60 protein-coding genes (1 of these 60 running past the window's edge) are annotated in these 115,343 nt (G+C 69.6%); 23 read left to right on the forward strand and 37 right to left on the reverse strand.

Going from position 1 to position 115,343, the window contains the following annotated elements; all coding sequences use genetic code 11:
• From G7043_RS50510 to eccD, 10 genes are all read right to left on the reverse strand, one after another.
• A partial coding sequence (locus G7043_RS50510) for a WXG100-like domain-containing protein (protein ID WP_449279978.1) occupies positions 1 to 2,570 on the reverse strand: 2,570 nt, incomplete at its 3' end.
• Positions 2,571 to 2,604: 34 nt separating this feature from the next.
• Positions 2,605 to 2,907, reverse strand: a complete 303-nt coding sequence (locus G7043_RS44510; protein ID WP_166055252.1) for a WXG100 family type VII secretion target — start codon at positions 2,905 to 2,907, stop codon at positions 2,605 to 2,607.
• Positions 2,900 to 3,370 (reverse strand): YbaB/EbfC family nucleoid-associated protein, encoded by a 471-nt coding sequence (locus G7043_RS44515; RefSeq protein ID WP_166055254.1) that lies wholly within the window; start codon positions 3,368 to 3,370, stop codon positions 2,900 to 2,902. Before G7043_RS44515 ends, G7043_RS44510 begins: the two co-directional genes overlap by 8 nt.
• Positions 3,367 to 4,815, reverse strand: a complete 1,449-nt coding sequence (locus G7043_RS44520) for a hypothetical protein (RefSeq protein ID WP_166055256.1) — start codon at positions 4,813 to 4,815, stop codon at positions 3,367 to 3,369. The genes G7043_RS44515 and G7043_RS44520 overlap by 4 nt, the downstream gene beginning before the upstream one ends.
• Before the next feature lie 2 nt (positions 4,816 to 4,817).
• Positions 4,818 to 8,216: a hypothetical protein gene (locus G7043_RS49705; protein ID WP_166055258.1), complete on the reverse strand. Its 3,399-nt coding sequence runs from the start codon at positions 8,214 to 8,216 to the stop codon at positions 4,818 to 4,820.
• Positions 8,217 to 8,323: 107 nt separating this feature from the next.
• The gene (locus G7043_RS44530) at positions 8,324 to 8,863 is read right to left on the reverse strand and encodes a hypothetical protein (protein WP_166055260.1); all 540 of its coding nucleotides are present in this window, start codon (positions 8,861 to 8,863) and stop codon (positions 8,324 to 8,326) included.
• Positions 8,864 to 8,948: 85 nt separating this feature from the next.
• Entirely contained in the window at positions 8,949 to 9,245 is a 297-nt protein-coding gene (locus tag G7043_RS44535; RefSeq protein WP_166055262.1) for a WXG100 family type VII secretion target, read from the reverse strand.
• 54 nt (positions 9,246 to 9,299) lie between these two features.
• Entirely contained in the window at positions 9,300 to 9,581 is a 282-nt protein-coding gene (locus tag G7043_RS44540) for a WXG100 family type VII secretion target (RefSeq protein WP_166055264.1), read from the reverse strand.
• A gap of 132 nt (positions 9,582 to 9,713) precedes the next feature.
• A complete protein-coding gene (gene eccB / locus G7043_RS44545; RefSeq protein WP_166055266.1) occupies positions 9,714 to 11,147 on the reverse strand; it encodes a type VII secretion protein EccB in 1,434 nt (477 codons plus the stop codon).
• Positions 11,147 to 12,514 carry a type VII secretion integral membrane protein EccD gene (gene eccD, locus G7043_RS44550; RefSeq protein ID WP_166055268.1) on the reverse strand — a complete coding sequence of 456 codons (1,368 nt, stop codon included), beginning with the start codon at positions 12,512 to 12,514 and terminating at the stop codon, positions 11,147 to 11,149. The genes eccB and eccD overlap by 1 nt, the downstream gene beginning before the upstream one ends.
• Positions 12,515 to 12,674: 160 nt before the next feature.
• Here eccD and eccCa point away from each other — a divergent pair, with 160 nt between their 5' ends.
• A complete protein-coding gene (gene eccCa / locus G7043_RS44555) occupies positions 12,675 to 16,649 on the forward strand; it encodes a type VII secretion protein EccCa (RefSeq protein ID WP_166055270.1) in 3,975 nt (1,324 codons plus the stop codon).
• Between the two features lie 271 nt (positions 16,650 to 16,920).
• On the opposite strand, the gene mycP is transcribed toward eccCa, so the two are convergent.
• Together mycP and G7043_RS44565 are read right to left on the reverse strand one after the other, a co-directional pair.
• Positions 16,921 to 18,126, reverse strand: coding sequence for a type VII secretion-associated serine protease mycosin (gene mycP, locus G7043_RS44560; RefSeq protein ID WP_313888402.1), 1,206 nt, complete (start codon positions 18,124 to 18,126; stop codon positions 16,921 to 16,923).
• Entirely contained in the window at positions 18,123 to 20,570 is a 2,448-nt protein-coding gene (locus G7043_RS44565) for a hypothetical protein (protein WP_166055272.1), read from the reverse strand. The genes mycP and G7043_RS44565 overlap by 4 nt, the downstream gene beginning before the upstream one ends.
• A gap of 219 nt (positions 20,571 to 20,789) precedes the next feature.
• On the opposite strand from G7043_RS44565, the gene G7043_RS44570 reads away from it, so the two are divergent.
• Entirely contained in the window at positions 20,790 to 21,056 is a 267-nt protein-coding gene (locus tag G7043_RS44570) for a hypothetical protein (RefSeq protein ID WP_166055273.1), read from the forward strand.
• Here the strand turns inward: G7043_RS44570 and G7043_RS44575 are convergent.
• Both G7043_RS44575 and G7043_RS44580 read right to left on the reverse strand, forming a co-directional pair.
• A complete protein-coding gene (locus tag G7043_RS44575) occupies positions 21,043 to 23,652 on the reverse strand; it encodes a helix-turn-helix transcriptional regulator (protein WP_166055275.1) in 2,610 nt (869 codons plus the stop codon). The genes G7043_RS44570 and G7043_RS44575 overlap by 14 nt on opposite strands.
• Before the next feature lie 111 nt (positions 23,653 to 23,763).
• Positions 23,764 to 26,181: a right-handed parallel beta-helix repeat-containing protein gene (locus G7043_RS44580; RefSeq protein WP_166055277.1), complete on the reverse strand. Its 2,418-nt coding sequence runs from the start codon at positions 26,179 to 26,181 to the stop codon at positions 23,764 to 23,766.
• A 218-nt stretch (positions 26,182 to 26,399) separates the two neighbouring features.
• On the opposite strand from G7043_RS44580, the gene G7043_RS50255 reads away from it, so the two are divergent.
• Entirely contained in the window at positions 26,400 to 29,048 is a 2,649-nt protein-coding gene (locus G7043_RS50255; protein ID WP_166055279.1) for a LuxR C-terminal-related transcriptional regulator, read from the forward strand.
• Positions 29,049 to 29,059: 11 nt separating this feature from the next.
• Here G7043_RS50255 and G7043_RS44590 read toward each other — a convergent pair whose 3' ends face one another.
• Together G7043_RS44590 and G7043_RS44595 are read right to left on the reverse strand one after the other, a co-directional pair.
• Positions 29,060 to 31,918 carry a hypothetical protein gene (locus tag G7043_RS44590; RefSeq protein ID WP_166055281.1) on the reverse strand — a complete coding sequence of 953 codons (2,859 nt, stop codon included), beginning with the start codon at positions 31,916 to 31,918 and terminating at the stop codon, positions 29,060 to 29,062.
• 165 nt (positions 31,919 to 32,083) lie between these two features.
• Positions 32,084 to 34,723, reverse strand: coding sequence for a helix-turn-helix transcriptional regulator (locus G7043_RS44595; protein ID WP_166055283.1), 2,640 nt, complete (start codon positions 34,721 to 34,723; stop codon positions 32,084 to 32,086).
• 279 nt (positions 34,724 to 35,002) lie between these two features.
• Here G7043_RS44595 and G7043_RS44600 point away from each other — a divergent pair, with 279 nt between their 5' ends.
• From G7043_RS44600 to G7043_RS44635, 8 genes are all read left to right on the forward strand, one after another.
• Positions 35,003 to 35,767, forward strand: a complete 765-nt coding sequence (locus tag G7043_RS44600; RefSeq protein ID WP_166055285.1) for an ESX secretion-associated protein EspG — start codon at positions 35,003 to 35,005, stop codon at positions 35,765 to 35,767.
• Between the two features lie 379 nt (positions 35,768 to 36,146).
• On the forward strand, positions 36,147 to 36,527 hold the full coding sequence (locus G7043_RS44605; protein ID WP_166055287.1) for a hypothetical protein: 381 nt from the start codon (positions 36,147 to 36,149) through the stop codon (positions 36,525 to 36,527).
• A 43-nt stretch (positions 36,528 to 36,570) separates the two neighbouring features.
• The gene (locus G7043_RS44610) at positions 36,571 to 38,214 is read left to right on the forward strand and encodes a PPE domain-containing protein (RefSeq protein WP_166055289.1); all 1,644 of its coding nucleotides are present in this window, start codon (positions 36,571 to 36,573) and stop codon (positions 38,212 to 38,214) included.
• Positions 38,211 to 38,972 (forward strand): ESX secretion-associated protein EspG, encoded by a 762-nt coding sequence (locus G7043_RS44615; protein ID WP_166055291.1) that lies wholly within the window; start codon positions 38,211 to 38,213, stop codon positions 38,970 to 38,972. The genes G7043_RS44610 and G7043_RS44615 overlap by 4 nt, the downstream gene beginning before the upstream one ends.
• Positions 38,973 to 39,002: 30 nt before the next feature.
• Entirely contained in the window at positions 39,003 to 39,524 is a 522-nt protein-coding gene (locus G7043_RS44620) for a YbaB/EbfC family nucleoid-associated protein (RefSeq protein WP_166055293.1), read from the forward strand.
• A gap of 9 nt (positions 39,525 to 39,533) precedes the next feature.
• A complete protein-coding gene (locus tag G7043_RS47920; protein ID WP_207312571.1) occupies positions 39,534 to 41,384 on the forward strand; it encodes a hypothetical protein in 1,851 nt (616 codons plus the stop codon).
• 69 nt (positions 41,385 to 41,453) lie between these two features.
• Positions 41,454 to 62,378, forward strand: a complete 20,925-nt coding sequence (locus tag G7043_RS44630; protein ID WP_166055295.1) for a hypothetical protein — start codon at positions 41,454 to 41,456, stop codon at positions 62,376 to 62,378.
• Between the two features lie 10 nt (positions 62,379 to 62,388).
• Positions 62,389 to 63,234, forward strand: a complete 846-nt coding sequence (locus G7043_RS44635; protein WP_207312572.1) for an XRE family transcriptional regulator — start codon at positions 62,389 to 62,391, stop codon at positions 63,232 to 63,234.
• Between the two features lie 58 nt (positions 63,235 to 63,292).
• On the opposite strand, the gene G7043_RS44640 is transcribed toward G7043_RS44635, so the two are convergent.
• The 9 genes from G7043_RS44640 to G7043_RS44680 all read right to left on the reverse strand — a co-directional run bounded on the left by G7043_RS44640 (position 63,293) and on the right by G7043_RS44680 (position 74,599).
• Positions 63,293 to 64,147: a hypothetical protein gene (locus G7043_RS44640; protein WP_166055297.1), complete on the reverse strand. Its 855-nt coding sequence runs from the start codon at positions 64,145 to 64,147 to the stop codon at positions 63,293 to 63,295.
• Between the two features lie 294 nt (positions 64,148 to 64,441).
• A complete protein-coding gene (locus G7043_RS44645) occupies positions 64,442 to 65,209 on the reverse strand; it encodes a hypothetical protein (protein WP_166055299.1) in 768 nt (255 codons plus the stop codon).
• Positions 65,210 to 65,230: 21 nt separating this feature from the next.
• The gene (locus tag G7043_RS44650) at positions 65,231 to 69,889 is read right to left on the reverse strand and encodes an RHS repeat-associated core domain-containing protein (RefSeq protein WP_166055301.1); all 4,659 of its coding nucleotides are present in this window, start codon (positions 69,887 to 69,889) and stop codon (positions 65,231 to 65,233) included.
• Positions 69,886 to 70,191 (reverse strand): type VII secretion target, encoded by a 306-nt coding sequence (locus G7043_RS44655; RefSeq protein WP_166055303.1) that lies wholly within the window; start codon positions 70,189 to 70,191, stop codon positions 69,886 to 69,888. Before G7043_RS44655 ends, G7043_RS44650 begins: the two co-directional genes overlap by 4 nt.
• Entirely contained in the window at positions 70,188 to 70,631 is a 444-nt protein-coding gene (locus G7043_RS44660) for a YbaB/EbfC family nucleoid-associated protein (protein WP_166055305.1), read from the reverse strand. The genes G7043_RS44655 and G7043_RS44660 overlap by 4 nt, the downstream gene beginning before the upstream one ends.
• A gap of 127 nt (positions 70,632 to 70,758) precedes the next feature.
• Positions 70,759 to 71,388, reverse strand: coding sequence for a GntR family transcriptional regulator (locus tag G7043_RS44665; RefSeq protein ID WP_166055307.1), 630 nt, complete (start codon positions 71,386 to 71,388; stop codon positions 70,759 to 70,761).
• Positions 71,375 to 71,851: a carbohydrate ABC transporter permease gene (locus G7043_RS44670; protein ID WP_166055309.1), complete on the reverse strand. Its 477-nt coding sequence runs from the start codon at positions 71,849 to 71,851 to the stop codon at positions 71,375 to 71,377. Before G7043_RS44670 ends, G7043_RS44665 begins: the two co-directional genes overlap by 14 nt.
• 22 nt (positions 71,852 to 71,873) lie before the next feature.
• Entirely contained in the window at positions 71,874 to 73,826 is a 1,953-nt protein-coding gene (locus G7043_RS44675) for an alpha-galactosidase D (protein ID WP_207312573.1), read from the reverse strand.
• Positions 73,827 to 73,855: 29 nt separating this feature from the next.
• The gene (locus tag G7043_RS44680; protein WP_166055311.1) at positions 73,856 to 74,599 is read right to left on the reverse strand and encodes an enolase C-terminal domain-like protein; all 744 of its coding nucleotides are present in this window, start codon (positions 74,597 to 74,599) and stop codon (positions 73,856 to 73,858) included.
• A 337-nt stretch (positions 74,600 to 74,936) separates the two neighbouring features.
• Between G7043_RS44680 and G7043_RS44685 the strand changes: the two genes are divergently transcribed.
• The 3 genes from G7043_RS44685 to G7043_RS44695 are packed head-to-tail and all read left to right on the forward strand — an operon-like array spanning position 74,937 to position 81,986.
• Complete coding sequence (locus tag G7043_RS44685) at positions 74,937 to 75,944, forward strand: trypsin-like peptidase domain-containing protein (RefSeq protein WP_166055313.1); 1,008 nt, start codon at positions 74,937 to 74,939, stop codon at positions 75,942 to 75,944.
• Between the two features lies 1 nt (position 75,945).
• Positions 75,946 to 77,031, forward strand: coding sequence for an effector-associated domain EAD1-containing protein (locus G7043_RS44690; RefSeq protein ID WP_166055315.1), 1,086 nt, complete (start codon positions 75,946 to 75,948; stop codon positions 77,029 to 77,031).
• Entirely contained in the window at positions 77,028 to 81,986 is a 4,959-nt protein-coding gene (locus G7043_RS44695; RefSeq protein ID WP_166055317.1) for an AAA family ATPase, read from the forward strand. Before G7043_RS44690 ends, G7043_RS44695 begins: the two co-directional genes overlap by 4 nt.
• Here G7043_RS44695 and G7043_RS44700 read toward each other — a convergent pair whose 3' ends face one another.
• From G7043_RS44700 to G7043_RS44720, 5 genes are all read right to left on the reverse strand, one after another.
• Positions 81,987 to 82,439 carry an SRPBCC family protein gene (locus G7043_RS44700; RefSeq protein ID WP_166055319.1) on the reverse strand — a complete coding sequence of 151 codons (453 nt, stop codon included), beginning with the start codon at positions 82,437 to 82,439 and terminating at the stop codon, positions 81,987 to 81,989.
• Positions 82,440 to 82,452: 13 nt separating this feature from the next.
• The gene (locus tag G7043_RS44705; RefSeq protein WP_166055321.1) at positions 82,453 to 83,307 is read right to left on the reverse strand and encodes an NmrA family NAD(P)-binding protein; all 855 of its coding nucleotides are present in this window, start codon (positions 83,305 to 83,307) and stop codon (positions 82,453 to 82,455) included.
• A gap of 86 nt (positions 83,308 to 83,393) precedes the next feature.
• Complete coding sequence (locus G7043_RS44710; RefSeq protein WP_166055324.1) at positions 83,394 to 93,800, reverse strand: calcium-binding protein; 10,407 nt, start codon at positions 93,798 to 93,800, stop codon at positions 83,394 to 83,396.
• 176 nt (positions 93,801 to 93,976) lie between these two features.
• Complete coding sequence (locus G7043_RS44715; RefSeq protein WP_166055326.1) at positions 93,977 to 94,918, reverse strand: D-2-hydroxyacid dehydrogenase family protein; 942 nt, start codon at positions 94,916 to 94,918, stop codon at positions 93,977 to 93,979.
• 7 nt (positions 94,919 to 94,925) lie between these two features.
• Positions 94,926 to 95,465 carry a TetR/AcrR family transcriptional regulator gene (locus G7043_RS44720; RefSeq protein ID WP_166055328.1) on the reverse strand — a complete coding sequence of 180 codons (540 nt, stop codon included), beginning with the start codon at positions 95,463 to 95,465 and terminating at the stop codon, positions 94,926 to 94,928.
• A gap of 56 nt (positions 95,466 to 95,521) precedes the next feature.
• Here G7043_RS44720 and G7043_RS44725 point away from each other — a divergent pair, with 56 nt between their 5' ends.
• Positions 95,522 to 95,911: a hypothetical protein gene (locus tag G7043_RS44725; RefSeq protein WP_166055330.1), complete on the forward strand. Its 390-nt coding sequence runs from the start codon at positions 95,522 to 95,524 to the stop codon at positions 95,909 to 95,911.
• 88 nt (positions 95,912 to 95,999) lie between these two features.
• On the opposite strand, the gene G7043_RS44730 is transcribed toward G7043_RS44725, so the two are convergent.
• Positions 96,000 to 96,221 (reverse strand): hypothetical protein, encoded by a 222-nt coding sequence (locus tag G7043_RS44730; protein ID WP_166055332.1) that lies wholly within the window; start codon positions 96,219 to 96,221, stop codon positions 96,000 to 96,002.
• 99 nt (positions 96,222 to 96,320) lie between these two features.
• On the opposite strand from G7043_RS44730, the gene G7043_RS44735 reads away from it, so the two are divergent.
• Positions 96,321 to 101,960: an NACHT domain-containing protein gene (locus tag G7043_RS44735; RefSeq protein ID WP_166055334.1), complete on the forward strand. Its 5,640-nt coding sequence runs from the start codon at positions 96,321 to 96,323 to the stop codon at positions 101,958 to 101,960.
• 5 nt (positions 101,961 to 101,965) lie between these two features.
• Here the strand turns inward: G7043_RS44735 and G7043_RS44740 are convergent, their stop codons facing one another.
• The 3 genes from G7043_RS44740 to G7043_RS44750 form a co-directional block, all read right to left on the reverse strand.
• Positions 101,966 to 103,096, reverse strand: coding sequence for a lipase family protein (locus G7043_RS44740; protein ID WP_166055337.1), 1,131 nt, complete (start codon positions 103,094 to 103,096; stop codon positions 101,966 to 101,968).
• 102 nt (positions 103,097 to 103,198) lie between these two features.
• Entirely contained in the window at positions 103,199 to 104,296 is a 1,098-nt protein-coding gene (locus tag G7043_RS44745; RefSeq protein ID WP_166055339.1) for a calcium:proton antiporter, read from the reverse strand.
• A gap of 120 nt (positions 104,297 to 104,416) precedes the next feature.
• Positions 104,417 to 104,806, reverse strand: coding sequence for an SSI family serine proteinase inhibitor (locus G7043_RS44750; RefSeq protein WP_166055341.1), 390 nt, complete (start codon positions 104,804 to 104,806; stop codon positions 104,417 to 104,419).
• Between the two features lie 240 nt (positions 104,807 to 105,046).
• Here G7043_RS44750 and G7043_RS44755 point away from each other — a divergent pair, with 240 nt between their 5' ends.
• From G7043_RS44755 to G7043_RS44770, 4 genes are all read left to right on the forward strand, one after another.
• The gene (locus G7043_RS44755; protein WP_207312574.1) at positions 105,047 to 105,634 is read left to right on the forward strand and encodes a D-alanyl-D-alanine carboxypeptidase family protein; all 588 of its coding nucleotides are present in this window, start codon (positions 105,047 to 105,049) and stop codon (positions 105,632 to 105,634) included.
• 90 nt (positions 105,635 to 105,724) lie between these two features.
• Positions 105,725 to 106,342, forward strand: coding sequence for a TetR/AcrR family transcriptional regulator (locus G7043_RS44760; protein ID WP_166055343.1), 618 nt, complete (start codon positions 105,725 to 105,727; stop codon positions 106,340 to 106,342).
• A gap of 155 nt (positions 106,343 to 106,497) precedes the next feature.
• A complete protein-coding gene (locus G7043_RS44765) occupies positions 106,498 to 107,931 on the forward strand; it encodes a transferase (RefSeq protein ID WP_166055345.1) in 1,434 nt (477 codons plus the stop codon).
• A gap of 34 nt (positions 107,932 to 107,965) precedes the next feature.
• The gene (locus G7043_RS44770) at positions 107,966 to 108,466 is read left to right on the forward strand and encodes a COG4315 family predicted lipoprotein (RefSeq protein ID WP_166055347.1); all 501 of its coding nucleotides are present in this window, start codon (positions 107,966 to 107,968) and stop codon (positions 108,464 to 108,466) included.
• Between the two features lie 25 nt (positions 108,467 to 108,491).
• On the opposite strand, the gene G7043_RS44775 is transcribed toward G7043_RS44770, so the two are convergent.
• The 3 genes from G7043_RS44775 to G7043_RS44785 all read right to left on the reverse strand — a co-directional run bounded on the left by G7043_RS44775 (position 108,492) and on the right by G7043_RS44785 (position 112,497).
• Positions 108,492 to 109,889 (reverse strand): hypothetical protein, encoded by a 1,398-nt coding sequence (locus G7043_RS44775; RefSeq protein WP_166055349.1) that lies wholly within the window; start codon positions 109,887 to 109,889, stop codon positions 108,492 to 108,494.
• Between the two features lie 83 nt (positions 109,890 to 109,972).
• A complete protein-coding gene (locus G7043_RS44780) occupies positions 109,973 to 110,614 on the reverse strand; it encodes a response regulator transcription factor (protein WP_166055351.1) in 642 nt (213 codons plus the stop codon).
• On the reverse strand, positions 110,611 to 112,497 hold the full coding sequence (locus G7043_RS44785) for a sensor histidine kinase (RefSeq protein ID WP_166055353.1): 1,887 nt from the start codon (positions 112,495 to 112,497) through the stop codon (positions 110,611 to 110,613). The genes G7043_RS44780 and G7043_RS44785 overlap by 4 nt, the downstream gene beginning before the upstream one ends.
• A 173-nt stretch (positions 112,498 to 112,670) precedes the next feature.
• Here G7043_RS44785 and G7043_RS44790 point away from each other — a divergent pair, with 173 nt between their 5' ends.
• The 3 genes from G7043_RS44790 to G7043_RS44800 all read left to right on the forward strand — a co-directional run.
• Positions 112,671 to 113,009, forward strand: a complete 339-nt coding sequence (locus G7043_RS44790) for a hypothetical protein (protein ID WP_166055355.1) — start codon at positions 112,671 to 112,673, stop codon at positions 113,007 to 113,009.
• Positions 113,006 to 113,572: a hypothetical protein gene (locus G7043_RS44795; RefSeq protein ID WP_166055357.1), complete on the forward strand. Its 567-nt coding sequence runs from the start codon at positions 113,006 to 113,008 to the stop codon at positions 113,570 to 113,572. Before G7043_RS44790 ends, G7043_RS44795 begins: the two co-directional genes overlap by 4 nt.
• A gap of 181 nt (positions 113,573 to 113,753) precedes the next feature.
• Positions 113,754 to 115,343 carry the 5' portion of an exo-beta-d-1,3/1,6-glucosidase gene (locus G7043_RS44800; RefSeq protein ID WP_166055359.1) on the forward strand. 645 nt of this gene lie beyond the right edge of the window, so only the first 1,590 of its 2,235 coding nucleotides appear in the window; its start codon is at positions 113,754 to 113,756; the stop codon falls past the right edge of the window.

Raw genomic sequence — 115,343 nt, forward strand, 5'->3', positions numbered from 1 at the left:
GTGGTCGGCGACGTCGTAGTCGGCGACGTGGTCGGCGACGACGTGGTCGGCGACGGCGTAGTCGGCGACGTGGTCGGCGACGTCGTGGTCGGCGTGGTGGTCGGCGACGTCGTGGTCGGCGACGTCGTAGTCGGCGACGTCGTGGTCGGCGACGTCGTGGTCGGCGACGTCGTGGTCGGCGACGTCGTGGTCGGCGTAGTCGGCGTCGACGTGGTGGTCGGCGTCGTGGTCGGCGACGTCGTAGTCGGCGACGACGTGGTCGGCGACGACGTGGTCGGCGACGGCGTAGTCGGCGACGTGGTGGTCGGCGACGTGGTGGTCGGCGACGTGGTGGTCGGCGACGTGGTGGTCGGCGACGTGGTGGTCGGCGACGTGGTGGTCGGCGACGTGGTGGTCGGCGTGGTGGTCGGCGACGTAGTCGGCGTCGGCGTGGTGGTCGGCGACGACGTGGTCGGCGACGACGTGGTCGGCGACGACGTGGTCGGCGACGTCGTAGTCGGCGACGTGGTCGGCGACGACGTGGTCGGCGACGGCGTAGTCGGCGACGTGGTCGGCGACGTCGTGGTCGGCGTGGTGGTCGGCGACGTCGTGGTCGGCGACGTGGTGGTCGGCGACGACGTGGTCGGCGACGTCGTGGTCGGCGACGTCGTGGTCGGCGTAGTCGGCGTCGACGTGGTGGTCGGCGTCGTGGTCGGCGACGTCGTGGTCGGCGACGACGTGGTCGGCGACGTCGTGGTCGGCGACGACGTGGTCGGCGACGTCGTAGTCGGCGACGTCGTAGTCGGCGACGTCGTAGTCGGCGACGTCGTAGTCGGCGACGTCGTAGTCGGCGACGTCGTAGTCGGCGACGTCGTAGTCGGCGACGTCGTAGTCGGCGACGTCGTGGTCGGCGACGTCGTGGTCGGCGACGTGGTGGTCGGCGACGTGGTGGTCGGCGACGTGGTGGTCGGCGACGTGGTGGTCGGCGTGGTGGTCGACGTAGTCGGCGTCGGCGTGGTGGTCGACGTAGTCGGCGTCGACGTGGTGGTCGACGTAGTCGGCGTCGACGTGGTGGTCGACGTAGTCGGCGACGACGTGGTGGTCGGCGACGTCGTGGTCGGCGACGTCGTGGTCGGCGACGTCGTAGTCGGCGACGTCGTAGTCGGCGACGTCGTGGTCGGCGACGTCGTAGTCGGCGTGGTGGTCGGCGACGTCGTAGTCGGCGACGTGGTGGTCGGCGACGTCGTAGTCGGCGACGTGGTGGTCGACGTGGTGGTCGGCGACGATGTGGTCGGCGTGGTGGTCGGCGACGTCGTCGTATTCGGCTGGGCTGTGGTGTTCACCGGAGTACTGCTGTTGCCGGTGAAACTGGAGCCGATTTCCCGGCCGCGGCTATCGGTGACCCGGTTGGTGGTCACTGGCTCTGCCACCACCGGAATCCTGGCCGGTCCGGCGGTGGTGTTCGGCCTAGTCGTCGGCGGCGCGCTCGTGGTGTTCGGCCTGGTCGTCGTGGTCGGCGACGTCGTGGTCGGCGACGTCGTAGTCGGCGACGTCGTAGTCGGCGACGTCGTAGTCGGCGACGTCGTAGTCGGCGACGTCGTAGTCGGCGACGTGGTGTTGATGTTCTCAGGGGATTTCAGCGGCGCGATCGGATCGAGCGGGCGGATGTTCACCGGGTCGATGTGCGGCACCTTGGCGTGCGGGCGGCCGCCGCCGCCCGGCTCGAAGGCGCCGAAGATGCCGTCGGTTACGTTGCCGTCGGAGCTGTGCGTCGCGAGGTTGGTGGCCGGGTTACTGGCTGCTGCGGCGGCGATTTGCAGGCCGGTGTTGCCCAGGGGCTTGATGGTGGTGCGCAGGCCGCGGGGCAGGTGGGCGAGGGTGTTGCCGCCGAACTTGCCGATCACGCCGCCGAAGCCCTCGGCCAGGCCGCTCAGTGCGCCGCCGATCGCGCCGCCGATCGCGGAGCCCTTGAGGGATTCCTTGTCGAAGCCGTCGCGGTGTCCGGTGAGGATCTGGCCGCCCTGGATGCCCGCGTCGAGGCCGACCATGAAGGCGGTGCCGATGGCGGTGTTCGTGATGACCTTCACCGCGATCTGGCGCAGGATGGCGGCGAGGCCGGCATCGATCATCTTCTGCACCAACGCGCGCAGCAGCACGCCGATGCCGACGCGGGCGGCGGCGATGACCGACGGGGCGAAGATCGAGCCGAACAGGGAGGCGAACAGGGAAGCCAGGGTCGCGGCCAGGATGGCCAGCATCCCGATGATCATGATCTTGGTCTTCTGGATGTCGGCGCCGCCGTTCTGCAGCGCCTTCGCCAGTTGTTCCGCGCCGTCCTTCATCTGGCTCGCCGAGTCGCCCAGCGAGTCCCTCAGGAACTTCTGAAGTTGTTCTCCGGTTTCGCCCTGGATCGCCTCACCGAAGGCGCCCGCCTCCACACCCAGGTCGGAGGCGAGCTGCTCCAGTTCGCCGGCGAAGGTCCGCCACGAGTCCGCCAGGTCCCACATGTCGTGCTCGTCGCCCTCTGGCCAGGGCATGCCGACGGTGAACTCCAGCAGCTTCTGGAGCCCGTGCGGCAAATGCGTGGCCATGGTGAGGACCTATCCGACCGAGATGTGCTTGGGGTTAAAGGTTCTTCGAGTTGTTCTCGTCTGTCTTCTCGAACTCGGTGATGGTCTGGTCGATCTGTTTGGTCGCGCCCTCTACGCCCTCGTCGATCTTGCCCGAGTTGTCGAGCATCTGCGTCGCGCCGGGCTTGTAGCCCTTGGCGAAGGCCTCGCCGAACTTGTCGCCGCCCCAACAGCCGTCCTTCGCGGCGGCGTCGGCCTTGATCTTGTCCACAGAGGACTGGAAGCGCGCCGCGATGTTCTTCAGCCTCGCGTTCTCGGCGCGCGCCTGGTCCGGGTCGATCCTGGTCTTGTCAGCCATTGCGGCTACCTCCCTGCGTGTCCTTCGGGGAACGACCGAGGATGCCGTCGCCGGCTTCGTCACCCAGGAACGGCGACACGAGCTTCTGGAAGATGTCCTCGGCGTCCATCTTTCCCGTGGCCAGATCGGCGAAGCTGATTCCCGGCAGGAAGTCCTCGCCCATCGCGTCGGCCACCTTCTGCATGCACTGGGCACGTCCGGCGCGGATCGTCTCCACGAGCAGGTGACTCAGTTCCGCAGGCGCCATGCCCCGGTATTTGGTGCCGTGGAACGTGATTCCGGTGATCTCGCCACGTCCGTCGAAGTCCATCGAGACCGAACGGTCCTTGGACCGCACCGTCGTCGACTCCTCGTCGATCATGTTCGTCACGTCGGTGAGCTTGCGGTGCTCGCGATCGAGAGCGGACAGCGCCGCCTCTCCGGCTTCCTCCACCGAGCCGTACTCGGCGCTCCAGTCCTTCATCGCGCATCCTTTCCTTGCCCGGTGGCATTCCTGTCGCCGGTATGGCCCAGCCTGTGATCGCAGGTGCCGTCACGTCCCGGTTGAGCGGCCGCCGGGTGGGTGACTGTCCACTCGGTACCGTCCCCGCGCAGCCACACCTCGGAGCCGCGTCCCACCGGACCCGACAAACTCGGCGGAACCGCTCCGCCCAGGGCAGGGCGCATCATGTTCGCCCCGGAGTTCGCATCCGGAGCAAGTTGCGAGGCCGCGGACACGGCCAGCGGATGCGGCTGAGGACCTGGCGCGCCCGCGGCCGCTGGCGCCGCGGGAGGGGCAGGTGGCGCCGCAACGGGCGGCGCCGCGGGAGCGGTTGGTACGGACGCGAGCGCCGAACTGCTCGTCAACGAGATCTGCGGACGCACCGCCGACGCCGAATCCGGAACAGGGGTTGCGGCAGGAGCCGTGGACGCGGCAGGAGCCGCAGGCGTGGCAGGAGCCGCGGATGTGGCGGGAGTTGCGGACGTGGCGGGAGTTGCGGCCGACGCCGACGCGGCGGAGGAAGGGGAAACCTCGAGCTTCACCGACGTCGCAGGGTCCACAGTGGACAGCTTAGCCGACCGGTCCAGTTCGACCGGGACCTCCGCGGGCTCGGCGTGCCTCCGCTCACGATGCGTTGTGGATTCCGCGGTGGCCGGGGCGGGGGCGGTCGGCCGCAGAGCGAGCGCGGCCGGATCCGCCTGATCGGCCAGGCGCGCGAAACCGTTGAAAGAACGCGCTTTCGGGGCGGGCGCGCTGCTGGGCGCCGGCCGGGTCGCGTACTGCGCGAAACGTCCGAACGCGGCCTGCGGCACCGGCTCGGTCACCGGCTCCTCCGCCGGCATGTGCACCGCGGGCGAGGTGGTGCGCCCCAGCAGCGAATGCGTCGACTTCGCGGCAACGGGTGCGCATCCCGTGGCGCCACCGAACATGACCGCGTGACGTGGAGCCGGCATGGGCAGCAACTGACCCGACGCGGTGCGTTCCGGCAGCTCCGGCATCTCGCCACCGACCCGCCGGTACGTGCCGGACAGGTCGTCGAGGATCTTGCGGGCCTGCTTGTCGCGATCCGATTCGGCGTTCTTGTCCGCGTTGGGCGGCATGTGCTGCAAGTCGAGCAACCGCTGCCGGCTGTCCACAATGGCGTCGCCGATGCGGCGCAGCATGACCGGATAGGTGGGCACATCACCCAGCAGCACCTCGAGGTGCCGGACCAGCCCGTCCAACTGGACGAACCGCTGCTCGGCGTTGTTCGCCCAGGCGTCCTCCAGGGTCCGCCGGTGCTTCGCCAGCTTGCTCTTGGCGTCGTGCAGTGTTTTCGCGGCTTCGTCGAAAGCCTGCGCCTGCACGTAGAAGCTCTCCGGATCCGCGGTGAGCACGCGCTCGAGGACCTGCTCGAAGGTCAGCTGCCCATCGGGTGAGGTTGCCATCGTCAGCTCCGTCCGAGCGTCGGCGACGACACTCCGGTGTCGTCGTCCTGCCAGTCATCGGGATCGCCCTGCAGCCAGGTGGTGCGTTCGCGTTCGTTCTTCTGACCGGCACCACCGGCTCCCGCACCGGCTCCACCCGGCGGCGGCATCATCGGCGCACCGGACTCGCCGGGCGCACCGCCCGGCCGGCCGGAGATCGTCTCGCCGCCGATCGTCGCGCCGCGGCCGGGCACGTTGAAGCCCTGTTCCCGGGCGGAGTTCACGGAGCCGTCCGACGTCAGCGAGACATCGGGGCTGCCCAGCTTGCCGCCTCCAAGTCCACCTCCGAGACCACTTCCGCCGAGACCGCCGGTTCCACCGGTCTTGCCTCCACCGCCGAGGAAGCTCGACAAGGAGGTCTTGTCCTTCAACCCGGTGGCGTCGAGCGCCTTGATCGCCTCGTGTGCGTCCCGGCGAGCCGAGTCGGCGAGGTCCGACGTGGTGGGCGAACCGCCGCCGGAGTTGAGCGAGTTGATGGCATCCTGCGCCTGCTTCCGTGCCTCTTCCGCGGCGGCAGCGTTCCCGCCACCACCACCGCCGCTGCCCTGGGAACCGCTCGAGGTGCCGTGGCTCGACAACGGCCCACCGCCGCCCGACCCTCCACCTGAGCCCCCACCCGAACCACCGCCGGAGTTGAGCGCGTTGATGGCGTCCTTGGCCTGCTGCTGAGCTTCTCGCCGGGCAGCCTCGTTCGCGGCACTCGTCTTCGGGTCCGGACCACCGCCGGAACCAGACCCGCCACCAGAACCACCGCCCGAGCCAGAGCCACCCGAGCCGGAACCAGTGCCCTTGTGGCCGGGGTCGTCACAGTTGGGGTCGCTGCCAGTGCCAGTGCCGCCGCCCGAGCCGGAGCCACCGCCGGAGTTGAGCGAGTTGATGGCGTCCTTGGCCTGCTGCTGAGCTTCTCGCCGGGCAGCCTCGTTCGCGGCACTCGTCTTCGGGTCCGGACCACCGCCGGAACCGGAACCACTTCCGCCACCGGAGTTCAGACCCTTGATCGCGTCATCCGCAGCCTTCTTGGCGTCGTTCAACGCCTTCTGCCGCGCCTCATCACCCGAACCGCCACCCGAACCCGAACCACCACCACTCTCGCTGCCCTGGGAACCGCCCGAGGTGCCGTAGCTCGACAGTGGCCCACCGCCACCGGAGCCCGAGCCCTTCCCACCACCGGAGTTCAAACCCTTGATCGCGTCATCCGCGGCCTTCCTGGCGTCCGTCAACGCCTTCTGCCGCGCCTCATCACCCGAGCCACCGCCCGAACCCGAGCCACCGCCGGAACCGGAACCACTTCCGCCACCGGAGTTCAGACCCTTGATCGCGTCATCCGCGGCCTTCTTGGCATCGTTCAACGCCTTCTGCCGCGCCTCATCACCCGAACCGCCACCCGAACCCGAACCACCACCCGAACCCGAGCCGCCACCACTCCCGTAGCTCGACAATGGCCCACCGCCACCCGAACCCGAGCCCTTCCCACCACCGGAGTTCAAACCCTTGATCGCGTCATCCGCGGCCTTCCTGGCGTCCGTCAACGCCTTCTGCCGCACGGAATCCGCGTCGCCGCCCTGGCCGGCACCACCGGAATCGGTCTTCTTGAGGCTGTCGATCGCGTCGTTGGCGGCCTTCTTCGCCTGATCCAGCGCTTTCTGCCTGACCGGGTCGTTCGCACTCTTCTGCTGCAGCTTGTCGATCGCGTCGTTGGCAGCCTTTTTGGCGTCGTTCAGCGCCTTCTGCCGCGTCTTGTCCGCCTCGCTGTCGGTACCGCTGCCCTTGCGGCCGACAGCCCCTCCCCCGCCACCGACGCCTCCACCGGCACCGCCGTCCTGATCCCCCTGCTTCAGCTTGTTGATCGCGTCGTCGGCAGACTTCTTCGCGTCGTTCAGCGCCTTCTGCCGCGCCGTGTCCGTCTTGTCGGTGGCCGTGCCACCAGTACCGCCGGTGCCACCCTTCTTACCTCCACTGCCGCCGCCCTGGGAACCGCCCGGGGTGCCGTAGCTCGACAATGGCCCACCGGAGCCCTGGGAACCGTCCGGAGTGCCGTAGCTCGACAATGGCCCACCGGAGCCCTGGGAACCATCCGGGGTGCCGTAGCTCGACAATGGCCCACCGGAGCCAGTGCTGGTGCCGGTGTCGTCCTTCTGCAGCTTGTTGATCGCGTCGTCGGCAGCCTTCTTCGCCTCGTCCAGAGCCCGCTGCCGGGCGGCATCGGTCGACTGGGCTCCGTTGCCGTCGGTCGACGGCGGCTGCTTGGCCAGATCGTCGAAGCTCTTGTCGATGGCCTTCTTGGCGTCGTTCAGCGCGGCGCGCCGCTCGTCGGCCTCGGGCGAGCTCCCCGCGGGCGGCGTCTTCTTGAGCAGGTCGTCAATTCCCTTGTCCGCGACCTTCTTCGCGTCCGCGATGGCCTTCTGCCGAGCCTTCTCGGCTGCTTCGTTGCCACCCGTGGTCCCGCCGGTGGTGCCTCCGGTGCCGCCCTTGCCACCCCCCGTGTCACCACCCTTGGTACCGCCGCCGGCGCCTCCGCCCCCACTGCCGCCACGCGTACCGTTGCCGGAGTGCGCTCCGCGCGGTGGCTGCATCGCCCTCGGGTCGAACTGGGTCAGGGCGGCCCCGTTGCGTGAGTACGAGTCGGAGAGGTTCAGCAACGCCCGCCGCAGCTCGGGCAGCACGATGGTGTCGACGTCCTTCTTCAGCACCGTGGTCATGTACGCCCCGGCGTCGAACTCGACGCCCAGCGTGGTCATCGCCGTCGCCAGCTTGTCGACGAGCTGTGCCTTCGTCTGGACGCGGGACGCGAACTCGGCCTCGATCTCGGCGACGTGCGCCTGGAAGAAGGTGATCGACGTACCGATCGAGCGCAGCGCGGCGGGGTAGCCCGCCAGCGCCGTGGTGACGTCCTGGCTGCGCCGCAGGATCTGGTTCGTCGCGAAGTCCTGGAACTGGTCGCCCGCCCAGCCCTGGAACGAGGGCTTCACGCCCTGCACGGCCGAGTTGAAGTCCTGCTGGAACTCCGTCAGGTTGCTGATCGACGCGTCGAACGCGTCCGCGAGCGCGGTCCAGGTTTCCGCGGCACCGTTGTTGAGCGCGGCGCCGGCCACGGATTTGAACTGCGGGATCGACGTGATGGCGTCGACGTTGGGGCTGGGCGCGCCGCCCGTCGGACCGTTCACCTGGCCAACGGTCGAACCGATCTCGGGGCCGGGACCCATGGTGATCTTCGACGGGTCGATGGTGATGATCGGGCCCGTGTTGGTGTTGGCGAACTTGCCAGGCCCGCCGGTCACGTGAAATTCCGGGTCCGGAGCGAACTTGCCCGGCCCGCCGGTCACGTGGAGCTGCTGTTCCTCACCTGGGTCCGGTGTGGTCATCTCACGTCCTCAGCTTCAGCGTCTTGGATCCGCACAGCTCAAGTGGGTGCCAGTACACGGTGTGCACTGGCACCCTGTTCAACTGGACGAGGAACGTCGACATCGCGCTACAGCGTCGGGATCGTGTCGTTCATCGTGAACGGATCACTCTCGGGTTCCTCCCGCGCTTCGGCCGGCTCCAGCTCCGCCGCCGGCTCCGGCTCGAAGGTCGGCGGTGGAGCGTTGTCGAACTCCGAGCTCTTGCCGTCGTACTCCTGGTTGTCCCAGGTGGGCGTGCCGGTGACCTCCTTGGCCGTCTTGCCGCTGTTGTAGGAGTCGACCTTCAGCACGTTGACCTCGTGCCCGACGACGCGGTCGAGCTGCTTGCAGTTCGTGTCGTCGGTCTGCTCGAGCGTGTCGCTGACCCCTTTGAGGCTGTCGTCGATGTTGCCGAGGACCAGCTTCACGTGCGTCGCGTGCTCCAGCAGGCTCGTCTGCCTGTTGTGGACCACGTCCTCGAGCCACGTCGCGGTCTCGAAGTTTCCGGCCTTCGTCTCAGCGGATGCGCACTTCTGGAACGGTGACATGTCACTGAGCAGGCCACCGATGTCGCCTGCCGCGGAGCGCACCGCCTCCGGGTCGATGTGCGTGCGGTCACTACCAGCCATGTCGGCCCTTTCTGGGATACCGGGACTACTGCGATGATGGAGCCGGGTGGTGCCGGACACGGGACGTCCGGCACCACCCGTGGCATCAGTGCTGGAAGCGGCGCGACTGGCTGCGGTCCCTGTCGTTCATGTTGTTGGAACCGGTGTGCACCTTGCCCGCCAACGTGTCGAGCTGCTCGTTGCTCTTCGTCAAGTCCTGCGCGATCTTCTGCGAACAGGTGTCGTAGCCCTGCGCGGAGGCACCGGTGAAGTCGCCCAGCAGCTCCTGCACCTGCTTGCGCAGGTTGCCCACCTGGTCCCGGATGTTGCTGTTGATCTTCCGCATGTGGTTCACACCGTCGGAGATCGAGGCGTAGTCGTAATTGATCAGGCCGCTTCCCACAGTTCACTCCTGATAGGTAAAGAAGAATTGAAGTATTGGTGTCCCGAATGGACGTCAGAGGTTGGAGTTGTCCTCGTCCTGGCTGCGCAGGTCGGAGGCGACGCTGTCGAGCGTGGTCGCCATCGTCGTCAGGTTGCCGACGATGTCCTTGGTGAGGCGGTCCCACTCCTGGTGGACCTCGAGCAGCCGCTGCATCATCCGGCCGCTGTTGACCGACGTCAGGGTGCTGATGTGGTTGGTGAGGTCCCGCTGCTGGTTGGTGATGTCGTCGGCGCACGTGCGGTGCCTGCCGGCCATGGCCGTCACCTCGGACGGAGTCAGCTTGGTGTTCGGCATTCTCGTAACCTCCTGGATGAATTTCGAAGGCCGTCCGGTGTTCGCCAGGTGCGGCCGCACTTCAATTAGAGGTGGGAATGCGGGTCCGCGCGGGTCATCTGTCCTGTTGGGACCCAAGCCGGGGACTTTCCCTCAGGAGCCCGGCGGGCTGATCGGCCTGCTCACGAGCGCGGCCTCGGGGCCCAGGGCGGGCCCGCTGGGCAGGAGAGCCAGCAGCGCGGCCGGCACTCCAGCCGGCTCCAGGTGTCCGTAGCCGAGGATGGACGCCACGTTGTCCGCCACCAACGGGTACTTGACCCCCAGATCGGTGACGAGGAACCCGGCACCCGGTGGCGCACCGGATGCGGAAACGGTGCGCACCAGCGCTCCACCACCCACAGGGATGACAACCTGGTCGGCCGTGGTCCCCACGGTGTGCTTACCGGCCGGAGGCACGGCATCACTCTCCGTCGATTCCGGCAGGATCACGAGCGTCGGCAGCTGGCCGGCACCGGCCCGCGGATCGAATCTCATGCAAGGTTCCCCTGACGCACCGAGGTTCACCAGTGGCGGCGGTGTCGTCGGCAGGTCTGCCGAGATGGGGTCGTGGTCCATCACGCGCACCCCCGCGACGTCGCCGGGTCCCACCTCAACCGGCCGCACGGAGCTGTCCGGATAGGCGGCCTTCAGGGCGGGGTTGATCAGCAGCATGGCGGCGACGCTGCGGCTGACCGGCATGAGCCCGCCCGCCTGCAGCACGTAGATCTCGTCCGATCCGGTCGCCGGGTTCTTGAGCTCGTAGAGCTGCCCGATCAGGCCGGGCTTGCCGCCGACGAATGGTCCAGGCTTGCCGATGTCCGCAATGGACGGAGGTTGCAGGTCACGTCCGGCGGGAATCACGTTCAGCCAGGCGGGTGACACCCGAAAGGGTGGAGCCGAGTTGTAGCCCAACGCTTCCAGGATCGTCGAATCCGCGATCTTGTGCCGGTTTCCCCGCCACACGAGGTAGGTGACACCGTCCGGAGTGGACACCAGGAGTGCCTGGTCCTGCGGCGCGGGCGTGCCCTCCGCGCCGTCCAGGCGCAGGGTCACGGTCGCGGCGCTCGCCACGGCCTGCTCGTCGGCGGGCTTGGCGCAGACCGTCCACGGCGAGGTGTTGACCCGGTCCGCCATGGGCAACCCGTCCGGTGCGCCGGGAATCCCGATCGGTGTTCCGACCGGCACACCCGTGAGCGAACTCTTGGTGACCGTGACGAGTTTGCCCGCGTCACCTGCGGCGAGCAGCGCGGACGAGAGGTTCAACGCGGGCCGCAGCTGGCCGTCGAGGAAGACGTACCGGGCTCCGGAGTCCTTCTCCAGCACCACCGCCCCCGGCACCCGCCAGGAGTTGTTGCCGCCGGGGAACATCAACCCGACGATGCCGAAGATCGCCACGAGCAGACCCGCGAGCAGCAGGCCGAGGAAGGTACCGCCGTTGAACCGCTTGTTGGGGTGCTCCAGCACGTCCGGTTTGCCCTGCATGAGGCCGGACACCAGGCGGCCGACGACGAAGAAGTACGCCTGGACCTGATCTCTGCGTGACTGCATCAGCCGCTCAGCCCCCTGACCCAGGCATAGACGTCCAGGACCGCCAGCAACAACGGGATGACGGCGATCGCGGTCGCGTGTTCGAAGATGTCCACCGCGCGTCCCCAGTAGGGCCGCATCCGCTTGCCGGGCAGGACGGACGTCAGCACGACCAGAGCGGCGCCGACCAGCACGAGCGGCGTCAGCACCGCCAGCACGCGGTCGAGCGGATGATGGCCGAAGCCCAGGCGGAGCACGATGGTCACGACCGCGGCGATGGCGGGCACGAGCAACGACCACCGCGGCACCACGCCGCTCAGGTGCCGGGAGCGCATGAGCAGCAACAACGCGCAGACCGCGCCGAAGATCAACGGCCACTGTCCACCCCGGACGTTCAGGACGATCAGCAACAGTGCCTGCGCGACACCGAAGCCGAGGTAGAGCGCCCTGAGATAGCCGAAAACGATCGCACTGCGTTCGACGACGACCTGGTGCGGGACCGGTTCGGTGTCCTCCTTCACCTCCGCCGCCTCGGTGGGCAGCATCGGCAGCCTCAACCGGCCGAGCCGGAACGCCGTGCCCGGTATGAAGAGGCTCGCCACCACGTTCACCGTGATCCCGATGGCGACGCTCTGCTGCGCGGTCAGGTCCGACCACGTCCAGATCACCGACGGGATCAGCACCATGACCCCGAAGGTGAGCCCCGCGGTGAAGATGAGCGCCGAGTCGGCGACCGCGACCAGGGCGAGCACTGTCGCCGCGACCGCCATCGCCAGGGCGCAGGTGATCCAGACGCCGAGTTCGCCGGCCGGATCGAGCCACAGCGCGAGGAGCCACCCCGCCGCTGTCGCGTAGGCGATGCCGACCAGCGCGAGGCCGGTGGCGTTGACCAGGTCCCCGACGGTGCGGGCCGCGGCGGCCGCACCGATGAGGAGAGCCAGTGCCAGCACGGCGGGCACCAGCCAGAACGACGAGGCGCCGGGACCCGCGAAGAGGGCCACCAGGCCGGTGAGCAGCGCGACCATCGCACCTGCTCGCAGCATCCACCGCGACCGCTCCGGCGTCCACTGGCCCGCGTCCCCGCGCGCCCGTTCGGCCAGGCCGTCGACCAGGTCGTCGTAGTCCAGCGGGGCGAACTCCTCGCCCCGAGGTCGCAAGTGGACGGTGTCGCCGTCGAGCAGCTGCAGCTCGGCGGGCGACTTGTCCTCGTCCAGCGGCGGTTCGCCGAGCCGCTGTGCGACCCAGCCCTCGTGGTCGACGCTTTGTTCGATCCACTCCTTCCCGAACTGGGCCAGGATGGAGGGCAGGAGGTCGACCAGCTGCACTTCACCCGGTAGTGCCACGTCCACCGCTTTGTCGCCGAGAACGAACCGTAGCCTCGTCGGCACGTTTGTGCGATGCTGCGTGCGTTCTTCCATTTTGGGCACCGGAATCCTTCTGGCGAAAGACGAGCGTGCTGCGGAACCTAGCCGTGGCACGCCTGACCCCGCAGATGGTGATCAAGCCAGATCGCCACTTTTGGGGAAACCCTTCACCAGAGGAGTCCGAGTGGCCACTGAGGTGTTCCTGCGCAGGACGCGGCGGCCGGGGCCGACCGCGCCCGGCGACGAGATCGAGCTGCAACCGCCACCTGGCGTCCCCGAGGTGACCGGCGGCGGTGTCGGCGCTGTCCTCACCTACGCACCGATGGCGCTCAGCTCGCTCGCCATGGTGCTCATGTTCGTCCGGCCCGGCTCCGGCGCGCTCGCCTACGTCGGCGGCGGCCTGATGCTCGTGGCGGCTGTCGGCATGCTCGTGGCCAACATGCTGAAGTCCGGTGTGGATCACAAGGAGAAGCTGCGGGGCGACCGTCGCGACTACATCCGCTACCTCGGCCAGCTGCGCGGCAAGATGCGCTCGGCGCTGTCCCAGCAACGCAAGGCCGCGTTGTGGCTGCACCCCGATCCGCGCTCGCTGTGGTCGATGGCCATGGGCTACCGGCTGTGGGAACGGCGCCCGATGCACGAGGACTTCGGCGAGGTGCGCATCGGTGTCGGCAAGCAGCGCAGCTCCACCAAGCTGCACCCGCCCGCCGACACCAAACCGCTCGAGGACCTGGAACCGTTGTGCGCGCACGCGTTGCGCCGGTTCATCCGGGCCTACTCGACCCTCAACAACGCCCCGATCGCGGTGTACCTGCGCGCCTTCGCCCGCCTGCAGTTCCAGGGCTACCCCGAGGAGGTCCGCGGCCTGGTGCGCGCCCTGCTGAGCCAGCTCGCCACCGCGCACAGCCCCGGTGAGGCGCGGATCGCGGTGTGCGTGAGCGACGAGGCCCGTGTCCACTGGGACTGGGTGAAGTGGCTGCCGCACAACCAGAACCTCGACACGCGGGACGCGACCGGACCGCGGCGGCTAGTCGCCGACAGCATCACCGAGCTGGAGCGGCTGCTCGGCGGCACGGACTTCATCGGCCGGCCACCGTTCGAACCGGACAGTCCGATCAGTGCCAACGAGCCGTACGTGGTCGTGGTGCTCGACGGTGTCTCGCTGCCCGACGAGCATCGCGTGTTCGACGAGGCGTACCGCAACACCATCGTGCTCGACCTGTCGGGCGCACTGCCCTGGCAGGCGCAGGCCCACACCCTGCACCTGCAGGTGGTCGACGGTCAGCTGAGCACGGTCGCGTTCGACCGGCTCGGCAAGCCGGTGCCCAGCCCGCTGTGCCAGGCGGACTCGATGAGTCCGCAGGCGGCCTCCGCGCTCGCCCGGCTGATCGCGCGCTACCGGGTCGGCGAGGCGCAGGACACCGAGGAACCACTGGCCGGTGACTACGAGCTGCCCAACCTGCTCGGCCTCGGCGACTTGCGGACGTTCGACCCCGTCACCTACCGGCGGACCAGGTCGAGTGCGCGCAGGCGGTTGCGGGTGCCGATCGGCATGACGTCCACCGGCGCGCCCATCGAGCTGGACATCAAGGAGTCCGCCGAGGGCGGCATGGGCCCGCACGGCCTGCTGATCGGCGCGACCGGTTCCGGCAAGAGCGAGCTGCTGCGCACGCTCGTGCTGTCGATGGCGGCCACGCATTCGTCGGAAGAGCTCAACCTCGTGCTGGTCGACTTCAAGGGTGGTGCCGCGTTCCTCGGGTTCGACAAGCTGCCGCACACCTCGGCGGTCATCACGAACCTCGCCGACGAGCTGGATCTGGTCGACCGCATGCAGGACGCGCTCGCGGGTGAGCTCAACCGCCGCCAGGAACTGCTGCGCGCGGCCGGCAACTACTCGTCGCGGCGCGACTACGAGGCGGCACGGGTGCAGGGGACCCAGCTGGAGCCCATGCCCGCGTTGTTCATCGTCGTCGACGAGTTCAGCGAGATGCTGGCGAGCAAGCCCGAGTTCGTGGAGACGTTCGCGATGATCGGCCGGTTGGGCCGAAGCCTCGGCGTGCACCTGTTGCTCGCCAGCCAGCGGCTCGACGAGGGCCGCATCCACAAGATCGAGAGCCACCTGTCGTACCGGATCGGCCTGCGCACGTTCTCCGCGATGGAGAGCCGCAGCGTGCTCGGTGTGCCGGACGCCTACGAGCTGCCCAGCAGTCCCGGCAACGGTTATCTGCGCCCGGACACGACGTCGCTGGTCCGGTTCAAGGGCGCCTTCGTCTCCGGCCCCTACCGGCCGCCGACGAGCAAGCGACGGCGCCGGGACGAGGTCGAGCAGGACCTCGTCGCGTTCGGCACCGAGTACGTGGCGCCTCGCGTGGACAACGACGAGGCGGAGGAGGAGCCCGAACGCGCCGAGGAGATGAGCAGCACGATGCTCGACGTGCTGATCGATCGGTTGCAGGGCGTCGGTCCGGTGGCGCACCAGGTGTGGCTGCCGCCGCTGAAGCAGCCGCCGACGCTCGACCAGCTGTTGCCGCCGCTGGTGGACCACCCGGCGCTCGGCCCGCGACCGGTCGGCGACCTCGACGTCTCCACGCTGCGCGCGCCGGTCGGCCTGGTCGACCTGCCCGCACTGCAGCGACGCGACCTGCTCGGCGCCGACCTGTCCGGCGCCAAGGGCAACGTCGCCATCGTCGGCGGACCGCAGACCGGTAAGAGCACGCTGATCCGCACGCTGCTCAGCGCGCTCGCCCTCACCCACACGGCGGCCGAGATCCAGTTCTACTGCCTGGACTTCGGCGGCACGCTGAGCTCGCTGGCCCGGCTGCCGCACATGGGCAGCATCGCCGGGCGACTCGATCGCGACCGGGTCACCCGGACCGTGGCCGAGATGAGCAACCTGATGGCCCGCCGCGAGCAGTTGTTCTCGCAGCACCACATCGACTCGATGACGAGTTATCGCAGGGCACGGCGGCAGGGCCAGTTCCTCGACCTCGACCCGCACGGCGACGCGTTCCTCGTCGTCGACGGCTGGTACACGATCCGCCAGGACTACGAGGAGCTGGAGGACCGGTTCAGCGAGCTCGCCGCACGCGGCCTCGGCTTCGGCGTGCACCTGGTGATCGCCACCAACCGCTGGTCGGAGATGCGGCCGTGGCTGCGCGACGTGCTCGGCACCCGGTTCGAACTGCGGCTCGGCGACCCACTCGAGTCCGAGATCAACAGCCGCGCCGCGGCAGGGGTTCCGGAGATTCCCGGCCGCGGCCTCACCGCCGACCGGATGCACTTCCTCACGGCGCTCCCCCGGATCGACGGCACCGGCACGACCGACGACGTCGCCGACGCGACGATCCAGCTCGCCGAGTCGCTCGACCTGCCGACGACCCCGAGGGCACCACAGGTGCGGTTGCTGCCGGGCGAACTGACCGCGGCCGCACTCCCCCCGCCGACGTCGGCCACGCCCGCGCTGGACATGACCATGGCGCTGGGCATCGAGGACGGCGCGCTGGGCCCGCAGTGGCACGACTTCGACGCGAACCCGCACCTGTTGATCTTCGGTGACGCGGAGACCGGCAAGACGAATCTGTTGCGGCACATCGCCCGTTCCGTGGCTGCCCACTACGGACCGGAGGAAGGGCGGGTGATGTTCGTCGACTTCCGCCGCGAGCTGCACGACGCGATCCCGCAGGACAACCAGATCAACTACACGGTCAGCACCGACGGTCTCTCCACGGCGATCAGCGAGGTCGCCGAACTGGTGCAGAGCAGGGTGCCGGGCGCGGACATCACGCCTGACCGGCTGCGCAAGCGCGACTGGTGGAGCGGCGGCAGGTTGTTCATCCTGATCGACGACTTCGAACTGGCGGAGACAGGTGGGTTCGACGACCCGATGCAGCCGTTGCAGTCGTTGCTGCCGCACGGTGCGGACATCGGTCTGCACCTCATCATCGCGCGCAGCACGGCCAGTGCCGGCCGGGCGATGATGCAACCGCTGATGCGGCGGATGTGGGAGCTCGGCACCGCTGTGGTGCTGTTCTCCTGCCCGAAGGACGAGGGCGTCTTCGTCGGCAACGTCCGGCCGAAGACGTTGCCGACCGGACGGGCGCAGTTCGTCAACCGCCGCCGCACGGTGAACCTGATGCAGACGCCGATCGTCGAGAAGTAGCCGGCAGGTCCTCTCAGGACGCAGAAGGCGGTGACCCGCTCCGGGTCACCGCCTTCTGCCTGAGCCGGCTGCTGGAAATGGTGTCTGCAAGTACCACCACCCCAACATCAGCAAGCACTTTCCTACCACCAACAGCTCCCTGCCTCCGCGATCAGAGCACCGCTGGTTCGACAGGAAGCGAACAGGTTGGGTGTAGTTGAGGGCGATTCGATCAAGAGTTGGTAGTACTTGCAGACGTCAGTCGGCGACAACGAGTTGCTGAGGCGTACGGTCACTGCTCGGGGGCGGACACCTCTAGACGGCGGGCGGGTCGCCAGCGGCGCCTCATGCCGATCGGCACCAACCACACGGCCAGCAACACGAGCGCCGCCACGAGAACCACGCCCAGCACGCTGAGCGTGACGACCACACCGCTGGTCCGGTCCTGGCTGGGAACCGGTGGAGCCAGGGCGCTTGCGGCGTCCGGTGCGGCCACCGCGCCCGTGGCGTCCTCCTGCGACAGCACCGAGGTCACCGCTGCGGCGGGATTCACCGTGCCCCAACCGAAGGCGGCGTCCGGAGCGTTCGCCGGCGGGCTGTCCGCGGTGGCCTGCAACCGGCTCTTCACCTGTGCGGCGGTGAGTTTCGGGTGATAGGCGCGCACCAGTGCCGCGACTCCCGCCACGAACGGTGCCGCGTAGCTCGTGCCGCTGGCCTCCCACTGTCCCGGGCCACCGGGTCCGATGCTGACGACGTCCACCCCGGGTGCGGCGAGATCCAGGTAGCTGCCGGTGTCCGAAAAGGACGCCCGCTTGCCTTCCCGGTCGACGGCTCCGACCGCGACGACGGTGTCGAAGGCGGCGGGGTACGGCGTCGGGTTGCCCTGTTCGGCGCTGTTGCCGGCCGAAGCCACGACCAGCACGTCATGTGCGGCGGCGTAGGCGACCGCCGCTTCGAGGTCCGCGTCCTTCGCCGACGTGCTCGCGGACACGTTCACCACCCTGGCACCGCCGTCCACCGCTGCCCTGATGCCCTGGGCGAGCGTCGCGGCCGAGGTGTCGGTGGCGTCGTCGGCGACACGGATCGGCAGGATCGTGGCGTCCGGCGCGACCCCGGCGAACATCGTGCCGTTCGCGGGCCCGGCGCCGACGATCCCGGCGACGAACGTGCCGTGACCGAAGCAGTCGGTGTTGGCGGGCTGGTTGCCGGGCTTGCGCACGTCGCGTCCCGGCAGGACCCGGCCCGCGAGCTGTTGCGCACCACCGTCGACGCCCGTGTCCACGACGCCGACGATGACACCGGCGCCGCGGGTGATCGACCAGATTCGTTGCGGGGCCAGCAGTTGCTGCGCCCACGGCACGGTGTCCGCGCTCGCCACCGGCGGCGGCAGGCACTGACGGGCGGACGGGATCTTCGGCACCGGCTCGGCGAGGGCGGGCTGGGGCACGGCGACCAGCGCGACGACCGCAGCGACCGCGGGCAGGGACCAGCGGTTCACGACGCCGCCCCGGCCACGCCCTGCAACTCGGCCCGCATCAGCGGTGTCGTCAGCCGCGCCAGCGCGTCCGGCTCCTCGACCAGGCGCAGCTCCGCGATCTGCCGGTCCTGCCACGCGCGTTCCAGCCGCGGCAACACGGTCCGATCGCGCTCAAGTGCCTGTGGTGACTGGGGATCCTCGTCCGGCAGCAGTTCACGGGAGAGCAGTGCGGTCCTCGGCGCGCGCGGGCCGGTGCCGTCCTCCGGTTCGTGGGTGCGCAGGGCGAGCGCCTTGAAACGACGGCCCACCGGGAAAACGACCTCGTCGACCGTCCGGCCCATGATCAGCTCGGAGGTGCGGCGGGCGGAGACCGGCCAGATCAACTGGTCCAGGTCCGCCGACGCCGTGGTCACGTCGAGCTCGGCGCTCGCGCTGAGGAATCCCGGCTCGCACAGGACCGAACCCGCGGTGTACGGGCTCTCCTTGCCCACGCGTTCCTGGCGCAGCACGACCTTGCGGTGCGTCGGCAACCGCCGCAAGCCCGACACCAGACACGGCAGGTACCCGTCGAACGGCTCCCGTCCCTCGGCCAGCGACTCGGCGAGTGACACCGCGCCGCCAACACCGCGGCCCAGGTACAGGCACACCGCCACGTAGTCCGCCTTGGCGTCGGGCTTGAGCATCGGCCACGCCGACAACGCCACGTTCACCGCCGCCAACGCTTCCGTGTAGTGCGCTCCCGCGCTGGTGGCCAGGCGCGTCTGCTCGGCGGGGGTGCTGGGCCGGTCGGCCAGTTCGACGGGCTTGCCCGGCCGCGGGCGTGCCACGACGACCGGCTCCTCGGCCTGCGGCTCGGGCTCGGGCTCGGCGACCGGTTCCGGTTCTGGCTCCGGCTCGGGTTCCTGCTGGGTGGCCGGTTCGGGGTTCGGTTTGGCGGTGGTCGGACCGGACACGGTGGTGACCGGCATCGCGGTCACCGCGATCGGAGGACGCGCGGGGGCCGGTCGCGGCACCGGAGCAGGCGGGATCTCCGGCTGCTCCACGGGTTCCGCGGTACTGCCGGCGTCACCGTCCGGATCCAGTCGCCGGGACAGCGGAACGGGCGCGACCTCCTCCCCGACGGGTTCAGCGGGAGCGACCTCGGGCTCGTGCTTCAGCGTGGCCCCCACGGAGCGGACGATGGCGCCGAGCGCGGCCAGGCCATCCGGTTCGGCGGTGCCCAGCACGTGGACCTCGGCTGTGTGGCACTGGTGCGGGGTGAGGCCGCTGATCAGCTCGCGGACGGCGGCCAGTTCGCTGTCGGTGACCTGCCGCCCCGCACCACCGACCGCGAGGGTCCACGTCCGGGAGTCGAGCCGCCCGGGGAGCGTCGGCTGGTCGCCCTCGGAGCGCACGTGCAGGCCGCCGGGCAGCACCTCGGCGAGCGGCGACGAGCTCTCGTCGCCGAGCCGCCGGTAGCTGCGGGGGCCGTGCTTCTCCCACCCCGGTGGCGGCGAGGCGATCCCCACCACCTCCGGCGCGGCGGCGCCGGGGCGTTGGCGCAGCAGGGCGGCCAGGGGCACGAGCACCTGCTCGCCGTGCTGGCCGAGCACCACGGTGCGGATCGCGCCCGCGGAGTTCATGGTCTCGAGGCCGGCGGTGATCATCACGTCGTGGCCGAGCAGGTGGGCGAGTTCGGCCGCCCACTCCGGCGCGGCCGCCGACGGTGACACGGGGACGTACAACAGGGCTTTGCGCATCGACTCCGGCAGGTCGCCGACGAGCTGCGCCACGGCTTTCGCCGCCACCTCGACGCCCGGCTGACCGACGACCATCTTCGGGATGCGCGGGTGCAGCGGCACCCGGAACGCCGGGCTGGCGTGGCTCAGCGCGGGCAGTCCCGCCGGACGGACCGCCAGTCCGGCGGGCACGATCTCGGTGACCAGGCCCGCCGCGGTGATCTGGCCGTCGGGCAGCTGGTGTTCCCATGTCGGCACCGGAAAACGGCTGCTGACCACGCCGCCGTTGCCACTGGGCCCGAAGCGGCGCCAGCCGACACCGCCTTCGCTTCGGTTGACGTACACCCCGGCGCCGACGGTGGTGAGCCCGCCGTGCGGGGCGATGACGTCGACCTCGAAGTCCACCGCCAGACCGTGCAGCCACGGCACGGAGGTGCCGTCGGGGTTGCCCAGGTCCGGCACGGCGAGCCAGACGGCCTTCAGCCCGGCGCCACCGGGAGTGGACCGCAGTGCGGACAGCCAGTCCCGCACCGCCACGAAGAGACCGGAGTGGCGGTGCGCGGAGGCCGACGCCAGCGCGAGAACGCTGCCGGGCACCCACGGGATGGTGCCGAGCAGGTCGGCGGCACCGGGTACCTCGTCTCTGCTGCGGATCAGGGTGTGCGGCCCACGCCATTCGACGACGAGATCACCACCCCGATCGCGGCGCTGGGACGGTAGCGGAGCGCCGGTGGCCGGTGCTGCCAAGGTGCGCCCTCCTGTTCGTGGACCTGACGCGACTCCCCCAGCACCGCATCGTCACAGGTGGGACGCCACGACAGGGCTCCGACAGGCCCGGCCGGGGTGATCCGCGGGGATATCCCTCACGTGCCGGGCGGTCGAACGGAACCCATTGGATGCCGATGCAGTTGAACCTGGCACTCGCACGTCCCGTAATCCTCCAGTGAGCAGAGGAGGGGAATGCCGATGCAGGAGGAAACGGCGGTCATCCGCGTGCTGTGGATGCTGGCCCAGGGCATGGTGTGGCCGTGGCTGCTGGAGGGGATGTGCGACATGGCGGCCGTCGAACGTGCCGTACGACGGCGTTTCGCAGAGCCTCCGATCGGTGACCACCTCGGCTTTCACCTCACCGATCTGGGCCGCGCCAGGCTCGTCGACTGGTACCTGCACCACGCCCCGCTCCGCACCGATCCCGAGCACGCCGACGACTGGCGTGCCGTCACGATGCGCTGAAGGCCAGCCTGCCTTCGAGGCTCGCCGTCGCGAGGTCGAGACGGGACCGGCAGCCGGTGCGCACGAACAACCGGGTGAGGTAGTTCTCCACGGTCTTCTCGCTCATCCGGACCGTCGTCGCGATCTGCCGGTTGGTCCGGCCCAGCTGAACCAGCTCGATGATCCTCAGTTCGACGTCGGAGAAGTCGTCGCGGGCAACGCGGGCACGCGGCAGGACGACGCCGACCTTGCGCATGGTCTCCCTGATCCGCAGGTCCATCCAGTCCTCGCCGAGCCGTTGGGCGAACTCCAGCGCCTCGGCGTACCACGGCACGGGGTCGTCGCAGAGGGAGGCCGTGGCCAGGTACGTGCGCATGAGCTCGGCCGCGTTGCCGGTGCGGCGCAACAGCGCGATGGCGGCGGCCGCCACCAGATGGTCCTTTTCGGACAGTCCACGCAGGACGAGCTCGGCGGCGCGCAGGTTCGTGCCGCCGAAGCGCTCGTGCCACCGCCGGGCCTCGCCGGCCGCTCGCGCCAGCCCGGCACCGTTGCCCAGACCGTTCTCGATGAAGCCCAGTCGCAGCAGAAGGCACGACAGGCCGACGTTGTCACCGCGCTCGACCGCGCGGCGCACCAGGTCGTACGCGGACCAACCGCGATCCGGCCCGGTGATGCCCAGGTCCACCCACGCGCGCAACGCGGTGAACGGGCAGTTGTCGTCCACGAGCCCGAACCACTGCGCGGCGCGTCGGACGTCACCAGACGAGGAGTGCACCTCGGCGGCCAGCAGCCGGGTGACATACCGCAGCGCGGTGGGCGCTCCGCCCAGCTCCAGCCGGCGGGCGCCGGAGACGACGCGCGACCACTCGCCGCCGGCGTAGTCGCGCAGGAGCCGGCGGTACACGCCGAGCGGCCCCGACTCCGGCACGCCGTAGCAGGGCCCGAGCACGAGTCGCAGCATCGCGACCACGTCGTACCGCCCGTCGGTGACCTCGACCTCGGCCGCCTCGCTCACGTCGAGTTCGTCGTGGTCCCGGTCGTGTTCCCAGTCGGGCAGCCGGTTGACCCGGAAACCGGAGAACGCCGCCGCCACGTCCGGAGCGCTCACCGGATCGTGCTCGTCGAACCAGCGCACGACGAACCGCAGCGGTACCCGCGCACGTGGGTCACCCGCCAGCACGTCGTGCGCCGCGGCCCCCAGCGGCTGTCCGATGTGGACGGCCGCGAGCGCCGCCGCGGCAGCGAGTTCGTACCGGCAGCACTCCGGAACGCCCACGGCGATCTCGGCGTCGACGACCTCGGCCAGTTCGGGGTACTGCGCGGTGCGCACCAACAGGTGCAGCACGATCCGCAGCAACCGGACGTGGTCCGCGCCAGGCTCGACGTGCCGCAGCGCGGCACGGAACCACCGCGCGGCCAACGCCGGGTCCACCTGGACGACCCGGATGGCCTCACGTTCGAGCAACGGCACCCACACGGGGTCGGCGGGCAGCGCGGCGCCCGCCAGCGCGACGTGGTCCGCGGCCGCCGACATGTCAGCGGTGCCGCCGCGGAGCAGTTGTTCGGCCATCACGCGGTGGACCGCACGCAACCGGCTCACACCGAACCCGCGCAGGAGCGCGGCCGTCAGCGCGGAACAGGGCACACTGAGTCGCCCGTTCTCGTCGCACGCCAACGCGCCGATGGCGACGAGCCGGTCCACGACATCGCCGCACCGGCGGAGTTCGTGTCCGAGCGCGGCGGCGACGTGCAGCACGTCGTCCACGCGGAGCCGGGCGGTTTCGGCCGCCACCGTCACGATCTGCACGCCCGCTTCGCCGAGGCCCTCCACGTTGCGGACGAGTTCGTGGTCGCGGGGCAACGCGACGAGGGACGGTTCCCGGCGCAGGCACAGGTGGCCGAGCACCTCGGCGAACGCGTCCTCCCGGCGCAGCGCGTCGAACGTCGCGAGCACGGTGCCGGGATGACCGGCGAGCGGACCGAGCGCCGCCCGCACGGCGGGGACCACCGCCTCGTCCAACGGTGCCGGTGCCACGCGGGCGAGCAGCTCCGCGATCTCGTTCTCCCGCAGTGGACCGAGGTCGAGCACGCGGTCCGCGAGCGAGATCAACGGTGTCGCCGCGTCTTCCCGGCACGTGACGACGACCGTGCATCCCGCGCGGTGGGCGGCCGCGATCGCGCGGACCGGATCGGCCGCGATGTCCACGTCGTCGACGAACACCGCCACCGGCCTCGTCGCGCGCAACGTCCGGAACAGGCGCACCAGTTCGGCGAGCGCACCGTCACCGCTCAGCCTGCTGAGCACGCCCACCGAGCCCGCGAGCTCCGGGCCGACGTACTCGTGGAACGACTCGCGGACCAGGTCGATGACGGCCCGAGCGCGGAACACGTCCCCCGGCGGCTCGTCCGCCGCGACCGGCAGCGAGAGGACGGTGATGCCGCGTTCCCGCCACCGTCGCCGCAGTTCGTGCAGGAACGCGGTCCTGCCGATGCCGCCACGACCTCGTACGACCAGGAGGGACGGTGTGCCCGCGAACTCGTCGAGAGCCGCCGCCTGCGCGGTCCGGCCCACGAACGGCTTGCGCTCGCTCGACACAAGATCCTCCACCTGCACCATTCGGACTAATCGATACGCCCGATGGTAGGCACGAGGTGGAGGCGTCGCCATGTCCCGAACGCCTGTTCCGAGCAGATTCGCACGGACAGGTGAACGCGTTTTCGCCGCAGGTCAGACCATCGACTCCTGGAAGTCCTCCGCCATCAGCAGGGTCATGTCGGCGGCGGTCACCCGGTCGGACATCGCGAGGCGGGTCGCCTGCTGGTCGGCCATCACCTCGAACACCTTGCGAGCCGTGCGGCCGTTGCCGAAGGTGCCGTCCTTCGGGATGCGCTCGAAGTACTCGTACAGCGTCTCGGCCGCCACCTCGTCGAGCCGGTAGTCGTGCTTGCGGCAGTGCAGGCCGACGATCGTGACCAGTTCCTCCGGCTTGTAGTTCTCGAACTCGATGGTGCGGCTGAACCGCGACTCCAGGCCGGGGTTGGCCTGCAGGAACTCGACCATCTGCTGCGAGTAGCCCGCCGCGATGACGACCACGTCCTCGCGGTGGTCCTCCATCAGCTTCAGCAGCGTGTCGATCGCCTCGCGGCCGAAGTCGGGTCCGGTGCCGCTCTGGCCGGCGCTGAGCGTGTACGCCTCGTCGATGAACAGCACGCCGCCCAGTGCGCTGTTGAAGACCTCGGTGGTCTTGATCGCCGTGCCGCCGATGATCTGCGCGACGAGGTCCGCCCGCGCGACCTCCACCAGGTGGCCGGAGCGCAGCACGCCGAGGTCGGCGAGGATCGCTCCGTAGAGCCGCGCGACCGTGGTCTTGCCGGTGCCCGGCGCGCCCGCGAAGACCAGGTGCCGCGCCATCGGCGGTGCCGACAGACCGGCTTCCTGGCGGCGCTTGGCCATCAGGTTGAGGTTCACCAGCGAGTTGACCTCGCGCTTGACGCCGTCCAGGCCCACCAGCGAGTTCAGTTCGCTGATCGGATCGCTCGGCGGCCGGTGCTGTGCCGCGGGCTTCTCCGCGTCCGGGCGCGCGGCCGGTGCCGGTCCGCTCGCCACCGCGGAGGCCGAGCCGTGTGCGTCCCGGACGGCGTTGCCGGTGCTGCGCAGGTTCGTCACGTGCAGCTCGCTGCTCGGCCGGGTCTGCCGCAGACCGGAGCCGAGGTTGTCGCGGACCAGGCAGTCGACGATGCGGATCTGGTCCTCGCTGTGCACGCTGATGCCGTCACCGGCGTTCGTGGCGAACTCGGACTCCTCCAGCACACCTGTCGAGCCCGCGTCGAACAGGCAGCCGCCGGCCTTGCTGTCCCGGACCCGGCACCGGGTCGCGGTGAGCTCGCCGCCGACCCCGACGTGCAGCCCGTCGCCGCCCGCCTCGGCGATCTCGCAGTCGGAGAGGACGAGCGCCGCTTCCCGCACCAGCACCCCGCTGTCGGCGGTGCCGCGGACGCTCGCCCCGGTCACCGAGGTCCGCGCCGAACCGCTGACCGAGATCCCGGTCAGGCCGGTCCGGTCGATCTCGATGTTCTCGAAGCGGCCGCGGGCACCACCGGTCACGTCGATCGCCGCGCCGTCGCACCCCCGCACCCGCAGACCGCGGAAGAACGGGTCGGCCGATCCGTCCACGCGCACCCCCGCGCCCGAGCACGACGCGACCGAGGCGCGGACGAACTCCGTGGTGCAGCGCTCGCCGACGGCGATGCCGACACCGTTGACGTCGCCGGCGCCGCACTCCTCGAGGGTGCCGGCGGCCCGGCCGGTGAAGAGGTAGCCGTACTCGCGGGTGCGTTCGACCCGGAACCGCCGCAGGATCGGCGCGCAGTCCTCGGCCACCAGCACGCCTTCGGCGCCCGCGCCGCTGATGGAGCTGTCCTCGATCACGACGTTGCCCGACGACGCCAGGTAGAAGCCGATTCCGGAGACGTCGCTGATGCTCACCCTCGTGACCACCGCCCCGGCGTGCTGCTCGACCGCGAACGCCGGCTTGGCCGTGCGGGTGATGGTCGTGTCGGTGACGGTGACCCGGCCGTGGCCGTTGAGGCAGATGCCGTTGCCACCGGCGTCGCGCACCCCGCAGGCGCGCATGACGAGCTCGCCGTGCTCGGCGATCACGACGCCCGACGTGCCGGCTTCGAGCAGCCGGCACGAGTCGAGCAGGTTGCCGCCCGACGACGTGACCACGACCCCGGCGCCGGCGGGGTTGCGGACCTCGCAGCCGCGCATCAGCACCGAGCCCTGGCCGGTGGCGTACACGGCGGACCAGGCGGTGGCGGCGACCCGGCACTCGGTGAAGCTGAGCTGGCCGTTCGTCACCACGACGGCGGGGCTCTCCGGGTCCTGCGACTCGATCGTCAGCCCCGACAGCGCTCCGGAGTCGGCGCCCAGCACGACGGCGGGCCCGGACGACGCGACCACGCGCACGGTGCCGGGGCCGTCCTCCGCGGTGATGGTGACGGCCCTGGTCAGCACGAGCGTCTCGTAGTACTGGCCGGTGCTCACCAGGATCACCGCGCCGTCGGCGGCGGACGTCAGCGCGTCCGAGATGGTCCTGTGCCCCTGCCCCATCGCGGGGTTGACCGTGATCACGTCCTGGGCCACCTGGAATCCTTCCGTCTCCGCACCGATCCGTCCCGTCCCCGCGCCACGGACGGCCTCCGGAACCCACGGCACTGTCGCTCGGCGTCCAAATGGCGGAACCCGACTGGTCTGGTTAGTCTGGCGCACCCGCGGACCGCACCGCGGCGGTCCCGCCACCGCCGAAGACCAAATGAGGGAGTTCCCTCACGAGGTCACGAAGGAAGAGCAGAGCCACTTCCGTGCCGTCAGACAGACTTGTTGAGCCTGCCGAAGCACTCGCCGCCGACGTCCTGGAGTGGGTGAGCGACGCCGATCATCCGCCGTTGACGGTGATCGGCGGACCGAGCGGCGTGGAGCAGCGCGCCTCCGTCGAGGAGATCTGCCGCGTGCTCGCCGCCGGTGCCGCCCGGCACGGACGCCGGGTCAGGGTCGTCAACCTCTCCTACAGCGAACCCGGCACGGGCTTCGACCTGATGAGCCAGATCCCGCCGCTGTCGGCGTTGCGCGCCACACCGGGACTGCTGCTGTTCTTCAAGGACACACACCGGCTGCCCGCCGACTCCGTGGGTGCGCTGGAGACGTTGGTGCGCCAGATCGCGACCACCGGGACGCGCTGCGTGTGCGCGTTCGCGCTGCCGTTGCCGACGGAGACCAAATCGGCGTTCCTGGCGAGCTTCGACCGGTTGCGCCGCGACGGCCTGGTGCGGCTCGTGACCCTGCGTCCCGTGTCCCAGCGGCAGCTTCCCGAGCTGGTCACCTCGCTGATCGGCGCGCTTCCGGAACCGGCGCTGCGCACCGCGCTCTGGCTGACGACACGCGGCTGGCCCAACGTGATCACGACCGCGATGCGGATCGGCCGTGAGCACAACATGATGACGGTGGTGGACCGGCACGCCTACCTCACCGCGTGGCGCAGGCAGTTCCGGGTTGTGGACGACGCCGAACTGCTCGCGGACCTGCGCGGACTGGGACCGACGGCGTGGCAGGCGGCCAAGGCGATCGCCGTGTTCGGTCCGCTCGGCGCCGCCGCGCCGGCACTGGTCGGTGAGGCGCTCGGCGTGACCGAGGAGCAGGCGGAAGTGGAGCTCGCGGGTCTGGCCCGCGAAGGCGTGCTGCAGTACGCGAAGGCGAGTTCCACCTGGCGCTTCCGCGTGCCGCTGGTGGCGTTGTCGCTGGAGTCGGCCTTCGGGCCGTACGAACGCCGCCGGCTCGCGCAGATCGCGGTCACCGCCGTCTGGGAGGGCACCGCGCGGTGCGAGCGGCCGGAGTACCTGCCCGACCAGCTCGTCAACGCGGGCAGGCTGGTCGACCCCGACCGGGCCCGTGCCGAACTGCTGTCCGCCGCGGGCCGGGCCGCGCTGCGCGAGGCCGACCGGTCGCTCACCTGGCTGCGGGCCGCCGCGGAACTGACGGCCGACCGGGACGAGCGCGTGCAGATCCTGCTCACCCACGCCCGCACCTGTCTGATCTGCGGCGAGGCGAAGCAGGCGGTGGAGTCGACCGACACCGTGCTGCGCGGGTACGCGGAGGAGATCCCCGGCAACCAGCTGATGGGCATCTGCCTGCTGCACCTCACCGCGTTGCACGAGTCCGGTGACATCACCACGCTCGAACGGGTGGCGCAGGACGGCTGGTGGCCGTGGCCGGGCACCGGTCCGCAACGGGACGTCGGCCGCGCGTTCGCACTGTCGCTGCTCGGCCAGTGGCGGCAGACCCACGAGCTCCTCGACGAGATCCGGCGGGAGAACGACGAGGCGCCGGTCGACTGGCACGTCCGCGCCATCAGCCCGATCATCAGCGTGTGGCTGGGCGACGTCACGGAGTTGGACCACGACGTCGCGGAGCTCGTCACCAGGGTCGAGGCAGGCGAGCGACCACACGAAGAGCTGCACACCCGCACCAGCGTGCTGGTGACGCTGGGCGAACTGCGGCGGGCGCGCAACCTGCTCGCCCTGTCTGACCGCGTGCACATCCGCCTCACGCCCGCCTGCCAGACCGCGCTGGCGGTGGCCGAAGGCCAGGCGAGCGAGGCGCTCGAACTGACCCGCAGGAGCATCGCCACCGGCCCGTGCAGCGGCTGCGACGCCGAGCACACCATGATGTTCCACCTCGCGGCGACCGTGCAGCTGCACCGCGGCAAGCTGTCGCGGGCTCTCGCGCTCATCGCCACGGCCCGCTCCCGCACACCTACCCTGCCGCACCTGCTGGCGTTGACCGAGGCCGCGCACGAGCGGCTGTACCAGCGCGACGCGCTCGCCAGACAGGTGCTGGAGACGGCACTGCGCGCGGCCCAGGAAACCGGCGTCGTGGCGTTGACCGACCTGCTCTGGACCGCGCTGGCCGACCTCGCCTTCGACCTCGCTGAGCGGCAGGTGCTGTCCTGTTGCCACGAGCGGGTCGAGGCGGTCGCCAAGTGCATGAACACCGAACAGGCCGAGCTGCACCGGCTGACCCTGCACGCGGTGGTCCACAGCGACACCGGCGCGGCGGACCGGGCCGTGGCACTGCTGCGCGAGCGCGCCCAGCCGTTGGAGCTGGCGAGCGGACTCGAACGCCTGGTGAGGTTCGGCGTCGCCATCCCGGAACTGCTGCTGGAGGCCTACAGCGCGGCGGGCGAGCTGGACGCGCTGATGTTCCGGGCGGGCCTGCGCAACCTCATGCGCGCGCACGGCATCCCCGTGCCGGGCCGGCAGGCGACCGTGGCGGAGAACGAACGCCTGCTGGCCGTCCTGGTCGCCGACGGCCTGGGCAACAAGCAGATCGCGACCCTGCTCGGCGCCAGCGAGAAGAGCGTCGAGGGCAGGCTGTCCCGGCTGTTCTCCCGCACCGGTTACCGGTCGAGGGTCGAACTCGCCGCGGCGATGCTCACCGGGAACCTGCCGGAGTGATCGCTAGCTAGTCACGAGGCGGCTTCGAGCGTCTCCTCGTGGGTGGCCCCGGCTGGGCTGGCGCTCACGGCCAGCGCCAGCGGTGCGGTCAGGCGGGCCACCACGTCCTCGTCGTCGACCAGCCGCAGCTCGGCCTGCTGCCGCTGCTCCCACGCGCGCTCCAGCCTCGGCAACGCGGCCGCGTCCCGTGCCAGCGCCTCCGCCGACTCAGGGTCCTCGTCCGTCAGCAGCTCACGCACCAGCAACGCCCGCTTCGGTGCGCCCTCGTCCTCGCGGGTGCGAACGGCCAGCGCCTTGAACCGCCGTCCCACCGAGAACACAGCCTCGTCGACAGCACGCCCCGCGAGCAGTTCGGACGTGCGCCGAGCGGACACCGGCCAGATCAGCAGGTCGAGCTCGGCGGCCGCCGTGGTGACGTCGAGCTGCGTGCTGGCGCTGAGGAATCCGGGCTCCCACAGCACCGCGCCAACCGCCCGGTCCTCGGCGCCGCTCTCCTGGCGCAGCACGACTTTGCGATGCGTCGGCAGCCGCCGCAACCCGGACACCAGACACGGCACGTACCCGTCGAACGGTTCCGGGCCTCCGCTCAGCGCCTCGTCGAGCGCCACCGCGCCCGCCGGTCCCCGGCCGAGGTACAGGCACACGGCGACGTAGTCCGCCTTGCCCTCGGCCCGCAGCATCGGCCACGCCGACAGCGCGACGTTCACCGCGGCCAGCGCCTCGTTGTAGGCGGAACCGGCGCTCAGGCTCAACCGCGTCTGCTCCGCCGGGGTGCTGTCCCGGTCGGCGATGTCGATCAGCCGCTTGCGCGGTGGGCGGGAGGTTTCCGGCCGGCTGTCGGCCAGGCTCACCACGACGGCGTCGAGGGGTTCGTCCGCAGCTGGTTCCGGCTGGGTGGGCGGCACGATCGCGGGTGGTGCCTGGTGCTCTTCCGGTGCCGGGGTGGGCAGTGGCTGGGGACGCGGGCCTGACACGGTGGTGACGGGGGGCGCGAACGCCGGAAGCGTTGGCGCGGAAGAGATGGCTGGGATGGTGGCGGCCGCGGGCACTGGCGTCGGAGCGGCCGTGGGCAGCGGGGCAGGCACCGGTGCAGGCACGGCTGCGGGAGCCGGCGCGGAAGCGACCGCGGGCACTGGCGCGGGAGCGGCCGTGGGCAGCGGGGCAAGCACCGGCGCCGCTGCAGCTACGTGCGCGGGAGCGGCCGCAGGCACCAGAGCGGGCGCGGCTGCGGGAGTCGGCGCGGGTACGGCCGGAGGCACCGGACCCAGCCGGGTCGTGATCTCGTTGGCGGACAACGGCACCGGTTCCAGCCGTGTCGTCACCTCGTTCGGCGACAACGACAGCACGTCCAAGCTCAACTTGTCCTCGCTGGCGGGCGGCACCACGTCCAAACCCAGCTTGACCTCGTTGACGGACAACGACACCCGTTCCAGCCGTGTCGTCACCTCGTTCGGCGACAACGACAACACTTCCCGATCCGACCCAACCTCGTTGGCCGGCAACGCCGACGAAGCTACAAAGCCCCGCCGAACGCTCGGTCCACCAAAAGTCGGCAACGGGCGCACACGCGTAGGCTCCCCAGTGCGTTCGAGCACGACCCCGAGCGACCGCAAGTACGCCTCAAAGCCCGACAACGCGTAAGACCAAGAGGTGCCGAGGACGTGGATGTCCACGGTGCGGCAGCGCGCCGGACCGAGGCCCTCGAGCAGGTCGCAGACCGCGGCCACCTCGACCGCGGTGACGTCGCGGTGCTCGTCGCCGATCACCATGGTCCAGCGGCGCGGGTCGAAGTCCGCCGTGACACCGCCCCGGTCGCGTTCCAGACGGACGTGCAGGCCGCCGGGGAGCACTTCGGCGACCACGCCTGCCGCGGCCGCCTCCGACGGGGCCTGCGGGCGGTAACAAAGGCCTTGGCGGTGCCAGCCGGCGGGAGGTGGCGCGACGTCGCGGACCTGGGGCGGTGCGCCATCCGGGGTGTGGCGCAGGATCGTCGCCAGCGGTTCGAGCAGTTCCGTGCCGTCGGCGTCGCACACGACGGTGCGCACCGCTCCGCTCGCGCTCATCAGCTGGATGCCGGTGGCGACGTCGACGCCGCGGTTCAGCGCGGTGGCGAGGCGGGCCGCCCAGTCAGCCGTCGTCGCCTGCGCGGCGGCGGGCACCACGAGCAGGTCGTGCCACACCGGCAGCCGGTTGATGATCGCGGCCAACGAACTCGGGCTGACCAGTTCGCCCACGACGAGCTTCGGGAAGCGGAGGTTGAGCGGGATCTGGAACCGCGGGTCGCGCGGTTCGAGCGGGGCCAGGCCGGCCGGGCGCACGGCGAGACCCGCGGGTACGGGTTCGGTGACGAGACCGGCACCCACAAGAGGCGGCAGCTGGTACTCCCACGAAGGCATCGGGAACCGGCTGCTGAACGGCTGAGCGTCGCTGCCGGGGCCGAAGCGGCGCCAGCCCGCGCGGTCGACGTAGAGGCCGATGCCGCGTCCCACGATCGGCGTGCCGTGCGCCGCGACGACCGAGACACCGAACTGGACCGCGAGGCGGTGCAGCCAGGAGACGTACCTGCCGGCGGGGTCGCCGAGGCCGGACACCGCCAGCCAGACGGCCCGCAGCGGCTCGGCGCCGTGCTGGAACCGCAGTGCCGCAACGCAGTCCTGGACCGCGGCCAGCAGACCGGTGTGCCGGTGAGCTCCCGGCGAGGCGAGGACGAGGGCGCTGCCGGGCACTCGCGGGATCCGGGTCAGGGCAGCCGCATCCGTTGGCGCTTCGTCGCGCCGGCGGATCAGCGTGTGCGCGCCGCACTGCTGCGCGATGAGGTCGTCATCGGCGTGCGGTCCGTTGGACGTGACGCCGATCTTGGATGCTGCCAAGGTACGCCCTCCTGTTCCGGCTTTCCCCTGAACCAATTCGACAGGAATCAGGAGGAAGCGGACGGGCACCTGCAGCCAGGAGAAATGACCTGGGGGATATCCCTCACCACCGAACGACGAGGGGGCGCACAACAGTGAAATCGGCCTGTGGAACGGGTTCCGGGGTTACTCGCCGTCGCGGCCGGCCAGCACGAGCCTGCCCTCGATGCTGGCGGTGGCGAGATCGAGCCGCGACCGGCAGCCGGTTCTGGCGAACAACCTGGTGAGGTAGTTCTCCACGGTTTTCTCGCTGATCCGCACGGACGTCGCGATCTGACGGTTGGTCATGCCGTACCGGACCAGCTCGATGATCTCCAGCTCGGTCTGCGAGAAGTCGTCACGGGCCGTGCGGGCCCGCGGCGGAGCCACCCCGATCTTGCGCATCGACTCCTTGATGTGCGCGCCCATCCAGTCCTCGCCGATCTGCCCGGAGATCTCCAGCGCCTCCCGGTACCACGGTCCGGGGTCGTCGCAGAAGAAGGCCACCGTCATGCAGGCGCGCATCAGCTCGGCCAGGTTGCCCTGCTCGCGCAGCAGCTCGACCGCAGTCGTCGCGGCGGCGTAGTCGTGCTCGGACAGTCCCCGCAGGATGAGCTCGGCGGCCCGCAGGCCGGAGCCTCCGAAGCGGACGTGCCAGCGCTTCGCCTCCGCGCACAGCCGTGCGAGCCGATCCGCGTGTCCCGACCGTTCCTCCAGGAACGCGAGCCGCACCAGGAACCACCGCAGTCCCACGTTGTCGCCTTCGTCGGCGGCGTGGCAGATCTGCTCGTAGACCGCCCAGCCCTGCTCCATGGCGGCGTCCCACTCACCGCTGCGGTAGGCGATGCCGATGCCGACCCACGCTCGCATCGCCGGGAACGGGCCGTTCTCACCGACCAGTCCCAGCCACTGCTGGGCACGTTCGAAGTCGCCGAAGGACGACATGACCTCCGCCGCGAGCAGCCGGGAGACGTGGTGCAGGGCCGTGTGCCACGGTCCGGTGAGCTCCAGCCGACGCGCGTCGGTGACGACTTCGGCCCACGCGCCGTTGATGTAGTTGCGCACCAGGCGGCCGTAGATCGCCAGAGGACCGGTCGCCGGCTCGCCGTACCCGGCGTCGAGCACCAGCTTGAACAGCGTCCCGACGTCGTACTGGTCACCGGCGCACGCGATCGCCTCCTCCCTGGACGCCTCCGCTCCGAAGAGGTGGTCGACGCGGAACCCGGCGAACGCGGCGACCAGGTCGCTCGCCCGCACCGGTGTCCGGCCGCGGAACCAGCGAGCGGCGAACTCCAGCGGAGCACGGCTGTGCGCGTCCCGAGCCAGCGCGTCGTACACCTCGAGCGCCACCGGGCGGCCGGTGTGGACGGCGGCGAGTGCGGCCGACGCGGACAGCTCGCGCCGGAAGCGGTCCTCGACGCCCCCGCGCACGACTTCCTCCACGACCTCACCGAGATACCGGTAGTCGCCGACCCGCACCAGCAGGTGCAGGACGGTCGTCATCAGCCGGTCGCGATCGACGCTGCCGGACGGGCAGTGCCGCAGTGCGGCGCGGTACCAGCGGGCGGCCAGCGCGGGACACGACCGCAGCGCGCGCTTGGCCTCCCGGTCCAGCATCGGCACGAGCGAGGGATCGGGGGCGAGCGCGGCGCCCGCCAGTGCCACGTGGTCGGCGAGCACCTGGGATTCCGCCGTCCCGTCGCGAAGCAGGTGCGTCGCGATCACCGCGTGCAGTTGTTCCGCCTCGCCCGCCGGCCGGTTGCGGTCCAGCGTGATGACCAACGCCTTGCAGGGCACGGTCAGCACGCCTTCCTCGTCGTGGGCGAGCACTCCGACGGAGGAGAACCAGTCCACCACCGTGCCGCAGGCGCTGAGGTCGTAGCCGAACGCGTCGGCGAAGTACAGCAGGTCGTCGATCGTGAAGCGGTTGGCCCGCGCGACCAGCGAGACGAGTCGATCACCGATCTCACCGGCGTCCGCCACCCGTCCGACGAGGTCGTGGTCCGGTGGCAGCGCGATCGTCTCGGGCGTCGGGTCGCCCAGACACAGGTGCCCGAGCACCTCGGCGAGCCGGTTTTCCTGCTCCAGCAGGTCGAACGTGGCGAGCACGGTGCCGGCGTTGCCCGCGAGCGGGCCGAGGGCCGCACGCACGGCGGGTGCCACCGCTTCGTCGAGCGTGCCGCGCGCGGTCTGGTTGAGCAGCAGGTCGATGTCCGTCGGCGCCAGTGGACGCAGGTCGAGCACGCGGTCGGCTAGGCTGCTCAGGGCAGCCGGCTCGTTGGTGCTGTCTTCGCGGCAGGTGGCGACCACCGTGCACCCGGCCCGGTAGGCGGCGGCGACGGCCAGCACCGCGTTCGGGGCGGTGTGCACGTCGTCGACGAGGACGGCGACCGGGCCGTTCGCGCGCAGCTGGGCGTACAGCCGCACCAGTTCGGTGAACAGGACCGCTCGCGAACGCGCTGAACTGCAGCACTCCTCGTCGCACAGCCGGTCGACGGCGGCGAGCGCGCTCAGCGCCCTGGCACCCGCGAGCTCGTCGTAGGACTGCCGGATGACGTCGATCACCGGTTGCGCGCAGAACAGGTCCCACCCCAGCGCGTCGCCGACCGGCACGGCGAGCACGGTGATGCCGCGGTCCCGCCACATCCGTCCCAGCTCGCGCAGCACAGCCGTCTTGCCGATCCCCGCGGAGCCGCGCAGCAGCAGGAGTGCCTGCGATCCGGCGAACGGGTCCAAAGCGGCGATCTCCGCCGTTCTGCCCACGAGAACGCCGCGGTCCTTCGGCATACCAGCCTCCTCACCGTCGCCGCACGGCCGGCGACCCGCGACGAAACGTCGGTCCGCTCAGGAGAGGCCGATCTCGGGTCGTCACGACGCGAATTCGCTTCAAGTTTTAACCACTTGCGCCCGACTGGGCTGTTCAGCCCAACCAATGAGACGCATTTGTGACACGGATCTCACCTGAACGGCCGCAGGGTCGTTCGACCACCGCGATCTCGCATCATCCAGCCGACCCGCTGATCGATACTGCGAACACCACCGGTGAGCGGAAAGGTCCACCCGATCGTGATCACGCCCGAATACGTCCTGTCGTCGCGCGAGTTCGAGGTGCTGTGGCAGACGCTGCGGCTGGGCCGGATGCCGTACCCGCTCGACGTGCCGAGCGAGGGAGCGACCGAGGGAGAACGCAAGGCACTGCAGGACAGCACCCTCGCCGGGCTCCGCGACCGCGGCCTGGGAGACGACGAGCGGCTCGAGGACCTGCTGCGACTGCTCGACGACCACGACGTGTCAGTGGACGCCGTCGCCGGACTGGACCGGACCGTGCGGGCACTGGCCGCCTCCAACGGCACCGAGGCCGTGCTGGCGGTCATCGACGGTGAGCAGGTCGGCCTCAGCGAGATCAGGGCGACCGGGCTCGCGCGCGAGATCGTCCGGTTGCTTCCCGCCGGGCAGGCGGGTCCCGGCAACGCGCTTTCGCTGCGGGTGGACACGTTGCGGCAGGCCGTCGCGCTGCAGGAGGCCGAGCCCGAGGACGACGACTCCGAGGACCCGTGGGGCGCGGCCGACGACGAGATGGACGACCGGCAGGCGTTGCAGCGAGCCGGGTTGTCCGCCCAGGACGCGCGCCAGGTCGACGAGCTCGCGGCGAACCGGGTCGCGGGCGGCCAGTTCGGCGTGACGCACGGCCGGCGCCGATCGGACGTGGTCATCAACTGGTTCGACACCCACCAGGGCCGCTACCTGATGGTCAACTCCGACGGCTGGGTCAGCCTCTCCCCCACCGACAACGACCGCATCGCCACCCGGATCGACTCCGTCCTGACCTGAGGGCACGGCCCGATTTCCCAGTGACACCAAGGAGTTCGCAGATCCATTGCCCGTTGATCAAGCCAATACGTCAACCGGCGAACGTACCGAGCACAACATCAAGAAAGCCCTAAATACTAGGTGTAACCCCATGTGATTTAGACCACAGTGATCACAGGCTTAGCCCGATCCGGTGGTGTGAACAAAGATCGAGTGCCCGAACGGGCAGGCGTCGAGAGCGCTCCCACCACCAGCGCAAACGATCTTCCCGATCATCTTCCGGCCACCCGGTGTCGGCCCGTTTCGCTGTGACACAAGGCATTGTGAACGCGAATCTCAATTGGTAACTCGCGCGCGGCAAAGTGAGTGGCGCGCGGAAAAGACCCCCGATACTGCCCGCATGTACATCGTCGGTGACAACGACGCTGTCCCGCTCAAGGACACCGTCAGTTCGGGTCAGGTGCAGATCGACCCGACCGCGGGCGAGGAGCTCCGCAAGCAGTTCCAGGCTCAGATCGACCAGGTCGACTCGTGGCTCGAACGTGCGAGAACCAGCATTGCCCGTCCTGCGGCCCTGGGCGCGAACCCGGTCGGTGACGCGATGCGAGACAAGTTCACCCATCGCGCCGAGGGTGAGCAGTACTCGTTCGTCAGCGTCATGTCCGCGTACCGCACCGTGCTCGAGCAGACGAAGAACTCGATCGTCCAGGCGATCGACAACTTCACCCGCCTCGACGAGGAACACCAGGCCGAACTGAAGAAGCACATGGGCAACAGCTGACCTGCGGGCAGCTGAGTCCATCGACGCGAGAGGCGAGCCGGTCATGCCCCCCGAGACCGACCCGAGCGAGATCGAGAACAAGCCGGTCCTCACGGACCCGCAGAACTGGGCGTCACGCTCGCACCCAGAGCTCTACGCCGCGGTCCACAACAACAACGACCCCGGCCAGGCCGGCGAGATCAGCTCCGACTGGAGCAGGTACGGCTCCGAGCTGGCCGAGGCCTCACGCACGATGAACGCGGTCATCACCTCGTCCGAGACCAAGTGGACGGGTGCCGCCGCCGAGGCCGCCCGGGCCGCGATGAAGAGGCTCGGCGACTGGGTCGACGAGACCGCGCGCACCGCCGTCGAGGTCAGCAACAAGGTCGCCGACCAGGGCCGCGTGATGGAGGCGGCCCGAGCGCAGATGCCCGCGCCGGTCCAGTTCGACTGGAACAAGGCAGCGGCGGCGCTCTCGCAGCCGGGCACGCCCGCCTTCGTGCTGGCGTCCGCCGACATCGCGGTGGCGAACGCCGCGTCGCGCGCCGCGCACGACCAGGCGGTCAACGTGATGGCCACCATGGAGAACAACTCCCGGCAGATCGACACGTCGGTGCCGACCTTCAAGCCGCCGTTCAACCCGAACACCGGGCAGGTCGAGGAGCCGGTGATGGCGACGGCCCGTTCGGGCGCCGCGCCCGCGCTCGGCAACGGGGTGGACGCGCTCATGTCGACGCACGCGCAGGGTGCCGCCGTGGCCGCTCCGCCGTCGACCGCCGGTGCGGGAGCGGGCGGCGGAGGTGGCGCGGCCGCTGCCGCGAACCAGTCCGCCCCGGCCGCGTACTCGCCGTCGGCACCGGGCTACACCGGACCGGGCAGCCCCGGCGGTGGCTCTGGCGGAGGCGGCGCGGGCTACACGCCGCAGATGCCGGGCTACAACCCCAACACCAACACGAACGTGGCCGCCGCGTACACGCCGACGGCACCGGGCTACTCCGGTCCCGGCAACAACGGCAGCACCTACACCAGCAGCAGCGGTGGCGGTGGTGGCAACAGCACCTACACCCCGCAGATGACGGGCTACAACCCGAGCACGGGCGGCGCGAACCGTCCCGGCAACAACCAGTACACGCCGAGCTTCCCGCAGACCCCGGTCGTCGGCAAGGACATCGCGAACCCGAACTACACGCCGCAGAACCCCAAGGGACCCGCGGCGTACACGCCGACGGCGCCCGGCTACAACGGTCCCGGCGGCCCAGGTGGTCCGGGCGGTGGCTCCGGTGGCGGTGGCGGCGGTGGCGGCGCCGGTATGAAGGGCGGCCCGATGCCCTACACCCCCTCGATGGGTGGTGGTGCTGGCGGCGGCGGCGGTGGTGGTGCGTTCGGCGGCGGCGCGGGCGGTACCGGCGCGGGTGGTGCCGGTGGCGCGATGCAGTCCGGTGGCTCGGCCGGTGTCCAGGGCCAGGGCGCACGTCCCGGCATGATGGGCATGGGTCCCGGTGCCGCGTCCGCCGCTGGTGCCGGCATGGGCGCGGGTGCCCCGATGGCCGGCGCTCCGGGTGCCGGTGGCAAGGGCGAGGACGACAAGGAACACCGTTCCGCCAGCTACGTCATGGGCGGCGACCTGTTCGAGGTCCCCGGTGAGAACCTGCCCCCGTCGGTGATCGGTGCGGGCAAGACCAAGAAGAAGGGCCCGGACGCGTCGTGATCACCCCCGAGTTCGTGCTCTCCCCACGCGAGTTCGACGTCCTGTGGCAGGAGTTACGCCTCGGCCGGATGCCTTACCCGCTGGACGTGCCGACCGAGGGCGACACCGAGCAGGACCGCCGCGTGCTGCGCGACAAGACGCTCGAGGAATTACGGCAGCGCGGCCTGGCCGACGACCCCCAGTTGGAGGAGTACCTGCGGCTGCTCGACGACCACGTCACGTCGGTCGACGCGGTGGCGGGACTCGACCGGACGGTGCGGGCCCTGGCCGTCTCCAACGGCTCCCAGGCCGTGCTGGCGATCATCGACAACGACCGCGTGGGGCTGCTGGCGATCCGGGAGACCGGCATCGCCCGCGAGATCGTGCGGGTGCTGCCCGACGGCGAGCCCGGTCCCGGCACGGCGGTGAACGTGCGGGTCGAGGCCCTGCAACAGGCCGTCGCGTTGCAGGAGGCCGAGGAAGAGGACGACTCCGACGACCCGTGGGGCGCGGCCGACGACGAGATGGACGACCGGCAGGCGCTGCAGCAGGCCGGTCTGTCCGCCCAGGACGCCAAGCAGTTCGGTGAGCTCGCGGCGAACCGCGTCGCGGGCGGCCAGTTCGGCGTCACCCGCGGCCGGGAGCGCTCGGGTGTCGTGATCAACTGGTTCGACACCCACCAGGGCCGCTATCTGATGGTCAACTCGGACGGCTGGCTGAGCCTCTCGCCGACCGACAACGACCGCATCGCCACCCGAATCAACGCTGTGCTCGCGTGAGCCGTTGAACCGCCGCCGCCGGAGGACCGTGTGAACCCCGCGAACCCCACTCAGTGGGTCGAAGAGTACGAGGCCAAGCTGGCCGACCTGAAGAAGAAGTCGGAGGACCTCACGGAGAACTTCGCGGCGTCCACCGCGACCGTGACGTCGAAGGACGGGGCGGTGATCGTGACGGTGGGCCCCAACGGCGGCCTGCAGGACCTGGTGCTCAAGCGCCGCGCGGTCGAGCTGGGCTCGGCCCGGCTCACCGCGGTGATCCTGGAGACCGCGCGGCAGGCCCAGAAGCAGGCCGCGCAGCAGGTCCTGGAGCTCTTCAAGCCGCTCGGCGAGGGCACTGAGGCCTACCAGATGGTCTCGGACTCGATCCCGGACGACGACCAGGACGTCGAGGAGACCGAGTCGTACAACGAGATCGACGAGTTCGACGACGAGCCGGAACCCGCTCCGGCGCCCCCGCCGATGAGCCGGCCGGCGGCTGCCCCGCAGCCGGCGCCCGCCCGCGGCCGCCGTCGCGCGGACGACGATGACGACGATGACAACCAGCCCTGGTGAGGAAAAACGATGACCGCGCCTGAAACGCCACTCGCGTCCCCTCCCGGGATGAAGATCACCGAGGAGAACAAGCTCAAGGGCTCGCTGTTCATCGAGGCCTACGGCAGCCTCATCGACGGCATCAGCAAGGACGCCGAGTCCGAGACCGAGAAGGCGCTGGACATCACGTTCAACGCCATCGGCGCCGCGTCGGCGACCGTGATGCTCGCGATCGACCCGCTGGGCAGCATCATCGGTGCCGGTGTCGGCTGGCTGATCGAGCACGTCTCGTTCCTGCGCGACGCCCTGAACCAGCTGATGGGCAACCCGGAGGAGATCCAGGCCAACGTCGAGGCGACCAAGGCGCGCGCGGCCGAGCTGCGGGTGCTCGCCGAGGACCACAAGAACGGGCTCGCGACGTTCGACGGCTGGACCGGCGCGTCGTCCGAGGCGTTCAAGAAGAGCATGGACGGCATGTCGCAGGAGCTCGACGAGCTCGCGCAGGCCGTCGAGACCAAGGCCAAGATCGTCGCGATCATGGGCATGCTCGTCACGGTGCTGCGCGACATCGTCCGCGACCTGATCGCCCAGCTGATCGGTTCGCTGATCGGTGGCGCGATCCTCGCGGCCGCCGCCATGATCCCGACCTTCGGCGCCTCGATCCCGATCTTCTGCGGCTTCGCGGTCGGCAAGGCGGTCGCGCTGGGCACGAACATCGCGTCCCGCGTCGCCCGCGTCGTCGCCGCGCTCGGCCGTCAGATGAAGCGCATCGGCGACCTCGACGACATCATGGCCAAGATCAGCAAGGGCTGGCAGCGGTTCGAGAACGTCGCCGACGTCGCCGAGATCGGCTACGAGGCTTACAAGGCGCAGAAGGACGTCGACAAGAAGATCGACGAGGCGGTCGCGAACAACCAGCCCGGGGGCACTTCCGGTGCCAAGACGGGCCAGGACGGGACCGCGACGGCAACGCTCCCGAACGCACCGCGCGCCATGCAGGACGGGACCGCGACGGCGACGCTGCCGAACGCACCGCATGCCGAGCAGCAGGACGGAACTGCGGCGGCCACGCTTCCGAACGCACCGCGTGTCGGCGCGGTCCAGATGGACTCGCTGCAGCCGACGCACAGGCAGATGAACGCCGTCGAGCCGATGCAGCCCGCGTACAGGCAGATGAACGCGGTCGAACCGTTGCAGCCCGCGTACAAGCAGATGAACGCCGTCGAGCCGATGCAGCCCCTCCAGCGGATGGAGGCCGTGCAGGCGCCGATGGCCCGCCTGCAGATGGACGCGGTCGAGCCGTTGCAGCCGATGCACCGCACGGAGGCCCCTCAGGCCCTCCAGGCCGCGCACCGAGTGGAAGCCCCCCAGGCCTTCCAAGCCGCGCACCGGGTAGAGGCGGCTCAGGCGTTCCAGGCCCCGCATCGCATGGAAGCACCCGAGGCGCCGGTGGCGTTCTCGCGCGCGGAACGGCCGGAGGCGCCCGTGGCGTTCTCCCGGGTCGAAGCGTCGGACTCGACCATGACGTCCGGTGTCTCGATGACCGCGGGCACCCCGGTGCACGAAGCCGTGCAGCCGATGCAGGCGCGGGAGATGTACGCGAGCTACGAGGCCACCCCGGCCGAGCCACTGCAGCCGATGCAGGCGGGCTACGAGCCGATGGCCCGGACGCAGATGTCCCACACGTTCGAGGCGCTCGAGCCGCGTGAGGGTTACAACCCGCTCGTGGAGCACGCGGCGTTCGCGAGCGAGGCCACGCCGGTCGAGGAGAACTACAACCCGTTGCAGTCCTACGACAACGTCGCCCCGGCGGGTGGCGCCGCGGCCCAGCCGCTCCGGCCGGCCGTCGCCCACGAGCGTCCGACCAGGCCGTCGGAGTAGTCCAAACCGGCAGCCGGGATCCCGCTCGTCCTGCTTCGTTCTGACGCTGTATCTGGAGAATCGCCGCTCATGGCCAAGGGGAACGTCAACACCAACCCACCGCCGAACACGAACCCGGCGCCGAATCCGACGTCGGCTCCCCCGACGACGGGCACCGGTGGCGGCGGGCCGACGGGCAACAGCGGCTACTCCATGAACGACTCCTCGATGCAGGGGTTGCAGAACAAGGCGGGTGACCTGGGGTCCCGGCTGTCGAGCATTTCCAGCGGCCTGCGCGGCCTGAACTTCAGCGGCAACGCGCTCGGCCCGATCGGCCTGTTCGCGGTGCCGGCGCTCAACGCGTCCAACGACAACGCGGTGTCGCAGGCGGACAAGGGCGCCAAGGCGTTCACCGACGTCCAGTCCGGCCTGAAGGCCACGCACCAGACGTCGGTCACGACGGACACGAACCAGGGCAGCAACTTCAAGTCGGTCGACACGACCACCAACGCCAAGCCGCCACCCGGCGGCGGCGTGAACGTCAACAACCTCAGCTCGCAGGGCAAGAACGTCACCGACCCCACGGCGGTCAAGGGCGGCGGCGTCCACACGCCCGGCCTCAACACCCAGGGCGGTCCCAAGGTCACCGGCCCCACGGCGGTCAAGGGCGGCGGCGTCAACACCCCCGGCCTCAACACCCAGAGCGGCCCGAAGGTCACCGGCCCCACCGCCGTCAAGGGCGGCGGCGTCAACACCCCCGGCCTCAACACGGCCGGCGGCCCCTCCGTCAGCACCACGCCGAACGTCAAGGGTGGTAGCGGCGTCAACACGCCAGGCCTCAACACGGCCGGTGGTCCTTCCGTCAGCACCACGCCGAACGTCAAGGGTGGTAGCGGCGTCAACACGCCAGGCCTCAACACGGCCGGCGGCCCATCGGTCGGTGCCACGCCCAACGTCAAGGGCGGCAACACTTCTGTCGGCGGTCGCCTCAACCCGCAGGGCGGTCCCTCGGTCGGCACGACGCCGAACGTCAAGGGCGGCAACGGTCCTGTCATCGGTGGGCTGACCACGCCCGGCGGAACCCCCGTCGGCGCGACGCCCAACGTCAAGGGCGGCAACGGCCCCGTCGGCACCGGCGGCGTGAAAACGCCGGGCGGCCCCGCTGTCGGCGCACCCCCGATCGTCGGCGGCACGCCCGGCGCGGCGTCACCGAAGCCCGGCAGCACGCCCGGCGGCGGTGGCAAGGCAGGCGGCGTCCCCACCGTGCCCGGCAGCGCGACCCCAGGCACGGGCGGCAAGTCCGGCGTGACAGCTCCCAGCCCGCAGAACGCCGTGACCTCGCCCTCGACCGGCGGCTCCCGCGGCGCCACCCCTCCCGGCACCCCGCCGCCCATGGCGCCCCCGATGGCTCCGGGCACCCCCGGCGCGACCGGCGGCGACCGCGGCGGCAGCAAGTTCGGCACGGGCGCCGGCAAGGGCGTGTTCGACGCCCCCAAGCCCGGCACGCCCGACAGCACCATCTCCAAGGCCCCGCCCAGCACCACCTCGACTCCCCCGCCCGCGCCGAAGCCGACCATCCCAGGCACGCCCGGCACGACCCCAGGTGCCACGCCCGGCACGACTCCCGGTGCGACGCCGGGTTCGCCGACCCCAGGTTCGCCGACCCCAGGTTCGGCGACGCCGGGTTCGGGCGCCCCCAAGCCCGGCGGCATTCCCGCCACCCCCGGCACCCCAGGCAGCCCGGCCCCGACGACGCCCGGCCAGCAGAGCTCCGTGACGTCCCCGTCCACCGGCGGCCCGCGCGGCGCCACCCCCGGCATCACGCCACCCGTCTCGGCCAACCCAGGCGCCGCAGCCCCGCCCATGGCACCCGGCGCAGGCGCGAGCCCCGCCGCCACCGGCACGGAACGCGGTGGCAACAAGTTCGGCGGCCCAACCGGCGCCAAGGGCGTGTTCGACGCTCCCAAACCGCCCACCCCGGACAACACCATCACCAGGGCACCGGGCACCTCTCCGTCAACGCCCCCACCGGCCCCGAAGCCGACCCCGCTGACCCCACAGCCAACCTCAACCGCGCCTCCCACCAACGCACCGGGCACCACCACCGCCCCACCGCCCCAGTCGCGCCCGGCCCCGGCCACCAACGCGCCGTCCCCCCAGACGCCGCCTCCCACCACCGCACCACCCACCCAATCGCGTCCGGCTCCAGCCGCGCCGCCGATCAGCACACCGCCTGCGAACACGCCGCCCCCCAGCACCACGCCGCCCCCGCAGACGCCGCCCCCCAGCACCAACACCGCACCACCCACCCAGACGCGCCCAGCTCCGACCGCACCGCCGGTCAACACGCCGTCCCCCGCGCCGAACACGCCGTCGCCAAGGCCGGACGCCACTCCGTCCACCCAGCCACCGAGGGCCGACACGGCACCGCCGGCCCAGACGCGCCCGGCCCCGGCCGCACCGCCGGTCACCACACCGCCTGCGCCCACCCCCGCGACGAACGTCCCGCCCGCCAACACCGCGCCACCCACCGAATCGCGCCCGGCTCCCGCCGCGCCCCCGGTCAACACGCCTCCCGCGAACACGCCGTCACCCACGCCCGCGCCGAACGTGCCGCCCACCAACACGGCACCGCCCGCCGACTCACGCCCGGCCCCGTCCGCGACCCCCGTCACCACGCCCTCTGCGAACACGCCGTCGCCCACCCCAGCGACGAACGTGCCGCCCACCAACACGGCACCACCCGCCCAAACGCGCCCGGCTCCGGCCGCGCCACCGGTCACCACACCGCCGCCCGCGCCGAACACCACCCCGTCCACCCAGCCACCGAGCACCGACACGGCACCGCCGGCCCAGACACGCCCGGCCCCAGCCGCACCGCCGGTCACCACGCCGCCTGCGAACACGCCCTCGCCCACCCCCGCGACTAACGTGCCGCCGGTCAACACCGCACCGCCCGCCGAGTCGCGCCCGGCTCCCGCCGCGCCCCCGGTCAACACGCCGCCTGCGAACACGCCGCCGGCCAACCCCGCACCACCCACCGATTCACGCCCCGCCCCGGCCGCACCGCCGATCAACACGCCTCCCGCGAACACGCCGCCGCCCACCCCCGCGACGAACGTCCCACCCACCAACGCCCCCTCCACCACGCCCAACCCCGGCGATTCGGCCGTCAAAACGCGTCCGGCCCCCGCGCCGACCGTGCCCTCGCCATCGGCCAACACCACGGCGAACAACGACGCCGCTCCCGGCCTCGTCGTAACGCCGCCGATCGCCACACCGGCACCGAACCCCGGCCCGAACGTGCCGCCGCGCTCGAACACGGCCCAGTCCGACAGCGACTCCGACAGCGACACCGAGTCCGTGTACCAGGACGCCCTGGAGCCGAGCGCCGAGCAGCGCGTGGAGGGCTACCGGGCCGACGACCCGAAGAAGGACTCGCGCTGGCAGGAGACCCCGCAGGGCTTCGAGTACAAGCCGAACGAGCCGTCGCCGTTCGTCGGCATCCAGGTCGACGCGGACACCACGGTCGGCCTGACGCCGTACATGGCCAAGCAGTGGTTGGCGGACAACGGGATCGACGTGCCGCCTAGGAGTGGTGTCGACGCGACGATCATGCCGCTGCTCTACGACCCCGCACTGGGCGGTGGCGGCCGCAGGCCCGAGGTGTACGGCATCGACGACGCCGCGGACTTCCACAACGAGATGATGGGTGTGGCTCGCGACCAGCACATCCAGGGCCAGCAGGACCTGGTCGACGCGGTGAACGACGTCGCCAACCACATCACCACGCAGTACCCGCCGGGCGACTTCGCCTACGTCGGGCTGGGGCGCAGTCCGGCGGCCGTGGTCGCCGCGCTGCAGAACCAGGGGCACCCCGCGGTGTCCATCCCGCTGTCGAACTTCCGGCCGCCGCCCGCGGACCCGAACTCGATCCTCGCCCCGTCGTACGAGGCGCACGGCGGCAAGGTCCAGCCGTTGAACGCCGACCAGCAGAACATGCTCAACCAGCACTTCGACGAGTTCCTGGGCAGCCTTCCCCCCGGCAAGAACGTGGTGCTGATCGACTACACCCAGGGCGGTCTGTCGCTGGTGTCGGCGCAGCACCACCTGCAGAACTACCTGAACGACACCAAGCCGGGCGCGAACGTGCACGCGTTCGCGATGCACCAGGACATCGACACCGCCAACCTCGGCAAGACGGTCGACTCCGCCACGAAGCCCGGGTCGTGGACCCAGGCCGCCTGGGAGACGGTCGTGGACACCGACCGCAAGGCGAGCAGGCAGGAGTGGGACAGCCGCTTCGAGGCTTACCCGATCACCAAGGAGAACCCGCTCGGCGACGCGTTCCGCAAGGAGGTCTTCGACGACCTCGCCGAGTACGGGTCGTACAAGATCCTCGACCAGACCCCGGACACGTTCCAGCAGGACCGCCCGCACAAGGACCACAACACTCCCCCCGGCACCACGACGGGCTACGAGGTGCTGAGCGACGCCGTCCGGGAGGGCAGCCCCGCCACGACGCAGGGCACGGCCGACGCGGACGTCGAGTCGCAAAGCGACACGGACAGCGACAGCGACAGCGATACGGACACCGACACCGACGTGGACACCCGTTCCGCGCCGCCCCAGAACACGCCGCCGCCCGCTCCTCCGGCACCTCCCGCACCACCGGCGCCGAACGCAGACACGAACGCAGATACGAAGACAGACACCAAGTCCGACTCCGACACCAAGACCGACGCCCCGCCGAAGGAGGTCCGCAGCGGCGGCGCCCCGCCCGCCATGACGCCGCCGACCCCGGAGTCCCACCAGGGCAAGGACGTTCTCACCGACCAGTCGTGGCGCCACGACCCGGCCAAGACCGCCGACTGGTCCCAGCCGAACAACCCGGCCGACCGCAGCACCTGGGCCGACCGCCGCAACGACACCGACGTCCGCACCGTCGACCAGGTCGTCCACGACGTCCGCACGGACAGCACGCCGTCGGACATCAAGTCCTACAAAGGACTCATCAACTACGACCTGCGCCGCATCGAGACGAGCCCCGGCAACTTCGTGCAGGAGTACACCGTCAAGGTGCACGTCGACCCTGCCGCGAACACCGACCCGGCCGTCGTGCAGCAGGTCAAGGACAACGCCACCAACGGCGTCAACAACCTGCTGAACCAGGGTTTCCGGCTGCCGAGCGGCGACCAGTTCCACCTCAACCTCGAGTTCACCGACAACAAGGCCGACGCGCACACCAGCATCAAGGTCGACCCGAACAACCCGAACGTCGACCAGACCAACTGGAACCCGGACACCAGCCCCGAGGTCCTCGCTCACGAAACCCTGCACTACCTGGGTGTCCCGGACGAGTACAAGGACTCAAGCCGCGTCTTCCAGCAGCACGACACCAACTCCGGCGTGCACCAGAACGACGGCGGCATGATGGGCGCCGACGTCCACCTGGACGACCCCGGCGTCCGGCCGCGCCACCTGTGGCTGATCGAGAACACCGCCAACAGCCAGGTCATGGTGCCCGACACCAGGCTGGAGCCCCCCGGCCCGGCCACCGTGCCACCCCCGCCGGGCTGGACCCCGCCCGCCGACACCCCGCCCGACACCAGGTCCGTCCCAAGCTCCGATGTGGACGTCGAGGGCGACACCCGGCCGGCACCTCCGCCGTCCATGCCCGGTGCCTTCCCCTCTGACGCCGACGTGGACACCCGCCCCCACCAGACGCACCTGCCGAACCTGGACAGCGTCGGACTGGTCGAGTCGGTGCTGCGCAGCGCGGCGTTCCAGAACGCGCCGGTCCCGAACGCGTCACCACTGGTCGGCATCAGCGATGTTAAGTCCACTGTGGACACAATTCTGGACGACATCCGGCAGAACCCGCAGAACCACGACTACCCCGGACTGAACGCGCCCGGCCTGTCGAACTGGGTCGCGAGCAAGGTCGACGCGGACACGCTGGCGAAGTTCCACCCCGACCTGGAACCGAACCCGGGCTCCCCCAACACCGACGCCAAGGTGCAGCAGTGGCAGGCCGCGGTCGCGAACGACCTCGCCGCCGGGTCGTCGAAGCGCTGGGACGTGGTGAACGCCGGCCTCGACACCGACGGCATGACCCCTGGCGACGTCGACGTGGTCAACCACGTAACCCAGTCGGTGAAAGAAAACGGGGCGTTGCCGACGTCGGCCGACCTGGTCGCCAAGGGCATGCAGACGCCGTCGTGGAACGACTCGCAGGTCGGCCAGCACCTGCCTGACACGGTCGCACAGGCGTTGGACGTGCAGCTCGTCGTCGACAACAACGGCGTGCAGACCGTCCACGGCCAGCCGTTCGCGCCGCAGGTGCAGGTCAACTCGCAGAACGGCACGTTCGGCGCGCTCGGTGGTCCGACGCCGCAGGAAGTGCGCGCCGGTATGGAGGCCTGGCTCGCGGGCAAGTCGTCCGCGGAGGTCAACCAGACCATCGGCGACCTGTACAAGGGCCGCCAGGACGAGGGTCTGTACAACGCGGCCAAGGACACGCAACTGATCAAGCGCGCGGCCGCGCACCCGAACGGTCCGCAGGGTTTCATCAACGACCTGATGGAACGGTCGGCGGACCTGCAGAACCGGATCGACGACGCGAAGTCGAAGGCCTCCTGGAAGCCCGACGCGCTCCAGACCGCGCAGGAGCGCGCGCAAACGGCCCAGAGCAAACAGGACGTCGCAACGCTCACCGATCTCCTGAACAGCACCAACAACCAGATCGACACCCTGCAGGCCGCAGGCCCCAGGCTGGGCATGACCCACGCCATCGACACCTACGTCGCGGGTCCGAACGCGGACGGGCTCAAGAAGTTCAAGCCGCCCGCGCTCGCCCAGCTAGACGCCCACCTGACCGAGCAGATCGCGGCGGCGGAGAACGCCGGGTTCGACACCGCGGACCTGAAGGCTCTGCACGAGCGGGTGCAGAACGAGACGGCCGCGCGAGCCGCGGAGGCCCAGGTCATGCGGCACGGTGTGGCCGCGCTGACCGCCCAGGTGGACCGCGCCAACCAGGTGTTGCAGGACTTCCGCGACGGCAAGGAAGACCACGCCGGTTTCAACGGCTTCATGAACCGCTGGTTCGGCACCGGCGAGGACCACAGCTCCTTCGACTTCGACGGCAAGATCGCCGAGGCCGAGGCGCTGGTGAAGCAGTCCGAACAGCAGCTGTCGTTCGCGACCAACCCCGAGTACAGCAGTCGCTTCGAGCGGGCCGAGAACATCCATTCGAGGATGGAACGGCTCGAGCAGTTCAACGAGAACCTCAAGCAGATGGCGCAGCGCGAGGCGGAGCGCAACGCCGCGATGCAGGAAGCCCGAGCAAGCCGCGACGCACAGCCAGACCTCGACGTGCAGTCAGACCTCGACGTGCAGCCGGACAGCCCTCAGGTCACCCCGCGGCAGGAGCACGCGGCGTTCAAGGCCTCGCTGTTCGGCAAGTCCTCCGCCGAGCTCGACGACCTGGCCGAGCAGTACCGCGACAACCCGGACCGCTCGTACGAGATCAACCAGATGTCCCGCAACCTGGAGATCGCCCAGAAGGACGGCGGCATCGGGCAACACCTGCGGGACCTCCAGGGCGAGATCAGCAGCACGCACAACCAGATCGGCGACCTGAAGCACCTCACCGACGCGCTGCCGGACGCGTGGAAGACCGAACTGATGCGCACCGACCAGGCCCAGCGCCAGGCGGAGCAGCAGAACCTCAAGCAGCACGAGGCGGAGCTCACCAACGAGCTGAACAGGCTGCAGCACGACCGCAACGACGCGCTCACCGCATATGCGATGACGCTGCCCTCCGACCCGAACGCGCCGGGCTGGCAGGTGGTGACGCCCCAGGACGTCGTGGACCTCGAGAGCCACGTCGCCGACCTGATCAACGACGCACGTACCGGCGGCCAGCCGACTCCGGACCTGGATCGGCTGTACGACCAGATCCAGGAGATCCGGGCCCTCGACGCGGGCGTGCCCCAGCGGCCGGAGACCCCGCCGGCCCAGCCGGACAACGACGTCCAGGACCGCACCCCGCCGACCGAGCCCGCACCGGCGCCCGAACCCCGCCCGCGGCCGTTCATGCAGGACCCGTCGGCACGGCCCGCGAACCCGGACGTGGACCTCGTCGTCCCGGGCGGCCTCGACCCCGTCCAGGAGGGCACGCCGACGCGCTCGTTCGCGGCTTCGCTCTACGGCCTGGACACCGCGGCGCTGCGTGAACTGCAGCAGAACCCGGCGTACGCGAGCACCCCGGACCGCGCGGCCGCGATCCAGAACGCGATCGACATCTCTCGCCACGCCGGTCCTCCGTGGATCTACGACCAGCAGACGCAGGTCGCCCAGCAGGGCCTGGCCAAGGCCGAGGCCGCCCGCGCCCGGTGGAACACCGCCGACGTGGTGCCCGACGTCCTCAAGACCCAGTCGATGCTGGACGAGCAGGCGGCCCGCCGGGAGCGCGCGGACCGCGACGTCCAGTGGCACCAGAACCGGGTCGACCAGTTCACGAACAACCGCGACGCGTCGCTCACCGCCTACGCACTGCAGCAGCCTGCCGACCCGAACGCGCCCGGCTGGCGCCAGTTCAGCGACAGCGACATCGCGGCCGTGCAGAGCCATGTCGAGCAGCAGATCCAGAACGCGGAGGCGGGCGGTCACCCGACCGACCACCTCACGAACTTCCTGGACTTCACCCATCAGCTCCAGGACGAGCGGGGCCGGCAGGACACGCGCCCGGCGCCGCCGAACAGCGACACCACGACCGAGGCGCGCGCCGACGTGCCGCCGGCTCAGGTGCGCAGTGGTGGCGCGCCGCCCGCGATGATCCCGCCGACCCCGGAATCCCACCGGGGCAGGGACGTCATCACCGACGAGTCGTGGCGGCACGACCCCGCGAAGACCGCGGACTGGTTCGCCCCGAAGGACCCGGCCGACCGGAGCAGCTGGGCCGACCGCAGGGACGGCAAGAACGTCCGGACGGTCAACCAGACCGTCCACGACGTGAAGACGTCCAGCACGCCCACGAACATCAAGTCCTACAAGGGACTCATCAACTACGATCTGCGCCGCATCGAGACGAGCCCCGGCAACTTCGTGCAGGAGTACACCGTCAAGGTGCACGTCGACCAGGCGTTGGGCACCGATCCCGCGGTCGTCGAGCAGGTCAAGCAGGACGCCGCGAAGGGCGTGAACGACCTGCTGAACCAGGGTTACCGGCTGCCCAGCGGTGACCAGTTCCACCTCAACCTCGAGTTCACCGACAACAAGGCCGACGCGCACACCACCGTCAAGGTCGACCCGAACAACCCGAACGTCGACCAGACCCACTGGCAGCCCGGCACCAAGCCGGAGGTCCTCGCCCACGAGACGTTGCACTACCTCGGCATTCCGGACGAGTACAGCGACAAGTCCCGGGTCTTCCAGCAGCACGACACGAACTCGGGGGTCCACAAGGACGACGGCGGCATGATGGGCGCCGACGTCCACCTCGACAACCCCGGTCTGCGGCCGCGGCACCTGTGGCTCGTCGAACGCACCGCCAACAGCCAGGTCATGGTCCCCGACACGAGGCTGGAGCCCGCCGGCCCGGCCACCGTGCCGCCGCCCGCGGGATGGACGCCGCCGAGCCAGGACACGAAGTCCAGTCCCGGCGCCAAGCCCGGCACGGCAACGGACGTCGAGGGCGACACCCGCCCGATGAAGCGCAGGCACGACGCGGTCGACCAGACCACCGCTCCCGCGCCCGACGATCACAAAGACAAGCGCCAGGCCGGCAACCAGACGTGGACCGAGCCCGGTCCGAGCAACGCCGGCACGTCGATGGACGTCGACAGCCAGGTCACGGTCACCCCCATCGCCGAGGTGCCGTCCATCGGCGAGGTGAACTTCAAGTACAACAACGCGTTCGCCGACCTGGTGAACGGCAGCAACCCCGAGCTGCCCACCAAGGACTCGTACCTCGGCAAGCTCAAGGAGAGCGTCGAGGCGAACAAGCAGCCGTCGTTCGTCGTCAACATGATCGTCAACCACGCGCAGCTGAACACGCCCGGCAACGACATCGAGGCCGTCGTGCAGGCCATGACGGCGGACGCGGGCGACCTGAAGAACAACATGGTCTTCGTGGTCGGCGTGAACGGCAAGGCCGCGGACATCGCCGCCATGCGGGCGGCCATCGAGACGGCGAACGCCAAGATCGCCGGACGGCCCGAGGCCATCGCGATCGTTCAGCTGAACAACCCAGTGCCGACCGCGAAGTCGGCCACGTTCCCCTACGGAACGATGCGCAACGAGACGATGACCGGCAACGCCACGAAGTACGCGGTCGGCGCGTTGCTGGACAAGGGCTCGCACCCGTACATCTCGATCCAGGACTTCGACACCGGCTCGCGCACGGTGGCCGGTGGCCAGAAGGACATCTTCAACCACTTCACCGACTCGATGAACACCGACGTCGGCCCGGTCCGGCCGTTGCTGTTCGCGGGTGGTTACCGGGTCGACGACGAAACCCAGTTCCTGGCCGACATCAACAACCGCATCAACTCGGAGCAGCGCAAGCTCGACGAGGAGGCCGTGAAGCTGGCGGCCGACAGGGCGGCTCTCGACGCCGAGGCGGAAGCCCTCGCGCAGAGCAACCCCGACAAGAAGACGCGCGAGGCGCACGACAAGAAGGAAAAGGCGCTCGTAAAGAAGGAGAGGGCGCACACCGCCGACACGAAGGCCCTCGTCACGGCGCGGGCCGAGGTCGTCAAGCCCGACTTCGTCGACCGGTTCCACCAGGCCATGCGCGACGACATGGACGCGCGGGTCCGGCTGTCCACCACGAGCCCGCTGCTGGCGTACATGCCGGAGCCGAACCTCTTCGTCGACGCCGTCGTCCCGCTGGTCGACCCGAACGTCAAGTTCAGCGACAACGCCTCCGAGTTCAACGGTCTCAGCCAGTCGATGAACACGTTCGCCGCGACCGAGATCGTCGAGATCAACGAACGCGAGTCCACCGGGATCGATCAGCAGGACCGCAACGAGAACATCGCGTCCGGTTCAGCCGTCGACGGCGCCACGAACCGCAACCCGTACCGAGGCGAGACCTTCTCCACCGACTTCGTCAACGGCGCGGCCGGCACCGACCTGTCCCGGATCGGGCTGAGCTTCGCCAAGCAGAAGGGCGACGACTGGGCCCAGTCGCACGTCAACTACGACTCCACACCCGGCCGGTTCTTCGGTGGTCCTCCCGGAGCGGCGGACAGGGCGGCCAAGCAGGGCACGTCTCCCGCGAACATCCGCAACGAGTTCCAGAACAGGCCGCACGAGCGACGCGAGCCGCAGCAGCTGAAGGAACACACCTACACCGACCCGGACCACCACACGGGCGTCCAGACGCACGTGAGCACCGAGGGCGGCTGGACACCGACCCCGGAGGACGCGCGCAAGCTGGGCTGGCAGGACAAGAACACGCTCGACAAGAACGTCTCGGTCCCGCTGAAGGACGGCCACGGCTACTCGGGCCTCGACCCCCAGGCCACTCCCCCGCCGGCGGCTGCCGGACCGTCCACGGCCGTCGACGCTCCGCCCGCCAAGGGAAAGGGCAGGCAGCCGAAGAAGACGGCAGCGGAAAAACAGGCAGAGGAAGCGAAACTGCCGCCCTACGAGCCCGGCACGAAGCAGCACAAAATGGCTGCGATGGTGGAGTTGGCGCTGTCGGACAACAACAGCACCGTCACCCGCGTGTTCGGCACGCTCGAACACGGTGTCCTGCCGATCGCGCTCCCGCCGAGGAAGGACGGCCTGTACAACGCGGTGCACCAGGCCATGGGCAGCCCCCAGGGCCAGACGCCGGCGGGCCTGCGCCAGGGTGCCGTGCAGCAGGGGTCCACCGCCTCGACCAGCACGACCACGGACATCGCGCGGTTCCGGCAGCAGCACGACCTCGCGAACGGCCACCTGGCCGCCGCGATGCTCGAACCGGTTCCGGCGCGGCACGTCCCCATCCACCCGAAGTACGGGCCCGGCACCGGCGTCGTGCCAGTCGACAACACCGGGACGCCCGGTCACGAGTTGGACGCGGACGAACGTGCCGCCCAGGACCAGGTCGACGCCGCGGAACAGGCAGCGGACAACCAGAAGCTGGCCAAGGCCGAGGAGCTGGCGGTCCGGCTGCTCGCGACCGAGATCGGCCGGCCGATCCGCGTCCACGGCCCCGGCTGGCCTGCCACGGCGATCGAGCCGTTCACCGAGAGCTCGCTGTCGCCGCTGGACATCGACGCGACTCCGAACGACAACGGCAGGACCACCTTCTCCCCGCACGACCCGGCGAACGCGACACCGTCGCAGTCGACCGACGACCACGGCCCCGGCCCGTCCACCCAGCTGGGGTCGGGCATGGCCGACCTGGCCCTCGACGCCGACTCCGACATGGACGTCGACGAGGACCTCGAGACGCGTCAGGCGCCGCCGAGGCCGACGCCGAACCCGGTCATCCCGATGATCACGCTGACCCCGCCCGAGGTCGGGCAGGTGATGCCGGGACAGCAGAACCTGCCGGAGTTCTTCCAGGGCAACAAGGCGCTCGGCACGATCGCGGCAACCGACGTGCGCGGTGCCGAGCAGGTCACCAACGCGATCGGGAACCTCAAGCCCGCCGACGCCGCCCGCATCCAGCAGGCGCTCACCGGCAACTTCGAGTCGTTCCTGGACAACGGCCGCAACTTCCAGGTGAAGATCGGCAACACCTGGTACGAGGCGAACGTCCGCGCCACCATGCAGGCGCAGACCGACACCGCGCCGGTGGACGTGCCGACCGTCAAGGTCGACGGCACCGCGCAGTCGGGCAACTCGTCCTCGACGACGCACACCGTCGCCACGGCCAACGACATCGGTGGCTCAGCCGTGGCCGGCGTCGCGATGGGCCCGTACGGGTCACTGGGCGGCAAGGCGCAGTTCGCCACGCCCGCGCAGTCGCAGAACACGTCGTCGGCGCTCACCGACCAGCGGATCATCCGCGCCGGCGAGGGCTCGACCCAGTCGACCGTGCGGGTGTCGTACGACATCACGCTCACCGACGCGAACGGCGACGTCCGGACGATCGACCCGGTCAACACCGGCACGGACGTCACGCTGCAGATCCCGAACGACCTCGCCACGATCACCGGTTCCGGCAACACGTCCGCCGCGGTCACCCCACCGGACGCCAACTGGGGCGCGAAGATCGAGCACCCCGCGCCCGAGACGGTGTCGCTGGACAACCAGCAGAAGGCGTTCGACGACGTCGCACGCAAGCTGCACCCGTCGATCGTCAAGATCGGCGCGCCCGGCCGTGAGGCGCTGCAGAACTTCCTGAGCCCCACGTCCATGCGCAACAACATGGGCGCGATGCTCGGTGGCGCGTACGTGACCTCGCCGGACCTGATCAGCCCGCACGCGAGCAAGGGCGCCGCGGTGCAGATGACCGCGAAGCTGCAGACCGCGGAACTCGTCGGTACGCACGACAGTTCCGTGCTGCGCCTGCACGAAACCACGTCGCACAGCAGTGGTGTGTCCTCGACGACCAAGTCCGGTGGCGACGTCACCGCCGGGTTCGGCGGCAACATCGGCGTGCCCAATGCGGTCGGCGGCCAGGTCGGCGCCACCCTCGGCTACTCCGCGCGCGTCGCGGAGAACGTCAACGCGGGCATCAACACCACCCACAAGAGCGGCATCCAGGTCAAGGGCCAGACCGGTCTGTACAAGGTGACCGCCGAGGTCGAGGTCCGCACTCCCAGCGGTGCCAACGTCAAGGTCCCCGTCACCACCTACATGAGGATGGGTCTGCCCGAGGCCGGCGCGCTCGGCCTGCCCACGCCTGACGGCACCCGCAACTCGACGGTCGACGAGACCAACAAGGGCAAGAAGTTCCCGCCGCCGTACCTGGGTGGCGCGATCGCCGCGGGCAACGCCAAGGTCGGCGAGTTCGAGGCGGCGGCGCAGGTGCAGACCCAGGTCGAGGACGCGCTGCGCGGCCTGCCCGGTTTCGGGAAGTTCCTGCCGAACTGGAACGACCCGAACGCGAACCCGCGCAGTGGCAAGGGCAAGGGCTTCGCGGACGTCGCCGAGCAACTCGCGAACCAGCGCAAGCTGACCTCGCAGCTCTCGCCGGCGGCGTTGAGGAACAACATGGACAGCCTGATGGGTCCCGGCGTCCAGGTGCAGTTGAAGAACAGCGGCAAGACCACCAACACCTACGTCAACGTCACCGTCAAGGCGAAGCTGACCAACCCGCAGCACCTCGGGCAGGCCGACGCGCGCAACGTCCGCGACGCGTCGTCGACCGGCCCGAAGCTGGACGCCTCCACCACGACCACCAAGGGCTGGAGCGGTGGCGTCGAGGGCAAGGTGGTGATCCCCGCGAAGACGGATATCGCGACGCTGACGCCCACTCCGCAGTTCGGGGTGAAGTACAACCACGCGTGGTCGGACAAGACCGCGGCCGGTCCGACGGTCAACTCGACCTCGCTCAACGTCGGCAGCCCGGACGCCCAGGTGTTCCGGCACGACGTGGAGTTCGACGTCGAGATCACCACGTTCACCCGGCCGCGGGCGTGGGTGCGCCGCGTCGTGCCCGGCGCTCCCGGATTCCACGCGCCGGAGCAGCACACGGTGGCGAGCACCGGCGCCGGTGATCTCAAGCCCGTCAAGGGCGGGGTCAACCTGTGGGTGTCGGACAGCTCCACTTTGGACACCGATCCGGGCAAGGGCTTCGAGCCTGGCACGCCCGAGTTCCGGAAGCTCAAGGACGCGCCGACCGTCAAGGAGTTGCTGAGCACCAAGCCGAAGGAGAAGGCGCCGGACTTCCTGCACGTGGAGGCCGTCGCGAACACGACGGCGCTGCGCGACCAGGCCATCGACGCGCTCAACCGGGCCGCCAAGGGCGACTCCGCGCTGACCGTGCCGGGCACGGCGTCGCGGGCGCAGATCGACAAGATGTTCTCCCCGGAGAACATCAAGGCGAACCTGCGCACGCTCACCGAGACCGGCATCCAGGAACAGGGCCTCAAGTACGACCGCCGGATCACCGACCGCACGGGCGCGATCGGCGTGTCGTTCCAGCTGAGCCACCCGAAGATCGTGTCCATTTCGGACAACACCGCGACCGAGAACGCCTCCACCGGTGGCTACAAGGCGGGCTCGTCGTCGTCCACCAACCGGTCGGTCGACATCACCGCCGGCGTCAACGTGCCGATCAAGCCGAACGTCACTCCCCCGCCCGCCGGTGAGCCCACGCCCACCAGCGGCGCCGGTGGTGTCGCGGTGGCCGGCAAGGTCACGCCGTGGGCGGACTCGAAGTCGTCGTCGAACGAGATCGGCGGCGCCGTCGACCGCAACTTCGTGACGCCCGCCGGCGGCCGCACGGTACTGGTGCAGCTCGACGCGGACGTCACCGTCGTCGGTGAGAGCCGCGCCGCGAACTTCATCGCGGGCAGCACGCCTCGAGCCGAGGGCGCGACGATCAGCCTGCCGAACTCGGTGTTCGTGCGCGTGACCGAGGACGTCGCGCGGGACATGGGTCTGCTGCCCGACGTGCAGCCGAAGGTGCCCAAGCCCGACTTCCCGAAGATGGCGCCGCCGGCAACCGTCGCCAAGGGCGAGCCCGGCGCGCTAGGTCTGTCCACTGTGGAGAGCGTGCCGGACCTGTCCGGCGTGGTGTCCAAGCTCTCGAACGACGTCAACCTCAAGACCGCGAAGAGGTTCGGCGACCCGCTGGTGCCGGACTCGGTGCTCAAGGACTCGATGAGCAACCTGCAGCGCCTGGTCGACTTCAGCTCGCCCGCCAGCGTCAAGGCGATGATCGACAGCGCCCTGGACGGCGGCGTGCCGCTGCTGGTGCACCAGCCCGGCACGTTCGGCAAGGACTCGTTCCAGGTCACGTTGCGGGCCAAGGCGGACACGCCCCAGTTCCAGGAGGTCGTCAACGACGGCGTCGAGATGGAGCACACGGCGCAGGGCTCGAAGAAGATCACCGACGGCCAGGGCCGCGGCACCGGCTGGGGTCTCGGCATCAAGGCCCCCGGCCTCGCCGCGCCGGGCAGCGCGAACCCGAACGTGTCCGGCACCGCGGGAGTGGCCGCAGCGGCGAACATCGGTCAGTCCAAGAGCAGTTCGGTCACGAACTCGACGGCCGACCAGTTCAGCCAGTTCCGCGGCGCGAGCGGCCCGGCGGCGCGCTACGCCGTGCCCGTCGAGTTCGAGCTGGTGGTCGAGAAGGGCGACAAGGTCGTCGCCAGGGCGGACAGCGGCCCGCAGGAGATGGTCGTCCGGCTGCACGCGGACAACCAGAAGGTCATGAGCGACGCCGAAACGTCCGCTTACCACGCAGATTCGACTCCGCAACCCGCGGCTGCGGGCACCCCGCAGGCCGCCGCGAACTGGCAGCGGGCGGGCAACCCGGCCACGCTGCCGCCGACGGCGTCGGTGGAGACCCTGCGCGGCGCCCAGGACCTGCGCCAGGCGGCGGTCGACGCGCTGAAGGAAGCGGGCGCGGGCAAGGGGCTCACCGGCAAGGGCACGGGTTCGTTGAACAGCCTGCTGTCGACGCTGAGCCCGGAGAACCTGCAGCCGCACCTGCCGTCGATGCTCTCCGGCCCGCTCGACGTGCCGGGCCTGAAGGAAGCCGCCCTGACGTTCGGGCAGGACGCCGACGTCAAGGTGTACGCGAAGCTGGTCGACCCGTCGCTGGGCTCGCTCAGCGACGGTGTGGCGCTGGAGAACCCGAAGTCGCAGGTCAGTTCGACCAGCGGTGAGGCCAAGGTGGCCGAGACCGGTGATCTGTCCGTCGGCCTCGCCACGGGTGGCGCGGGGATCAAGCAGAACACCGATCCCGGCGACAACGTGGCCGTCGGGGTGAGCGGCGTCGAACTGCGGCACGCGAGCGAGGACTCGTCCGCCGGGTCCGGTGGCCTGACCGACCAGAAGACCAGCAACCTCAAGCCGAAGGACCGGACGGGCCTGGTCCAGTTCGGCGTCGAGTACCGCGTGGTCGCGACGGTCGGCGGCAAGACCGCCGTCGTCGACCTGTCCGTGCCGAACTCGGCGGCCGTGCGCATGCCCGCCGCCGAGGCGCAAACCGTGCTGGGCCACGACTTCGACCCCGAGCTGACCGACGCGCAGACCGAGGTCAAGAAGGCGGCGGACGACTGGCGCAAGGCCGAGGTCGACGTCGACGTGAAGCGCCACGAGGCGCAGCAGGTGATCAACGACGCCGCCGCGAAGCTCGCGAGGAACGACTTCGAGTTCACTCGCGTGCAGATCGACTACAACGCGTCGATCGAACAGCACCTGGACGCGCAGGCGAAGGTTCCGCCCCTGGAAGCCAAGGCGGAGACGGCGCGGCGCGAGGCCGCCCGCACCGAGGCCACCGTCGCGGACCTCACGCCGCGGGTGAACGACCTCCGTTCCGAAGCGCGGGGCGCGTGGTCCCGGGTGACCGCGGCCCAGCTCGACCTCGACGCCAAGGCGAGGGCGGTGTGGTCGCTGGAGAACCAGCCGGCCGAGACTCCTGGCCTCGCGCAGCAGGTGACCGAAGCGCGGCAGAAGCAGGCCGACGCGGAAATCGCGCTGCGGAACGCGAAGGAGACCGCGAACCACGCGCAAACGGTGTTGGCCCAGGTGGAGCGGCAGCTCGCCGACGCCCAGGCCGAGCTGAAGGTCCAGCGCCAGGAGGCCGACGCCCGGCGCGCGGAGCTCATCGCGCAGGAGCAGGCCGCCGCGCAGGCGGACGCGGCCCGCACGTCGGCGGAGACCAGGCACGAGCAGGAGGTGGCCCGTCTCGACGCCGACCGGGTGACCCAGCAGGGCCTGATCAAGGACGCGGAGACCGAGCTCGACGACGCCCGCCGGGCCGCGGACGCGAAGCAGCAGCAGTGGTGGGACAAGAAGGCGGTCGTCGACCAGAAGATCGCCGACTACAACAACCAGCCCACCACGACTTCCAGCAACACGGATGACGGTGGCGGATCGGCCCGGAACAAGGACCTTCCGCCTGTTCCGGACACCTCGAAGTTGCTGCCACCGGTGCCGCCCGCGCAGGACAACCTGGAGGCGGGGCCGAGCCGGGACGTCCAGACGCGTCCGGCGCCGCAGCCGCCCAACGCACCGGCCGTGAGCAGCGAACCGTCCACCGCGCCCACGTCGAACCGTCCGCCGGCCGACCCGAGTCCGTTGCACAGCACCGCGACCAGCGCGCCGTGGTTCGACCCGCGGACGCCGGTCTCCTCACAGGCCATCGCGGACGCCCGCGCCACGACCCCGGCCTCCAGCTGGGTGCGCGGCGAGGACAGCGGTGTCCTCAGCAGCACCACGGTCGGGCCGCACGGCATCACCATGCAGGCCTGGCGCGGTCCGATCGCCTACGACAACCGCGTGCTGAACATCGACGGCGTGCCGGTGCGCGACTTCACCGTGCGCCTGCACCTGAACAACGGCAACGCCGACGTTCAGGACCGCACTCGCGCGGGCGTCGAGGAGATGTTCAACCAGGGTTACCGGCTGCCCGGCGGTGAGCAGTTCCACGTCACCGTCGAGTTCACCGACAACCCCGCGGACGCGCACGCCACGATCGACGTCACCGACGACCCGGAGGGCCGGGCGAACCAGCTCACCTGGCCCGCGCACACGGACTCGCGGCGGCTCGCGCACGAGGTCGGGCACTTCCTCGGCCTGCGCGACGAGTACCTGGAGACCGGCGGCGTGAAGCCGATCTTCCAGCACCAGGACGGCCGGGGCCGCGTCGTCAACGACAACTCCCCCATGACCCAGGGCATCGACCAGGCGGACGCGACGCTCAAGCCGCGGCACCTCCAGCTGGTCGAGGACCGGATGAAGGCGCTGGCGTCGCACAACCCGCCTCAGCCCGCGGTCGAGGACCGGTCCGACGTGCCGCCGCCGAACATGCCCAAGCGCGGCAACGAACACCTGGACGCGCCCGGCGACTCCGTCAAGCGCACCCGCGAGGACCTGGCTGATCTGTCCGTTGAGGACAACGACGTCGCGATGTCCGAGCCGGTCCAGCCGGTCGAGCTGGTCAACGAGAACGGCGTGCACAACGCGGCGTTCCAGAACCTCGCGAACGGGCGGACGCTCACCCCGATCACCGCGGACAACTACCTCGCCCGCACGCGGCAGGGCATCGAGAACAACGAGCCGCCCGCGTTCGTGGTCAGCATGATCGTCCGTGCGGGCGAGCTGGACCAGCTCGACAGCGTGATCAACGGCGTCATGGCCAACACCACCGACCTCAACGGCCGCGTGGCGTTCGTGCTGGGCGTGAACGCCGCGTCACAGGCCGACATCGACACCGCGATCGCCGCCGCCACCCCGGTGGTGAACGGGCACGCGGAGCCGATCGCACTGGTGAGCGTTCCGCACGGGCCCAAGGGCTTCAAGTTCGGCCAGACGCGCAACAGCACGTTGGAGAGCAACGCGCACGAGTTCGCTGTGACCGCGTTGGCCGCCAACGGCACGCATCCGTACGTGTCGGTGATGGACTTCGACGCGGGCGACCGCAGGACGCGGCAGGGCGGGCACGTCTTCGACCACGTCACGCAGCTGATGGACGCCCACGAGCCCGGCCGGGCGGACAGTCCCGACGTGCCGGCGCCATTGCGGCCGTTGATGGTCGGCGGTGGCTACCGCGTGACCGTGACGCCGCAGCAGCTGCAGAACGACGTGCTGACGCGGATCGACAACGACTCGAAGACCACGGACGCGCAGAAGCAGGCCTACCGCGACAAGCTCGCCGAGGAAGGCTTCACCGAACGCTTCGAGCACGCGATCAACGCGGACATGCATGCACGCCGCAACCAGCAGGGCATACACCCGTTGCTGCCGTACACGCCGGAACCGAACCTCTTCTTCGACGGTCTCGTGCCGCTGGCCGACCCGTCGGTGCGGTTCGGCGAGGGTCAGGCGGAGTTCGGGCAGCTCGGCCAGTCGCTGAACAGGTTCTACGCCAAGGAACTGGCCCAGCTGCACACGCCGGCCGACCCGGCGCTGATGGACGAGGCCACCGAACAGGCCCGTGTGGACGTTCAGAACAACCGGCACCCGGTGCGGGGTCAGGCGTTCACGACGGACTTCGTCGCGGGTGACACCGGCACCGACCTGTCCAGGATCGCCTACGGGCTGATCAAGGACGGCAAGCTGCCGCAGTCGCACACGGCGTTGCCGAACGTGTCCGAGCGGTTCCTCGACGGCAAGTCGTCGAAGGCGGGCACCAAGTTCGCGGACGAGCGCGAACGGCTCGGCACCGGCGCGCACGCGGTCGTCGAACCGTTCCTGCCGCCGGCCGACGGGCAGACCACGAACACGTGGAACCCGCCGAAGAAGATGGAGACCCAGCTCGGCGCACCGCAGAAGAACCGGATGAACCCGGCCGTCTCGGCGCCGATGCCCGCGCCGTTCAACCAGATGGCGGCCGGCATCCAGAAGGACCAGAAGGTCGTCGCGGCGCACGGGCTCGTGGCGTCCGACCACGTCAGCCACACGCAGCGGCAACTGCGGTTCCTGAACGAGGACGTGCTGGTCCGCCAGCCGACGCCACCGGTCACGACCAACGGCCTCTACGCGGCCGTCGGGCAGGCCCGCGGCATCGACCCGGCCACGCTGCGCCGGCAGGTGGTGAGCCTGGCCGCCACGCACCAGGCGGTGACCAGGGCCGTGGCCGACTGGACCGTCAGCCGGCCGATGCACCAGGGCCACCTGAACGGCGCGCTGGTGGAGAACGCCAACTGGCACATGCAGGCGGACGGCACCGAGAACGTCGGCGCCGGCAACGCCCGTGACCTGGTCGCACACCTGATCGCCACCCAGCTGAGCGTCAACGTGCGGATCCACCAGGGCGGAGCCACTCCGGTGCTGATCAGGCCGATGGGGCCGCCGTTCGAGGAGACCGTCGACCTCGACATGGTGCTGAACGGCCGCCAGGTCACCTACCGCCCACGTCAGGGGCTACAGCCGGACGTGACGATGCATTAGCGTGGCGCGGGTGGAAGAGTTCTCGGAGGCGCTCCGGACCGCGATCACGAATCGCGGTCTGGGTCTGGAGCGACTCCGGGAACACCTCTCCCAGAACGGCGTCTCGGTCTCGCTGGCGACGCTGAGCTACTGGCAGACGGGCCGCAGCCGTCCGGAGCGCAAGAAGTCGCTGCAGGCCGTCGTCCACTTGGAACACATCCTGAAGGTGCCGCCCGGCCACCTCTCGGGCCTGCTGGGCTCACCCCGTCCGCGCGGCCGCTGGCTGCGCAGGGCACCGGAGGCGATGTCCGCGTTCTGGCCGCCGCCGACGCACGTCGAGGAAGCGTTGCAGGACCTCGACACCCAGTGGGACGACCAGCTCATCCGGGTGAGCCAGCAGGATTTCGTGACCATCGGCGCGGACCGGACCGAGCGGTCCTTCCGGTCGAGGCAGGTGCTGTCGGCGTCGATGGACGGCCCCGACCGGTGGGTCGTGATCGTGCACGTGGACGAGCGCGACCGGCCGTTGCCCGCGGTCCGGGCCTTGAAGAACTGCACGGTCGGCCAGCTGGTGCAGGACCCCGCGCGGGGTCTGCTGGTCGTGGAGCTGTTGTTCGACCAGTCGCTGCGCAAGGGCGAGAGCATCGTGATCGAGCACGAGCTGGTGAACCAGGCGCCGTGTCCACTCGCGACGAACTACGAGCGCAAGTTCCGCATGCCGACGCACGAGTACGTGCTGGAGGTGACGTTCGAGGGCGCCGTGCCGGCCTCGGTCACCCAGTTGGACGGCTCCGCGGTGCGGCCTGGCCGGACGCTGCTCGACGTCGCCCTGGACGTGCAGCCCGGTGTCCGAGGTTTCCGCTGGACGTGGACTTAGGCGGGTGCTCCCCCCGCGCCACGTGGGGAACACCCGCCCTGTTGTCCTTTGTGGACTATTAGCCGATCTTCTCGATCTTGGCGTTGCGGATCAGGAACTTGCCCGGCTCACGCACCTGTTCGAAGGCCGCGTTGTTCAGCAGCGCGCAGCTGCCGGACACCGACGCCACCTTGACGGTCGTGGACTTGTTGTTGTCCAGGTTGGTGACCTTCAGCGTGGTGCCGACCGGGAAAGTACCGCTCGACGCGGCGGGCTCGCCGCCCTCGCCGGACAGCGTGACGGTGGAGCCGTTGCAGACCTGCTGACCGGCCGCGCCGTTGTTGTTGCCCTGGTTGGCGTTGCCCTGGTCGGCGTTGGCCGGGGGCTTCGGTGCGGGCTGGGCCGTGGCCTGGTTGCCGGCGTTGTTGTTGCCCTGGTTCTGGTCGGCCGCGCCGCCGTCACCCTCGCAGCCCGCCGCCTTGCGTCGCTGCTGGATGAGGTCGACCACGGCCTCCCGGTTCGCGATGCGGGCCTCGGACTGCGCGTCCGGGCTGGCCTTCTGCCCCGCGATGAAGTTCAGGTTGTTCTGCAACGCCTTGTCCAGCCCACCGCAGTCCTCACCGGACGCGGCGGCCTGACCCTTCTCGGGCTGCGCCTGGACGTTGTTGCCACACCCAGCCGCCGCGCGCCGCTGGTTGATGAGGTTGACCACCGCCTGGCGGTTGGCGATGCGAGCGTCCGACTGCGCGTCGGGGTTCGCCTGCTGCCCGGCGATGAAGTTCAGATTGTTCTGCAGGGCGGTGTCCAGTCCGCCGCAGTCCTCAGCCGCGTTCGAGTCGGTGCCGCTGAAGGCGAAGAGGCCACCAGCGACAGCAGCGACCGCGAGCATGGCGCCCGCGCCGATCATGGCGGGCTTGCGGTGTCGAGCGCCCATTCGATTCTCCTCGGGGGTCGATCGGTGTTGTACCGATGACTACGGGGAGGTCACGGACGGGGTTCAAAGCGGACTAGACCACCGTGGTTTTTAAATGGTTTTAAGGTTTCTTGTCAGTGGTGATCTTGCTGGTCAGAGCGGGTTTTCCGCGACCGCAACGCGGTTCGGTTCGTGGTCCCTCGTACAGACCGAGACGGTGAGACCGGTGGGCACGGTGGTCCTGTCCCGGCCCCATCGGGCGAGCTGTCGTTCGACTGTGTTCGACTCGGGGACAGCCTGCCGTTCGACGCACCACTAGCCGGGGAACTCACCGGTGCCGGCGGCGATGTTGGGCCCGTACAGCGCGGACTTCATGGTGTCGAGCAGGTCTTCGAGGGTGACGTGGCGAGGCTCCGCACCAGGAGCGGTGAGGGTCCAGGTGTCCGTCCACTCGACGGTGTACACATCGCGGCGGTAGTTCTCGAACTCGACGAAGAGATCCGCCCTGCCCTCGTGCCTGGTCGTCCAGGAGACCAGGAGCTTGGGCCGGGCGAAGTCGCGTACGGCAGGGAGATCTCCGTTGTCCCCGCGGAACCGCATTTTCAGGAACGGGCGGGGTTCGCGCCCCCAGCTCGACGCCGGCACACCCGCGGCGCGCAGGTAGCGGTACTCGGCTTCCGCCACATCCTCGTCGCCGGCGAACTCGCAGCGGAATGCGGGCAGCACAGCCCGGACGGCCGCGTTCGTCTCGGCGTCCTCGCGGTAGTGGCCGTGGATCGCCGGGCCGGCGGCCACCACCGTGTCGAACGCGTAGCCGGGGTGCGAAAACCCCTCCACCAGCACCAGTGGGCGCTCCGGTGGGCCGATCAGCTCGGCGCCGTGTTCCCTGGCGAACGACAGGACCGTGACCGCGAGGCCCTCGTCGAACGAGTCCCGCACGTTCGCCCGGAAGGCGTGCTTGCCGTCGGCGGACAACGCCGCGCACGAGTCGAGGCCTGGCGCGTACGACCAGTGCCACGCCTCGGGCAGGTCGTCGAGACCGGTGGCGTTCGGTTCCGCCGAGAACGTCTCGGTCAGGTCCACTGCCGCACCTCCACGGGTCGATCAATGGTCCAAGTTACACGGGTGCCTCGGCCCGGGAGTGGCATGCGCGTACCGCCGCGTCTCCTGTCCACCGCCCGAGGAATTCTCGCTGCGGCCCATGGCCTCCATGTCGTCGGTGTTGTTGTACCAAGCCTCACGCTCAGCCGCTGTCTGGTTGTGGCCCTCTTCGATCCAATGCTGGACAACCGGCGGAACATGTTCGTAGGTGAGGTTCCTGCGGCCATCCGGGGCGTAATAGTCGATGGGCTCGTTCCTCCGGTTCACCCAGTTCAGCTGGTCGTGCGGAATTCTTGCGCCGTTCGCGTCGACGGGAACGCCGCGCGCGGCGCGGCCTTCGACGGTCCAGTGCGTGGCCATGTGGTCATGGGTCGATTGCCAGTAGTCGCGGGGATATTCGGTGCCTCGGTTGTGCACGTGGTCGGGAGGCGGCAGGTCCGGGTCGCGGGCCCACTGCCCGCGGTCGCCCCGGTAGCCGGCCAGGCCGAGCGGGTCGGAGACGGCGAGCGGGTTGGCGACGTAGGTGTAGTGGTTGGGCGACGGCGGCAGGCCGAGCGGGTCCGGGGAGAGGTAACGCGCGGTGTGCGGGTCGTAGTAGCGGTGCACGTTGTAGTGCAGGCCGGTCTCGACGTCGTGGTACTGCCCCGGGAAGCGCAGCGGACAGCTCGTCCCGTCCGATGTGGACACCGCGATCGTGTTGCCCCACAAGCCGTTCGTCCGGTACCAGACCACCTGGCCGGCGGCGTCGACGAGTTCGGTCGGGGTGCCGATCAGGTCGGCGACGATCGCGTGGAACCGGGTGTCGATGATCTCGGCGGGCGCGTCGGCCAGCCACGAGCGGGTCGTCTGAGTGACCGGTTCGGCGCGCCCAGGCCGGTACTCCCACGAGGTCGCGGTCGTCGTGCCGTCCACCGTGCGCCGCTCCTCGGCGAGCAGCATGCCGTCCCAGGCGAACGTGGTCTCCTCGACGACCGCGCCGTCCGCGCCGAGCCGGTGCTTCGCGATGCGACGGCCGAACGGGTCGTAGACGTATCGCCAGCGCGTGCCCTCCGGCGTGGTCACGGCGACGAGCTGGTTGAGGGCGTTCCACTCGTACTCGCGCACCCGGCGCTGGCCGGACAACGTGCGCCGGACCTCCCGGACGACCCGTCCCGCGGCGTCGTAGTCGTAGGAGGTGCGGCCGGCGGCGCGCAACATCACCCCGTTCACCGTGCGCGGGCCGTCCACCTCCACAGAGTCCTCTGTGGATGGTCCGGTCTGTGCCGCGACCAGGTTGCCGAGGGCGTCGTAGGCGTACCGCTCGGCCCAGGTGGTCGCGCGCACCCCGGTGACGCGACCTCCCGAGGTCAGCTCGTACACCCGGTCGCCGCGCAACCGGTCGTCGATCGCGGTCACCTGGCCGTCCGCGCGATAGCGGAAGGTGCGCTGCTGGACCGCACGCACCTGGCCCGGCACGGCCGTGGAGGAGAACAACGCCTGGCCGGCGAGCCTTTCGCGCGCGTCGTAGGTCTGGGTGAGCGTGGCGTTCTCGCCGAGCCTGCGAAGCACTTCCTGCCCCGCCTGGTACTCGAACGCCACGGTGCCGGCCGTGCCGACCAGCTCGGTCTCCCGGCGCAGCTCGTCGTAGCGCCAGGAGGCTTCGACACCGGACGGGCTCACCCGCCGGACCCGGCGGCCGGCCAGGTCGTACTCGTTGCGCACGGTCTGTCCGTTGACCGACTCGGCGAGCGGGCGGCCGAGCAGGTCGCGCTCGAAGGTCACCTCGGTGACCCCGTCGCCGACCCGGCGCAGCCAGCCGCCGTCGCCGTACTCGAAGTCGGTCCGGGTCCCGGCCGCGGACTGCGCGAGCACGCGGCCGCGCACGTCCCGGACCAGCTCGACCGCCGGCCCGCCGCCCTCGGACCGCGCGACGAGGTTGCCCATCGCGTCGACCCGGTAGTCGAGCGTCCGGCCGGTGAAGTCCCGTTCTCCCACCAGGTTGCCCGCCGGGTCGTAGCGGTAGGTCCAGGTCTCGCCCGCCGGGTTGGTCACGCCGGTGAGCCGCAGCTCGGTGTCGTGGCGGAACGTGTACCGGATGCCGTCCTGCCCGGTGCGGGCGAGGAGGGTGTTGAACGGGCCGTGCTCGAACGTGGTCACGGCGCCGCTGGCGGAGCGACTGCGCACCATGTTGCCCTCGGGATCGTAGAACCGCTCCTCCCGGTCACCGTTCCACGAGACCTGCCAGATCGGCTGACCCTCGACGCTCCAGCCGTAACGGGTCACCCGCCCACGAGCGTCGACCGCCTCGACGACCCGGCCGAACCCGTTGTGCCGGAAACGGGTGGTCTCGCCGAGCGGGGTGGTGATCGACGTGGGACGGCCGGCGTCGTCACTGGTGTAGGTCCACCGAGCGCCGTCGGCGTCGACGCTGGCGGCCAGATGGCCCCGGTCGTCCAGTTCGTTGGTGACCACCGCACCCATCGGGTCCACAGTGGACACGAGGTGGCCCGCGTCGTCGTAGGTGTGCCGCCAGACCGCGCCGTTCGACTGGGTGACGCTGATCGGCAGCCGCCAGCGCGGGTCGTAGGTGTAGCTGACCACGGCACCGTCCGGGTAGGTGACGCGCACCGGTTCGCCGTGCTCGTCCCGCTCGTACCGGGTGGTGTTGCCGTTCTTGTCGGTGAAGGAGACCAACTGGTGGTAGCGGTCGAACTCGGGTCGTTCGGCGTTTCCGTTCTGGTCGACCACCGCGGTGATGTGGTTGTGCTCGTCGTAGTGGTACTCGGTCCGGTGGCCGAGGCTGTCGGTGACCGCGGTGACGCGGTTGCCCAGGTCGTAGTCGAAGGTGGCGTCGAGGTAGCCGTCGGCGTTCCAGCCGCGCGACACCCGGCCGTCCGGGCGGTACTCGTAGGAGTAGCTGAAGCCGTTGCGGTCGGTCCACGAGGTGATCCGGTCGGCCGCGTCGTAGGAGTAGCGGTACGGCACACCGGTGGAGTTCACGACGCCGGTCAGCCGGCCGAGCTGGTCGTACTGGTACGCCACGACCCGGACGCCCTGGCCCTGCTGGTCGATCAGCCGCAGCGAACCGAGCCGGGTGCCCTCCGGACCCTCGACGATGTCGACGGCGACGTAGTAGCCGCCCGAGTGGCGGATCGAGACCGGCTGGCCCGAGGGGTCGCGGGTGTAGGTGATCTGGTGGCCGTCGCGGCCGGTCAGCGCGGTGATCGGGCGGGCTTGCGGTGTCACCGCGGCGAAGTGCCGCACCCAGCCGCTGTCCGGGTCCTCGATCAGGTAGGTGTCCGTGGCGCGGTCCCAGGTCAACGGCCAGCGGGCGCCGAACAGCGGCAGCACGGGTTCGTCCTGCGGGCGCGGGTACGACAGCACCTGGGCGTCGTCGCCGTAGAAGCGGACGCCGTCGTCGGTGAGCTCCAGCCGCTGGTCCAGAGTGGACGACCAGCCGGGCCCGAACAGGCGGCCGTCGCGGTAGTCCGAGGCGTAGGAACGGCTGACCACCAGCGGCAGCAGGCCGGGCAGCTCGAGGTCGACGCTCGACATGATCATCTGGCCGGACACGGTGTCGACCGGGTCGCCGCCCCTGCCGTCGCAGCCGCCATTGCCCTCGGAGCGCTGGCCGCCGTTGTCGGCGTTGCGCGGCGGCGGGTTGTCGCCCTTCGGAGCGGAGGCCGGATCCGTTCTGCCACCCGGCGGCGACGTGTCAGACCGGCCGTTGGGAGAGCTGGACGAGCTCGGGCTGGTGCCGTCGGACGCCTTGCCGGGCGGAGCGTCCACAGAGGACGGATGCGTCGACGGTCCGTCAGCGGACGAAGGCGACGTCGTGCCGTCGCCACCGCGTGGCTTCGTGGGCGTACTGGCGCCCGACGGTGTCGTCGCACCACTGGGGCTCGTCGTGCCGTCGCCACCCTTGCGCATCAGCTTGGCGAGCTTCTGCATGATCTCGTCGAGCTTGTCGATGATCTTGCGAATGCGCGGCGCGACGTTGCCGATGGTCTTGATCAGGTTGCGGATCAGGTCGCCGATCTTCTTGACCACGCGGGAGATCGCGGTCACCGCCTGACCGACGATCACCGGGGTGGCGAGTCCCAGCGTGCACACGGCCTCCAGCGCCCACGCGATCAGCCGGCCGATCAGCTCGGCCACGATGTCGCGGACCGTCTCGCGGACGAAGGCGACGACCTCGCCCATGATCATGACACCCGCGGAGATGCCGTCGGCCAGCGCGCCGGCACCGGCGATCGCGTCGGAGACCTCGGCGGTGTGCGCCCGGTACGCGTCGGCACTCGCGCCGGTCCAGCCCGCGGTGCCGTTCTTGGCCTCGTTGCCCATCTCCTGGGCGATCCGCGCGACCTCGGCCGACACGTTGCCCCACGTCTCGCTGAAGGAGCGGATCACCGGCGGGTCGCCGGCGAGCCAGTCCAGCGCCTCCTTCAACGGCTGCACGTGCTCGATCAGCCAGGACACGCCCGCGGACGCCAGTGTGCCGATCGGGTCGACCACCATGCTCAGCACTTCGAGCCCGACGCCGACCCCGCCGAGCCCGGCCGCGACCCAGTCACCGCTGGAGACGCCCGTCGCCAGCCCCTCTGCCGACTCCAGGATGCCGAACCCGGTGGTGGCCGTCGTGTCGGACTTCGGCTGCGCGACTAACCCAGGCCCCTCGCTCACAGGATGCCGCCCATCCGCGCTGACTCCGAGGCCTCTTGCTCGTGGTAGCTCTTGACGGTGTCGCGCATCCCCTGCGACGTCTCGTTGATCGTCTCGACGCCCTTGGCCAGAGCGTTCACGCCCATCTCCTCGAACGGCTGCAGCAGCATCGCGAAGGGCTGGCAGATCACCCCGTAGGCGTCGTTGTTCATGGTGACCTGACGAGCCGCGTCCACCGCGGCCTGCAGCCGCTGCGCGTACCCGTCGATCTTCCTGGCGTGGGCGTCCAGCTCGCCGGTCAGAACCTCGTAGCCGCCGGTCATCGGCGATCCATGAAGCTGCCGGTGCTGAAGTCCTCGGGGTCGTCCGGCGGCCGGCGCCTGCGCGGTGGCGGTTGCTCCTCCTGCGGCGCCGGGAAGTTCGCCTTCGCCTCCGCCAGCAGGTGCCGCGTGGTCGAGTCCTCGCCCACCGTCTGCGCCATGATCTCCGCCAGCCGCTCCGGATACTGCGACTGGGCGCTGCGCATCGCCTCCATGACGGCGGCGGCGATCCGCTCCGGCTCCAGCTGCCGCACCTTCGGCGTCATGGCCACGTCGGTCGGAATACCGTTGGCCCCGACCGTCACCTTCACGGCACCGTCGGCGGCCGACCCGGTGATCGAGACCTGGCTGACCTGGCTCGACATCTCCTGGTAGCGCCGGGCTTTCTCCTCGGCGTTGCGCTCCCAGTCGTCAACCATGCGCTCGACGTCCGGCAGTTCCATGAGAACACCCCCGCGGCCTTGGCTTCCCAGGGTGCCGAGCGCAGGAGACCTTGTCCGCGAGTCGAGCCGAAGCAACCCGTTCGGCGCAACACGATGGAATCCCGGCCCTCATCGGCGCGGCTGGCGGCTACATCCGGTCCAGCAACCGAGCCCGCGCCACCTCCAGGTGCGCGGTCATCGCCGCACTCGCCGCCACCGCGTCCCGGGCGACCAGCGCGTCCACGATCGCACGGTGCTCGGTGATGGTCTGCACCCCGAACGGCTGCTGGAAGTTCAGCCGGAACAAGTGCAGGTGACAGTGCGTCTTCGCGAACGACTGCAGCACCGCCTCGTTCCCGGCGATGCGCAGGATGAGTTCGTGCAGCCGCTGGTCGTGTGCCGTCAGGTTCTTGTAGTCGTCATAGGCGTTGTCGGCGGGAGCCGCCGGGCAGGTGGCGAGTTCCTCCTCGATCAGCGCGACGTTCTCCGGTGTCATGCGTGCTGCCGCCAGCGCCGCGGAGGGCGGCTCCAGCAGCAGCCGCAACGAATACAGATCGTCGACCTGTTTGCGGTTCAGCAGGTCCGTCACGCGATAGCCGCGCAACGGGAGCCTGCTGACCAGTTCCTCGGACTCGAGACGCGCCAGTGCCTCGCGGACCGGGGTCGGGGACACGTCGAGCTGCCGGGCGATCTCGTCGATGTTGACGCGCGCACCCGGTTCCATGCCGTCGCTCATGATCAGCGCGCGGATCTGCTCGTAGACGTCATCCGCGAGCACGCGCCTGGTCGGTATCCGCAACACCACTCCTGAGGCTCCCGTCAGTTCTTGGCCAGTATCTCCTGCGACACGCGTTCCATCTCGGCGAACACGTCATCCGAACCACCGCCGTGAGAAGCGAGATACCGACACCCAGAATCACGGTCAGCACCACGAAGTACGCGGTCACGCCGAGCGAGTGCCAGAACCGGATGTCGTTGATGAGCTCCTGGATGTTCTTCAGTCCCGTCCACACCGGTGGGGTGAGGATGTGGAACTCGGTGAAGCTGAGGTAGACGCCGCGCAGCATCGGGTAGGCGAAGAACACGCCGAACCCGAGAATGGCGGGCGCGACGAGCAGCCACGCGACCCACGTGTCGTTGCGGCGCGAGGCAGGGCCTGTGCGCCGCCGGACTGCGGGCGGAGGCGCCGTGGTGGCAGGTCCACGCACGACCTGGGCGCTGGAGTCTTGCACGGTTGTCACCACGACGCCTCCAGTTCAGGGGTCAGATGCGGATGCTGTCGACGTCGAACACGGAGTCGTCGGGATTGCCGAACCTGATCGTGTTGTTGCCGGCCAGCAGGTAGATCGGGACGGTGTCCTTCTGCGGCGCGTTCCAGTTGTCGTCGTTGGAGCCGGCCACGGGCAGCTTGAAGCTGGTGCCGTTCACCGTGACGATGCCGGTCCGGCTGGAGCTCGCGTCGACGTAGTTCAGCTCGACCAGATAGGTGCCTTCGCGCGGAACGGTGACCGTCGGCATCGTGAGAACGCCGCTACCGCCGATGAACCCGACCTTGTTGCCGTTCGAGCACGCACACCCGTAGACGGTCGCGCCGCCGCCGGGGCTGCCCTTCTCCGCCTCGTAGGTCACGGATTCCTTCGGCGTCACGAAGGAAACCGGCTTCGAACGGTTGCCGTTCTGCACGACGGTGAACTCGTACGAGGTCGCCGGAATGAGTCCGGTGACGGTCGCGCTCGTCGAGGTGGTCGTCGCGACCTTCTTGTTGCCCGCGTAGACGTCGTAACGGACGCCGGAGCGGCCCTGCCACTTCAGCGACACGCTGGTCGGTGTGGCACCGGTGCCCTGCACCACGGCGGGCGAGACGGCGGACCGCGGGGTGATCTTCAGCAGCTTCGTGCCGTGCACCGGCAGGTCGGCGCTGAACGAGCCCCTGGCCCGGCCGATGTCCTTGCGGTCCCAGACATCGCGGACCTTGGCGGTGCCGTTGATGCCGAGCTGTGCGAAGTCCGCGGTGACGGTGGCGGGCTTGGCGCCGAGGTTGAACAGCGCCACGGTGAAGCTGCCGTCGGCGTTGCGGGCGTACCAGACCTGCTGGTCGGAGAACTGGTCGACCGGACGGGCGGGAATGCCTGCCTGGTTGATCCCGATGACCTCGTCGTTGGTGAGCAACCGGTAACCGAAGTCGTCGATCTTCGTGAGGTCGTCGCCCAGGTACAGCGGGGAGTTCGAGATCGCCCACAGCGTCATGTAACTGCGGCGCTCGGCCTCGGTGATGCCGTCCATCTCGCCGTTGCCGACGTTGAGGCTGTCGAGGTTGTTCCAGCGGCCGGGGCCGGCGTCGTCGATCCACTGCACGACGTCGTTCCACCGCTGCTTCACCGAGTTGTTCCAGGTGACGAGCGTCGGGCAGTAGCACTCGACGTCGGTGTCGACGCGCCAGCCGTTGGTGTTGGCCTTCCACACGTCGGCCTGGCGGTGGCTCAGCACCCAGGAGATGAGGAACTCGATCGGGCGGCCGGTGTTCTTGAGCACGGTGTTCCACGCCTTGACGTCAGTGGTGTTGTCGTAGCGCTCGCCGCCCTTGAAGCTGCCGGGGCCGACGCCGTCGAGCTTCAGGAAGTCGACCCCGTAGCCCGCGATGACCTGCGCGATCGAGTCGATGTACTTCTGCGAGCACGGGTTGTCGAAGTTCATCTTGTAGGCCATGTCCCACCCGTTGGTCTTGCGCAGGTCCGGGTAGACGATGTCCTTGGTGGTGCAGCCGGGCGCGTTGTGGATCGGCGTCTTGCCGTCGTTGTACGCCTTGAGGTCCAGGCCGACCGCGAGGTACGAGCCGTACTTGAGGCCCTTGCCGTGCACGTAGTCGCCGAGCCACTTCATGCCGTGCGGGAACTTCTTGGCGTCTGCGACCGGGCGGCCGTACTCGTCGAACGAACCCAGCCAGCCCGCGTCGACGTTGACGTGGTTGTAGCCGTGCTTCTTGAACTTCGCCGCGAGCACGTCCGCCTGCGCCACGACGTTCTTCTCGTTCAGCCAACTGGCTGGGCCGTCCGGGTTCACGCCGGGGTAGTTGGTCGCCTGCAGACTCCAGCTGCTCCAGCCCATGTAGGGCTTCTCGGCGATCTTCGGGGCTGGCTGGACTTCGGGTGCCTGGGCTGCTGCGGGGACCGCGATCAGCGACGCGAGCAGGCCGGCAACGACACCTAACGCTCTCAAGACCACTCCTTTGTGATTTCGGCGGTTGTTCAGGCGACTCGGAGGTCGTCCATCGCATCGCGGTCCCAATCAATGCCGAGACCTGGCATGTCAGGCGCGAGCGCATGTCCGTTGTGGACGGTCAGCTCGCTCTTGGTGATGGCACGCAGCTGCGGGATGTGCTCGACGAACTTCCCGTTGGGCAGCGCGGCGGCGAGGCTGACGTGCAGCTCCATCAGGAAGTGCGGGCAGACGTCGGCGTTGAACGCCTCCGCGAGGTGCGCGACCTTGAGGAACGGCGTGATGCCGCCGATCCGCGCCGCGTCGACCTTGGCGCCTCTCACCAGCTCTTCGGTGCCGAGATGCAGCCAGCCGCCCTCGGTGTCGTACAGCGGCACCTCCCGCCGGAAGCCGCCTGCCATGCGCCACAACGGTTCCCCTGCGCGCAGGCAGTGCAGGTCCCACAACGCGGTGTCGAGGGCGGCCAGCGCGAGCGAGGTGATCGCGCCGACCGTGGTGCTCCGCGTGCTCGCGAACAGGTCGTGCCAGATCCGCTCGATCCGGCGCGCGTCCGCGTCCACGAGGCGGGGCAGCAGGTGGTCCTTCAGGAGAGTGAGAACCGAGCTGCCGCCCGTGCCGATCGTGTAGGCGTAGCCGAGTCCGGTGAGGCCGTCGTCGGTCGTGATCTCGACGAAAACGGTCTCCTGCTTGACGAACTGCTGGACCGCGTCCGTGCGCAGGGCCTCGACGGGAACGTCGACCTGGAACGCCTCGGCACGTACGACCTTTGCCACGCCAACTCCTCGGATCTCTGATCCTATAGGATATTTGATGGCATTGAACGCGGCCGTTTCGAAGGGGTCAACCGTCGTTTGAGCAGGTTGGCACGGTGATGGGAGCGGTTACAACGGGTCTGCCGGACCGGTTCTAGTTACGGTCCTCCGATGTCTGCAGCTCACAGCCGTGGTGATCGATGTTGGTCGCTGTTCGAGCGCGAGTGAAGACGTGAGCGTTTCTGTCCGATTGTCATCAGCTCTTCAAGACACCCGAACGGGTGAAGCACCCAGGGGCGTACCCAAAACAGGCACCGGGATGTGATCATGCGGGCGCGAACCACCCGAGAGGTACCGGATGCTCGATCACCCGTTGGACTGGACGGACGCGCGGCTGCAGGAACTGCGTGACGTCGTGAGCATGACCATCTACCGCGACGCCGACATCGAGGCCGTGCTGCTCGAAGGCGGCCTTTCCCCCGCTCTGGTGCGTTGGGGCCTGTCACCGCGTGCGTTGTGGTTCGACATCTTCACCGTGGCGGCGGAACAGCTCAGGCTGCCCGAAGTGGTGCGCGCCGCCGCGAAGGACCGGCCCGCGCTCGCCCGCCGGGTCGACGAGCTGCTCGCGGACCGGCCGATCGTCGAGGTCCCGTGGATGCCCGACGCGCCCGTGTGGCTCAACATCGGCAAAGAACGTCAGATCGTCGAGAACCAGAACACCCTGCTCGACATCGCGTTCCTGCAGCACGGGCTCGACCGCGCGCGAGCGGTGTGCCGGATCCTCGTCGAGTGCGGCCGGAAGAGCTGGCACGGCAGCGGGTTCCGGGTCGGCGAGCGCACGCTGCTGACCAACCACCACGTCCTCTACGAGGGCATCGCACCGGCCACCGCGGTTCGCGCCCAGTTCGGTTACGAAGTCGGCGCCGACGGGGAGCTGCGGACGCCTGTGGAGATCCGCTGCGACGTCGGTACGATCGTCGGCGAGGCGCGCGACGACTTCGCCGTCATCCGAGCCGCGGAACCGCTGCCGGGTGACGTGCCGATCCTGTCGCTGCGCCACGGCGCACGGCCCGGGATCCACGACCGCGTGAGCATCATCCAGCACCCCAAGGGACTGCCCAAGAAGATCGCCCTGCACCACAACCTCGTGCTGCACTCCGCCGACGACGTCGTGCAGTACTGGACCGACACCGACGCCGGCTCGTCGGGCTCGCCCGTGTTCGACGAGGACTGGCGGGTCGTCGCCCTGCACCACCAGTGGGTCGAGGCGAACGACGGCAGCGGTGTCGCGTTCCGCAACCAGGGCCGCGCGATCAGCCGCGTGGTCGAACGGCTCGACGCGCTCGGCGTGGACTTCGAGGACTGACATGGCTCGGTGGGTCGACCTGCCCGACTGGCGTGACGGAACAGCCGCCCGGCTGCACCGCGCGCTGGAGCACGCGGTCTGGCAGACCGACAGGATGACCGAGATCTGGCAGCGCGTCGGCATGTCGCCCGCCCAGGTCGTCTGGCACCACCAGACCCCGTCCGCGCTCTGGCAGATGCTCACCCGTGACGCGTCCGACGCGGGCAAGCTCGAAGCGCTCATCCGCGAGGTCCGCGACGAGGTACCGGCCGCCGCCGCGGAACTGGACCTGGTACTCGCCGCCCAGGCACCGAGCGCGAACTGGTACCTGTGCGCCGACCGGCACCGCTCGATGCTGGTCGGGCCGGGCGGGAAGAGGGCGGTGCTCGACCGCACCCACCTGCGCGCGAGCCTGGTGCAGATGCTCAAGGAGGAGTACCCGATCCTGGCGATAGTCGGGAAAGCGGGCTCCGGCAAGACCTACAGCCGCCACCTGATCAAGCACGTCCTGTGCGACGACCCGGCCATGCGCTGCGACTTCATCGTGATCGACATCGAGCACGACTGGTACGACACGGTCACCGCCGGCGAGTTCATCACGAAGCTCGCCACCAAGATGGGCATCGACGGGATCACCGACGTCGACCCGCTGGTCGAGCATTCGCGGGCCGCCCGCGAACTGGTCCACCAGTTCGTCGGTCGCTATCGCTCGTTGCCGCGGCAGGAGCGGTGGGTGTTCATCGACGGGCTCGACCGGACGAGCGTCGATCCCGCCGTGCTCATCGCGGTGACCCAGCTCGCGAAGGAGGTCGAGGCGGGCCAACTGCGCGACCTGCGGTTGATCGTCACCGGCCATCCCTGCGACTTCTCGCCCGACGTGCTCGACATCCTGCTCCTGGAGTCGCTGGACGAGATCACCGAACACGACCTCCGCCAGTTCTTCGGCCACGTCGCCGACGTCGCCGGCCAGCCGCTGTCCGGCGACGAACTCGCCGCGCTCGTCGACGAGGTGCTGGCCGAGGCCACGCTCACCGACCTGCACGCGCTCGGCCGCAAGGCGGGCAAGCTGGCACACGCGTCCTTCGGGCCGGCAGGGGGCGCGGCATGACGTTGTCCACGGGCCTGGACGCCCGCGAACTCAGGCTCCGCGCAAGCCTGCTCGCCCACTACGAACTGCACTGGCTGGGCGTCGAGGACGAAGACGGCGTGCTGTTCCCCGACTCACGGCGGGTGCGCGTCGAGTCCGGCATGCGCCACTGGTGCCTGGACGACTCGGTGCGCCGTTCGACAGTCGCCGGAGTCGAGCTCAGCGAGTTGCGCCGGGTGTGGTCGCAGCTGCGCGAACGGCCCGGCGATGCCCGGCAGTGGGCGATCGACCAGTTCATCGGTGCCGGCGAAGGCGTCGAGCTGGACCAGCTGGACGCCGACCGGCTGCGCGCGGTCGGCTGGTTGTCCCGGTGGCTCGACCTCCCGCACCTTCCCTCCCAGGCCGCCATCGACCGCGCGCTCGGCCTGGCCGCGCTGCTGGAACCGTTGCGAGCGCTGGCGGACGACAAGTTCGTCGGCCGCGAGGACCTGCTCGCCCGCCTCGACGACCACCTCCGCGAGCCGGGTGCTCCCCTGTTGATCCACGGCATGGGCGGAGCCGGCAAGTCCGCGGTGCTCGCCCGGCACATCCTCCGCCACGTGCCCGAGACACTGGTCTGCTACCTCAACTTCGACAACAGCGCGCTCGACCCGGCCGTGCCCGCGTCGCTCATCGTCGGTCTGCTGAGGCAGCTCGCGGCGCAGCTTCCTGGCGCCGAAACGACAGCCAACACGGCACTTCTGCGTGCGGTGGAGGCGCTTCGGGCCGGCACCAAGCTGCTCGACTCGTCCAGCCGCACGCTCTCCCACCGGTTCCGCGAGGACGTACAGCTCGCGCAGCTCGCCGACATCACCAGGAAGCGGCCGACCCTGTTCATCTTCGACACCGTCGAAGAGGTTCAACGCCGGTCCATCGCGGTGCAGGAGACGTTCGTCGATTTCGTGAACGATCTCGCGTCGACCTCTCCCCACGCCTCGATCCTGCTCGCGGGCCGGTCGCCCGCGCCGGAGCTCGGGTTCGAGTCGGCCGAGCTTTCCGTGCTGCCACCGGCGGACGCGATCACGCTGCTGCACGCTCTGGTCGAGGTACCGGAAGCCGAAGCACGCCGGGTCGTCGGGTTGATCCGCACGACTCCGCTGTGCGTGCGGCTGGCGGCGGGCATCCTGCGCAGGCATCCGGCGAACGACGCGTTCCGCGATCTCGCCCTGCGCCGCACCGCGATCGAAGGCGAGCTCTACCACCGGTTGCTCGGTTACATCGACGATCCCGACGTGCGCAGGCTCGCCCACCCCGGGCTGACGTTGCGCCGCGTAACCCCCGAGTTGATCGAGGAGGTGCTCGCGATCCCCTGCGGAATCGCCGTGCACCACGAGGAACACGCGTACCGGTTGTTCCACGGGCTCGCCCGTGAGGCGATGCTCGTCGAACGCGTGCCGCACCGGGACGAGGTCGTGCACCGCGCGGACGTCCGATCGATCATGCTGCCGCGGCTGGCCGAGGACGATCCCCGCACGACCGCCTCGATCCACCGCCGGGCGGTGAAGTACTACGCGTCGTGCGAGGGCGTCGCCGAGCGGGCCGAGGAGCTGTACCACCGGCTCATGCTGGGGCAGACCCCGGCCACGCTCAACCGCCGGTGGGACGACCAGGCACTGCCGCACCTGTTGTCCTCTTTGGACGAAATGCCGCCGTCGTCGAAGGCCTACCTCGCGGCCAGGTCGCCGGATCTGGCGGTCTCTGCGGACGACCTGCGTCAAGCCCAGCTCGACGTGCGGAGCAAGCTGATCCTGCGCAACGTCCGCGACTTCGCGGCGAACCTGAGGTTCGACCAGGCGCTGTCCACGCTCGACGAGCACGACCGCGTCGTGGGCCCCACCCTCGAATCGACCGATCTCCGCATCAACGTGCTCGACCTGCTCGGGTTGCATGGCGAGGCGCTCGACGTGGCAGCCACGGCGCAGGAGAAGGCCGCCAGGAACGGCGACACCGACGACTACTTCCGGCTCACGGCGCACATCCTCCGGCTCTGCGAGCTCACCGGCCGGCTCGAGGACGCGAACACGGTCGCCGCCGAGGCTCTGCAGATCGCGGGCAACCTCCCGCCGACCGTTTCCCACCTGCGGACGCGGCTCCAGCTGGTCGTGCAGCGGCTCAGGTTCGCCCGCCACGGCGCTCCGGTCGACGACGACACCGTCGGCGACCTCCGCGAGCAGGCGATCTTGCTCCACAACCTGCTCGGTGTCCGCAGCGTCCAACAGGTCCCCGGTCTGCTGCGCGAGCTCGCCGCCGAGGTCGGTGAACACTCACTCGCGGTACTCGTCGAGGCGTTGCGCTCTGAAGGCATCGATCCCAGGGACGCCGACCAGGTCCGCGCGCAGTTCGCTCAGGACCCCCGCGTGACGAACGCGCTGCGGCAGGCCATGTCGAGCACCGATGACCGCTACGCGTTGGCCAAGATGGTCGTTCTCGTGCTCTCGTTCGAGGGTGAGCCGCCAGAGGGCACGACCCGGCTGCTCACCGAACTGCTCCAGCAAGAGGCCGACGACGCGGTCGCCGGCGGCACGGACAGCGAATACACCAAGAGCCTGGTCGGTCTGCCCGAGCTGCGGGTCCCCGTCACATCCGGCGAACTCGCCGTCGCGAGCAGGTTTCCGGCGGCCACGAAGGACTTCGAGCTCGCCGAGGAGCTGCTGCGCAGTGTGCTTAACCTGGACCTCGGCGCCAATGCCAGGGCACAGGCGCTTTTGGCACTGGAGAACGTGGCTCCGACCGAGGCCGAGTCCCGCCGCGCACGGCTCAAGGCCGCCGCGACCTTCACCGTGGCGACGGAGGCGTTCTGGGAACTCGACCATGCCCGGGACGCGGCCATGTCCGGCGACATGGAGTCGACAGTGGGCTACTACAACAACGCCATCGCGATCGTCGAACGCGAGAGGGCGGCGGCCGAACTCGATTCCGTCGCGCTGGAACTCGTGCTGACCGTGCGCGGACTTGCGTTGATCGCGCTCGGCAAGCTGGACCGAGCGGAGCAGGACTTCGGCCGTGTGCTGGAGCTGGCAGGCGATGAACATCCAGGGAACAGCGCGGCGGCATCTCGGTACCTGGGTCAGCTCGCGATCCTGCGAGCCGACCTTCCCACCGCCATCGCGTACTACCGCGATGCGGAGGACCGTCTTGGCCAGGCGGAAGCGATGCTCTCCGCTGGACTGGCCGTCGACGCGGCGAACCTGCTCAAGCAACACATGCACATCCTGCGAGCGGCCCGCGCCGGGCGGACGCTCGCCATCACCGAGCACCGCGCGGCCACCGCGGCCTACCTCCGCGGCGACTTCAGGGACGCGAGCGAGTTGGCCCGATCGGCGAACCGGCGGTTCACCCGGCGCGGCGAGTACAGGTGGGCCGCGATCAGCGCTCTGACCCGGATGCGTGCGCAGGTCGCCACGGGGAAGCCTCCCACCGTCGGCCGCATCGCAGAGCTGGCGAAACGACTGCGCCAGTTCGACCTCACCGACGAAGCCGCCGTCGCCGAGGCGTTGTCCGTGCGCGTCAGAGTGCGTCGCGGCGACCTGGAGTCCGCCATGGAGCAGGTCCACGCCCTGCCCGACGTCGGTCACCTCAGCCCGATCGAGTGCCGGATGGCGCTGCGGCTGTGTCGGGCGGAACTGGTGGCCGCACGCGGTGATCACCAGGGTGTTCTGGTGGAGGCTCAGCAGGGCCTCGCGGAGCTGGCGAACCACCCCGACCAGCTCGGCACGCTGGATCTGCCGACAGGCACCGCCGTCGAGGGCCGCACCCTCGCGAACCTGGCCGTGGAAGTCGCGTGGCGCTCCGGCGACCCGGATCTCTTCGACTGGCTCGAACACGCCAAGGCCGACATCTACCGGTACGACCCGAGGCCGGCGCCCGAAGTCGTGTCCGAACTGCGGATCACCGCCAGAAGGCGTCAGCAGGCACGGTTCGAAGGCAGGCCCGCCGAGGACGTCGATGCCGAGCTGAGCAGGCGGTTGCGCGACCTGCCCGCTGTCCACCCGGTGTGCTCACGCGAGGAAGTCGCGGCAGCACTTGGTGAACGAGCGTTGGTGTCGTTCGGAATCGCGGGCGACCGGTACATCGCCATGATCCTCACGGCGACGCACACGGTGACGGTGGAGATCGGCACAACAGAGGTGATCTCGACCGCGGCCCGCAAACTCCACATGGACGTTCGGGCGATGGCACCGGACTACTTGCCAGCGCCTCTCGTCCAGGTCATCGGCACATCGTCGTCACGCCTTGCTGAACAGCTGGACGCCTCGTTGATCGAGCCGCTCGGCCGGTACATCGGTGGCAGGGACCTGGTTGTCGTGCCCGCCCGGGAACTCCATGACGTCCCGTGGGGGCTTCTGCCGTCCTTGCGAGGTCGTGCGACAACCGTCGTGCGGTCGGCGAGTGAATGGCTGCGCGCGGAACGCACAGAGCACCCAGCCGGTCATGCGGTGGTGGTGCGGACGACGGCCGGGACCGACGGCCAGACTGCCCGCGATCTTCGCAACGCCGTCCAGCTCAGCGGTGAGCAAGCCACGGTCGCCGCCGTGCTGTCGGCGTTGGACGGTGCCGGACTCGCCCACCTCTCGGTGCACCTGGTCGACGGCACCGGCAATCCGTGGTTCTCCGCGGCTGAACTCGTCGACGGACTGCTCGTCCCGAGCACGATCCGACTGCTGTCGCGCCCGCCCAGCGTCGTCGTGATCGACACGTGCGAGCGAGTCGAAGCATTCGGTTTCGCGGGAGCGCTGATCGATGCGGGGGTGCGGGCAGTTGTGACGCCGGTGAGCAAGGTCGGCGACGCGGCTTGCGCGGCCACGCTGGCCGACTTCTACCGGCATCTCGGTTCCGGGGAAACGATCGCACGGGCCTTGGCATTCGCCATCGCCAAGGACCCGCAGCGCAGGCCGTTCATCTGTCTCGGGGCTGACGGTACGGTCGACTTGAGCTGATCAGGCCTCGGCGGCGTGCTTGAGCCGCGCCAGCGTCGCCTCGATGTTCGCCTGATTGGTGACCGCCCGATCCTTCACCCCAGTCGCCAGCACGGTGATCGGCACGTACCACGACGGCCGACGGTCCCAAGTGGACTCCGTGACCCGGCACCCGTCAGCGGTCGGCTCGATGTCGTACTGCCATCGCGACACGGCCAGCCCGAACGACTTCACCTCGAACGCGAACCGCCCCACCGAGCAGTCGGTCACGATGGAGGTCGTCGGCCACACCCGCCACCCGCGCCGGTTCACGCCGCGGAACCTCGCCCCCACGGACGGTCCGGAGGCGCCCAGCCACTTGCCGCCCGAGTACTCCTCGGCGCATCCACCCAGCTCACGCAGGCTGCTGACCAGCTCGAACACCCGCTGCGGCGGAGCGGCGACGTCGATGTGCGCGGAGGCGTCCGGGGTCATGCGCCCGAACTTACTACGGGTAGGTTCGCTGCACCAGCCACTCGCGGACGGTCCGTGCGGACGGCACTATCGCCCTGGTCACGGCGAGGTCGAAGGCCACGGGATGCGTCCGCAGCCAGCGCCACATCCTCGTCAGGTCGTCACCCACGAACCGGTGGAACAGCCAGATCGGCATCGGGAAGCCGCGTGGTGCGCGCCCGTGCGTCTCCCGCCAGAGCTCACGGCACTCGCCGATGGTCCGGACGTCCGCACCGAGCGGGAGTTCCACTCCGACGAACCGGTTCGGATCGGCGAACACCTTTGCCGCCACGGCGCCGACGTCATCCGCGCAGAACCAGGGCAGCGGCCGGTCGTCACCGATCAGCTTCGGCATCAGGTGCCACATGGACACGGACGGGTAGAAGTCCTTGTCCGTCATCAGTTCCATGAACGCCATCGGGCGCAGGACGGTCAGCGGCAGGCCGAGCGACTCCAGGTGTGCCCGCACCACCAGTTTGTTGTCCCACTGGCGCACGCCGGTGTCCGGCACTCCCGGACCCGCCGAGGCGTACACGACGTGCCGCACCCCCGCGGCGGCCGCGGCGTCGCCGACCGCGCGTCCCTGATGGACCTCCTGGTCCAGGCCGCTGATCATCGGGTTCTGGACGCTGAACACCCCGTGCGCGCCCACGAAGGCAGACGGGTCCGGGGAAGCCAGGTCCGCCCGCACCACCTCGGCACCCGCCGCGGCGAGCCGGCTCGAAGCCGGTGATGAGGGATTGCGGGTCAGCGCCCGCACGCGCCAGCCGGCCGCGAGCAGGTGCCGGGCGACCGCACCGCCTTGACGTCCGGTAGCGCCCGTGACCACGACCAGCCTGGTGTCGTCCATAGCGGAGCTCCTGCCTGTCCTGGAGGTTGATGAGGGGAGCTTTCCCAAACCTGAGGTTTGGGAAAGCTCCCCTCATCAACGTCCTTTCAGTCCGTGCAGGACACCGGCGAGTCGAAGTGGCCCGGTGTCGTGGGGTAGGCGGGTCCGACGCCGTGGGCGTTGTTGTCCGCCGGGTACACCAGGGCCAGTTCGCGGAACGCGGAGGTGCCGCTCGTGGTCACGTCACCCACCGTCTGGCCCGCGCCGGATCCCCATGCCAGCTTCTGCAGGAACGTCTCCATTCCCGGGCTGCGCTGACGGATGTCGTTGTAACCGCCGTAAGACGCGGGACAGTGCGTGTAGAGGTTGTACGCACCGGCCCAGTCGATCAGGCGGTCACCGGGGTTCGGGCCGTTCTGCGCGCGGTCGGCCTGGAGCACGTCGCGGTCCCAGCCGCCGTAGATCCAGTCCGTGCCGTCGTGGTGCTGGTTGTCCGCGAAAGTGGACGGCACCGCAGGGTTGTCGTTGGTCTTCTCGGTCATCTCGAACCACAGGCACGGGTCGATCGCGCCGTCGCCCAAGGTCACCGGCCACCGGCCCGGCGCGCAGTTGCCGGGGTAGGTGCCGCGCGGGTTGAAGTCGAGCACGTCCGACCCCAGAGCGCCCTGCTGGGACGCCTGAGAGGTGCCGCCGACGCCACCGAAGGTGTGGTCGACGAACCTGTCGTTCGTGCCGCGTGCGGAGGCGTCGAACGTGCCGTTCACCAAACAGTCCGGCGTTGCCGCGTTGACCACCTGGTCGCAACCCTTGCCGCCCCACAACACGTCCGCGCCGTCGCCGCCGAACGTCTGGTCGCCGCCGCTGTCGGCGTTGACCAGGTCGTCGCCGAACCCGGCGTGGATGTTGTCGTTGCCCTGACCGCCGCGCATGCGGTCGTCGCCGCCCTCGGCGATGCCGTTGTGCGGCATGGCCGGTGCGGTGGCGTTGCCGACGAACTGGTCGCCGTTGACGTCGTGCAACAGGTCCACCCTGCGGTCGTAGGTGTCGGCACGGAAGCCCGTGTACGACTCCTGCGGCACCGAGTTCAGCTGAACAGTGAACCCACGAGCTGCCACGTCGTTGGCGTTCATGTACTCGTTGACCACGCCACCACGGTCGCCGAGCATCGCGTCCTCGCCGTCGCCGCCGAACATCACGTCGTCGCCGAGTTCGCCGTACATGTCGTCGTCGCCGTTCTGGCCGTGCATGGTGTCGTTGCCGTCTTGACCCCACATGCCGTCGTTGCCGTCGTCACCGAACATCGTGTCGTCGCCGAAAGCACCGAGAGCCTCACACGTGGACTGAGCCAACGAACAGAACCTGGTCGACGGACCAATGTCAGCCACACGAGAAACCGTGGCATTTGACGGTACGGCACCGGACTTGTAGCGCTCGGTGTAGACCTGCTCGGTCATCGACCCCGGCTGGCCCTGCAGCGTGCGCTTCAGGGAACCGTTGTCACCGAGCTGGACGTCGTCCTCACCGTTGCCCTCGAAGGCGTCGCCACCATCGCGGAAGCCCTGGATGGTGCTGCCGCCGATCATGTCGTCCTGACCGTCCGGTGCGTCGCCGACCAGTTGGGCGGGTCCGCTCGACGAACCGGGCCAGCCGGGATCCGCGAGAGGCACGACCGTCGTCTCGGACGACGGGGAGCCTAGCCCGCGGTCACCGCGCAGCACGTCGCCACCGCCGTTGCCCTCGAGGTAGTCGGCGTCGCCGTCGCCGGCGAGGAAGTCCCCGCCGTCCTGACCCCACAGCACGTCCACGCCGGAACCACCGGACATCCGGTCGTCACCGAAGCGGTCGGCCGGGCCGGGCTGCAGGTCGTAGCGCTGCACGATCCGTTGTGCCGCAGGGTTTCCACCCGTCGGCGCCAGCCTGATCGTCGCCCGCGTCGGGGTCTCCCCCTGTGCCGGGCGCAGCACGACGCCGTTGTCGCCGATGCCGACGTCGTTGCCCGGTCCGCCGAACATCGCGTCCGCACCGTCCAACTGACCGACGGTCGTGTCACCGTTGCCGGAGAGCGAGGTGCTGCTGCCGCCGACGAGGTCGTCGTCGCCGTCGTTGCCCTCGATCCAGTCGATGCCCTGCGAACCCTCGACGTAGTCGTCGGAACCGTTGCCCTTCAACCGGTCGGGCCCGGCCTGTCCGATGATCACGTCGTTGGCGTCGTCGCCGTCGACCTCGTCCGGACCGGACGAGTCGGCGTGCGGCGTGAGGCCGAGGTCGTACAGGAAGATCGCCCGCCCGGTCAGGCCGCGTTCCAGCGTGATGCGGCTCAACGTCCCGCCGCGCACGAGCCGGCCGTTGTCGCCGAGCACGACGTCCTGCGCGCCGTTGCCGTGGATGACGTCACCGACGTCGGGCTGGCCGACACCCGGCGAGTCCTCGGTCGACGAGCCACCGACCAGGTCGTCCTGGCCGTCGTTGCCGTCGATCTTGTCGCGGGCCGGGCCGCCCTCGGCGTAGTCGTCCGAGCCGTCACCGGTGATGGTGTCCTCGTCACCCTGACCGTAGATCACGTCGGAGTCGTCACCGCCGCTGATCTTGTCGCCACCGGACGTGCCGGCGGTCGGCGTGTAGCCCAGGTCGAGCAGCTCGGCCTTGTGCGCCTTGGCGAAGCCGCGTCCGAGCGTGACCGGCGTGGCCTGCGCTCCGTCCACGAGGGACAGCACCGCGTTGTCACCGGCGATCAGGTCGGGACCCGAGTCGCCGAACAGGTTGTCGCCCGTGTCCGGACGACCGGCACCCGAAGCCACCTCGGAGCTGCCGCCCACGATCCGGTCCTCGCCACCGTCACCGTGCACGACGTCGTCGGCGTTGTTGCCCTCCAGGTAGTCGCCCTTCGGGCCACCGAACACCTCGTCGTGCGCGAGGCCGCCGAACGCCCGGTCCTCGTCCTCGCCACCGAAGACGAAGTCCGCACCGCCCGCGCCGGCATTCGCGCCGTCGAGGTCGAACGGTCCGTCCACGCCGTTGTCGCCGATGACGATGTCGTTGCCCGAGTCGCCGTAGAGGAAGTCACCGACGTCGGGTTCACCGGCCTTGCGCGTGCCACCGATGACACGGTCGTTGCCCGCGCCACCGAACGCGCGGTCGACACCGTTGTTGCCCTCGATGACGTCGTCCTGTGCACCGCCGTACAACGCGTCGTCGTCGTCATTGCCGTAGACGTTGTCGACACCGGCGTCGCCATACGCGACGTCCTTGCCGCCACCGCCGTACACAACATCGTCGTCGTTGCCACCGGCGAGCACATCATCACCGAGCTGACCACACAGCCGGTCAGCCCCGGACTTGGCGTCCACGTTGTCCGCGGCACCACCGGCGGCGACGATCTCGACACCGGTACCACCGGTGATCAGATCCCGGCCGTCCTGCGCATCGAGAGGTTCGGCAGGCGGCATCGAGACCGGGTTGTCACTCGGCGGCGTGCACGGGTTGGCGTGCTTGTCGCCGAAGACGTCCGCACCGCCGTCACCACCGATGACGTGGTCGTTGCCGTACCCGCCGACCAGCAGCTTCGACGACGGCGTGACACCGGCGGGCAGGACGCGGTGCTTCACGTTGCGCACCGGCCCGAACGCACCGGAACCGTTCTGGTCGCCCACGTCGGACGGTTCCGCGATCACGTAGTCGTCCTGCGGGCCGCCGTACACCTTGTCCTTGCCGTAGCCACCCGTCAGCACGTCGTTGTTGCCACCACCGCGGATGTCGTCGACCTGCTCTTTCAACGAGTGACCGGTCACGAAGTCCACGCCCTGGCTGCCGTACACGGTGTCCGAACCCGTGCCGGTGTCCACGACGTTGGTCGCGTCCTTCGTGTTGTCGCCGTTGAAGCCCTTGTCCACAGGACCTGGGTCGTCGACGTCCGTCGCGACCTCCGTGCCGGTGTAGATGGTGTCGTTGCCGGAACCACCGGAGATCCGGTCGCTGCCGGTCCCGCCGATGATCACGTTGGGCTGCGCGACGTACTCCGGCTTGCCGGGGTTGCTCGCGGCGAGCGGGCTGTCGGAGGCGATGCCGATGTTGTCGTCGTCGGCGCCGCCGTCGATCCGGTTCTTGCCGAGCCCAGCGGCGATCCGGTCCTTGCCGGAACCACCGGAAACGACATCGTCCGCCCCGCCAACGGTGATCGTGTCGTCGCCGTCACCACCGCTGACCGTCGCGTTGCCCTTGCCACCGAAGGCGGCGGCGAGGTCACCGGTCGTGATCTGGTCCTTGCCGGGACCACCGTTCGCGATCGACTTGCCGAGACCGGTCTTGATCGAGTCGTCACCCGAACCACCGGTGACCTCGACCTCCTTGTCGAACGGCTTGGCCTCGGCCTTGGCGTCGTTGACGGCACCGCTCTTGTCGCCGTCGCCCTGGAACACGATGACCCGCTTGCCGGTGTCACCGGTCGCGTTGCCGAAGACCTTGGTCAGGTTCGGGTCGCGGAACTCCTCGCGGAAGCCCAGCGCGCTCACGGCGAAGCCGTCGAACCCGCCGCCGTCCTTGACGAGCTGGGTGATCGTCCACTTCTCCTCGTTGCCCTGGCCGGTCCACGCGGAGTGGCCGCGCTTGCCGATGTCGCCGTTGCCCATGTGCAGCACCAACGTCGTGCCGTCCTTGTGCGCCAGCACCGGTGGTGGCGGCGAACAGTCGGGTTTCACGGAGAAGTCGAGCAACGTGATGTCGGCCAGGGTGAAGTCGAACGTGACGCTGAAGATCGAGAACCCGAGCGTGATGTACACCTTGAGGAACAGGCTCAGACGTCCGTCCATGTTGAACAGACACATCGGGTTGTTCAGCGCCACCTTGGAGAACTCGAAGAACCGGAACTTGCCGTCGTTGTTCGGGTCCGCCCAGGTCAGGTTGATCGTCAGGGCGACACCGCCCTTGATGCCGACCTCGATCAGCACCACGCTCACCGCCGCGCCCGCGGCCAGTTCACCGCGGAACGTCACGACGGGCAGCGGTTTGCCGGAGTCGTCCTGGGTCACCAGGTAGATCGAGTCCAGAATGGACGCGGCCTTGCCCGACTCGATGGCCTTGCGGAGGCCGAACGTGTCGAAGCCCGCCCGGAACCGCGCCTCGACCGACGCGCTGCCGGAGATCGTCACCAGCACCGGCGGCGGCGCGTACACCGGACCGAACGACTGGCTGTAGGAGAAGCCGAGGCGCAGCGGACCCGAGTCGAACCGGATCAGGTCCACGTCCTGGCCCATGATCAGGCCGAACAGCTTCGAGGGCTCCTTCAGGATCGGGAACGAGAAGCCGGCCTTGTTGCCCTCCTCGCCGTCGGACACGATCTTCACCCCACCGGCCGACGCGTCGATCTTCGACGCCAGGTCGCCGGGCGACAGGTTGATCTTGTTCGGGTCGATCAGCGAGGAGGCGTTGTCCGGCGAGTTCGTCGTCGTCTTCGCCTTGTCGCCTAGCACCGCGAAGCTGCCGATGTCGATCGCCCCGCCGTTCTGGGTGATCTTGCCGATCAACTGGATCGCGCGCAGGACCTTGTCCACGAACTCCAGGTCCGGCCCGCCCGCGATGGTCGAGAACTCCTTGGCGATGGTGACCAGGTTGACGTCACCGCCACCGACCGCCCGCGACAGGTCCGACAGCACCGGGATCGGTGCGTAGAGCTGGTCGAGGATCGGCTGGATCGGCTTGGTGAACAGCGCGATCTTCTCGACGATCGGCTTGAGCACCTCGCCGAGGAACTTGCCCGCGTTGAGCTGGACGTTGTTGAACGCGATCTCCGGCGTGCCGTCACCGGGCTTGCCGCCGAACGCGTTCCACTCCCACTTCAGGTGGAACCAGCCGTTGATGCCGGGCAGCGGACCGGCGCTGACGTCGAAGTCCCAGTCGATGCCGACCTTGGCCTTCAACGAGACGCTGGTGACCTGGCCGATGTCGGCGAGATCGGCCAGCGTGATCCGGTCGTCGTTGGCGGGACCGCAGTTCTCGAAGCAGGCGTCCTGCCCCTTCTTGTGCAGGTCGACGACGAACGTGCCGGTGAACAGGTCGGTCGCGCCGCCCGCGTGCTGCTTCAGGTCGACGTCGAGGAACGCCAGGCGGGCCTTCATCGCGTCGGGCAGCGTGAAGCTCAGCTTGACGCCGAGCTCCGGGTTCTGGCCGTCGCGGGTGGCCACGAAGAAGCCGCTGCTCTTGTCGACGCCCACCTTGACGTGCAGGTGGTAGCCCAGCGCCGCCTTCATCTTGGGCGCGCCCTCGGCGGCCTTCAGCGACAGACCGGGGATGCCGATGTCGAGCGGGCTTTCCAGCGCCAGGGTTTCCTTGTCGCAGTCGTTGCCGAACACGTCGCCGTCGCAGACGTCGAACGTGAAGGTGGCACCGGTGATGTCCTGCAACGCCGCGGCCGCCGGGCAGTCCGTCAGCTTCGGGTTGGTCGTCTCGGGCACGTACGCGGCACCGTTCGGCGTGTTCTTGTCGTCGAACTGCACCTGGTCACCGGCGACATCACCCTTGATCACGACCCAGTCGTTCCCGTTCGGGTCGGTCTTGCGGATGATCTTGTAACCGGTGGCGTACTCGGACTTCTTCCACGTGATGCGGTTGAAGTTGTCGTTGTTCAACGGATCCGCGCCGTTGGTCACCTCGGCGAGCGCGGGTGGCGCGTCCTTGCCCTGCGCGGTCGCGACGACGCCGTAGACGTACTTCTTCGTCCCCGTCGTGCCCTGGGCGACGGCCGTGGCCTCGGTCGCGGGCTGCAGGGTCGCGTTGCAGGTGAACTTGATGTCGACCGCGCTGCCGACCGCCGTCTTCAGGTGGTCGTTGACCCACGTCTCCAGCTCGCCGGTGTTGTTCACCCGGCCGCCGCCCGGCAGGTGGGTCATCGCCTCCTGGATCTTCGTGCGGAGCTGGCCGAACTTGTCGGCTCCCTGCTGGATGTCGTCGCCGACCAGCGGCAACCTGCCGTCGAACGCGGCCGTGCGCAGCGCCCGTTCGATCATCGCCAGGTACTTCTCGATGCCGTCGCCGAACTGCGAGAAGTCGAGCAGCGCGTCGAGGATCTTCTGCCCGATGTCCGTCGGCATCTCGAACCGCTTGACGCCGCCGGGCAGGTCCGGGCTGAACGAGAACGCCTCGTCGAGGTCGGAGACCTGGCGCGGCAACCGGACGATGAACGACTCACCGGGACTGGACAGCTTGGTCCAGTTGGTGTTGTCGGAGCTCACGAACACCGGCATGACCGCGCACAACGCGAGGTCGGTGCCCTGCACCGGGTCTCCGGCGCACGTGACCGGCTGGTTGTCACCGTTGAGCGTCAACTGCACGCCCTTGACGAAGTCGCTCAACGACACCGGGTTCTGCCCGCTGAAGCCGAGGTGCGCGTTGTAGTGCGCGTTCGCGACGGCCTTCTCCGGGCCCTTCGGGTTGCCCAGCGCGATGGACAGCGGCCCGACCGAGGACTTCACCACACCGGTGATCCCGCCGTGCGCGGTGATGTCCACAGTGGAGTCCGGCAGGACCTTCAAGGCCCCGGCGTCGGCAGGTCCGTCGCCGGCCTGGAGCGGCAGCACGAACCCGATCTTGGTGGCACCGGTCAGCGCCAGGTCGGCGGTGGCCTCGCCCTCGGCGCCGACCAGCGACCGCGCGGTGCCCTTGTCGTCGGTGAACGAGAACCGGACCGGCTGCGAGGTCGCGACCTTCCGCTTCACGTCGATCTTGAGCACGATCGACGGCTTCGAGTCGACGACCTGGTAGGCGAACGAGACTCCGCTGCTGGCGGGCAGGGCGGCGTTCAGCTGCGTGACGAGGTCCTGCAGGTAGTCCGGCGGCGCCGCGGTCAGCCGGTCGACCGCGTCCTCCAGCGGGCTGCGGAACGCGTACCCGGTGCCGTCCGCGGGCTTCGTGCCCCACGGTTCGGTGAGCAGCACGCGGTTGTTGGCCGGATCGGCCGCCGCGACGACCACGACCTGGGTGCCGACCAGCACGGCCCGGCCCTTCAGGTCCGGCCCGAACGCCTTGTCGCCGGTCCTCGTGTCGTCGCGGATGAAGCCGACGTCCACGCCGTTGATGTTCGCGTTGTCGTACTTGGTGCCGATGCCCGCGTCCGCGCTGCCGAGCAGTTCGGACAACGACTTGCCGACGACCGGCAGCGGGGTGGTCAGGGCGGTCTTGACCTCGCCGTCACCCTCGACGGCCTGCAGCGAGCCGTTGAGCACCTGCAACGCCTTGATGATCTGGCCGAACATCGCGCGCGGGTTGTTCGGGTCGAAGTCGAACGCCTTGGCCTTGTCGAGCGCGTCGAGGCCGGTGAACTGGACGTTCGCCGGGTCGGTGATGTCGGGCATGGTGACGCCGACCTCGACCGGACCGCCGAAGAAGTCGGTGATGCCGGGAACGTCGAGCTTCACCGTGGCCGTGCCCTTGGCGCCGACCGACACCTCCAGCAGGTTCTCCGGTTCCAGAGCGGGGGTGTCGGGGTTGTCGACGACCTTGGCGAAGATCTGCGACAACGGCAGGTCGCCGTCCGCGTCACCGAGCTTCTTCAGGCTGATCGACAGCATGTCCGTCGATCCGTCCTTTGTGGACATGTGCAGGTCGCCGGACATGTGCACCTTGAGATAACCCACGCTGCCGTTGACGTCGACGTTCGTGTCGATCGCGGCGCTGGCCCTGAGCAGCTGACCGCCGGTGCGCAGCAGGAACCGGTCCGGCGTGCGCGGCAGGCTGGACACCAGGGTCGTGGTGCCGTCGGGGTTCTTGTCCGCGAACGGGCAGCCGGTGGCCGCGGCGTCGGGGTCGAGCGGCTTGCACGCGTCACCCTTGATCGGGTCGCGCAGGTCCAGCACCAGCGTGGCCTTGGCCTCGTAGGACGGCTTCACGGTCGCGGTGGCGTTCAACGCGTTGGCGCCCTTGAGCCCCTTGCTCGCGAAGATGTCGCCGAACGTGACCTGACCGGTCATCGGGTCCGGCGCGTTCACCTTGTACGGCGCGTGGTCGGCCGGTTTCCCGCCCTGCCAGCCTTCCTCGAGCGTGATCTCGTCCGCGGTGTTGCTCTTCACCACACCCTGCGAGGTGCCGGCGGACACGATGCGCCCCTTGAACGCGTCGACCGTCCACGGCTTGGCCTTGTTGACGTGCTTGAGGGTCGTGTCGGTGTAGGTGACGTCGGTGCCCTGCCCAGATGTCAGCGCGGCCACGACGTCCAGCGGCGCGCCGTCCTGTGGAGCGTCCTGCTTCATGGTCAGCGTGAACTCGAGCTTCTTCACGTCGTCGCGGTAGTTCACCCCGGACACGGCGATCGGACCGGTGTTGAGCTTGGTGAAGAGCTCCTGCACCGAGCTGAACTTCGGCAGCCCGGCCTTCGCGGGGTCTTCCTCCGGCTTGAACACGTTGTCGTCGACGAACTTCGCGAGCGCGCTGCCCGCCTTGACCGCGTCGGCGACCGTGCCGCGCATGAACGGCAGGTTCACGTTGCCGACCGGGTCGGCCGTCGAGCCCCACTGGGCGCGCTGGACGGCGTCGATCGAACTGACCAGGTGGCTCAGGCCTTCGAGCAGGTCGCGCGGGCTGAGCGTGGTGAACCTGGTCAGCTGCGCGAGGTCCGGACCGCTGACGGTGATCGACGGCGCGCCGCTCGCGATGTCCGGCCACTGCACGCCGATGGTGCCGGTGAGGCCGCCGACATTCGCTCCTGCGAGCGGCTGCGAGGTGAACTTGAGGCTGGCGTCGACCTTGCCGGCGGGGTTGCCGAGTCCGATGTGGAACAGACCCGCGGCGGCACCGGGTTCGGTGATCTCGGTGAGCCTGCCGTCGCCGTTGGGGTCGTCGGCGGACGCGGTGAGGTTCGCTTCGACGGTGACGTGGCTGGCGCCCTTGTCGAGGTCGACGCCGAGGATGCCGAAGCCCGCGGTGGGCACGGCACCGGGGTCGAGCTCACCCTTGGCGCCCACCGTGAACTTCGGCGAGTCGCCGTCCTTGACCAGCCAGAACGAGTCGGTGGACTCCTGGTAGGCGAAGCGGAACTTCGCGTCGAGCGTGAACGTCACGTCCACGGCGCCAGACGTCGTGAAGCTGACCGACGGGTCGGCGACGCTGATCGGCTGTTTGTCCGCGACCGTCGTGAGGTGCAGCGTGGCGTCGACACGTTTGATGCCGTTGGTGTCACTCGTTTGCACGTCGAGCGTGCCCGGTCTGCTGTCTCCGAGCTGGTAGGTGCCCGCGAGGTCGGGGAAGTTCTGCTTGTCCTTCAGCGGGTCGTGCACCGTCTTGGCGACGAGATCGTCGAAGCCGAGTGCCGCGCCGGGGCTGACGCCCAGCAACGGCAGCGCCTCCCCCAGCTTGCCGACGCTCGCGAGCTGTTTCGAGAAGTCACCGAACGCGCTGATCCCCGCCAGGATCTTCTGCACGTCCGGGGCCTGGGCCACCGCCGGTGGACTGACCACGACCAGTCCGAACAGCGCCAGCGCACCGCTGGTGACCGCCGCTACCGCTCGCCTGCTGCTCCGCGAATACCGCATGGCCGACCCGCCCTCTTGACGGCGTGGCCCCCGATGCCTCGCTGCCAGAACAGTTGTCCAATATGGAGTGACGCAGGGCACACTTGTGCCGCCACCGGGTAGTCGTCCATCCAGAAGGAGGCGTTAGCCGTGGATCGACCGGAGGCCGTGATTCACCCGTTCGGTCGACCAGACACCTACCGGGAGTGGGTCAGCTCCCGGATCGGCGTGCCCTGGAGGAACGCGTGGACGTCCTCCACGGCCTCCCGGAAGTACGTCCGATAGTTGGTCTGCGTGACATAGCCGAGGTGCGGGGTGGCGAGGACGTTCGGCAACGTCCTGAGCTCGTCGCCGAGCGGCAGCGGTTCGGTCTCGAAGACGTCCAGGCCCGCGCCGGCGATCCGGTTGTCCCGCAACACCTCCAGCAACGCCACGTGGTCGACGATCGCGGCGCGCGAGGTGTTGATCAGGAACGCGGAGGGCTTGAGGCAGGCCAGCGCGGCGGCGTCGAGGAGTCCTCGGGTGCGGTCGCTCAGCACGAGGTGGACGGACGCGAAGTCGGCCTGCTCGAGCAGTTCGTGCAGGCCGGCCGCCAGGCGCACGCCCTCGGCCTCCGTGCGGTCGGCGGTCAGGTTCTGGCTCCAGGCGACGACGTCCATGCCGAACGCCTTGCCGACGCGGCCGACGGCCTTGCCGAGGTGGCCGAAGCCGATCAGGCCGAGGGTGGCGCCGGCGAGGTCGACACCGACCGTGCTCTGCCACGGGCCGCCGCTGTGGAAGGCCGCGTTCTCGACCACGAGTTGCCGGGCGAGGCCGAGGATCAGCGCCCAGGTCAGTTCGGTCGGCGGGGTCTTGGCACTGCCGGTGCCGCAGACCGTGACGCCGTGCTCCTGCGCGGCTTCGAGGTCGATCGAGGCGTTGCGCATGCCGCTGGTGATCAGCAGCCGCAGCTTCGGCAGGCGGGCGAACAACTCCGCGGTGAACGGCGTGCGCTCACGCATGATCACGACGCACTCCGCGTCGGACAGGGCTACCGCGGGGTCGTCCAGATGGTCGCGGATGACGGTCACGTCGAGGCCCGACCAGTCGGCGTTCGCGAGAGCCACACCCTGGTAGTCGTCCAGCACCACGCACCTCATGGACCGATCATGTCAGAGCGCCGCGCACGATGATCTCCAGCAGCGGCCGGGGGTCGATCGGCTCGTCCCGGGCGAACTGCTGCAGGAACAGGCCCTGCACACAGGCCCCGAGCGTGTCCGAGACGGCCAGCGGATCGCGTACGCCGAGGCCCGCCAGCGCCGGGATCAGCATCGAGGCCATCGAGGCCCGGCCGCGCAGCAACGCCTGCCGCACCCGCGGGTTCGTCGCCGCCTCCACCCACAGCACCATGCGCGCGGTGACCGTGACGGCGTTCGGGCCGGTCATGAACTCGTAGAGCGCGCACAGCTGGTCGATCAGCTCTTCCGGCGACTCGGGCCTGAACGTCGCCTCGACCTGCGGGGCCTCCTGGCGCACCATCCAGTCCACGACGCCGTCGAGCAGAGCGGCGCGGCTGCGGAAGTAGTTCGACGCCGACCCCTTGGGCAGGTCCGCGCGGTCGTCCACCCGCGCGTGCGTGAGGCCGCGCAGGCCTTCGGTGCCCAGCAGGTCGACGGCGGCGGCGAGAGCGCGGTCCCGGTTCGACATCACAGGTCTACTATAAACGTAGTGACGAGACACTACGAACGTAGTACCGTCAGCTCATGACAGCGACAATCGCCCTGGTCGGATGGGTGCTCAACATCGGGGTCGGCCTGGTGATCCTGGCGCGCCTGCTCAGCGCACGAAGACACGTGCCGCCACTGGCCTACTACCACCTCACCACCGCGCTGGTCGGGCTCGGCGTCTGGATCGCCTTCATGGCAGCGGGCTCGGCGGTGCTGGCGTGGATCGGGTTCGGCGTGCTCACCCTGCACAACGCCTTCGGGGACACCCTGATGGTGAAGGGCTGGCGCAGGCGCAATCCCGACGCACCGGGAATCGCCTACTTCCAGGCGACGAAGGCCGCCTGGAAGAAGCCGCTCCTGCTGGTGCACGGATTCCTCGCACCCGTGGCCTGGTTCCCCGCTCTCGCCGCCGCGCTCGGCTTCTAGCTGCCGGAGCTCACCCGCAGGGTCGCTCTCTGTAACGCCTGTTACCGCGTTACGATCACCTAGGGGTGAGCACCAGCCGACCACTTGATCACGGCCGCTTGCGCGCGCTCTTGTTCTCGGTGTCGAGGCAGACCGCGTACGCCCGCAGACTCGTCGGCCGGTGCTCATCAGAGCAGTCGCGCAGCACCTCGCGCAGGCCCCACACGAACGTGACACGCCTGACCACCGTCACACAAACGAACAACCCCACCACCGCCACCGCCGGCCACGACAGCGGTTCCGCGGCGAGCCATCTCACGATCTCGGTCATCCACACGCTCCTTTCTGCGTGCACCGAGCGTCACCCGCGGAGGTGGTTCCACCTGCCTTGCGAAGATTCCGGAAACCGATCGGGAACTCGAGGACGCCGATGACCGGGCCCGAACCGACCTCCGCATGGCAGGCTTACGGGAAGGCCCTTCGCAACGCCATCGCCGCCGCGGGGTTCAACCAGAAGACCTTCGCGAGCACCGTGGCACACATCTCCGAGTCGCACCTCTCGGGGATCGTCCAGGGACATCGACGGCCTCCTCGTGCTGAGGCCGACAGGTTCGCCGAGTTGCTCGGCGACCACGCCGCCGGACTGCAGACGTTCTACGACGAGGCGTCCGCTCGTCCAACGCCGAAGTTCGCGGCGAACGGTCTGCCGGTCGAACTGGTCGCCTTGCTGAAGACGGTGCGACAGAGCATGGACGACCTGCCAATGCAGTTGCGCGGCCGAAAGCGGTTGTCGCTGACCGGTCTCTACGTGCGGCAGTCCGTGACGGCTCCGGTCGAGACGACCGTCGTCCGCGTCCGCGAGGACATGGATGAACCTGGCCTGATCGAGGAGATCCGGCGCAGCTCGATCCTGGCAGAGCCGTTCAACGAGGTGTTCATCCGGCACGATCACCTCGTCATCGAAGGCGCGGCGGGCCTCGGCAAGACGACGTTGGGGCGTCACCTCGTCGCCGAGTTCATCGACGCGCTCATGAACGACGGCTCCGACGACCCGGTGATCCCGCTGCTCCTGCCGGCCAGAGTGCTGGCACCGCTGGTCGACCTCACCTGGGGTCAGGCGCTGCAAACCGCCACGACCAGAGAGTACGGCGCATTCGCCGACAGCGAGCTGAGCCTGTCGCACTTCCGCGCCGGAGTGCCGGGCGCTCGCTGGCTGATCGTCGTGGACGCCCTCGACGAGATCCCCGGCCTCGAAGACCGTGACAAGCTGCTCAAGGCGATCGAACGCCGGATGCTGGAGCCCAACGGCGAGCGCTTCGTCGTGACGACCCGACCGCTTTCGCCCGGCGAGACGGCACGGCTGCGCGGTGCGGGCTTCTACGAGTTGCAGCCCTTCGACCGCGAGGCGCTGGAACAGTTCGCCCAGCACTGGTTCAACCCCGACAACACGGCAGGCGGGGCGTTGGCCGCCGCGGAGTTCCTCGCTCAGATCAGCGCCGCCGGGCTCGGCGAGATCCTGGTCGTGCCGCTGCTCGCCTCGATCGCCGCCTACGTCCACGAACTCGACCGCTCGCGCCCCCTCCCGGCCAGCCGGTACGCGTTGTACGAGCAGTACATCACCAAACTCGTGGATGCCCGGTCGGCCCCGGCCGCCGCCGCGTTGACCGAACTGGCCAGCGCACTCGGTGGCGCGGACACGGCGGCATGGCTGGAAGAACACCGCACGGCGCTGACCGAACGGATGGCCACCGCGTACACAGCGCGCGAAACGTCCCTTTACGACGTCGCCCGGGCATTCATCGTCGAACACGGCCGCGCACTGCCCTACGACGACCAGTGGACCGAACTGCTCGCGGAGTGGTTGTCGCACACGGGTTTGCTGGGCCGTCAGGGCACCAGGCTCAAGTTCCTCCACCAGACCTTCGCGGAGCATCTGGCCGCCACCGCCGCCGCTCGTCTGCTGCCGGAGACCTTCGACCCGCGGCAAAGCCAGTTCGCGGAGCTGATCCACCGGCTGCTCGCGGACGACGAGGACGCCGAGCGCGTCCTGGTGCACTACCTGCACAGCAACAGCTCCGATCACGCCCTCCTCACCTACCTGCAGCAGGGCACCCGTGATCAACGGGAGGCAGCGTGCATGTTGCTCTGCCAAGGGGTACCGAGCACGGCAGAGCACCTCGAAGAGGGAATCCGCCTCGCCGAACAGCGAATAGCGGCAGGAGCGTGGAGCTCCGAGCAGGTCGCGAAGCTGTCGGGGCTGGTCCGTTTCGAGACCGTCCGCGCTCGGCTGTCCCGACTGGTGACCGGCACCTCGATCGCTCCCCGCACCAAGATCGTGTTGATCGAGCTGCTGCGCGAGTCGTGTCCCGAGATCCGCGTCATCGCGCCGGATCTCCTGCGGCTTTGGACGACCGACAAGCGCTACGAGTCCGATCGTGTGAAAGCCGCGTCCACGTTGGCGAAACTGGGCCCTGAGCATCGCGACGCGGCCGCGCGCGTTCTCGAGGAGGTCGCCGAGGACCCGAAGGAGTACGACGCGGGCAGGCTGGATGCCGCCGAGGCTCTGGCGGCACTGGGGCACGACTGCCGAAAACGTGCAGCGGTGGTATTGCTCGCCATCGCCACCAGTCGCATGGTCGACTCGACACGGCACGTAGCTGCCGTCGCCCTGTCCCGGCTCGGGCGCGCGCATCGTGAACGTGCTGCCGAGCTCTTGTCGGAACAGGCCGCCGACGTCACAGCCGAAGTCGCGGACCGGCGAGATTCCGCGGCAGCACTCGCGACGTTCGGCGGCCGGTACCGAGCACGAGCCTGCGAACTGCTCGCCGACATCACCGAGCAGACCAACGGCGTCCAGGCGGCGCGCACCCTCGCCGCCCACGCCGCGGTCGATCCGGACCTGCGCCAAAGGGCGGCCGATGTGCTGGTCGGCCTCGCGGCGGATCCGGTCGTCCGGCCGTTCGAACTGGTGTCGTTGGGTGACGCGTTGGTCGAGCTCGGTGGCGAGCACCGATCACAAGGGGTCGGATTGCTCCTCAGCGTCGTCACCGACGCCGGGCTCGGCCAGTTCCGGCAGCAGGAGGTGGTGGACAGACTGCTCAGCATCAGCCGTAAGCATCGCGGCAACGTGCACGAACAGTTGCTCGACGTCCTGCGGAGCACGGTGACCACGAGCCCCGACCCGAGCGTTCGAGCCGCCGCGGCCGAACTGCTCGCGGTCCTGAGTCCTGCCGACCGGGGCTTGGCCGCCGCGGAGTTGCTGGCCCTGTTCTCAGATCCCACACGTCTCTTCCGATCGCGCTGGCAGAACGCGCTGAGCCTCGCCAACCTGGGCAAGGAGCACCTCGCCCAGGTGATGACAGTTCTCGACCACATGCTCAGCACGACGACATCGTCGTGTGGTGATCGTGTGCTGGCGGCCGGGCTGTCCTCGGTGCTCGATCCAGCCCGCGCCACGTTGGCCACGGCTCTCATCCGCGCGATCGGCAGCGACGCCATGACGGACATCGTCGACCAACAAACGATCATGTCGGTCCTCGACGACGTGGGCGAGGCGCCGGGCACCGAGCTCGCCGACCTGGTCGAGCAGTTCGCTGCCGACAGGTTGGTCGCCGTGGACAGCAGGATCGGAGCGATACAGCGGCTGCTGGACTTCGGGGGCGCGTACGAGGACACCGCACTGAGGATCATCGATGACGCGCTGGGCGATCCGACGACCAGCACGTGGGCGCTCCCCACGTTGGTCGCCGTCCTCGGCGAGCACATCGACGCGGACAGGCTTGATCTGGTCAGGTCTGTGTTCACGAGAAGATGCGCGACAGAGCGCACATGGAGCTTCTTCTCGTTCCACGCCCTGGTGCAGGTCCTCGAACGTGCCGACAGCACCCGGCATCTGATCCCGGGCCTGCTGGCCGCTTTGCTCGCCGAGCCGTTGCTGGACGACGATGACCGGATCCAGGCCGCCGATGCCGCAGCAGCGCTCGGCGGCGACCACAGCCGGAACGCGGCCGAGGTGCTCTGGCAGCTCATCGTCGACAGCTCTGCCCCGGTGGAGACACGGCGTCATGCACTCGCCACCTTGGTGGCGCTCTCTCCTGATCGCGAACCCGAGTACGTCGCCGAACTGCTCGCCCTCGCCGACGACGCGAAGAGCAGCCTGCTCGAACACGCGCTGACACACGCTGTGGTGGCTTCGATCGCCCATGACCAGCGAGGTGCTGCCGCAGAGCGGCTGCACGCCGTCATCACGGACTCGCAGATCCCCGTCATCCAGCAGGAAAACGTCGTGCACGTCATGAGCGAGCTCGGGAGAAACCATCTCGACGGCGCCCTGGCTGCCTGGGCAGACCACCTCGACAGCCGCGGGCTGACGGTGGAGCACCGCGCGAGGCTCGCCTCCTTGCTCTCGGGCTGGGGGTATCACCACCGTGTGCGAGCACTTCCGCTGCTGGTCGACGCGGTGGCACGGGACGATGTGCCCGTCACAGCCAAGACAGGTTTCGCCCAGCACCTCCTCAGCTTCCGGGATCCATTTCGCTCGGCAGGGCTGAAGGCACTGATCGCGCTCTCAGAAGACCGCGCTGTCTCCGCGGTACTGCGCATGGACGCCAGCTACGCACTCACCACACACGCGCCAGGCCAGGCAACACACGTGCTGCAACGACTCGCTTCCGACCATGACGTCGACGCCATCCTGCGTGTGTCCGCGGCAACGCGCCTCAGCGGCATGGGTCAGCCGGCCCGAGACCACGCCACTTCCGCTCTGGTGAACATCCTCGCCGATCGGGACGTCGATCAGTGGGCCCGCTACCGATCAGCGGTCGCACTTTCCGCACTGGGGCCACACGCACGAACAGAGTTGCGCGAGCTGCTGATGGCGCTCACCCGCGAACAGAGCGAGGGCGACAACACCGCTCGGCTGGTGGCGCTCGGCGAGCTGCCCAGGCTGAAGCCGGGTCTTCGGCACGACGTCGCGGATCGGATGGTGGCCGCGGCCGCCGACTCGGCGCTGTCCGCCTGGGAGCGCCTGCACGCGGTGCACACTCTGCTCCGGTTGGGCCGGCAGCCGATCGGTCTGGTGTCCAGCGCCCTTCGCACGATCGCGAGCGACCACGACGTCCGGTTCTGGGAGCGCCGTCAGGCTCTGGAGATGCTGGGTGAGCTCGGCCGCGACAACAGGGGGCTCGCCACCGAGCTCCTGCGCGACATCATCGCGACAGAGCGCGCCGACACCTGGGAGCGAGCCGAAGCCGTCGCGGCTGTCCAGCGGCTGAACGACAACGTCGACCACGAAACCATCACGTTGCTCTTGGGCCTCGTGGATGACGTGCGAACTCCGTTCGCCGAACGGCATCACGCCGCAGCCACCGCACTCACGCACACCCACGATGCACGCGCGCACGCACGAGTCTTTCTTCTTGGCACAGTCGCAAATCAGGACGTCGAATCAGCGGAGCGACTGTCGGCCGCGACAGCGCTCTGGGAGTACGACGGCAACCTTCAGGCCCTGGTCGCTCTTGCGACAGACCCGGCGACGACAGCGCTGACCCGAGGTGAAGCAGCCACACTGCTGGCCAGGGCGCGTCCTGGCGCGGAGTACGTCAACCGGTACTTTGGCATGGCGGCCGACTCGCTCACCGCTCTGGTGTCCGACGAGGACCTGCCTGCGGACGACCGCAGAGAAGGTGCCCGTTTGCTGGGCGACCTCGACACCGAGCACCGACCGTTGGCCGTCGCCGTGCTCGGTGAGTTGTGCACACAACACCACGATGTTCTGGCGGCTGCGGTTCTGGCTTCCTGGCACCAATGCGACCGCGGCAAGGCCGCGGCGGATCTACGCGCGGCGGAGGGCTCCTCTCCCGACCGCCAAGCGGAGATGGCGCTCGCACTCACGAAGCTCGACCCGGTCGACCGCCTGCACGGCGTCCGCCGGCTGCGGGACCTCGCAACCGGCGCGGACTCACCGTCCGCCCGGTTGCGAGCAACCCAAAACCTGATCGCTGTGACAGAGCCGGGGTCGCTCCGCGCGACCTCGATCTTCGTTCCGGACCTGCTGAGGTGGAGCCCGTGAACCCGTCAGCAGTTGGGGCGGGTGACCTTGCCGGCGAACCGGTCGCCGAGCCAGTTCAGCGCGTTCGAACCCCACGCGCTGACGGCGGCGACGTGCCCGAGCAGCGGCAGCGCGGTCCACTGCACGTCAGCGCCGAGCGAGCACCACTGCGAGCGCAGCTTTTGCCCGACGCTGAACGGGATCAGCTCGTCGAGCGTGCCGTGGTAGAGGTACACCGGCGCCGCGGGCTTCACCGTACCGAGCGCGTTCTCCTTCAACCTCTTCTGCCACAACGGGTCCAGGATGACGTCCGGCTGCGTGGTCAGTGAGTTCAGCCGGGTGAACGGGGCCACCAAAGCGATCTCGGCGACGCACGCGTTGCGGATCTGGTCGATCACCTGCCGGCCGCGGGCGTTCAGCACCTCCGCCAGCGGCAGTTCCGGGTAGGCCGCGGCGTATCCCGCCGCCGCCGCGAACACCAGTCCCGAACCGGCGTTGCCGTCGTTGAACTTCGCGACCGCGTTCAGGTCGGCCGGCACCCCACCGGCGGCGACACCGACGACGTTCAGCGAAGGCGCGTAGGACTGCCACTGCTCAGCGGCGGCCGACGCGGCCTGACCACCTTGTGAGTAACCGAAAACGCCGATCGGGGCGGCCGCGGACAGGCCAGGGATGTTGCTCGCCGCCCGTGCCACGTCCAGCAGCGCGCGACCTTCCGAACGAGCCACCGCGTAAGTGTGATCTCCTGGCGTGCCAAGGCCTTCGTAGTCGGTGACCGCGACCGCCCAGCCGTTGAACATCGCCTGTGCGAGGAACGCGATCTCGACCTCGGTGCCGTTCTGCAGCTGCCGCGACGGCGCGCACTGGTCGCCCATGCCCTGCGTGCCCATCGCGTACGCCACGATCGGGCGCGGGCCGTTGTTCCACGGCAGCGGCGAGACGAGGACCATGCCGGACACGACGGTGCCGGTGCCCGTCGCGGACGTCGAGCGGTAGCGGATGTCGTAGGCCTTCACGGGAGCGGGCAGCAGCCGGAGCGGCTCCGGATGCCACGCCACCTCCTGACTGCTGACCAGCTCGCCCGGTGCGGCCGCCTGAGCGGGCGTGACCAGGGCTGATAACAGTAGAACGGCGGCGAGCACGGCGCGGAGCTGCATCGTTGGACCCCTTTGTGGTAACCGGCGTTACCGCAATGTAGGACCAAACGTCGTAAGCAGGCAATAGCCTGATCGGCTTTATGGATTCACGCCAGCGGCCGTTCAGGGGTTCACGGCGAGGAACAGGAACGCGGCCAGCAGCACGAGGTGCACGCCGCCCTGCAGCCTCGTCGCGCGTCCCGGCACGATCGTCAACACGCTGACCAGGACCGTGAGCAGCAGCAGGATCATCTGCGTCGAGCCGAGGCCGAGCTCCAGCGGGCCGTCGAGCCACACCGTGGCGAGGGCGATGGTCGGGATCGTGAGACCGATGCTCGCGATCGCCGAGCCGTAGCCGAGGTTGAGGCTGGTCTGGATCCGGTCGCGCAGCGCGGCGCGCGCGGCGGCGATCGTCTCGGGCAGCAGCACCAGCAGGGCGATCACGACGCCGACGAACGACTGCGGGAAGCCGGCGGCCCGCACGCCGGCCTCGATCGCGGGTGACTCGATCTTCGCGAGGCCGACCACGGCGATCAGCGCGACCAGCAGCAGAACCAGCGACGCCAGCGTGGCCTTCCCGGACGGCGCCTCGGCGTGCTCGTCGGTCTCGATCACGCCGTCCTCGTCGACGGGCAGGAAGAAGTCGCGGTGCCGGACGGTCTGGGTGAAGACGAACATCCCGTACAGGCCGAGGGAGGCGAGGGCGGCAAACGCGAGCTGCGGGCCGGAGAACTGGGGGCCGGGCGTGGTCGTGGTGAACGTCGGCAGCACCAGCGTGAGGGTGGCGAGCGTGATCACCGTGGCCAGCGCGCCGCCGCTGCCCTCGGCGTTGAAGAGCGTGGTGCCGTGCTTGAGAGCGCCGAGCAGCAGGGCGATGCCGACGATGCCGTTCGTCGTGATCATGACCGCGGCGAACACCGTGTCACGGGCGAGCGAGGCCGCTTCGGGTCCGCCGGACACCATCAGCGTGACGATCAGGGCCACCTCGATGATCGTCACCGCGACCGCGAGGACCAGTGAGCCGAACGGCTCCCCCACCCGCAGCGCCACGACCTCCGCGTGGTGCACGGCGGCGAGCACGGTAGCGGCGAGCACGACCGCCACCAGCGCGACGAGCACGGGAGCGAGCTCCCGTCCCCAGGCCAGGACCAGCAGCAACACACCTAGTGCGGGGGCGATGGTCGTCCAGGACAGCAGCGGGAAGCGCGAGGTGGCGGCCATGATCTCCACCCTCGCACACGGAAGAGTCACGCCGCCATTCGGCGCAACACCGATTTGACGACGAGAAAATGTGGAGCGGAGCGCCCCTGCCGCGCCCCGCTCCACATTAATAGCCGGTGCCTAGAAATCGAACACGGCACCGGTGTGCGCCAGCATGACGCACGAGTTCGGGTAGGTGTGCACCTCGTTCACGGGCTCACCTCGCCAGAAGCCGAACATGGACACCTCGACCGGCGCGTAGATGAACGTGCAGGCGCGGTTGTCGGTCTGCATGGCCTGAAGGTCTGCGCCCGTCGACGCCAGCGTCGCGCAGGCGAGGGCCCTGCGCGGGTGGCTGTCACCTCGTTCGCAGGTCAGGACGGTTGCCTTGAAGGCGTTGTCCTCCACGTCCGAGTACTGGACGGACAACACGAGCGCGGTGGCCCGATGTGCTGGTGCGGCTTGAGCGGTGCCCGCGAAGGCGAAAAGCGACACGAACAGAGCAACGAACATGGTAATGCGGCCGGACATGAAAGCGGTCCTCCTGAGACCTCACAAAAACGGGCCGGTTCTCGGCCGCCGCAGATGTTGCCATCATGTTTCGTCGTCGCGAAAGGGGCCAGGAAACGTTCACCGATCACATTCACCGACTGCGCCGAAAGCGTGGTTGGGCCGAATGGATGTGTTGCGCGCCACGTCGGGACACGGCTGCCGACGGACTGTTACAGGTTGCTGACCGAAGCAGTTGCGGGCCGACGTATTATCCGATTCATGTCCAAGACCTCCAGACGCGTCGTGTTCGGCGTGCTCCTGATCGTCACACTCGTGGTTTCCACCGGCGGCGCGCTGGGTTACCTGGGCAGATTGACGCTCGTGTTCGACCGTCACCCGGGAAAGCCGCTCGCGATTCTGGAAGAAGTGCCGGGACCGCCGGACGGACCGAAGTGCCCCATCGACGCCCGCTACCTCGACGAGGCTCCGGACGGATTGCCGCCGGACGTGTTGCAGGCGTGGCAGAAGTTGCGTGCCAAGGCCTCTGAGCAGGGCGTTCAGCTCTGCTTGAACGACGGCAAGCGCAGCCGTCAGCAACAGCAGAAGGAGTTCGACGACGCCGTCAAGAAGTTCGGCACCGAAGAACTCGCGTCGCGCTATGTGCTGAACCCGCCGGACCGCTCGATGCACGTGATCGGATTGGCAATCGACGTTCAACCGATCGAATCGGCACAATGGGTCGAGAAAAACGGCAGCGCCGTGGGATGGTGCCGCCGTTACGAAAACGAGCAGTGGCATTTCGAGTACAACGCCGGCTACGTCACGGGAGGCTGCCCTCCCCTGATCCCCAGCGCGACCGGCAGCTGAGTCCTCGTGCAAAGGTCTAGACGCCTGGGGTGCGCGCGAGGTTGCACCGACGTAATCTGACAACCCGAGTTACCAGATTGGAGCACCCCGGTGGCCCGTGCCTACGGCGGCATCTCACCCGAGCAGCGCAAGGCCGAACGCCGCGCTCGGTTGCTGCAGGCCGGCCTGGCGCTGTTCACCAGCGCGGGCTTCGCCGCCACCAGGATCTCCGAGCTGTGCACCGAGGCCGGTGTCTCCACGCGCAACTTCTACGAGGAGTTCGCCTCCAAGGAGGAACTGCTCCGCGAGCTGCACGACCTGATCAACGCCACGGCGTTCACCGAGGTCCGCACCACGCTCGCCCAGCTCGAGACCGCCGACGTGGCCGTCCGGATCACGACGCTGCTGGACGTCTTCGTACGCAGCGTGACCGCCGACCCGCGTGCGCCGCGCCTCAACTACGTCGAGGCCGTCGGGGTGAACGCGGAGATCGAGCAGCAGCACGTCCGGTGGGTGAACACCTGGGCGGAGTTCATCGAGACCGAAGCCCTGCGCGCGGCGGCCGCTGGGGTGGCGCCGCAACGGTCGTACCGGCTGACGGCGATCGCGCTGGTGGGGGCGATCACCGGCCTGCTGCGAGAGTGGCAGGCGCACCAGCCGCCGCTCGCGGTGGAGGAGATCACGGCGGAGATCCGCGACCTGATGCTGGCCGCGATCACCCGGCCTTAGGGCGCCGCTCTGGTCACGCTCGCGCAGGGGTCCCCTCCCAGGGGGTCCCCTGCTTCCATTCTCCCAGACAGCACCGACAGTTCTCGGCTGCTCGGTTCGGGCGATCTTGTCGCGAAGCGCCCCGGCCGCCCCGGCCACCGTGATCAGATCGCGGCGTGCGGACACTGAACAGGGTCGTCACGGCGCTGGCGGCCGTGGTCGGCTACGTGGCGTTGATCCTGGCCATCACCGCGGGCCAGGAGACGAGGGAGAGCAACGCCTTCCGCGACGCGCCCGAACAGCACGCCGCCTTCGTCGCCGCCCTCGACCGCGGCGACACGGCGGGTGTCCGCGAGGTCGAGCGCTGGTTCAGGACGCACACACCGTCCAGCAGCAGTTCGAGCACCTCGATCTCCCTCGCCTCCGATGCCGCCGAGCGCGGCGACTTCGACTTCGTCCGCCGCTACCTCGACGACGTGCCCGCCGAGATCGAGGAGGACCAGCGAGAACTGGACGCACGAGCCTCCGACTCGTGGGCGACAGCCTGGCCGTGGCTGGTGCCCGGCGCGCTCCTCGCCGCGGCCGCGCTCGTGCTGCGGCACCGGCGACGCCAGGCCAACGCCGAGGTCGTCGAGCTGGTCCTGCAGTACGTGCCGCCACGGCCACCCTGGCGGCGTCCGGTCTTCCTGGTCGTCAGCGGGGTCGGGTACACGTTGCTGGTGGCCGGGTTCATCGCGGTGGTGGCCGCGACCCGGGCCAACGAACTTCCCTGGGCCGCAAGGGGGTTCTTCCTCGCGGGTGGCGTCGTGGCGTTGCCGATCGCGTACTTCGTGCTGAAGTACTCACGCCCGCGGGCGGTGCGGAGCGCGGCGCAGGCGCTGCGGGCCGACTGGCGCAGACCCGTGTTGTACCTGCGCGGCTTCGACGACGACCCGCAGGCGGCGGTGGTCGACGAACTGCCCGGCGCGCTGTCGGCCGGGATGCTCAGCATCCACTCGCGCGAGGAACACCTCATCGGTGCGCTCGGCGCGTTCGGCCCCGTCGTCGCGGTGGGCAGGCCCGGCGAGCCGCTGCCCCACCTCGGCGCGTCGCGGTTCTACCTGCCCCTCGACGACTGGCAGCCGGGGGTGCTGCGGCTGATGGAGATGTCCCAGCTGATCGTGCTGCGGCTCGGCGACGGCGAAGGGGTGTGGTGGGAGGTCGACCAGGCGCGGGCCACCCAGCCGCCGGGCAAGCTCCTCCTGCTGATCCCCGGCGACCGGCCCGACCTCGCCGAACGGCTCGACGCCCACCTGCCGATCCCCGCCAGGATCGACAAGGCCTACCCGATGCCGGGCCTGTGGACGTCCGCCGTGGTCGTGTTCGGCGCGGACTGGACTCCGGTCGTGCAGCCGGTCGGGCCGTTTCCCGGTGAGAAGCACAAGACCGGCTCGCCGGTGTTCTACGTGGCCCGCGCGATGCAGCAGGCGCTGGCGTCGATCGGGGCGCACAAGCGGGCGATGGGGCCGCGGACCAACAGCCATCTGCTCGCGATCTACGGCAAGGTGCTGCTGCTGGTGCCCGGGCTGTTCCTGTTCGCCCACTTCCTGCGGCTGATCTTCCTCTGGTGAACCCTGCCGGGCCCGCCGTCCGTAGTCCCTGAACGTGAGCCGATTCGCCGTTTTCGCCCTGATCCTGGCCCTCGGTGCCTGCTCCTCCCCGCCGGAGGAGGCCGCCTCCCTGGAGGAACTGGAAGCCGCCGCCGGTCCCGTCGCCGGCCCCACCCCGGTGCTGCCGGGTGACATCGCGAAACTGCAGGTGGAGCAGTCGCCCGCGGTCGGCCCGGTGGTCGCCGACCGCCAGCATTACACGCTCTACTTCAACGCCCAGGACAGCACGAACCCGCCCAAGTCGACCTGCGTCGAACCCGAGTGCACTCTGGTGTGGCCGCCGCTGCTCGCCGCCGGCGGCAACATCGAGGCTCCCGGCCTCGACAAGGCGTTGCTCGGCACGGTGAAGCGCCCGGACGGCCTGGAACAGGTCACCATCGCCGGGCACCCGGTCTACCGGTACGTCGACGACGAGAAGGCGGGCGACACGGTCGGACACGGGGTCGACGACCGTTGGTACGCCATCGCGCCGAACGGTGCCAAGGCCACGCGCTAGCAGGACTTCGCGACGATTGCGGTACCTATTTGAGGTACCGCTCCACCTCGGCGAGCCACTCCGGCATGCCCTTGTAGACCTTCCGGTACAAACTGAGAATCTCTTTCTTGGTCATGTGCTCCAATTCGTCCTTGGGGATCTTCTTGGCCAGTGCAGCAGAGATCGGAGCATGCTGACTTGCCGTCAGAATGATCGACGGAGCCTTCTGGACGTCGTGCCCAAGATGCTTGAGGACGGACTGTTCGATGATGTGGTGCGCCTGGTACGCGCCGCCATGACCTCTGGTGAAGACCGAGAAAGAATCGAACGGCCCGATGATGCCGCGCTTGTTCATCTCGGCTGCGATAATGGGAGCACCCTTGTCGAACTTCTTCGCGAGAGACTCCGCCGCCTCGACGGACAACGTGCGACTGACACGCTGCCCGGATCGTATCGCCTGAATGAAGGCCTTTCCTTCCACGTTGGGCGAGATCGCTTTCTTGACCAGAGCCTTGGCTACGGCTCTCATCTTGAGGATGGCGCCCAGAGTCACCTTGCCACCGGCGGCTGCCCCCTTCTTCAGCGCGCCTTTGACGAGCAGTTTCGCGCCGACGCCGGCGGCGCCCTTGCCGATCCCGGACGGCGTCGGAACATAGTCCAGCGGACCGAGCCCTTCGGATTCGACGCCGACCGCGGCCCCGGCGTCCACGACGAAGTTTCCCTCACGATCGACGAGCCGCGAGATTCCGTCCGCATGAAACGTGCGATACCCGATGATTTCTTTTGTTTCCGGGTCCAGCACGACGCCGCTGATGCGGCTGCGATTCTCGGGCAGGTCTTCTTCGAAATCGCTGATGCCTTGCGGGCCAGACTCGTCGTCCACGGTGATGCCGCCGTCACCGGCGCGCGCCGCCTCGCCCGGGAGTCGGACACCGGCCGGTGGTGCGATTATCGGATCCATCTCCAAATCGGTGTTCACGAGCGCGGTGCTCGTGCCGACGTTCGGTCCCCACAGAAAGTTGACGATGTCCGCGATCTGATCCCGGGGAAGTGTCTCGACCCGCTTCTTCTCTCTGATGAGAAATTCCAGATCCCGCCGCATCTTGGCGCGCACGGTCTGCATGGCGAGCACGAGCCTGGGCCCGCCGACCGACCCGCCGGCTTCCTCATCGATGAGAACCGTCTCCGCGAGTGTGGCCAATCGAGGCAACAGGTCGTACATCGCCAGACCCTGGATCGCCGCGAGCGGGGCTTTGTTCTCGTCACTGCGCTGCACCACGAACCCGGTGCCCGGTGCCTTCGTCGCGCCCGTCAGCAGAGCGTCGACGGCACGATTCCCCGCGAGACACTGCAGTCCGAGCAGCGTCGCCGGCGCTGTGGCGGTTCGCTGAGGCAACGCATCCGCCGCGCGCGCTGTTTCGCGATGCTCGCGTGCGCTACCCATTGGAAGAGCAAACCCGTGGGGCGCGGTCGGGCACCAGCGAACCGTGCGCATCCTGCCGGGCAGAGATCGTTGCCCGAAAGGGTTCACTGACAACGACCCAGGCCGGCGTCGCGCGCGCGGATGATCGCGGCCGCCCGGTCCGCCACCTGGAGCTTGACGAAGATCGCGGACACGTTGTTGGCCACCGTCTTGACCGCCACCCCCAGTCTGGCGGCGATGGCGCCGTTGGCCAGGCCGGCGGCGAGCAGGTCGAGGATCTGCCGTTCGCGCGCGGTGAGTTCGGGGAACGGGACGTCCGAGGTGGGCGGTCCGGTCAGGAACCCGAGCACGCGGCGCGCGACGGCCGGGCCGAAGATCGCCTCGCCGGCGGCCACCGCGCGGATGGCCCTGGCGATCTCGTCCTGCTCAGCGCCCTTGACCAGGTAGCCGCGGGCGCCGGCGCGCATGGCGGCGAACACCGAGTCGTCGTCGGAGAACATCGTGAGCACCAGGACCGCGACGGCCGGTGCCGCGCGGGTGATCTCCTTGGTCGCGGCTATGCCGTCGAGGTCGGGCATCTGGAGGTCGAGCACCGCGACGTCGGGACGGGTGGTGACGACCTCGCGGACCGCCTCTCGTCCGGTCGCGGCGACGCCCACGACGACGAAGCCCTCCAACGAGGTGAGCAACGCGCTCATGCCCTCGCGGACGATCGGGTGGTCGTCCGCGATCACCACGCGGATCATGGCCTCTCCACCGGCAAACGTGCCCACACCCTGCCTCCGAGAGCCGTCGGACCTGCCTCGAACCCGCCGCCGAGTTCGGCGGCACGCTCCCGCATCGCCTGCATTCCGACGCCCGGCCGCCACGGGCCGTTCGGCGGACCGTCGTCGGTGACCTCCACCTCGAGCTCCTCAGCACAGCGCAACCGCACGACCACCGAGGAAGCGCGAGCGTGCCGCACCACGTTGGTGAGCGCCTCGGTCGCGATGCGGTAGGCGGCGACCTCGACGGCGGCGGACAGCGACGCGACCGTGTCGGGAACGTCCAGCCGCAGGTGGAGAGGCGTGCGCACGAGGTGTTCGGCGCGTTGGCGGAGGGCGCCGAGCAGGCCGAGTTCGTCCAGGGCCGGTGGCCGCAGGTCCTCCACGAGCCGGCGCACTTCGGTGATCGCCGTCCGCACGTCCGCGCTCACCCCCGTGAGCAGGGTGCGCGTGCGGTCCGGATCGGTGGCGAGCAGGTTCGTGGCGGCGTCGGCACTCAGTGCCACGCCGGTCAACGTGGGGCCCAGACCGTCGTGCAGGTCGCGTCGGAGACGTCGGCGTTCTTCTTCGCGTGCGGTGACAAGGCGTTCTCGTGAGGCCTGCAGCTGCGACGACAACAACGTCGCGTGCACGGCCACGGCCAGAGGTGCCGCCACGAGGCTCAGAACGTTTCGGTCAGCAGCACCGAGCGAGCTCTCGCCTGTACGCACACCTACGTGCAGTTCCCCCACGACGTCGCCGTTGTACTCCAACGGCATGACAACGACGTTCTCCGGCCGCGCACCGTCACTGGCCAACGAAAGGTCAGCAGCCATCAGCGCGACATGCGGCACACGCAGCGCGACCCGCACCGCCTGAACCACCCCCTCCAACCCAGATCCCGCGAGGTGCTCACTCACCCGCGAGACCACCCGGGCCGGATCACCGCGGTCGCCGTAGAGCGCGTGGTCGACCAGGCGCTGCAACCGGGGCAACACCGGCGCGACCAGCAACGCGACCACCACGGTGGCCACGACCGAACGCCCGAGCTGAGCGGACACGAACCGGTCCAGGACCGCGACCAGCACGCCGTAACAGACCAGCACCACCGCGGACAGCAGCAGCCACGCCAACACCCGTGACACCACGAGCCGGATGTCCAGCAACTGGTGCCGCACGATCGCGATGGTCACCGCGATCGGGATCAACGGGATCGCGAGCAGCACGAACACCGGCGTACCCGCGACGAACGACCACGGCACCACGAACATCGCCGCTACCGAGGCCGCCAGCAGCAACCACAACACCGAGTCCTCGCCCCGCCGATATCGGACGGCCAGCGCGACCACCCCGGCCAGCAGGGCCGCCAGCGTCCGCACCTCCGACACGATCCACAGCGGCCCGAGATCCGCATACCCCGGCAACGTCAGATACCCGCGACCCGCTGGATCCGCCGCCACCTCGACCACGAACAACGGCGCCGTCACCACCACCGCGACCGCCACGGCACGCCAACGCCGTGACGGCAACCGGCCGTCCGGGAAGAGCAACAGCGCCAACGGCAGGAACAACCCGATGGACCACGGCCACGCGTACGCCGCGATCGTCGCGACCAGCCGATCGTCGAACGACACGCCCAGTGCCGTGGTGGCGTGCCCAAGGCCGTCGGCGAGGAACAGCCAGCCGATCGGGTTGCGCGGCCGGTGCCAGGCGAGGACTGCGCCGCAGACGGCGAACGTCAGCGCCATCGCGGAGTTCGTGACGACGAACGCGTCCAGCGCCTGCTGCCACGTCCACCCCAGCCACCACACGACGGCCACAGCGGCCACGGTCTCGGCCACCACCACGGTGCCGAAACCGGACGCGAGCACGCGGCCGACCGTCATGGCGGTAAGTGTGGGCCGCCGGGCGCCCGATGTCCCGGGATCACGGTCCTGGCACGTCCGGGAATGGTCGTGAACGGTCCCGGAAACCTCCCGGTCCTACCGGACCGCGCACCCCTGACCTGGGAACGCGCCCGGACCCACAGTTGCCTCCAACCCGAACCTGGAGGTGCCCGATGTTCCGCACCGGACTGCTGGTCCTCGGCCTGCTCTCGACAGCAGACCTGCTGCTCCCGCTGCTCACCGACGGCGAATCCCCGCCGATGGCCGTCGCCCTGATCGCCGCCGCCCTCGGCCTCGCGAGCCTGGTCCTGGTGATCTCGGCCTGGCGAGGCGCCCGCAAGGCGATCGTCGGGCTGATCGTCCTCAGAGCACTCTCCGCGGCGGCCGCCCTACCTGCCTTCTTCGAGCCGGACGTCCCCGCACCGGCGATCGCGGCGGCGGCCGCTGTCATCGGACTGACCGTCGTGGGCTCCGCGCTCGTGCTCAAGGGACGCCTGGCGGTGGCGCGATGAAGTGGCTGCTCCCCTTCGGACCCGCGGCGATCGCGATCCTCCGGCTGATCCTCCCCTACGACACGACCGACGACCCGGCCACCGTCCTCCAGAAGGTGGCCGCCGCCCCCGACACCCAGAACTGGGTCGTCTGGCTCGGCTTCATCGGCATGCTGACCCTGGCTCCCGCGGTCCTGTACATCGCGGCGACGACCCGCGACAAGGCCCCGAAGACCACGACTGCGGCCGTGCTCCTGCTCGTTCCCGCCTACCTGTCGCTCGGCCTGCTCGTGGCCCAGGACGCCGCGAACCTGAACGGCCACACCATCAGCCATCCCGTCCTCGACGCCGCTACCGCGGTGTTCGTGGTCGGCCACGTCATCGGCACCGTGCTGCTGGGCGCAGCGATGTGGCAGGCGGGCCTCCCGCGCTGGGCCGCCGTCGCCACGGCTATCTCCCAGCCGTTGCACTTCGTGGCGGCCGTCGTGATCGTCAGCCACGAGCTCGACTTCGTGGCCTGGGGGCTCAACGCGGCGGGGTTCGCGGCCCTGGCGGTCACCGCGCGGGCGAAAATCCGGGTCTGACCGGCACCGGCTGCTCCGAGGAGCAGCCGGTTTGTCGCGTTAGGGCTAGTTGAGGGCCGTCCGAACCGATCCGTTTGTACCGGAATCCGGGAAACCGGTTTCGCGCGGAACCGGTTTCGGCTATTCATTGTGAGAGCGCTCCCACGAACGCTGCCGCCGCACGAGCCCTCCCGGAGACCACATGGATCGCGACGACGTGCCCTACCTCGACGCCACGCTGCCCACAGCGGTTCGGGTCGCCGACCTCCTCGACCGCATGACACTGCCCGAGAAGGTGGGGCAGATGATGCAGCTGGACTCGCGGGAGGACCTCGACGACCACGTGCTGTGCAAGCACGTCGGCTCGATCCTGCACACCTCGCCGGAACGGGTGCTGCGCGCGCACGACCTCACCTCGCAGACGCGACTCCGGGTCCCGCTGCTCATCGCCGAGGACTGCATCCACGGCCACTCGTTCCACGAGGGCGCGACGATCTTCCCGACGCAGCTGGGCATGGCCGCGTCCTGGGATCCCGAACTGGTCGAACAGGTCGCGCGCGTCACCGCCGTCGAGGCCGCGACGACCGGCGTGCACTGGACGTTCTCCCCGGTCCTGTGCATCGCCCGGGACCTGCGCTGGGGCCGCGTCGACGAGACGTTCGGCGAGGACCCGGTGCTGATCGGCGAACTCGCGGCCGCCATGGTCCGCGGCTACCAGGGCGACGGGCTGCAGGACCCCACGGCGATCCTCGCGACCGCCAAGCACTTCGCCGGCTACTCCGAGACGCAGGGCGGCCGGGACGCGAGCGAGGCCGACCTGTCCCGGCGCAAGCTGCGGTCGTGGTTCCTGCCGCCGTTCGAACGGGTCGCGAAAGAGGGCTGCGCGACATTCATGCTCGGCTACCAGACCACCGACGGCGTGCCGATCACGGTCAACTCGTGGCTGCTGGACGAGGTGCTGCGCGGTGAGTGGGGGTACCAGGGCACGCTGATCACCGACTGGGACAACGTCGGCCGCATGGTCTGGGAGCAGAAGCTGCAGCCCGACCACGCCCACGCCGCCGCGGCCGCCGTCAAGGCGGGCAACGACATGATCATGACGACCCCGCAGTTCTTCGAGGGCGCGCTGCAGGCCGTCGAGGACGGGCTGCTGGCCGAGGAGGACCTCGACCGCGCGGTCACCCGGATCCTGACGCTCAAGTTCGACCTCGGCCTGTTCGAGAACCCGCGCCGGCCCGACCCCGAACGCCAGCGCGTCGTGATCCACCGCGACGAGCACGTGGCGCTGAACCTTCAGGTCGCGCGCCGCTCCATCGTCCTGCTGCGCAACGACGGCGTGCTGCCGCTGACGAAGGGCAAGATCGCGGTCGTCGGCCCTCTCGCGGACGACGCGCAGACCCAGCTCGGCGACTGGGCGGGCTCGTCCGGCCAGGCCGACTGGCTGCCCGACGGCCAGCCGCGCGACATGATCACCACCGTCCTCGACGGCCTGCGCGAGCTGTCGGCGCAGGAGGTCACGTACGCGCGCGGCGCCGACATCCTCACGCTCGAACCGGACCCCGAGGGCGACACGTTCCCGGACGGCCAGCCGCGCCCGCGCATCGTCCAGCCGTGCGCGCCGAATCCCGAGCTGATCGCCGAGGCCGTCGCCAATGCGCAGGACGCCGACTACGTGGTCGCCGTCGTCGGTGACCGCATCGAACTCGTCGGCGAGGGCCGGTCCACCGCGACGCTAGACCTGATCGGCGGCCAGATCGCCCTGCTGGACGCGCTCGCCGCGACCGGCAAGCCG

It is taken from the genome of Lentzea alba (assembly GCF_011067745.1).
In the GTDB taxonomy this organism is placed as follows: domain Bacteria; phylum Actinomycetota; class Actinomycetes; order Mycobacteriales; family Pseudonocardiaceae; genus Lentzea; species Lentzea alba.

Coding starts and splice junctions, on each gene's coding strand:
- G7043_RS44510 (WP_166055252.1), bottom strand. CDS start 2,907: ATGGCTGACAAGACCAGGATCGACCCGGACCAGGCGCGCGCCGAGAAC.
- G7043_RS44515 (WP_166055254.1), bottom strand. CDS start 3,370: ATGAAGGACTGGAGCGCCGAGTACGGCTCGGTGGAGGAAGCCGGAGAG.
- G7043_RS44520 (WP_166055256.1), bottom strand. CDS start 4,815: ATGGCAACCTCACCCGATGGGCAGCTGACCTTCGAGCAGGTCCTCGAG.
- G7043_RS49705 (WP_166055258.1), bottom strand. CDS start 8,216: ATGACCACACCGGACCCAGGTGAGGAACAGCAGCTCCACGTGACCGGC.
- G7043_RS44530 (WP_166055260.1), bottom strand. CDS start 8,863: ATGGCTGGTAGTGACCGCACGCACATCGACCCGGAGGCGGTGCGCTCC.
- G7043_RS44540 (WP_166055264.1), bottom strand. CDS start 9,581: ATGCCGAACACCAAGCTGACTCCGTCCGAGGTGACGGCCATGGCCGGC.
- eccB (WP_166055266.1), bottom strand. CDS start 11,147: ATGCAGTCACGCAGAGATCAGGTCCAGGCGTACTTCTTCGTCGTCGGC.
- G7043_RS44570 (WP_166055273.1), top strand. CDS start 20,790: ATGCAGGAGGAAACGGCGGTCATCCGCGTGCTGTGGATGCTGGCCCAG.
- G7043_RS44575 (WP_166055275.1), bottom strand. CDS start 23,652: ATGGTGCAGGTGGAGGATCTTGTGTCGAGCGAGCGCAAGCCGTTCGTG.
- G7043_RS44595 (WP_166055283.1), bottom strand. CDS start 34,723: ATGCCGAAGGACCGCGGCGTTCTCGTGGGCAGAACGGCGGAGATCGCC.
- G7043_RS44605 (WP_166055287.1), top strand. CDS start 36,147: ATGTACATCGTCGGTGACAACGACGCTGTCCCGCTCAAGGACACCGTC.
- G7043_RS44610 (WP_166055289.1), top strand. CDS start 36,571: ATGCCCCCCGAGACCGACCCGAGCGAGATCGAGAACAAGCCGGTCCTC.
- G7043_RS47920 (WP_207312571.1), top strand. CDS start 39,534: ATGACCGCGCCTGAAACGCCACTCGCGTCCCCTCCCGGGATGAAGATC.
- G7043_RS44630 (WP_166055295.1), top strand. CDS start 41,454: ATGGCCAAGGGGAACGTCAACACCAACCCACCGCCGAACACGAACCCG.
- G7043_RS44640 (WP_166055297.1), bottom strand. CDS start 64,147: ATGGGCGCTCGACACCGCAAGCCCGCCATGATCGGCGCGGGCGCCATG.
- G7043_RS44655 (WP_166055303.1), bottom strand. CDS start 70,191: ATGACCGGCGGCTACGAGGTTCTGACCGGCGAGCTGGACGCCCACGCC.
- G7043_RS44660 (WP_166055305.1), bottom strand. CDS start 70,631: ATGGAACTGCCGGACGTCGAGCGCATGGTTGACGACTGGGAGCGCAAC.
- G7043_RS44685 (WP_166055313.1), top strand. CDS start 74,937: ATGCTCGATCACCCGTTGGACTGGACGGACGCGCGGCTGCAGGAACTG.
- G7043_RS44690 (WP_166055315.1), top strand. CDS start 75,946: ATGGCTCGGTGGGTCGACCTGCCCGACTGGCGTGACGGAACAGCCGCC.
- G7043_RS44695 (WP_166055317.1), top strand. CDS start 77,028: ATGACGTTGTCCACGGGCCTGGACGCCCGCGAACTCAGGCTCCGCGCA.
- G7043_RS44700 (WP_166055319.1), bottom strand. CDS start 82,439: ATGACCCCGGACGCCTCCGCGCACATCGACGTCGCCGCTCCGCCGCAG.
- G7043_RS44705 (WP_166055321.1), bottom strand. CDS start 83,307: ATGGACGACACCAGGCTGGTCGTGGTCACGGGCGCTACCGGACGTCAA.
- G7043_RS44710 (WP_166055324.1), bottom strand. CDS start 93,800: ATGCGGTATTCGCGGAGCAGCAGGCGAGCGGTAGCGGCGGTCACCAGC.
- G7043_RS44715 (WP_166055326.1), bottom strand. CDS start 94,918: ATGAGGTGCGTGGTGCTGGACGACTACCAGGGTGTGGCTCTCGCGAAC.
- G7043_RS44720 (WP_166055328.1), bottom strand. CDS start 95,465: ATGTCGAACCGGGACCGCGCTCTCGCCGCCGCCGTCGACCTGCTGGGC.
- G7043_RS44725 (WP_166055330.1), top strand. CDS start 95,522: ATGACAGCGACAATCGCCCTGGTCGGATGGGTGCTCAACATCGGGGTC.
- G7043_RS44730 (WP_166055332.1), bottom strand. CDS start 96,221: ATGACCGAGATCGTGAGATGGCTCGCCGCGGAACCGCTGTCGTGGCCG.
- G7043_RS44735 (WP_166055334.1), top strand. CDS start 96,321: ATGACCGGGCCCGAACCGACCTCCGCATGGCAGGCTTACGGGAAGGCC.
- G7043_RS44740 (WP_166055337.1), bottom strand. CDS start 103,096: ATGCAGCTCCGCGCCGTGCTCGCCGCCGTTCTACTGTTATCAGCCCTG.
- G7043_RS44745 (WP_166055339.1), bottom strand. CDS start 104,296: ATGGCCGCCACCTCGCGCTTCCCGCTGCTGTCCTGGACGACCATCGCC.
- G7043_RS44750 (WP_166055341.1), bottom strand. CDS start 104,806: ATGTCCGGCCGCATTACCATGTTCGTTGCTCTGTTCGTGTCGCTTTTC.
- G7043_RS44755 (WP_207312574.1), top strand. CDS start 105,047: ATGTCCAAGACCTCCAGACGCGTCGTGTTCGGCGTGCTCCTGATCGTC.
- G7043_RS44775 (WP_166055349.1), bottom strand. CDS start 109,889: ATGGGTAGCGCACGCGAGCATCGCGAAACAGCGCGCGCGGCGGATGCG.
- G7043_RS44780 (WP_166055351.1), bottom strand. CDS start 110,614: ATGATCCGCGTGGTGATCGCGGACGACCACCCGATCGTCCGCGAGGGC.
- G7043_RS44785 (WP_166055353.1), bottom strand. CDS start 112,497: ATGACGGTCGGCCGCGTGCTCGCGTCCGGTTTCGGCACCGTGGTGGTG.
- G7043_RS44790 (WP_166055355.1), top strand. CDS start 112,671: ATGTTCCGCACCGGACTGCTGGTCCTCGGCCTGCTCTCGACAGCAGAC.
- G7043_RS44795 (WP_166055357.1), top strand. CDS start 113,006: ATGAAGTGGCTGCTCCCCTTCGGACCCGCGGCGATCGCGATCCTCCGG.